The organism is Kiloniellales bacterium (assembly GCA_030066685.1).
Classification (GTDB): Bacteria; Pseudomonadota; Alphaproteobacteria; order Kiloniellales; family JAKSBE01; genus JAKSBE01.
Genome location: JASJBF010000039.1, coordinates 1 through 111231, shown reverse-complemented (window position 1 = coordinate 111231; position 111231 = coordinate 1). Strand labels below are relative to the sequence as shown.

Sequence of the window (111231 nt, the reverse complement as noted above, 5' to 3'; positions counted from 1 at the left end):
ATCCTCGGGTCGAGCAGGGTGTAGGCGATGTCGATCGCCAGGTTGATCAGGATGTAGACGAAGCTGAACATCAGGATCAGGCCCTGGATGATCGGGTAGTCGCGCTTGAGGATGGCGTCGACCACCAGGCGGCCGAGGCCGGGGATGTTGTAGACGCTCTCGGTGATCACCACGCCGCCGATCAAGAGGGCGATGCCCAGGCCGATCACGGTGACGATGGGCACCGCGGCGTTCTTCAGCGCGTGGCCGAGCAGGACCCGGCGCTCGGTCTGGCCCTTGGCGCGGGCGGTGCGGATGTAGTCCTCCTCCAGCACCTCGAGCACGCTGGCCCGGGTGATGCGGGCGATCAGCGCGATGTAGATCACGCTCAAGGTCACGGTCGGCAGGACGATGTGGTGCAGGAAGGCCAGGGGCTGTTCGAAGGGGCTCTTGTAGCCCTGGACCGGCAGCCACTTGAGGTTCAAGGAGAACTGGTAGATCAGCAGGTAGCCCAGGACGAAGACCGGGATCGAGAAGCCGGCGACCGCGAAGACCATGATCCCGCGGTCGACCCAGGTGCCGGCCTTCCAGGCGGCGATCACGCCCAGGGGCACGGCGACGACGACGGCGAAGACCAGGGTGGTCGCCGCCAGCATCAGGGTCGGCTCCAGGCGCTGGCCGATCAGCTGGGTGACCGGCAGGTTCGAGAAGATCGAGATGCCCAGGTCGCCCTGGATCAGGCTCCAGATCCAGGTGGTGAACTGGAAGAAGATCGGCTCGTTGAGGCCGAGCTGCTCGCGGATCCGCTCGATGTCGGCGGGCGAGGCGTAGTCGCCGGCGATCACGGTGGCCGGGTCGCCCGGGCTGAGCCGCAGCATCAGGAAGACGAAGAGCGCCACCACCCCCATCACGGGGATGGTGGCGAAGATCCGCTTGGCGACGAAGACCAGCATCTAGCGCCCTGGGGGCGATGGAGACGTCGCCCCTTCACCCTCCCAGCGCTTCGCGCCGGGCCCCTCCCTCTCCCGGGGGAGAGGGGCTTGGTGCGCTCGGCTAACCCTCTCCCGGTCAAGGGAGAGGGAGGGGCCCACAGCGCGATCGCGCTGTGGGAGGGTGAGGGGGGCTGCTCGCATTCGCTTGATCTCTGCCCCGGAGTCTTTGCGGTTCCCGGTCTACCTCTCCACGTCGATGTTCCAGAAGAACTGGACCGGGGACTTGATCAGGCCCTTGACGTTGTCGCGGTAGGCGACCGGCACGAAGAAGGTGCCGGTGTTGCCGTGTGTCACCGTGTCGATGGCCAGGGCCTGGACCTGGTCGGCCAGCGCCTTCTGCTCCTTGGCGTCGGTCTCGCGGGCGAAGGCCTGACGCAGCTTCTCCAGCTCCGGGTTGTCCGGCCAGCCGAACCAGGCCTTCTCGATGCCGCCGCCGGACATGCCGGTCGCGACCACCGGGTTGGTGATGTCGCCGCCGATCCACCAGGTGTGGAAGATGTTCCAGCCGCCCTGGTCCACCGGCTCCTTCTTGGCCCGGCGCGAGGTCAGGGTCGACCAGTCCATGGCCTGGACCTCGACCGTCATGCCGATGTCGCGCAGTCGCTGGGCGGTGACCAGGCTGAAGGCCGAAAGGATGGGGATGTCGGTCGGCTGCATGAGCACCACCGGGGTGCCGTCGTAGCCGGCCTCCGCCAGCATGGCCTTGGCGTCGGCCAGGCTGGGGTTGGCGATCAGCTCGTTGCCGTAGAAGGTCTCGAGCGGCGAGCCGCAGGCGTAATAGGAGTAGCAGACCTTGTAGAACTCCGGATCACCGACCGCGGCCTGCATGTAGACCTCCTGGTCGATGGCCTTGAGCACCGCCTGGCGGATCTTCTTGTTGTCGAAGGGCGGGTGCAGGTGGTTCATCCGCAGCATGCCCTGGTTGCCGAGGGGATCGTTGACCTCGACCACCACGCCGGACGCCTGCCTGAGGATCGGCGCCAGGTCTGGCTGCGGCTGCTCGTAGTAGTCGACCTCGCCGTTGATCAGGGCGTTTGTCGCGGTCTGGGCGTCGGGGATATAGATCCATTCCACCCGGTCGACCTTGGCGATCTTGCCGCCGGCGGCGCCGCTGGGCGGCTCGCTGCGCGGCACGTAGTCCTGGTTCTTGGTGTAGACCACCTTGGAGCCCGGCACCCACTCGTCCTTGGAGAACTTGAAGGGGCCGGAGCCGACGATCTCGGGCACCTGCTCGAAGGGATCGGTCTCGGCCAGGGCCTTGGGCATCATGAAGGGCACGTTGGAGCTGATCTTGCCGATCGAATCCAGGACCAGGCCGTAGGGCTCCTTCAGCTTCATGACGATGGTCTTGGCGTCGGCCGCGGTCAGGCTCTCGGTGACCTCCATGAGCTGCTGGCCCATGCCGTCGCGCGCGCCCCAGCGTTTCAGGGAGGCGACGCAGTCCTCGGCGGTGACGTCCGTGCCGTCGTGCCACTTCAGGCCGTCGCGCAGCACGAAGGTCCAGGTCAGCTGGTCGTCGCTGACCGTCCAGGTATCGACCATCTGCGGCTGCGGCTTGAGGTTCTCGTCCATCGCGAAGAGCGTGTCGTAGACCATGTAGCCGTGGTTGCGGGTGATGTAGGCCGTGGTCCAGATCGGGTCGATGTTCTTGAGGTCGGCGTGCGGGATGACCCGCAAGACCTTCTCGGCCGCCGCCGGCTGGGGGGCCGCCAGGGCGGCCAGGGGTACGGCCAGGGCGGCCGCCAGGACGAGCGTCCTGCGTGTCAGCGTCTGCATGTTTTCTCCCTCCCTGCGTCCTGCAGAATTGCGCCGCGGCCGTCCTGTCCGCGGGCGAGCCGTTTGTTGCCGGTTCTGTGTTCTCGTCTCAGGCCATTAGAGCGCGGAACTTCGCCGCGGGTCAACGTGACAGCGGCCGCGCGGCCGCGCTTGCGGCTTGACCGCTGGGGCCGTGGCCTGGGAGGCTTGCGGCATGGCAGGAAACGAGGAGTCCCGGGCCCTTCTGGCCGAGATCGCCGACCTGGTGCCGGCCTGGCGGGCCAATGCCGGGGCGGCGCGCGGCCGCCCCGACGGCGCCGCGGCGGCCGCCGTGCTCGGGCCCGCCGACTGGCAGGCGGCCCGGGCCGAGATCTCGGCCTGGCCGGGCTACCGGCCGACGCCCCTGGTCGGGCTGCCGGGCCTGGCCGCCGTCCTGGGGATCGCGCGCCTGGCGGTCAAGGACGAGGGCGGGCGCTTCGGACTGGGCAGCTTCAAGGCCCTGGGCGGCGCCTACGCCGTGCTGCGCCAGCTGCGCGCCCGGGTCGCCGCCCAGACCGGGGAGACGCCCTCGACCGAAGACCTGCTCGCCGGGCGCTTCGCCGGGATCGCGGCCGGCCTGACCGTCTGCTGCGCGACCGACGGCAACCACGGCCGCTCGGTCGCCTGGGGTGCCCGGACCTTCGGCCTGCCTTGCGTGATCTATCTCCACGAGCACGTCAGCGCCGGCCGCGAGGCGGCCATCGCCCGCTTCGGCGCCGAAGTCCGGCGGGTCGAGGGCACCTACGACGACTCCGTGCACAGGGCTGCCGAGGAGGCGGCGCGGAACGGCTGGACCGTGGTCTCCGACACCTCCTACGAGGGCTACCGCGAGATACCGCGCGACGTCATGGCCGGCTATGCGGTCATGGCGGCCGAGGCGCTGGAGCAGTGGGGCGAGGGACCGCCCAACCCCGGGCCGACCCACGTCTTCCTCCAGGCCGGGGTCGGCGGCCTGGCGGCGGCGGTCTGCGCCTATCTCTGGCAGAGCCTCGGCGCGCGGCGGCCGCGCTTCCAAGTGGTCGAGCCGGAGAGGGCCGCCTGCCTCTTCGCCAGCGCGGCCGAGGGCCGGGCGGCGACCATCGGCGGCGATCTCGACACGGTCATGGCCGGCCTGGCGGCGGGCGAGACCTCGCTGATCGCCTGGGATGTGCTGCGTCACGGCGCCGAGGGCTTTATGACTTTGCCCGACGCCAGCGCGCCCCTGGCCATGCGCCTCCTGGCGGCGGGGATGGACGGCGACCCGCCCCTGGTCGCCGGCGAGTCCGCGGTCGCCGGCCTGGCCGCCCTGATTTGCGCCCGCCGCCGCCCCGAGCTGGCCGAAGCGATGGGCCTGAACGCGGAGTCCCGGGTCCTGCTGTTCTCGACCGAGGGCGACACCGATCCGGAACTCTATCGGGAACTGGTCGGGCGGACGGCGGCGGAGGTGCGGGCGGCGAAGGCGGTGTAGGCTGAGCCCGACAGAGAAGAGGAGGAGACCATGGCACGCATCGTCAACGTCGGCGCGGCGCAGATGGGGCCGATCGCGCGGGACGAGGGCCGGGCCGAGGTGGTGGAGCGGCTCATCGACCACCTGCGGGAGGCCAAGCGGCGCGGCTGCGACCTCGTGGTCTTTCCCGAGCTGACTCTCACCACCTTCTTCCCGCGCTGGTGGCTGGAGGACGAGGCCGAGCTCGAGGCCTTCTACGAGACCGAGATGCCGGGGCCGGAGACCCGGCCTCTGTTCGACGAGGCGCGGCACCTGGGCCTGGGCTTCTGCCTGGGCTACGCCGAGCTGATCCCCGGCGACGAGACCCGGCGCAAGCGGCGCTTCAACACTGCGATCCTGGTCGGTGCCGAGGGCGAGATCCTCGGCAAGTACCGCAAGATCCACCTGCCCGGCCACGCCGATCACGAGCCGCAGCGCGCCTTCCAGCACCTGGAGAAGCGCTACTTCGAGCCCGGCGACCTGGGTTTCCGGGTGTTCCGCGGCTTCGGCGGCCTGATCGGGATGTGCATCTGCAACGACCGGCGCTGGCCCGAGACCTACCGGGTCATGGGCCTGCAGGGGGTGGAGATGGTGCTGCTGGGCTACAACACGCCGAGCCGGCACCCCCTAACCCCCGACCACGACGCGCCCTCCTGGCACCACAACACCCTGTCGATGCAGGCCGGCGCCTACCAGAACGGCACCTGGGTGGTCGGCGTCGCCAAGGGCGGGGTCGAGGAGGGCGTGCACCACATCGCCGGCAGCCAGATCATCGCGCCCAGCGGCGAGACCGTGGCCCAGGCGGTGACCGAGGGCGACGAGCTGATCGCCGCGGCCTGCGACCTGGACCTCGGCCGCTCCTACAAGGAGCACATCTTCAACTTCGCCCGCCACCGCGAGCCCCGGCACTACGCCCTGATCACCGCCCTCAAGGGCGCGGTCACGCCCGAGGAGGGCGCGCGCATCGAGGCCGCCGCCCAGGCGGCGCGAGAGGCGGCGGAGTAGCGGCGGCGCGCTCAAGTTAGCCGTTCTCGCGTAGGGAACTATGTCCTAAGCTATGACTTATGGGCGCTTCGCGGCGCGGAGACCCCTGGCCTCAGGGCGTAATGCCCCGGGCGGGGGTGGCGCAGGCCCCGGCGGGTCGTCCCGGCCCTGTCCCGCGCGGAAGGCGCCGGCGGGCGGGAGGTTTCGATCCGCCTCCGGATCGTCCTGCGGCCCGCCTCCGGCGCGCGGCGAAGGGCCACAGCGAAGGATCGGAAGGCGATGTCTGGCAGCCGGCACGACAGCGGAGACCGGGAGGCTTGGTGCTTCGCCCCGAGCGACGCCGCGGCGGCGCTGCGATCGCGGGGCGGGCAGGCGCCCGAGGCCGCTGCCGGGCGCCTGGCCGGTTGGCTCGGCGAGGGCGTCGGCGGTCGTCGGATCCTGCGCGTGCTGGCGCGCGCCGAGCGCTTCTTCCTCCTCGCCCTGCCGGGGCTGCGCGACATGTACCTGGCCGGCGGCCTGGTCCCGGCCGGGCCGGGCCGGGGCGAGAGCGCGACCGGCTGCGGGCCGACGCCGGGTGCGGCGCTCGCGCGGCTCGCGGGCGAGATCGCGGAGGCCCGCGCCCGCGCGCGCCTGCCGTCCCGGCTCGGGTCCCGCGCCGGCTGCGGCGACTGGGCGGCCGGCGCCGCGCGCGCCGCGGGCCTGCCGGCGCGCTCCGAAGGCATGGCCGCCGCGCCGAGCCTTGCGGAGGCGCGCCTCGCCGGGCTGCTGGAACTGGTCGAACGCGACGCGGCGGCGCATTGGTGGCTCGGCGGACGGCGCGCCCGCCAGCCGGCGCAAGCGGCCGCGCGCCGCTTCGCCGCCCTGGTGGCCAGGCACTGGCCGGGCTGGGGGACCGAGGGGCTGCGGCTCCTGGACCTGACCCGGCTTCCCGGCTTCCCGGTCATGGCGGCGCTTGCCTGGGGCCGGACGGACGGGGGCCTCGCCCTCGGCATCGCCTGCCGCCTCGGCGTCGCCGATGCGGTCGAGGCCGCCCACCGGGAGCTCTGTCAGATGCGCTTCGGCCTGGAGCTGGCGCGGCGGCGGGCCGCCCGGGGCGCGGCGCGGCTCGGACCCGCCGACCGCCGGGCGTTGGCACGCGCGGAGATCTCGCCCGCCTGTCCGCTGCTGCGACCGGCGGCGGCCGCGAGCCCGGGCGGAGCGCCGCTGCCCGCCTGTCCCCGGCAGGCCGCCGGCGCGCTCGCGGCCCGGGGGATCGCGGTCTCGGCCCTGGACCTCTCGTCGCCCGAGGACCCGCTCAAGGCCTGCAAGGCCATTGCGCCCGAGCTGCAGCCCTATGCGACGGGAATCACCACAGCGGCCCTGCGCGAGACCGTCGCAAAATCGGGAGGCGGGGGGCGATATGTCGGCGAGATTCCGCTCTATTGAGGGGAGCGGTTCCGTCGGGCGGAGGACGCGAAGATGTCGAGCAGGATGACCGTGGCCGGCGCGCTGAGACTGACCCTGATCGACAGCCTTCGGGCCTCGGTCGACGGCCGCGTGCTCGCCGTCTCCTCGCGTGGCGCGCGGGCGGTCCTGGCCTGCCTCGCGCTCACCCCCGGGCACGAGGAGACCCGCGCGCGGCTGGTCAGCCTGATCTGGCCAAACCATGACGAGGCCGGCGGGCGCCGCAACCTGCGGCAGACGCTGTTCCAGCTGCGCGGCGAGCTGAGCGCCGCCGGCTACGACGGCCTGGAGGCCGACCGGGAGAAGGTGGCGCTGGCCGGCGCCCTGCGCACCGACGTCGCGGAGCTGCTGTCGGCGCTCGCTTCCGGCGTGGTCCCGCCGGTGCTGCTCGCCGGGGAAAGCCTCGCCGAGCGCATCCTCGCGCGCTTCACCGTCCCCGGCGACGTCTTCGAGAGCTGGCTCTACCTGCGCCGCCGCCAGATCGAGGACGAACTCCGGACGCGGCTCTCGGCGGCGCTCGAGGCGGCGGCGCCGGGGGCGCGGCGCGATCTGGCCCGGGCCCTGGTCATCCTCGACCCCTCGGACGAGGTCGCCGCCCGCGCGCTCATCTCGGCCCACCTCGAAGCCGGCGACGTGGGCAGCGCGCTGCAGACCTACGACCGGCTCTGGCGCCATCTGGAGCGGGAGTTCGACACGGAGCCTGCGGGCGAGACGCAGGCCCTGGTCGTCGCCATCAAGATGGGCGATTACCGCCCGGCGGCCTCGGAGGAGGGCCCCGGCGGTCCTCCGCGACCGGAGACCGCGGCGCCAAAGATGCCGGCCGTGGCCGCGCCGGAGCACCCGCCCGACCCCGTCGCGGCCGATGAGCCGCGGGCCTTTCCCGAGATCTCGGTGGGCAGCTTCGACACGACGGGGCTGGCCGAGGCCTGCCGGCCGCTCGTCGCGCTCTTCCGCCGGGAGCTGATCTCCCGGCTCGCCCGCTTCCGGGAATGGCGGATCTTCGACGACCCGGAGGACGGCCGGGCCGAGCGGACCTACGCGCTGCGCGCCAGCGCCGTGGAGGTCGGCCCGCGCATCGCGGCCACGGTCGCGCTGACCGGCACCGCCACCGGCGAGGTCATCTGGACCGAGCGCTCCGAGAGCCTGCGGACCCGCTGGATCGCCTTCCAGGGCGACCTGGCCGGGCGGATGGCGGCGACGCTCAACCTCAACCTGTCGCGGGCGCGCCTGGCCCGCCTGACCGGCCGCGACAATCCGGCCGCGGACGCCATCGACCGCTGGCTCCTGGGCCAGCAGCTGGCCCTGTCCTTCGACCCCGCGGGCTGGACCCGGGCGGCCGAGCTGTTCCGCGCCATCCTGGCGGACTGGCCCGATTTCACCCGCGCCTACACGAGCCTCGCCCAGCTCCACAACATCCGGAACATCGTCTTTCCCGGCACGCGGCGCGACCCCGCGCTCTTCGCCGAGGCGCTGCTGCTCGCCAACCGGGCGATCGACCTCGACCCGATGGACTCCCAGACCCACCTGAGCCGCGGCTGGGCGCTGACCATGGCGCAGCGCTACGACGAGGCCGAGCTGGCCTTCGGGCTGGCGCAGGAGACCAACCCGAACGACGCCTGGGTCGTCATCTCCTCCGCGCTGGGCCTGGCCTTCGGCGGACGGACCGCGGTCGCGCGGAACCTCGCCGCGCAGTCGATCTCGCTCGGCTGGACGATCTCGCCGCGGGACTGGTGCTATCACGCGACGATCCGCTTCCTCTGCGGCGACTACGACGGCTGCGTCGCCGCGGCGCGCAACGGCGGCGAGGCGATCCGCAACATCCCCGGCTGGGAGGCGGCGGCGCTGACCCGGCTCGGCCGTTCGGCGGAAGCGGCGCGCGCCTACACGCGCTTCGTGGAGCTGGCCCGCGCCAACTGGGCGGGCGAGCGCGCCGCCGAGGAGGACTCGATCCTCGCCTGGGTCACCTCGGCCTTCCCGATCCGTGATCCGGCCGTCCGCGCCGCCTTCGCCGACGGCTTGGCCAGGGCCCGGTACCTGGCGAGCGACGACTAGGGCTCAGCCGCACTGCGAGCAGCTGTAGAAGCCGACGAACTCGTCGATGAAGTCGTCGTACGTCTTGCGGTCGCCCTTCGAGACCCGGATAACCTCCTCCGCCCAGCGGCTGTCCGGCGTGAGACCCGGATAGAGCGCGACCAGCTCGTCGCCGTGCTCCCGCGGCTCGAGCCGCTCGACCAATGGCAGGCCGATCTCGAGGGTCTCGCGGGTCCTGCGGAACAGCCGTACCTCTTCGATTTCAGGGTGCAGGCGATAGTGTTCGCCTTCGAGCAACTGCGGCTCGCCTGTCGCCAGCTCGTCCTTGAAGGCCCCGATCTTGATCGGCTGGGAGAAATCGCGGCCACCCTCCGCCCACTGGCGGATCCGCTTGCCGAACTGGCCGTAGGCCTCCGCCGAGCGGAACCGCATCTCGCCGGGCCGCAGCTCGAGATCGTCCGCCCTGATTTCGTCGTCCGTCATCGCTTGGCACTCCATCGCGTGTCGTGGATCAGTCCCCAACCCTAGGCCCAATCCGGCGCGCGCGGAACCGCCGACGGCGTCGAATCGGGCCGGCGTCCGGCCGCGCTGACGGACGACTAACGGACGAATAACGCGGCGCCGGACGGCGGCCTGTTTTCCTGCGGCCCGTCCCGACCGCAATCGGGCGGCGGACCATTCTTGAAAGGACAGAACTATGGCTCTTCAGGCTGTCGAAAGGTTCAACGAGGATTTCGGCTTTACGAGCGAACCGAGCGGTCATCTTGTCACCGCGAAGCTCACTTCGGTCGAGCACGCCGCCGCGCGGGGCGACGAGGTGGCGACCGACTTCGACTGCAACATCCACGTCTCGGATGGCGGTCGCAACGAAAGCATCCTCCTGGACCTCGAGGACAAGACGCTCAGGCCCGGGCAAAAGCTCACGCTCAACGAGCAGATCTTCATCGGCGAATACAGCTCACTCTCGGTCGGTGCGATCAGCTTCACCTTCATCGCGATTGGCGGCGGCGAGCTCGGCATCTTCGTCGGCGTCACCGTTGGCGACAACACGCTGAAGCCGGGGGTCCAGCACTTCAAGGCGCCGGTTGTGCTCGAGACAGCGAGCGGAGATCGCTCGACTCTCATCTTTCGGGGCCGGATCGATCTGGTCTGATTGCCGGGCCGGGTTGTGCGCGACGGGTGCAACCCGGCCAGGCTCCTCCGGCCGGCGCTTGCCGAGACGACACAGGGACCGCGGCCGCCAATAAGGTGCTTTGCCGCGGGATCGGAGTCGTCTCGGCGGAGTCCGCCTTCCCCTCGACCTCCGACAAACTGCAGACCTTCGCACCCTGGGCGGGGCCGGTCTGGCCGCCGCCTCCCGGGCCCCCCTTCCCTGCCGCCGGCCCGCGGTAGAGACGGAGGGGCGACCCCTCGCGTCCGCTCGGCGCCCGGTGCCGAATCCAATTCTCCCTTCGCAGCGACACCCGACGGTGCAGGCAGTCCTCGACGGACGCCGCGGCGGTCTCCCCGGCGCGAGGCTGACGCGGGGCTAACGCAAGACCAGACAGGGGACTGCTTTGCTCAGCATCGTCCCGCCCGCAATTCCGCGGCGGGAGAGCGAGCAAAGGAGATCAAGCCATGAAAGCACGTTCAATCATCACCGCAGTCGCGCTTGCCTCGGTGGCGGCCACCTCTGCCTGGGCGCAGGAAGTGAGAGTTCCCGGACAGGGAACCGTCGTGATTGCGCCGGCGGGCGGCTTCGGCAATGCCGGTGTCGGCGGCGCCGCCGCGGGCGGCTTCACCACGGTGCCGCAGGTCCAGGAGGGCGGATCGGCAACCGTCACCCTCCCGAACGGGGTCATCATCACGATGAAGGGCGACGACAACTGCACGACGGACGGAAACAAGGTGACCTGCAGCTAGCAGAAGCGATCCTTGAAGCGGCCGTCGTACTGACCCTCGCTTGAGGACTGCAATCCGATCGGCCCAGATGCCCCCGGGGCGCCTACCGCGAAAGCCAGAGAGCCGGTAGGGGCCCCGGGGTGTTTGTCGTGCTCCGCAGGGAGGCCCCGCCCTCACCCTTCACTCGGCAGGGCTTCGCCGAATCCTTCCGGTGGATCGTCCTCGCGCCAGCAAGGCCATAGAACAGGCGCGCGAGGACAGACAGGGTGCGGCAGACCCGGTGCCGACGAGCGGTGACGCCTTAACCCCTCTGCCGCTCCCGCCCGGTTTCCTTGACCCGCGACAAAAAATTTGATCAAATGATCAAAAATAAGCGGCGGGGTCGGCCGAGGCCGCAGCGCCGCCGCAGATTGTCGCATAGGGAGAGTTAGATGGGCAGCAGCGCCAAGGCGCCGGGCATTGCGGCGGGCCGTCTGCCGGCCGAGGAGATCGCCGCCAACTTCGCCGACCTGCATCCGCCCCTGGACCTGCACCAGGCCCTGGTCGAGGCCGACCGCTGCTACTTCTGCCACGACGCGCCCTGCACCACGGCCTGCCCGACCTCCATCGACATCCCCATGTTCATCCGGCAGATCGCGACCGAGAACACCCAGGCCGCGGCCGAGACCATCCTGAAGCAGAACATCATGGGCGGCATGTGCGCCCGGGTTTGCCCGACCGAGACCCTCTGCGAGGAGGTCTGCGTGCGCATGGAGGCCGAGGGCAAGCCGGTCAAGATCGGCCTGCTGCAGCGCTACGCCACCGACGCCCTGTTCCAGGACGGCAAGCAGGTCTTCCAGCGCGGCCCCGCGAGCGGCAAGCGGGTCGCGGTGGTCGGCGCCGGTCCGGCCGGCCTGGCCTGCGCCCACGGCCTGGCGGTCCTGGGCCACGAGGTCACGGTCCTGGAGGCCAGGGACAAGCCCGGCGGGCTCAACGAGTACGGCATCGCCGCCTACAAGACCGTCGACGACTTCGCCCAGCGCGAGGTCGACTACATCCTGGCGGTCGGCGGCATCACCGTTGAATACGGCAAGCGCCTGGGCGTGGACGTGACCCTGGACCGGCTGCGCGACGACTTCGACGCGGTCTTCCTCGGCGTCGGGCTGGGCGCGGTCAACGCCCTGGGCCTGGCCGAGGAGCGCCTCGAGGGAGTCGAGGACGCGGTGGCCTACATCGCCGCGCTGCGCCAGGCGACGGACAAGACAAGCCTGCCGGTCGGCCGCCGGGTGGTGGTGATCGGCGGCGGCATGACCGCGATCGACGTCGCGGTGCAGAGCAAGCGCCTGGGCGCCGAGGAGGTGACCATCGTCTACCGCCGCGGCAAGGCGCAGATGAAGGCCAGCGTCTACGAGCAGGAGCTGGCCCAGATCAGCGGCGTCGGCATCCGGCACTGGGCCCAGCCCAAGCGGCTGCTGGGCGAGGGCGGCAAGGTCCGCGGCGTCGAGTTCGAATATACCGAGAGCGGCGCCAACGGCCGCCTGCAGCCGAGCGGCGAGATCTTCACCCTGGCCGCCGACATGGTCTTCAAGGCGATCGGCCAGGCCTTCGAGCCGGACTCCTTGGAGGTCGGCGGCGAGCGCCTGGCGCTGGCCCAGGGCCGCATCGTGGTCGACGAGGGGCGCCGGACCAGCCTCGAGGACGTCTGGGCCGGCGGCGACTGCATCGCAGGCGGCGAGGACCTGACCGTGGCCGCGGTCGAGGACGGCAAGGTGGCGGCGGAGTCCATCGACCGCACCCTGCGCAACGAGGGCTGAGCGGCGGCGCAAGACGCCGCCCGGCCCGGGAGAGACGACATGGCTGACATCCGCAACGACTTCCTCGGGATCAAGTCGCCCAACCCCTTCTGGCTGGCCTCGGCGCCGCCGACCGACAAGGCCTACAACGTGGTCCGCGCCTTCCAGGCGGGCTGGGGCGGCGCGGTCTGGAAGACCCTGGGCGAGGACCCGCCGATCGTGAACGTCAACGGGCCGCGCTACGGCGCGATCCACGGCCCGGACCGCCAGCTGCTCGGCTTCAACAACGTCGAGCTGATCACCGACCGGCCGCTGGACGTCAACCTGCGCGAGATCAAGGAGGTCAAGCGCGACTGGCCGGACCGGGCGGTGGTGGTCTCCTTGATGGTGCCCTGCGAGGAGAGCGCCTGGCAGAAGATCCTGCCCCTGGTCGAGGACACCGGGGCCGACGGCATCGAGCTCAACTTCGGCTGTCCCCACGGCATGTCCGAGCGCGGCATGGGCTCGGCGGTGGGGCAGGTGCCGGATTACGTCGAGATGGTCGCCCGCTGGTGCAAGCAGCACACCCGCATGCCGGTGATCGTCAAGCTGACTCCGAACATCACCGACATCCGCTTCCCGGCGCGCGCCGCGCAGAAGGGCGGGGCCGACGGGGTCTCGCTGATCAACACCATCTCCTCCATCGTCGGGGTCGACCTCGACACCATGGCGCCCGAGCCGGCGACCGACGGCAAGGGCACCCACGGCGGCTACTGCGGCCCGGCGGTCAAGCCGGTGGCGCTCAACATGGTCGCCGAGATCGCCCGCGATCCCGAGACCCCGGGCCTGCCGATCTCGGGCATCGGCGGCATCACGACCTGGCGCGACGGGGTCGAGTTCATGGCCCTGGGCGCCGGCAACGTCCAGGTCTGCACCGCGGCCATGGCCTACGGCTTCCGCATCGTCGAGGACCTGGTCGAGGGCCTGAAGAACTGGATGGACGAGAAGGGCTACGCGCGGCTCGACGACTTCGTCGGCAAGGCCGTGCCCAACGTCACCGACTGGCAGTACCTCAACCTCAACTACGTGGTGAAGGCACGGATCGACCAGGACCTCTGCATCAAGTGCGGCCGCTGCCACATCGCCTGCGAGGACACCTCGCACCAGGCGATCACCCAGACGGTCAACGGCCGGCGCCACTTCGAGGTGATCGACGAGGAATGCGTCGGCTGCAACCTCTGCGTCGCGGTCTGCCCGGTCGAGAACTGCATCACCCTGGAACACCTGACCGAAGGGGTCGATCCCCGGACCGGCAAGGCCATCGACCCGGCCTACGGCAACTGGACGACCCACGAGAACAACCCCCTGCGGGTTGTCCCCGAGCCGGCGGAATAGCGCCGGCATCGCGGCCAAGAGATGCTTGCCCCTCACCCGGCTCCGGCCGAGACGCGGCTCATCGCCTCGTCGCGCCCCGGCCGGCAGCGGGTGGGGGGGAGGCACGTTCCTCCAAAGGCGTTCCGATGTGCGATGGCCGTGTTCAGGGCTGTAGCTGGCGATCTGCGCACCCAAGTTGCAACGCTTACCCCTCACCCAGCTCCGGCTAAGGCTCGGCTCACCGCCTCGCCAAGCCTCCGCAACCCTCTCCCCCCGGGAGAGGGTGGGAGCGGCGCGAGCCGCGAGCGGGTGAGGGGGCGGCACGCACCGTAAGCTGCGCGGCCGGCGCTTCATGACCGTGTCCGGGCTTTCGACTCCCGTTCCGGCGGGGCAGGCCCGGGCCCACGGGGCGATGCTGGTCTACGCCTTCCTGGTCAGCACCTCCTTTCCGGTCGGGGCGGCGATCACCCGGGACCTCGACCCGGTGGTGCTGACCTGCCTGCGCTTCGCCCTGGCGGCGCTGGCCTTCGCGGCGGTGGTGAGCGCGGCCGGGGAGTGGCGGCGGCCGAGCCTCGGCGGGCTGCTGCGCTACGCCGCGATCAGCCTGACCATGGTCGGCTTCTTCGTGCTGATGTTCGAGGCCCTGCGCTGGACCGATCCGCTCAGCGCCGGCGCGCTCTTCACCCTGACGCCGCTGATGACCGCGGTCATCGGCTACCTGGCGGTGCGCCAGCGCTGCTCGCTCTGGCAGATCGCCTGCCTGATCTTCGGCGCGTCGGCGGCGGCCTGGGTGGTCTTCGACGGCCGGCTCGAGCGCCTGCTGGCCTTCGACCTCGGCTATGGCGAGCTGCTGTTCCTGGGCGGGGCGCTCTGCTTCGCCGCCTATCCTCCCGCGGTGAAGCGGCTGCACCGGGGCGAGTCGCTGCTGCTCCTCACCTTTTGGGTGCTGTTCAGCGGCGCGCTCCTGCTCGCGGCCTACGGCGCGCCGCGGATCGCCGCGACAGACTGGGCGGCGGTGCCGCGCGGGGTCTTCCTCGGGATCGCCTACCTGGCGGTCTTCAACACCGCCGTCACCTTCATCATCGCCAAGTACGCCAGCCTCCGGCTCCAGGCCTTCAAGGTCATGGCTTACACCTACCTGACCCCGGCCTTCGTGGTGCTGCTTGAGGGCGCCCTGGGCCACGGCTGGCCGAGCGCCTCGGTGATCGCCGGCATCGCCGCGACCGCCGCCGTCACCCTGCTGCTGCAGCGGACTTCCGACGGTTAGCGCGGAAAGGCGCGCGGCTCGTCGACGGCCAGCCAATGCGCCTGCGCGTCAGGTCTCCAGGATCATGTCGAAGCCGCCGAAGATCATGCGCTTGCCGTCGAAGGGCATGGGATTCCTGTCAGGCTGGAGCCTGGGATCGGCCATGATCTTCTCCATGCCGGCGTTGCGGACCTCGCGCGACGGCCAGAGAACCCAGGAAAACACGACGGTCTCGTCGTCCTTGCATTTGACCGCCATCGGGAATGAGGTGACCTCGCCTTGGGGAACATCGTCGCCCCAGCACTCCACCAGCTTCAAGGCGCCGTGCTCCTTGAAGACGATGGCGGCTTCCTTGGCGTGCCTGAGGAAGTCTTCGCGCTTGGCGGTCGGCACGGCGGCAACGAATCCGTCGACGTAGGTCATTTCCTTCTCCTCCATCATGCGCCGCGGTACGCGGCTTCGAGAGCGGCGATATCGATCTTGTTCATGGCCATCATGGCCTCCTGGGCGCGCGCGGCGGTCGCGGTGTCGTCCGCGCCAAGGAGCCGCGGCAGGACCTCCGGCACGATCTGCCAGGAAACGCCGTAGCGGTCGATGAGCCAGCCGCAGCGACCTTCGCTGCCGCCCTCGGCGGTCAGCGCCGCCCAGAGGCGGTCGGTCTCGGCTTGGTCTTCGGTGAGCACCGAGATCGAGGCCGCGGGCGTGTGGCGGTACTGCGGTCCGCCGTTCAGGACCATGTAGGGCGCGCCGGCCAGCGCGAACTCGACCACCAGGGCGGGGCCCTCGGGGTCCGGGTGGACCACGTTCTCGATGCGGCTGTCCGGCAGCAGCGAGACATAGAAGCGGGCGGCCGCCTCGCCCCGGCCGTCGAACCAGAGGCAGGTGCGGACCTTCGAACTGAATTCCATTGCGCTTACTCCTGTCCGGTCCGTTGCGCCGGATCCATCCAGAAGAGCTCCCAGATGTGCCCGTCGGGATCCGCGAGCGCGCGGCCGTACAGGAAGCCGTGGTCCTGGGGATCGCGCGGGCTGCTGCCGCCCTCGGCGAGGGCGATCCCGACGAGGCGGTCGACCTCGTCGCGGCTCTCGACCTGAAGAGCGGTCAGCACTTCGGTGGTCTTGCCGGCGTCGGCGATCGGCCGTGGCGTGAACTGGGCGAACTTCTCGTGGGTCAGCAGCATCGCGAAGCAGCTCTCATTGATCGTCATGCCGAGCGCCGTCTCGTCGCCGAAGGCGTCGTCGAAGCCGAAGCCGAGCGCCTCGAAGAAGGCGCGCGAGCGGCCCAGGTCCGCGACCGGCAGGTTGATGTAGACCTTGGGGTTCATGCGTCTCGCTCCCTGCCGTTGCAGCGGTTCGATGTCTGGGCACTATCGCGTGCTATCCAGGCCAAGCGGCGGAACCTTACTTGACAAAAAAGTTGATATCAACATATATTTTTCCATGACGATGCGTGACGACCTTCCTCTCGACGTTACGCACGAGGTGCGTGACCGCTGTCTCTGCCTCCACCTTCAGCGCGCCGCCCGGGCGATCGCGCGGCGCTTCGACGAGGCGCTTCGCCCCTTCGGCCTGACCAACGGGCAGTATTCGCTGCTGATGTCGCTGAACCGCCCGTCGCCGCCGCGAATCGGGGACGTCGCGCCGCTGCTCGCCATGGACCGCACGACCCTGACCGCCAACTTGAAGCCGCTGGAGCGGCGCGGGCTGGTCGAGGTCGTGGTCGATGAGGTGGACAAGCGCGGCCGGCGCCTGCGTCTCACCGACGCCGGGCGCGACGTCCTAGTCGCCGCGGTGCCGGTCTGGCGCGCGACCCACGGCGAAATCGACCGCAGCCTGCCGGACCTGAACCCGGACCGCCTGCGCGCCGACCTGCTGGCCTTGTGTTGAGGACGGCGCGGCAGGAAGGATGACGAGGCATAGGGACGCTGCGATAGCGTGATAGGGTGAGTCATGTCCGAAGCACCCATCGAACGGTTGCGCGCGATCTGCCTGGTGCTGCCGGAGGCCACCGAGAAGAAGGCTTGGGGCGATCCGACATTTCGGGTCCGCGACAAGATCTTCGCCATGGAGAAGCGGGGTGACGGGCGGATCTCGCTCTGGTGCAAGGCGCCGCCGGGGAGCCAGGAGATCCTGGTCGGTGCCGACCCGGAGCGCTTCTTCGTGCCGCCCTACGTCGGCCACAGGGGCTGGATCGGCATGCGGCTTGACGACGGTCCGGACTGGGAGGAGGTGGCGGCGGTGGTCAAGCGCAGCTACCGCCTGATCGCGCCGAAACGGCTGGCGAGCGCGATCGAGTGATCGGGCCACGCCCCGACGCGGTCCGGTCAGCGCGGCAGCAGGCCCTTGAGGAGTAGGTCGGCGAGAGCGTCGTCGGCCGACAGCAGGAAGTCCTCGGTCCCAGCGCCGCGCAGGGCGCGGATCTGGGCGTCGAAGTCGGCGTAGTGCTGGGTCGAGGCCCAGAGGGTGAAGATCAGGTGGTGCGGGTCGATCGGCGCGATCTTGCCGGCGGCGACCCAGGCCTCGATCACCCGGGCCTTCTGGTCGACCAGCTCGCGCAGCCGGGTCTCCAGGACCTCCTTGAGGATCGGCGCGCCCTGGAGGATCTCCATGGCGAAGAGCCGGGACTCCACCGCGTGGGTGCGCGAGAAGGCGACCTTGCGGGCGATGTAGGCGCGGATCTCGGTCTCGGGATCGCCCTCGGCCGAGATGTCCTCCAGGGGCTGCAGCCACATCTCCAGGGTCCGGCGCAGCACCGCGCCGTAAAGCGCCTTCTTGCTACGGAAGTAGTAGAGCAGGTTGGGCTTGGACATGCCGGCGGCGGCGGCGATCTGGTCGACCGCCGCGCCCTTGAAGCCGTAGCGCGCGAAGACGCCGAGGGCGGCCTCCAGGATCTTCTCCTCGTTGGCCGCCTGAATGCGGGTGCGCTTGCGGGTCTTGGTCGCGCGCGCCGTCCGGTCGCTCATGCTCGTTCCACTTCCTCGGAGGCTGCCCGATCGGGCCCTGGGACCTTGACGCCAAGATCTTGGCCTCTCAGTATAATTTTTGATCAAATGGACAAATAAGCAAAGAGCAAAACAAGCCCAGGTCCTTCACGCCGGAAACGTGCCGCCCGGGTGCGGCGCCACCGAGCCGGCGGAGGGCAAGGGAGGCAAAGCTCTGATCAGCCACAGGAGGGCTTCATGGACTTTGTGAGACACATCGGCCGGCGCGCGGTCCTGCTCGGCGGGGCGCTGGCCGTCGGCGCGGCGGTCCTGACCTTGGGCGGCGCCGCCCAGGCGGAGAAGATCAAGGTCGCCGGGATCTACACCCAGCCGATCCAGCAGAAGTGGGACGCACGCCTGCACCTGGCCCTGACCGCGGCCCAGGAGGCGGGGGAGATCGACTACGTCTTCTCGGAGAAGGTCGCCAACACCGACTACGTCCGGGTGCTGCGCGAGTACGCCGAGAGCGGCGTCGACCTGGTGGTCGGCGAGGCCTTCGGGATCAGCCGCGAGGCCCGGGCGGTCGCCGACGACTATCCCGAGGTCGCCTTCCTGATGGGCGATCCCTTCAAGCCGCACGGGACCAACTTCGCGGTCTTCGACAACTACATCCACGAGCCCTGCTACCTGATGGGGATCATCGCCGGGGCCATGACCAAGGACGGCAAGATCGGCATGGTCGGCGGCTATCCCATCGGCGAGGTCAACCGCCTGTTCCACGCCTTCATGGAGGGCGCGCGCTCGGTCCGGCCGGACGCCCAGTTCAAGGTCACCTTCATCGGCTCCTGGTTCGATCCGCCCAAGGCCAAGGAGGCCGCCTTCGCCCAGATCGAGGCCGGGGTCGACGTGCTCTACGCCGAGCGCGCCGGCGTGGTCGACGCGGCGCGCGAGAAGGGCATCATCGCCTTCGGCAACGTCAACGACATGAACAAGGAGGAGAACGGCACCGACGTGGTCGTGACCTCCGCGCTCTGGCACATGGAAAACGCCATCAACCACGCCATCGAGCTGGTCAAGGCCGGCAAGTTCGAGGCCGCCGACTACAAGGAATGGACCATGATGCAGAAGGGCGGCGCGTCGCTCGCCCCCTACTACGAGTTCGAGGACCGCATCCCGGCCGAGATCAAGGCCAAGGTCGAGGCGACCAAGGCGGCGATCCTGGCCGGCGACTTCGTCGTCAAGATCAACGACGAGGAGCCGAAGTCGACCTACTGAGGGGGCCTCGGCACCGAGCTTTTGGTTGCAACCTAGGACGCAAGCGGCGCGATGGATGCCCGGATCAAGTCCGGGCATGACAGCGGGGGTATTGTGCACTCGGCGTATCGACCCCTTGCGATGTCATCCCCGGACTTGATCCGGGGATCCATAGTGCCGGTTGCTCCATAACGGTTGTCGTCTCACGCACCGGGGGCTCATGCTTTGACAAATTCAGCATGAGGCTGGAATGGTCGCCAAGTAAGGCCCTCGTGCTGAGCCTGTCGAAGTGCGAGGGTCGGGCCGCGGCTCCAGGCAGGGAAAAGGGGCGTCATGGCGTTGCTGCGCATCGTCGAGGTGAGCAAGGCCTTCGGCGATCTGGTCGCCAACGACCGGATCTCCTTGAGCCTGGAGGCCGGCGAGGTGCTGGCGCTGCTCGGCGAGAACGGCGCTGGCAAGACGACCCTGATGAACATCCTCTTCGGCCATTACACGGCCGACTCCGGCCACATAGAGGTCGGCGGAGAGAGGCTGCCGCCGGGCGCGACCGACGCCGCCATCGCGGCGGGGGTCGGCATGGTGCACCAGCACTTCACCCTGGCCGACAACATGACCGTGCTGGAGAACGTCATGCTTGGCACCGAGCGGCTCTGGGCTTGGCGCTCCGAGGCCGCGGCGGCGCGCAGGCGGCTGCTCGGCCTGGCCGCGGACTTCGGCCTCGAGGTCGATCCGGACAAGCCGGTCGGCGCGCTCTCGGTTGGCGAGCAGCAGCGGGTCGAGATCCTCAAGGCGCTCTACCGCGACGCCCGGATCCTGATCCTGGACGAGCCGACCGCGGTCTTGACCCCGCAGGAGGTCGAGCGGCTCTTCGAGACTCTGAAGGCCATGGTCGCCAAGGGCCTCTCGATCATCTTCATCTCCCACAAGCTCCACGAGATCCTGGCGGTCAGCGACCGGGTCGCGGTGCTGCGCCGCGGCCGGGTGGTCGGCGAGGTCGCGACCGCCGAGGCCGACCGGGAGAGCCTGGCCGAGCTGATGGTCGGCCACAAGGTCAGCCGGCCAGTGGTCGAGCACCTGCCGCCGGGCCAGCCGGTGGTCGAGCTGGAGGAGGTCAGCGTCGCCCTCGGCCGCCGGGCCCGCCCGCTGCTCGACGGGGTGAGCCTCGTGGTGCGCGCGCGCGAGATTCTCGGCCTCGCGGGGGTCGCCGGCAACGGCCAGTCGGCCCTGGCCGGGGTCCTGAGCGGAATCATGACTCCGAGTTCCGGCAGGCTCCGCTTCGCCGAGGAAGAGGTGGCGCGCTTCGCGCCGCGCGACTTCGTCGCCCGCGGCATCGGCCGGATCCCGGAGGACCGCCATGCCACCGGGATCATCGGCGAGATGGCGGTCTGGGAGAACTTCATCAGCGAGGACCTGGGCCGGGCGCCGCTGTTCCGCTGGGGCCGGGTGATCGACGGCCAGGCCTGCCGCGACCTGGCGCAAGAGCTGATCGAGGCCTTCGACCTGCGCTGCAAGTCGATGGAGACCCCGGCCAGGCTGCTGTCGGGCGGTAACATGCAGAAGCTGATCCTGGCCCGGACCCTGCGCCGGGAGCCCAGGTTCATCCTGGCCAACCAGCCGGTCCGCGGCCTGGACGAGGGCGCCATCGCCGCGGTCCACGCCCGGATCCTGGAGGCCAAGCGGCGCGGCGCCGGGGTGCTGCTGATCTCCGAGGACCTGGACGAGATCCTGGCCCTGGCCGACCGGGTCGCGGTGATCCACGCCGGCCGGGTCGGCCCGGCCCTGGCGGTCGGCGAGGTCACCGCCCGCGATCTCGGCGCCATGATGGCCGGCGACCTGGACTATGCCGGCGAAGGCCTGGCGGAGGCCGGGTCGTGAGGGCCGAGCCGCGGGAGGACACGCCGCTCTGGCTGATCGTCGCGGCACCCCTGGCCGCGGTGGCGGCGGCGCTGCTGCTCTGCGCCGGGCTGATCCTCTGGGCCGGGGAGCCGGTGCTCGAGGCCTACGGCCTGCTGCTCGAGGGCGCCTTCGGCTCGCGCTTCGCCCTGACCGAGACCTTTACCCGCGCGACGCCGCTGATCCTGACCGGCCTGGCGGCGGCGGTCGCCTTCCGGGCCAAGTTCTGGAACATCGGCGGCGAGGGCCAGTTCTACTGCGGCGCCCTGGCCGCGACCTGGCTGGGCGCCGGGATGATCGTGCTGCCGCCGGTCCTGATGATCCCGCTGCTATTCCTCGCAGGCGCCCTGGCCGGCGGCCTGGCGCTGCTGGTCCCGGTCCTGCTCAAGGCCCGGCTCAAGGTCGACGAGGTGGTGACCACCCTGCTGCTCAACTTCGTGATCCTGCTGCTGGTCAGCTACCTGATCGAGGGGCCCTGGAAGGACCCCATGTCGCTCGGCTGGCCACAGGCCGCGCCGATCGTCGACGAAGGGGTGCTGCCCAAGCTGCTCGCCAAGAGCCGCTTGCACCTGGGGCTGATCGTCGGCCTGGTCGCGGCGGTCGCGGTCTGGCTGGTGCTGCGCTTCACCGTCTGGGGCTACGAGATCCGGGCGGTCGGGATCAACCCCCAGGCGGCGGCCTTCGCCGGCATTTCGATCGACCTGACGGTGCTGCGGGTCGCCCTGATCAGCGGCGGTCTGGCGGGCCTCGCCGGGGTCGGCGAGGTGTCGGGGCTCAAGGGCTACCTGACCCTCGACCTCTCGCCGGGCTTCGGCTACGCGGGGATCGCGGTCGCCATGCTGGCCAACCTGCACCCCCTGGGGGTGATCCTGAGCGCGGTCTTCATCGCCGGCATCTACGTCGGCGCCGACTCCATGAGCCGCGCAGTCAACATCCCCAACTACATCGCCGACGTCATCGTTGCGACCTCGGTCCTGGCCGTCCTGGTCAGCCTGCTCTTCGTGAAGTTCCGGGTCCGGTTCGGGGGATAGGGGTGGTGATCATCTGTCTCCGAAAGTGGACGCCAATACCCCCCACCCTAACCCTCCCCCACAAGGGGGGAGGGAACATCAAGCGGTGCCGCTTCGCTCCCTCCCCCTTGATGGGGGAGGGTCGGGGTGGGGGTGATGTCGCCAAACGCTCCGTCGCCCGCCTAGACGGCCAATCTCGTGCAGGAGGTCCCACGTGATGGACCTCCTCGAGCTCTTCCTCTCGGCCGGGTTCTGGGCGGCGACCTTGCGGATCGCCTGTCCGCTGATCTTCGGGACCCTGGGGGAGCTGATCTGCGAGCGGGCCGGGGTCCTCAACCTGGGCATCGAGGGCATCATGACCATCGGCGCCATGGCCGGCTGGATGTGGGTCTACCAGGGCGGCGACCTCTGGACCGGGATCCTCTTCGCGGCGGCGGTGGGTGGGCTCTTCGGCCTGATCCACGCCGGCTTCACCGTCTACCTCGGGCTGTCGCAGCACGTCTCGGGGATCGGCCTGACCCTGCTGGCCTCGGCGCTCTCTTTCTACATCTTCCGCATGCTGCTGCCGGCCTCGACCACGCCGCCCAAGATCACGCCCTTCCAGCCGGTCGAGATCCCCTGGCTCTCGGAGCTGCCCTTCCTGGGCGAGGCGATCTTCCGCCAGACGCCGATGACCTACCTGGCGCTGGCGATCGTGCCGCTGGTGATCTACGGGCTCTACCGCACGCCGCTCGGCCTGGCCCTGCGCATGGCCGGCGAGAACCCGGTCGCGGTCGAGGCCCAGGGCATCGACGTCCTGGCCCTGCGCTGCGGCGCGGTGGTGGTCGGCAGCGCCCTGATGGCGGTCGGCGGCGCCTATCTCACCATGTCGGCCTTCGACGCCTTCTACTTCGGCATGGTCAACGGCCGCGGCTGGATCTGCGTGGCGCTGGTGATCTTCGCCTCCTGGCGGCCCGGCAAGGCGCTGCTCGGCGCCCTGCTCTTCGCCGGGCTCGACGCCCTGCAGGTCCGCGCCCAGCAGCTGGCCGGGGCGGTGATCCCCTATCAGTTCTTCTTGATGCTGCCCTACGTCCTGTCGATCCTGGCGATGATCGTCATGGCCCGCCGGGCGCGCTATCCCAAAGCCCTGCTGGTGCCCTTCCGCCGGGGGGATCGGGTTTGATGGTTTGATGCAGAAGTTTGGATCCCAGGTTCCCTTGTTGTCACACCGGCTGTCATGGCCGGGCTTGACCCGGCCATCCATGGAGCCGGTTGCACGATGGATGCCCGGATCAAGTCCGGGCATGACAGATAGTGGGAACCAAGTGACGCAGTAGTAACGCCAGGCCTGAGGAGGAGCCGGTATGCTGGATCTGATTCTGCGCGACGCGCGGCTGCCGGACGGCGGCGAGGCGGTCGATATCGCGGTGAAGGACGGGCGGATCGCCGAGGTTGGGCCGCAGATCGGCGGGCAGGCGGCCGAGGAGATCGACGCCGGCGGGCACCTGGTGACGGCACCCTTCGTCGACAGCCATTTCCACATGGATGCGACCCTGACCTACGGGATGCCGCGGGTGAACGAGAGCGGCACCTTGCTAGAGGGCATCGCGCTCTGGGCCGAGCTCAAGCCAGACCTGACCGCCGAAGCGATCGTGGCACGGGCGCTCAGGCTCTGCCGGCTGTCGCTCGCCCGCGGCACCCTGGCGATCCGCAGCCACGTCGACATCTCAGATAGCCGGCTGCTCGCGGTCGAGGCCCTGCTGGCGGTCAAGCGCGAGATGGCGCCCTACCTGGACCTGCAGCTCGTGGCTTTCCCGCAGGACGGCTTTCTCCGATCGCCCGAGGCACGGGAGAACCTGCTGCGCGCCCTCGACCTCGGGGTCGAGGTGGTCGGCGGCATCCCGCACTTCGAGCGGACCATGGCCGAGGGCGCGGAGTCGGTGCGCCAGCTCTGCGAGATCGCCGCCGCACGCGGCCTGCCGGTCGACATGCACTGCGACGAGACCGACGACCCCAACTCCCGCCACGTCGAGAGCCTGGCCTTCGAGACCCGGCGCCTCGGCCTGCAGGGGCGGGTGACCGGCTCGCACCTGACCTCCATGCATTCCATGGACAACTACTACGTCTCCAAGCTGATCCCGCTGATGGCCGAGGCGGAGCTGAAGGTCGTGGCCAACCCGCTGATCAATATCACCATCCAGGGCCGCCACGACACCTACCCCAAGCGGCGCGGCATGACCCGGGTCAAGGAGCTGGCCGCCGCCGGCCTGGACGTCGCCTTCGGCCACGACTGCGTCATGGACCCCTGGTACAGCCTGGGCAGCCACGACATGCTGGAGGTCGCGCACATGGGCCTGCACGTCGGGCTGATGACCGGGCGGGCCGAGATGCGGACCTGCTTCGACGCGGTGACCGCGACCGGCGCCCGGGTCCTGGGCCTGGAGGGCTACGGCCTCGAGCCCGGCTGCCGCGCCGACCTGGTGGTCCTGCAGTGCCGCGACCCGATCGAGGCCCTGCGCCTCAAGCCGCCGCGGCTCTTCGTCCTGCGCGCCGGCAAGGTCATCGCCCGCTGCGCGCCCCAGCGGGTCGAGCTCAGTCTCGGCGGCGAGACCGAGAGCTTCGACCCCTGCGCGCCGGCGGTGTGACGGGGCGGCTATGGCTTCCCCCTCACCCAGCTTCGGCTAAGGCTCGGCGGATCGCCTCGCCAAGCCTCCGCAGCCCTCTCCCGGCGGGAGAGGGGTTTTGCGGTGGCGTCTTTTGTACCCCTCTCCCGCCGGGAGACGGAGGGACCCGCCGCCGCAAGGCGGTTGGAGGGTGAGGGGTGGGCGCCTCAGTCCCGGGGCAACGCCGCGGCGCTGCGGGCGAGGCGGACCAGGTTGAGGAACTCGGCGCGGTAGCCGAAGGGGTCTTCGCCCCTGGCGCCCTGGGCCAGGGCGATGACCTCGTCGTAGCCGAAGGACCCGGTGTAGGTGCCGCCCTTGAGGAGCTGACCGAAGCCGGCGACCGCGGTGGCGAAGCGGGCCTCGCGGGCGCGGGTATCGGGGGCGTCCAGCTCGCTTTCCAGGTCGATGGTGATCGGCGTGGTGATCAGGGACGAGGTGTCCTGGTCGGGCAGCTTGTAGCGGATCTTGAGGAAGGCGTACTCCTCGGCGAACTGAGTCTCGCGGGCCGGGGACTCGCCTTGGTAGCGGCTCGGCGCGATCAGCTCGTTGCCGCTGCCGACCGGGGTGATCTCGTAGATCACGGTCACCGTGTGGCCGGCGCCGATGTCACCGGCGTCGACCCGGTCGTTGGCGAAGTCCTCGCGCTTGAGGGCCCGGGTCTCGTAGCCGATCAGGCGGTACTCGGCGACGGTCCGGGAGTTGAACTCGACCTGGATCTTGACGTCCTTGGCGATCGGGAAGAGCGCCGCGGCGGCCTCCTCGACCAGGACCTTGCGGGCCTCGTTCAGGGTGTCGATGTGGGCGGCCACGCCGTTGCCGTTCTGGGCCAGGGTCTGCATCAGGTGGTCGTTGAGGTTGCCCTGGCCGAAGCCCAGCACCGAGAGGAAGACGCCGCTCTCGCGCTTGCGCTCGATGAAGCCCTTGAGCTCCTCGCGGTCGGTGATGCCGACGTTGAAGTCGCCGTCCGTGGCCAGGATCACCCGGTTGACCGCCTCGGGATCGAAGCCCGACTCTGCCAGGGCATAGGCCTGGCGGATGCCCTCGGCGCCCGCGGTCGAGCCGCGGGAGCGCAGCCGGTCCAGGGCGCCCAGGATCTTGTGGCGCTCGGCGACCGCGGTTGGCTCCAGCACCGTGCCCGCGTTGCCGGCATAGGTGACGATGGCCACCGTGTCCTCGGGCGCCAGGCCGTCGAGCAGCAGCTTCATGGAGTTCACCATCAGCGGCAGCTTGTCGGGCGCGTTCATCGAGCCCGACACGTCGAGCAGGAAGACCAGGTTGCTGCGCGGCTTCTCCGCGGGATCGAGGTCGTAGCCCTTGATGCCGATGTGGATCAGCTTGTTGCCCGCCTTCCAGGGGCTGGGCGTCACGGTGACGCTGGGCGCGAAGGGCCGGGTCCGCTCGGCCGGCAGGGGATAAGCGTAGTCGAAGTAGTTGATCAGCTCCTCGATGCGCACGGCGTCCTTCTGCGGCAGCACGCCGCGGTTCAGCTCGCGCCGCACGAAGGCGTAGGAGGCCGTGTCGACGTCGATCGAGAAGGCCGAGACCGGGTCCTCGGCGACCCGCCGGACCGGGTTCTCGGCCACCGACTCGAACTGATCGCGGCCGACGTCCTGGTAACGCTGTTGCGGCTGATCGATCGGGGCGGGGTCGATCCGAGCGTATCCCTGCGGCGGGACGCTGGCGCCGAGGGGCTGCCTCCGCACTGAGGTCGCCGCGGCCGGCGCTTCGGCCGCTTTCGGCTCTCGCTTCGCCGCAACCGGCGGGTCGGCCAGTGGCGCCGCGACGTTGGGTGTGGCGACGGACCTGGGCGGCGGCGCCTGCGGCACGGTGACGGATGTCAACCTGGAGTTCAGCGGCTCCTTGTCGCTCACCTCCGAAAACAGGATCACCGCCGTGACGCTGACGAGAACAAGCATTGCGGTCGTACCGCCGCCGAGGCCCCAGTAGATGCGCTTCAATGCCATGGGTCGTCCTTTCGATCGCTTTTGATCACGACCCATGAGACGGCCCAGAAGGCCGGTTCCTTGGCGGCTTTGTTTCGCTTCGCTCTGTGCCCGGTCGAAGGCGGCGCGGGCCAGGTTGATGGCTTCCTTGCGCGCGTTCTCCTCGGCCGGCGGGATGGCCTGGGTGGAGAGCATCTCCTTCAGCTGCCGTTCATCCATGGCGACGTTCCTCCTCGCGCAAGGGCTGCAGCTTCTTGCGCGCCTCGTGGATGTACCAGGACACCGTGCTCTCCTTGCAGGCCATGACCGTGGCCGCCTCGCGGTGGCTCAGGCCCTCGCCGAAGACCAGGAAGACCGCCTCGCGCTCGCGCTCGGGCAAGGCCCGGATGTGGTCGAGGACCTGGCGGGCGTAGACCGCCTGCTCGGCCATCGGCCCTTCGAGGGTCGGCGCCTCGGCCGGCCCCGGGTTCAAGCCGTCGCCAGCCCCGGCGCCCCCTTGGCGGGCTCGGCTGCGCGCCCAGTCCTTGGCGGTGTTGATCACCAGCGGATAGAGCCAGGTCGTGAAGGTCGAGCGGAAGCCGAAGGAGCCGATCGCCCGCGCCAGCTTGATGCAGGCGCTCTGGGTGATGTCCTGGGCATCCGTTTGGTTCCCGCACCATCTATAGGCCATGCGATACATCGTGTCGTAGTGCAGACGCAAAAGGGCCTCGAAGGCATCGCCGTCGCCCTCCTGCGCGCGTCGGATCAGCTTTGTCTCTGACGCTTCCGTCATCCGGCCCTTTCGGCACCCCCTCCGGCCTGCGGTCATGAGAATGAGACGACCGCGCCGCGGCAATCCTTGGAAGAAAAAACTTGATGTAGGATCAAGGCAGAAATCCGGGCGCAGACTTCGACGATTCCTTAACCATCCGGGCCCCGAGGGCGGCCCCGGGTCCCTCAACCATCGCCCTCGAGGCAGACGTCCTGCAGGTTGAGCCGGCCGTCGGGGGCGGCGGCGAAGCCGCGCAGGCGCTTGGAGACGCCGTAGACCTCCTGCGGGACCCAGAGGTAGACGTAGGGCAGATCGCGGCTGGCGACGGCCTCGGCCTGGCGGTAGAGCCCGGCGCGCTGGGTGCGGTCGAGCTCGCTGGCCGCGGCGTCGAGCAGGGCGTCCAGGCGGCGGTTGCTGTAGCCCGCGGCGTTGCCGCGGCCGCCCGTGCGGTGGGTGGCGTCGAAGATCCCGACCGGGTCGAGGGCGGCACCGCCCCAGGACCTCAGCCACATCCTTTCGCCGATCCCGGCGCCGCCTCGGTCCCGCCATCTCCGGCCAATCCCGGCGGCCGTGCCGACCAGCGTCTCGGCCCGGATGCCCGCCTCGGCGAGCTGCACCGCGATCGACTCGGCCAGCGGGAAGAGCGGCCGGGTCACGTCCAGCGCGACGTCGAGGCCCTCGGGATAGCCGGCCTCGGCGAGGAGCGCGCGGGCCTGCCCGGGATCGTGGCCGCGGCGGGGCAGGTGCCGGTTCTTGCCGAAGGTCCGGGGGCCCAGGATGCCGTCGATCAAGGCCGCCTTGCCGCCGAGGTGGGCCGCGATCAGCGCCTCGCGGTCGATGGCATGGGCGACGGCCAGGCGGACCCGCCGGTCGTCGAAGGGCGGCGTGCGCGTGTTCAGGGCGATGAAGAAGGACCGGGTGCCGTCGACGAGGCGCACCTCGGTCCGGGGATGGCGCTCGAGGGCGGGGATCGAATGGGGCTGGACGTTGACCACGAGGTCGAAGTCCCCGGCCATGAGTCCCGCCACGCGGGACTCGTTGCCGGGCACGATGTCGACGACCAGGCGCTCCACGCAGGCCGGCCCGACCGGCGGAATCTCGGTCGCGCCACCGAAGTAGGCGGCGTGCCGCTCGAAGACGACCGCCTCGCCGGGGACGCGCTCGACCAGCCGGAAGGGGCCGGAGCCGACCAGGCCGCCGTCCGCGCCGGTTGCGACGACCTGCTGGAAGGGCAGCATGGCCGGGAAGATCGGCCAGGGCGTCTCCAGCTCGAAGCGGAGGGTCAGGGGATCGACCGCGGTCACCGAGGCGAGCGGGCCCAGCAGCGCCTTCCGGGGGCTGCTGCGGCCGTCCAGGGCGCCGGGCTCGATCAGGCGCTCGAAGCTGAAGACCACGTCCGCCGCGGTCAGCCTGCGGCCGTCGTGCAGCCGGACGCCGTCGCGGAGGCGGAACTCGTAGGTCTGGGGCCCGACCTGCGACCAGGATTCGCTGAGCTCGGGGACCAGCCGCATCGCGGGATCGCGGGTCAGCAGCCCGTCGAAGACGTTGTTCAGGAGGATCTCGGTCCAGCGGTCGCGGTAGCCGGCGGGATCCTCGCTCACCAGGTCCGAGGGGTAGCCGACCCGAAGCTCGGCAGCGGCCGGGGGCCGCGCGAAAGCGAGCAGCACGGCGGCGGCGAGGGCGATACCCATCGATCTGCGACGCCGGTCGGGAGACATGCGCGGCCGCCTTACTTCCGGCTGAGGCGGGTCACGCCGTCCCAGTCCGGATCGGGCGGCCGCGCGACGAAGCCGCGACAGCGCTCGGCCAGGACGCGGGCCGGCGGGTCCCCGGGGAAGCGGCGCAGCACCGCCTCGAAAGCGGCCCGGGCGGCCGGCCAGTCCCGCGCGGCGTAGGCCGCCTCGGCCGGAGTCCAGAGGCCATGGAGCTCGAGCTGCTCGGCGCTCGCCTCCAGTCCGGCCGGCAGCGCGGTCAGGCCGGGCCGCGCCGCCATCAGCTCGTAGACCTCGCTGGGCCGGACGACGCCGACCGGCTGCACCCGGTCCAGGCGGCGCAGCAGGAAACCCTCGCCGGCGCGCGCGGCGACCGCCTCTGAGACCAGGACCTCGGTGCCGTAAAGCTTGTTGAGGGCTTCCAGGCGGGCGGCCAGGTTGATGGTGCCCCCGACGGCGGTGAAGTTGATGCGGTCGGCGCCGCCGACGTTGCCGACCACCGCCTCGCCGCAATGCAGGCCGAAGCGGGTGCCGAAGGCCGGGATCGAACGTTCCTGCCAGCGCTCGGCCAGCGCCCGGCTGACCGCGCGGCCGGCGAGGACCGCCGCGCAGGCGTGGGCGACGTGGTCCTCGTCGCGGCTGGGCGCGTTCCAGAGCGCCATGATGGCGTCGCCAATGTACTTGTCGACGACGCCGTGGTGCTCCGAAAGGACCGCGCCCAGGGCCTCGAAGTACGCGGAGGTGCGCAGCATCAGGTCTTCCGGCTCGGTGTCCTCGGCGATCCGGGTGTAGCCCGAGATATCGGTGAAGAGCACGGTGATCTCCCGGCGCTGGCCGCCCAGCTCGGGCGTCGTGCCCGATTGGACGATCTGACGCACCAGTGCCTTGGGTACGTAGCGGCCGAAGACGGCGAGGGCCTGCTTCATCGCACCGAAGGCTTGGGCCAGCTCGTGGACCTCGATGAAGCGGGACTCCACCGCCACCGGTCCGTCGAGGTCGAAGCTGCGGATCTTGTCGGCCTCGCCGGCGAGTTCGGCCAGCTTGGCGGCGATGCGCCGGGCGATGAGGTAGATCAGCGGCAGGGCGACCGCCAGGGCGAGCAGGGACGCGACGATGCTACGCTGCTGCATCTCCACGATGTGCCGGTCGAAGTCCGAAAGGGGGGCTGCGATCGCGATGTGCTGGTCGAGGCCGAGCTGCCGGCCCACCGCAGCGACGCGCAGCAGGTGGGTCTGGCCCTCGACCTGGAGGCGTGCCATGCCCGAAAGGCCGGTTCTCCCGTCCGCGCCCCGCCCGAGCACGGCCTCCACGATCGGGTCGACGATGTTCTCGGCCCGGCGCAGAACGGCGCGGTCCGGCTTGCCCGCCTCGCCCTCCTTGACGATCGGCGCCGCCAGCGTCGGATCCTGATGGGCCAGGACCTCGCCCTTGGCGTTGAAGAGGAAGGCCGCGGCGTTTGGAGAGGCCGCCTGCGCCGACAGGAAATCCGCGAAGCTCGCCAAGGTGACCGCGATGCCGACCACGCCGCCGCCGCCGATCAGGCGGCGCGAGCCGGTGATTCCGGGCTTGTGCAGGGCGAAGAAGACGTAGGGGTCGGTGAAATAGGCCTGCTCGCCGGCGAGGGCGCTTTGGTACCAATCGCGGCCTCGCGGATCGTAGCTCGGCTCGGCCTCGCTCCGCGCGTCGAAGACGTGGCGGCGGTGATCGAGGTAGCGAAAATACTCCCGGCGCCGATCGTTCCGGTCCGTGCTGATGGTGCGGACGATGAAGTGCGTCTCCGGCGGGGCTTGGAAAGTCGCCAGGATGTCGGGGTCGTCCCGCGGCGCGACGACCTGGATCCAGTCCCCGGACCCGAAGCCGACGAAGACCGAGAACACGTAGGGCTGGGTCTCGATCATCCGCAGCATGGTCTCCAGGGCGGCATGAGAAAGACCGTCGTAGCGCGGCCGGGCGGAGAGGCTCGGCATCGCCGAGGCGGCGTCGACCGTCGCCTTGACCGCACCGAGCAGCCGGTTCATGCGCTCGTCGGCGTTCCTGGCGATCTCCGTGAAGAGCTGATCGGCCGTCTGCAAGGCGGCGGCAGAGGCCTGCCGATGGTTGTTCCAGATGATCCCCGCGGTCAGCGCGGCGACGATGACCACGAAGACAGCGGCGATGCCGACATGAAGGCGGATCCGACCTGCTCGAAAAGCCCGCTCGACCGCCATCCGCCCTCTCGTCGCCGTTGTGGACGCGCAGTCTACGAGCTTGCGACGGGCGGCGGAAGCCCGGCGCCCGGCGTCGTCCCGAAGGCAGGGCACCCGGGGCGTCGGCCTGCTATGCTGCGCTTCTGCGGGCGGATTAGGGAAATCGGCGAGCCAGGACCATGAACGACTTGACCTACTGCGTCATCGACGTCGAGCTCGACGGCCCGACGCCGGGCGAGAACTCCATGCTGAGCCTCGCCTGCTGTGCCTGTCGCGAGACCGGCGCGGAGATCGCCGCCTTCGAGCGGAACTTGGCGCCCCTGCCCGGCGCCGCGCCAGCGCCGGAGATCGCCGCGTGGTGGCAGGGCCAGGGGGAGGCCTGGGCGCACATCACGGCCGATCCCCAGGCGCCGGCGACCGTGATGGCGGACTTCGTCGACTGGCTGGCGGCGCTGCCGGGCCCCTGCGTGCTTGCGGCCCACCCGCTGATGCTCGACGGGCTCTGGCTCGACTGGTACCTGCGCCGCTTCGCCGACCTGCGGGTCTTCGAAGGCCCCTTTCCGGGATCCTCGCCCTTTGCCGGTCCGGGCATCGACATCCCGAGCTTCGTGCAGGCCGCCCTGGGGCTGCCCTATTCCGAGACCCGGCCGGACTACCCGCCCGAGTTCCTGGGCGGCTTCGCGCATTCGCACAAGCCGCTGGACGACGCCCGCGGCCATGCCGCGCTCTACTTCTTCGGCCGCCGGCGGCTCAAGGAACTCTGGGCCGGATGAGCGGGTGACGGGGACCGCTCGGACGCAGCGATCTTGACCATTTGGTCAATTTTATTATAGTCGATGCAGCTGCCGAAAGGGCTGATATGATCGGTCCTTAGGCCTGAAGACCGCCCGGGCAAGGGCCAAGGACGACAAGGTCGCAAGCGACCGACGGCAGGGAGAGATCAGGGAATCGCCGCTGGTTTCGCGGCGTCGCACAATGAGGCATCGGGCGCCCGTTGACCGCCGCGCTGCCGAAGCCCGCAATCCTATCTGCCAAGACGTCCGTGCCACCCCGGCGAGGCTGCGCCTTTGCCGCGCGGCCGCGGTGACGTGACGACGGAGTTCTTGGGAGAGATCTCATGGCGAAGCTGAAGGGTGGCCTGATCCAGATGGCCTTGAAGGGCGACACCTCGATGAGTCCCGAGGCGATCCGGGACGCCATGCTGGAGGCGCATCTCCCGCTGATCGACGAGGCCGGCCGGCAGGGCGTGCAGGTGCTCTGCTTCCAAGAGGTCTTCACCCAGCCCTACTTCTGCCCGAGCCAGGACGCCAAGTGGTACGCCGCCGCCGAGTCCATCCCCGACGGCCACACCACGCGCCTGATGCAGGAGTACGCCAAAAAGCACGGCATGGTCATCGTGGTCCCGATCTACGAGGAGGAGATGACCGGGGTCTACTACAACACTGCGGCGGTGATCGACGGCGACGGGACCTACCTGGGCAAGTACCGCAAGACCCACATCCCGCACGTCGCCGGCTTCTGGGAGAAGTTCTTCTTCAAGCCTGGCGCTTCGGACTGGCCGGTCTTCGAGACCGGGGCCTGCCGGCTGGGGGTCTACATCTGCTACGACCGGCACTTCCCGGAGGGCTGGCGGGCGCTGGCCTTGCAGGGCGCCGAGTACATCGTCAACCCCTCGGCGACGGTCGCCGGGCTGTCCGAGTACCTTTGGAAGCTGGAGCAGCCAGCCTCGGCGGTGGCCAACGGGGTCTACATCGGGGCGATCAACCGGATCGGCACCGAGGCGCCCTGGAACATCGGCGAGTTCTACGGCCAGAGCTACTTCGTCAACCCGCGCGGCCAGATCGAGGCCGAGGCGAGCCGCGACCGGGACGAGCTGCTGGTCCACGAGATGGACATGGAGATGGTCCGCGAGGTGCGGAACACCTGGCAGTTCTTCCGCGACCGCCGGCCGGAGACCTACGACGTGCTGCTGGACTTGAACTGAGGTGCCGGGTGCCGATGCGCGCACTGCTCTCGCCGTTCTCTCCACTGTCATCCCCGGGCTCGACCCGGGGATCCATCGTGCCGCTGGCGCCATGGATGCCCGGATCAAGTCCGGGCATGACAGTCGAGGACGTGAGGACGGAGCTGCGGTGCACGCCGACGACGGGCTGACCACGAGCGGGAGGGTTCCATGGCGGAAACGCGCAACCTGGGGATCGACGGCAAGCGGCTCTGGGACAGCATCATGGAGATGGCCAAGATCGGCGCGACCGAGAAGGGCGGCAACTGCCGCCTGGCGCTGACCGACCTGGACAAGCAGGGCCGCGACCTCTTCGTGCGCTGGTGCCAGGAGGCCGGCTGCAGCATCAAGGTCGACAAGATGGGCAACATCTTCGCCCGCCGGGCCGGGCGCGACGACGGCCTGGCCCCGGTCATGACCGGCAGCCACCTGGACACCCAGCCGACCGGCGGCCGCTTCGACGGCGTCTTCGGAGTCCTGGCCGGGCTCGAGGTGGTGCGCAGCCTCAACGACCTGGGCTACGAGACCGAGCGCCCGGTCGAGGTCGTGGTCTGGACCAACGAGGAGGGCTCGCGCTTCGCCCCGGCCATGGTCTCCTCCGGCGTCTTCGGCGGGGTCTTCGACCTGGAGTACGGCCTGTCGCGGGCCGACCAGGACGGCAAGACCATGGGCGAGGAGCTGGCGCGCATCGGCTACGACGGGCCCGAGGAGGTCGGCGGCCGCGAGGTCCACGCCTACTTCGAGGCGCACATCGAGCAGGGCCCGATCCTGGAGGCCGAGGACAAGACCATCGGCGTGGTCACCGACGCCCAGGGCCAGCGCTGGTACGAGCTGACCCTGACCGGGGTCGAGTCCCACGCCGGGCCGACCCCGATGGACCGGCGCAAGGACGCCCTCCTGGGCGCGGCGCGGGTGGTCGAGCTGGTCAACCGCATCGGCCTGGACAACGCGCCCCTGGCCTGCGCGACCTGCGGCATGCTGAACGTGCATCCCAACTCGCGCAACGTGATCCCTGGCCGGGTCTTCGTGACCATCGACTTCCGCCACCCCGAGGACGAGGTGCTCGCCCGGATGGATGCGGCCTTTCGCGAGGGCGTCGAGAAGATCGCCAAGGACATCGGCCTGGAGATGGATCTGGAGCAGATCTTCTACTACGCGCCGGTGCCCTTCGAGGAATCCTGCGTCGCCGCCGTGCGCAAGGGCGCCGAAGACTGCGGCTATGCCCTGCGCGACATCGTCTCGGGCGCCGGGCACGACGCCTGTTACCTGGCGAAGGTGGCGCCGACCTCGATGATCTTCGTGCCCTGCATCGACGGCATCAGCCACAACGAGATCGAGGACGCCAAGCCGGAATGGATCACCGCCGGCGGCGAGGTCCTGCTGCGGGCGATGCTGGAGAAGGCGGGGCGGGCCAACTGAGGGATGCGCGGGATGTCGGCCACCCTCACCGCTGTCATCCCTGGGCTCGACCCGGGGATCCATCTAGCAAGCGGCGCCATGGATGCCCGGATCAAGTCCGGGCATGACAGCTGGGGGTGGCAAGAGTGAGGTTGGGGTCGCCAGACCATCGCGTTGGCAACAGAACGAGAGAGCCGGAAGCGGGGCGATGACGTCTTTGCCGGTCAAGAGCGAGGCGGCGCAGGCGCCGGACAGCGCGGCGCCCGGGACCGCGCCCTGGGTGGTCGAGGCGCGGGAGCTGTCGCTCACCTTCGAGACCGCGGACGGGCCGGTCTATGCCCTGTCGCAGGTGAACCTGCAGATCTGCCAGGGCGACTTCGTCTCCTTCATCGGGCCCTCGGGCTGCGGCAAGACCACCCTGCTGCGGGTCATCGCCGACCTGGAACGGCCGAGCGAGGGCAGCATCACGGTCGAAGGCGTTTCGCCCGAGGAGGCGCGGCTGCGGCGGATCTACGGCTATGTCTTCCAGGCGCCGGCGCTCTATCCCTGGCGCAGCATCGAGCGCAACGTCACCCTGCCGCTGGAGATCATGGGCGTGCCCAAGGCCGAGCGCCGGGCGCGGGCCAAGCGCTACCTGGAGCTGGTCAACCTGGGCGGCTTCGAGAAGAAGTTCCCCTGGCAGCTCTCCGGCGGCATGCAGCAGCGCGCCTCCATCGCCCGGGCGCTCTGCTTCGACCCCGACCTTCTGCTGATGGACGAGCCCTTCGGCGCCCTGGACGAGATCGTCCGCGACCACCTCAACGAGCAGCTGCTGCAGCTCTGGGGGAAGACCGCCAAGACCGTGGTCTTCGTCACCCATTCGATCCCGGAGGCGGTCTTCCTGTCCAACAAGATCGTGGTCATGTCGCCGCGTCCCGGGCGGATCATCGACGTGATCGAGACCGACTTCCCGCGCGACCGCACCCTGGACATCCGCGAGACCCCGTCTTTCCTGGAGGTCGCCCATCGGGTTCGCGAGGGCCTGCGCCAGGGGCACAGCTATGACGACTGAGGCCCTGGCCGCGCCGGCTTCGGGTGCGGGCCTGCTGGCGCGGCTCTTCGCCGGGCGGAGCGGGCCGGTCGCGGTGGTGGTCCTGGCGATCCTGGTCTTCTGGTACGTCGGCGCGGTCATTATGAACGTGCCCTTCCAGATCGATACCTTCGAGCGCCAGAAGCTCGACTGGAGCAACGCCGACCTGGTCGCGGCGACCCTGGCCCAGGAGCGTCCGGTGCTGCCGGCGCCGCACCAGGTGCTGGCCGAAATGAAGGCGACCATCCTGGACAAGAAGATCACCTCCAAGCGCAGCCTGGTCTTCCATTCCTGGGTGACCCTGTCCTCGACCCTGCTCGGCTTCGCGATCGGCACCGGCCTCGGCATCCTGCTGGCGGTCGGCATCGTCCACGTGCGCAGCCTGGACAAGAGCCTCATGCCCTGGGTGATCTCCTCCCAGACCATCCCGATCCTGGCGATCGCGCCGATGATCGTGGTGGTGCTGGGCGCGATCGGGCTCAAGGGGCTGGTGCCCAAGGCGATCATCTCGACCTACCTCTGCTTCTTCCCGGTCACCATCGGCATGGTCAAGGGCCTGCGCTCGCCCGACCCCCTGCAGATGGACCTGATGCGGACCTACAGCGCCAGCCGCTGGCAGACCTTCTGGATGCTGCGCTGGCCGAGCGCCCTGCCCTTCCTCTTCACCAGTCTCAAGGTGGCGATCGCGATCAGCCTGGTCGGCGCGATCGTCGGTGAGCTGCCGACCGGCGCCCAGGCCGGGCTGGGCGCGCGGCTGCTGGCCGGCTCCTACTACGGCCAGACGATCCAGATCTGGTCGGCGCTGCTGACCGCGGCCTTCCTGGCGGCGATCATGGTCGCCCTGGTCGGCGCCGGCGAGCGGCTGGTGCTGCGGCGCATGGGAGGGCGGGCGTGATCGGCCGTTTCGAGCCCTGGACGGCGCTGGCGGCGCTCCTGGCGCTTGTCGCCCTCTTTGCACCCCTGGGGCCGGGCGCGGCCGAGGGCGAGACGCTGTATCTCTGGCAGTTTCCGATCGCCGCGGGCTATCTGCTGATCTTGATCGTGACCTCGGCCTGGTTCGCCTGGAGGCGGCCGGCGGTGTCTTGGGCAACCCTGATGCTGCTTGGCCTGGTGACTCTCGGGTCGGGCCTGGCTCTGCATCTGCTGCACAACCGCGGCTTCGCCGGGGTTGCCGGACCCGGATTCTGGCTCCTGGTCCTGGCGCTCTGGGCCGCGGCCTGGCGGGCGATCGACGGGATCGCCGAGTTCCGCAGCCTGGACCGCCGGCTGCAGCGCCTCGTCGACCTGCTGGTGCCGGCCGCCTTCGGGCTCTGGCTGGTCTTCCTCTGGGAGGCGGTGACGGTCGGCTTCGGCGTGCCGCAGGTCCTGCTGCCGTCGCCCGGCATGATCGCCGAGCGCATCGCCGGCTCGCTCGACATCCTGGCCGCCGACTTCCACCAGACCTTCGTAAAGGCGGTGCTCTCCGGCTATCTCCTGGGCTGCGGCAGCGCCTTCCTGGTCGCCATCCTGGTCGACCGGGTGCCCTTCCTGCAGCGCGGCTTGCTGCCGCTGGGCAACCTGGTCTCGGCCCTGCCGATCGTCGGCATCGCGCCGATCATGGTCATGTGGTTCGGCTTCGACTGGCAGTCCAAGGCGGCGGTGGTCGTGGTCATGACCTTCTTCCCGATGCTGGTCAACACGGTCACCGGCCTGGCGGCCGCCGGCGCCCTGGAACGGGATCTGATGCAGTCCTACGGCGCCGGCTACTGGCACACCCTTTTTAAGCTGCGGCTGCCGGCGGCCATGCCCTTCATCTTCAACGCCCTCAAGATCAACTCGACCTTGGCGCTGATCGGCGCCATCGTGGCGGAGTTCTTCGGCACGCCCATCGTCGGCATGGGCTTCCGGATCTCGACCGAGGTCGGGCGCATGAACGTCGACATGGTCTGGGCGGAGATCGTCATGGCGGCCCTGGCGGGATCCGCCTTCTACGGCCTGGTGGCGCTGGCCGAGCGCGGCGTCACCTTCTGGCACCCCTCCTACCGCCAGAGGCGGTGACCGGAACGAAGCAATTTGGGGGAGGCTCAAAGGAGAAAGCAGATGAAGAAACGCGCAACCACACTCGTAACGACCCTCGCGGCCGGGGCCCTGGCGCTCGCCGCGGTCTCGGCCCAGGCCGCCGACAAGGTGACCCTGCAGCTCAAGTGGGTGACCCAGGCCCAGTTCGCCGGCTACTACGTGGCCAAGGACAAGGGCCTCTACGACGAGGTCGGCCTCGACGTCACCATCAACCCGGGCGGCCCGGACATCTCGCCGCCCCAGGTGATCGCCGGCGGCGGCGCCGACGTGATCATCGACTGGATGCCCTCGGCCCTGGCCTCGCGCGAGAAGGGCGTCGGCCTGGTCAACATCGCCCAGCCCTTCAAGCGCTCGGGCATGATGCTGACCTGCCGCAAGGAGACCGGCATCAAGGCGGCCGCGGACTTCAAGGGCAAGACCCTGGGGGTCTGGTTCTTCGGCAACGAGTATCCCTTCCTCTCCTGGATGTCTCAGCTCGGCATCCCGACCAAGGGCGGCGGCGAGGGGGTCACGGTCCTGAAGCAGGGCTTCAACGTCGATCCCCTGCTGCAGAAGCAGGCCGACTGCATCTCGACCATGACCTACAACGAGTACTGGCAGGTCATCGACGCCGGGATCCCGGCCGAGGAACTGCTGGTCTTCAAGTACGAGGACGAGGGCGTCGCGACCCTGGAGGACGGCCTCTACGTGCTTGAGGACCGGCTCAGCGACGCGGCCTTCGTCGAGCGCATGGCGCGCTTCGTCAAGGCCTCGATGAAGGGCTGGGACTGGGCCCGGGAGAACCCCAAGGAGGCGGCCCTGATCGTGCTCGAGAACGACGCCACCGGCGCCCAGACCGAGAAGCACCAGATCCGCATGATGGGCGAGATCAACAAGCTGACCGAGGGCTCCGACGGCAAGCTTGATCCGGCGGACTACGAGCGCACGGTCAAGACTCTGCTGTCCGGCGGCTCCGATCCGGTGATCACCGAGGCGCCCAAGGGCGCCTGGACCCACGCCGTGATCGACAAGGCCATGGCGATGTAGGGACGCGCGATCGGTGATGCATGCGCCCCTCACCCAGCTTCGGCTAGGGCTCGGCAAGAGGCCTCGCCAAGCCTTCTCATCCCTCTCCCCGAGGGAGAGGGAGGGGCCCGCGACCTTGTCGCGGGAGGGTGAGGGGCCTGCATCCCGGTCGGGCGGCGGATCATGACCTTCCTGATCCGACCGGCGCGGGACGAGGACCGCGAGGCGCTCCTCGAGCAGACCCAGCTCCTGAATCTGCACGAGGAGCCGATCACCGGGAACCGCCGTCTCGATCGCGCGGGGGCCGAGGACACCCTGGCCGCCGCCGAGGCGCGGGTCGCGCGGAGCGACGGCGCCGTGTTGGTCGCCGAGGCGGAGAGCCGGGTGGTCGGGCACCTGATCCTCACCTTCGCGACCGCGCCGGTCTACGTCCGCGAGGAGCTGCGGCCCTACGCCTACATCGACGAGCTCTTCGTCCGCGAGGACTGCCGCGGCCGCGGCCTCGGGCAGGCGCTGATGGCTGAGGCCGAGCGGATCGCCGTAGAACGCGGCTACCGGCAAATGATCGTCGGGGTCCAGTCCGGGAACGTCTCGGCGGAGGCGGCCTACGCCCGCTTCGGCTTCGCGCCCTTCGCGCAAGAGCTGATCAAGCGGATCGGGGTACAGGGGAACGTGGCATAGTGATGATTGCGTCCGGCCTTTGCCTCGCTGTCATGCCCGGATCAAGTCCGGGCATGACAGCAGAGGAAGGGCGGGCGCAGAGCAAAGGAGAAGAACGATGACTCTCTTGGTTCGAGGCGGCACGGTCGTCAACGCCGACCTTTCGCAGCGGGCGGACCTGCTGATCGAGGGCGACAAGATCGCGGCCATCGGCGTGAATCTCGATGCGCCGGCCGGGGCCGAGGTGATCGACGCCGGCGGCTGCTACGTCATGCCCGGCGGCATCGATCCGCACACCCACATGGAGCTGCCCTTCATGGGCACGGTGGCCTCGGAGGACTTCTTCTCCGGCACCACGGCCGGTGCGGTCGGCGGGACCACGATGATCATCGACTTCGTGATCCCCAATCCGCAGCAGGACATCATGGAGGCCTACACCACCTGGCGCGGCTGGGCCGAGAAGGCGGCCACCGACTACTCCTTCCACGTCGCCATCACCTGGTGGGATGAGACCGTGCACGAAGCCATGGGGACCCTGACCCGCGACCACGGGGTCAATTCCTTCAAGCACTTCATGGCGTACAAGGGCGCGATCATGGCCGACGACGAGATCCTGGTGAAGTCCTTCGGCCGGGCCCGCGAGCTGGGCGCGATCTGCACCGTCCACGCCGAGAACGGCGAGCTCGTCGCGCACCTGCAGAAGGAACTGCTGGAGAAGGGCATCACCGGTCCGGAAGGCCATCCGCAGTCGCGCCCGGCCGAGGTCGAGGGCGAGGCCGCCGACCGGGCGATCCGCATCGCCCAGGTGCTGAACGTGCCGCTCTACATCGTCCACAACTCCTGCAACGACTCACTGCAGGCGATCACCCGGGCGCGCAACGAGGGCCAGCGGGTCTTCGGCGAGGTTCTGGCCGGGCACCTGCTGATCGACGACTCGGTCTACCGCAACCCGGACTGGGACGTCGCGGCGCACCATGTCATGAGCCCGCCCTTCCGGCCGAAGAAGCACCAGGAGGCCCTGTGGCGCGGCCTGCAGGCCGGCATGCTGCAGACCACGGCGACCGACCACTGCTGCTTCTGCACGCCGCAGAAGCGCATGGGCCACAACAACTTCACCCAGATCCCCAACGGCACCGGCGGGGTCGAGGACCGCATGCACGTCCTGTGGCACCACGGGGTCAATTCGGGCCGCCTGACGGTCAACGAGTTCGTCGGCATCACCTCGACCAACGCGGCCAAGATCTTCAACATCTATCCGCGCAAGGGCTCGCTGTCGGTCGGCGCCGACGCCGACGTGGTGGTCTGGGACCCGGAGAAGGAGCGCACCATCTCCAAGGACACCCACCACCAGAACATCGACTTCAACATCTTCGAGGGCATGACGGTCAAGGGCATCAACACCGTGACCATCAGCCAGGGGGCGGTGGTCTACCAGGACGGCGAGATCCGCACCGAGAAGGGCAAGGGCCGCTACGTCGACCGGCCGACCTTCGCGCCCTACTACGACGCGGTGAACCGCTCGGCCGAGGTCCACGCGCCGACCGCCGTCGACCGCATGTCGGGCTGAGCCCCCGGCCGAAGCGAAGCGGGATCCCGCGCGGCGGCCTGGAGAGCGCCTCGGCCGCCGCGTGTCGGGCCCCGCCGGCCCGCGCCGCCCCGGCAGCGCTGCGCGGGCGCAGGTAGGGGTGCATCATTGCAGGATCTCGGCCGGCATTCGGTGCTAGACTGAGCGCGCCAAACACCCCGGCGCTGCGACCCCATGCAGCGTGACGTCCGGGCCTTTAGGAGCAGTTAGCGACGGGAGGCCGCGGTGAGCCGTGCCAGCGCCATCGAGCGCGTCACCAGCTATTTCGACGACGGCGGCTTCTTCGCCGAGCTGGCGCGTCGCGTGGCGATCCACACCGAGAGCCAGGAACCGGGCCAAAAGCCGGAGCTCTACCGCTACCTGACGGACGAGCTGCAGCCCTGCCTGGAGCCGCTCGGCTTCGCCTGCCGGATCTTCGACAATCCCGTCGCCCGGGGCGGGCCCTTCCTGGTCGCGACGCGGCAGGAGGCCGAGGGCCTGCCGAGGGTGATGAGCTACGGCCACGGCGACGTGGTGCGCGGCTACGATGCGCAGTGGCGGGACGGCCTCAGCCCCTGGGAGCTGACGAAGGTCGGCGAACGCTGGTACGGCCGCGGCACCGCGGACAACAAGGGCCAGCACAGCATCAACCTGGCCGCCCTGGCGGCGGTGCTGGAGGCGCGCGGGCGCCTCGGCTTCAACCTCATCCTGCTGATCGAGACCAGCGAGGAGAACGGCTCGCCGGGCCTGCGCGAGTTCTGCGCGGCCCACAAGGAGCTCTTCGCGGCCGACGTCTTCATCGCCTCGGACGGGCCGCGCCTCGCGCCCGAGCGGCCGACGATCTTCATGGGCGCGCGCGGGGTCTTCAACTTCGACCTGACCGTGGAGCTGCGCGCAGGCGGCCATCATTCCGGCAACTGGGGCGGGCTCCTGGCCAACCCGGGGATCATCCTGGCCCAGGCCATCGCCAGCCTGACCGGCCCGAAGGGCGAGATCCTGGTGCCGGAATGGCGGCCGCCGGCGATCCCCGACTCGGTGCGCGCCGCGGTCGCCGGGCTCGAGATCGACGGCGGCCCGGACGGACCCGAGGTCGACCCGGACTGGGGCGAGCCGGGCCTGACCCCGGCCGAGCGGGTCTTCGCCTGGAATTCCTTCGAGGTGCTGGCCTTCAAGACCGGCAACCCGGAGAAGCCGGTCAACGCCATTCCGCCGCGGGCCACGGCGCATTGCCATCTGCGCTACGTGGTGCCCAGCGATCCGGCGAGCTTCATGCCGGGGCTGCGCCGGCACCTCGATGCGCGCGGCTTCGAGATGGTTGCGATCAGCCCGGCCGAGGACACCATGGCCGCGACCCGCCTGGACCCGGAGCACCCCTGGGCGCGCTGGGCCGTCGCCTCCTTGGAGTCGACCTCGGGCAAGCCGGTGGCGGTGCTGCCCAATCTGGGCGGCTCGCTGCCCAACGACGTCTTTGCCGAGCTGCTGGGCCTGCCGACGATCTGGGTGCCGCATTCCTATGCCTCCTGTTCGCAGCATGCGCCGGACGAGCACATCCTCGAGCCGGTCTCGCGGGAGGCGCTGCAGCTGATGACCGGCCTGTTCTGGGACCTGGGCGCCGGAGGTACGCCCGCGGGATAGAAGAAAAACAAGACGCGAAAGCGACGACAAAAAGAAAAGAAGAGGATAGACATGACTGAGCTCTGTGACCTCGACGCCGTCGAGCTGCGGCGGCGGATCGGGACCAAGGAGGTATCGCCCGTCGAGCTTCTGGACGGCTGCCTGGCCCGGATCGCGGCGGTGAACCCGGCGCTCAACGCCGTGGTCGCGACCTGCGAGGCGCGGGCGCGGGCCGAGGCCGCGGCCGCCGAGAAGGCGGTCCTGGACGGCGAGGACCTGGGGCCGCTGCACGGCCTGCCCCTGGGTATCAAGGACCTCAACCTGACCGAGGGCCTGCGCACCACCTTCGGCTCGCTGCTCTACAAGGATCATGTGCCGGAGGCGGACGAACGCATGGTGGCCGCTCTGCGCGCCGCCGGCGGCATCGTGCTGGCCAAGACCAACACGCCCGAGTTCGGCGCCGGCGCCAACACCCGCAACAAGGTCTACGGCGCCACCGGCAACCCCTTCGACCCGGAGCTCACCTGCGGCGGTTCCTCCGGCGGCACTGCGGTCGCCCTGGCCACCGGGATGGTCCCGCTGGCGACCGGCTCCGACTTCGGCGGCAGCCTGCGCACGCCGGCCGGCTTCTGCGGCATCGTCGGCTACCGGCCTTCGCCCGGCCTGGTGCCGGACGAGGACCGGCCGGTCGGCTGGTCGCCGCTGCCGGTCCAGGGCCCGATGGGCCGGACCCTGGCCGACACCGCCCTCTTGTTCCGCGCGCAGATCGACTGGGACCCGCGGGACCCCTTCTCCCAGGCCCTGGACCCCGAGCTGGGCGAACTCTCGGCGGAGGTCGACCTCTCCAGCCTCAGGGTCGCGACCTCCGAGGACCTGGGCTGCGCCCCGGTCGACGACGAGATCCGTGCCGTCTTCCGGGAGCGCATGTCCGGGCTGGCGCCGGCCTTCGCCGCCTGCGAGGCCCGCGACCCGGAACTCGGCCCGGTGCACGAGGTCTTCGAGATCCTGCGCGGGGTCAACTTCCTGGCCGCGCACGCCGAGCGAATCGAGAAGCACCGTGACGAGCTCGGTCCCAACGTGATCGACAACCTGGAGCGGGGCCTGGTCTACACCGCCTCGGACATCGCCTGGGCCCACGCCGAGCAGACCAAGGCCTACCGCCGTTTTCTCGCGCTTTACGACGAGATCGACGTCCTGATCTGCCCGGCCTGCGCGGTCTCGCCCTTCCCGCACGAGCAGCCCTACGTCACTGAGATCAGCGGCCTGGCGATGGACACCTACATGCGCTGGCTGGCGATCACCTACGGCATCACCATGACCACGCATCCGGTGGTGGTGCTGCCCTGCGGGCGCGACCATCGCGGCCTGCCCTTCGGCATCCAGATCGTCGGGCGCTGCCAGGACGACGCCGGCCTGCTGCGGATCGCGGCCAGCCTGGAGCGCCACATGGCGGGCCAGGACGAGACGGCGCGGCCGGTTCCGGATCTCGCCGCGCTGCGGTCCTGACGCGGCCGGGCGGGATGGACCGCCGGCCCTGCAGGCGCGCCCGTCCAGGCCCGAGAAACGCCCGCCCGCGGCCCGGCCGCGGGCGGGTAGACTGCGCCGCTGGTGCGCGACCGCCGCGCCGCCGGGCACTGTCATCGGGAGTGGAAGATGCCTTCGGACCTGCTGCTGCTGACCGTCGAGCTGCGCTACCTGGCCTACGCGGCCCTGCTGTCGCTGCTGCTCTGGATTCCCTACGTCCTCGCGGAGATCAGGACCCGCGGCCTGAGCCGCGCGGTCGGCTATCCGACCGGATTCTACGACGACCTGCCGGCCTGGGCGCAGCGCTGCCACCGGGCACACATGAACCTGGTAGAAAACCTGGTGCCCTTCGCCGCCCTGGTCCTGATCGCCCACGTCGCCGGGGTGGCCAGCGACCTGACGGTCCTCGGCGCGCGGCTCTTCTTCTGGGCCCGGATCGTCCAGACCGTGGTCCACATCGCCGGCATCCCCTGGCTGCGCACCGCAGCCTTCGCGGTGGGCTGGATCGGCAACCTGATGATCTTCTGGGCGATCATGAGTTGAGGGGGAGAGACCGCCGGCCTATTGGGGCTGATACCCCCCACCCTAACCCTCCCCCACAAGGGGGGAGGGAACGAGAGCGAGGCTGCCGCGTGCGTTTCTCCCTCCCCCTTGATGGGGGAGGGTTGGGGTGGGGGTGGCACTCCGGCGTCCGTGGGTGAGAGGCTCCTACTCCACCGCGCCGATGTAGGGCAGGTGGCGGTAGTGCTCGGCGTAGTCGATGCCGTAGCCGGCGATGAAGACGTTGCCGACCGTGAAGCCGACGAAGTCGGCGGCGATCTCGACCTCGCGCCGGCTCGGCTTGTCGATCAGGGCACAGGTCCAGAGCGGCCCGATGCCGCGCTGCTCCATCAGCGCCCGGGCGTAGGCGAGCGAGCGGCCGGTGTCGACGATGTCGTCGACCAGCAGGATCTTCTGTCCGGCGATGTCGGTCGGGATGTCGCCGATCAGGTGGACCTCGCCCGCACTCTCCTTGGCCAGGCCGTAGCTCGAGAGGCGCAGGAACTCGATCCGCGGCCCGCGGCCCCGGGCGTCCAGCGCCCGCACCAGGTCGGCGACGAAGACGAAGCTGCCCTTCAGCAGGCCGACGACGACGAAGTCGCCCTCGATCCTGGCCGCGATCTCCTCGGCGAGCTCGGAGACCCGCCGGGAGATGGCCGCCGCCTCGAAGAGCGGGGTGATCCGGCTGTCCTCCGGGGCTGCCGTCATGGTCCTGTCCTCATTCCACAATATCTCTTAACCAGCCAGGCCGCTCCTCAGTGCTACACTCCGGCACCCTCAAGAGACAAGGACGAGAAGCACCGCATGGCCGATCGCGATTTCATCCGGAGCCTGCCCAAGGCGGAGCTGCACCTCCACATCGAAGGCACCCTGGAGCCCGAGCTGATGCTGACCCTGGCCGAACGCAACGGCATCGGCCTGCCCTACGACTCGGTCGAGGCCCTGCGCGCCGCCTACGACTTCGGCAGCCTCCAGGACTTCCTCGACCTCTACTACCAGGGCATGGGCGTGCTGCAGGGCGAGCAGGACTTCTACGACCTGACCTGGGCCTACCTGGAGACGGCGGCGGCCGAGAACGTCCGCCACGCCGAGATCTTCTTCGACCCCCAAGGCCACACCGAGCGGGGCGTCGCCTTCGCCACGGTGATCGACGGCATCCACCGGGCCCTGGCCGACGCCGAGGCGAAGCTGGGCCTGACCAGCCGGCTGATCCTCTGCTTCCTGCGCCACCTCGACGAGGACTCCGCCCTGGCGACCCTGGAGCAGGCCCTGCCCTACAGGGACCGCATCGCCGGGATCGGACTGGACTCCTCGGAGCTGGGCCATCCGCCGGAGAAGTTCCGGCGCGCCTTCGCGCGCAGCCGGGCCGAGGGCTTCCGGCTCGTCGCCCACGCCGGCGAGGAGGGGCCGGCCGACTACGTGCGCGGCGCCCTGGACGCGCTTGAGGTCGAGCGCATCGACCACGGCGTGCGCTGCCTGGAGGACCCGGCCCTGGTCGAACGCCTGGTCGCGGCGCGGGTGCCGCTGACCGTCTGCCCGCTGTCCAACCTGCGGCTCTGCGTGGTCGAGGACATGGCCGATCACCCCCTGCGCCGGATGATGGAGCTGGGCCTCTTCGTCACGGTCAACTCCGACGACCCGGCCTACTTCGGCGGCTACGTGAACGAGAACTACGCCGCGGTCCAGGACGCCCTGGGCCTGAGCCGGGCGGACCTGGCGGCCCTGGCGCGCAACTCCTTCGAGGCGTCGTTCCTGGCGCCGGAAGCCAAGCGGGCGCTGGTCGCGGAGGTCGACGCGGTGGCAGGGGGCTGAGGGGCCATAGGTGTCTATGGCCGGTGCTTTGTTCCCCTCACCCAGCTCCGGCTAAGGCTCGGCTGCGCGTCGCCAAGCCTGCGCATCCCTCTCCCCGAGGGAGAGGGATCCCGTTGTCGGCGGATTGCGGATACCCTCTCCCCGCGGGAGAGGGTGGCGAGCGAAGCGAGCGGGTGAGGGGTCGCCTCAATCTTCCTTCTTGGCGCGCTGGGAGACGGAGCGGGATTCGTAGAGGGTCTTCTCGCTGTCCGCGTCGACGCCGCTGAGGCGGACGTCGTAGCCCCAGAGCCGGCGGATCTGGGCCAGGACCTCGTCGCGGTTGCGCTCGTCCAGGGGGATGCCGTCGCGCACGTTGTGCTTGAGCACGAGCTCGCGGTCGCCCTTGAGGTCGACGTCGACGACCTGAATGTCGGGTTCGTTCTGCGAAATGTCGTAGGACACCGCCAGCTTGTCGCGGACCTCGCGGTAGCCGCGCTCGTCGTGGATCGCGCCGACCTCGTAGTACTTGTCGCGCGAATCGTCGTTCAGCAGGAAGAGCTTGAACTCGCGGATCAGGCGCGGGCTGAGATACTGCCGGATGAAGGACTCGTCCCGGTAGTTGGCCCAGGCGTCGCGCAGGACGCTGCGCCAGTCGTCGCAGCCGGCGATCTCGGGGAACCAGTCGCGGTCCTCGTCGCTGGGCTCCGTGCAGATCCGCACGATATCCTGCATCATCGCGAAGCCCAGGGCGTAGGGGTTGATGCCCGAGAAGCGGGGATCATCGAAGTCCGGCTGGAAGACCACGTTGGAGTGGCTGTGCAGCACCTCCATCAGGGCGCCCTCGGTGATCTGGCCGCGATCGTAGAGCGCGTTGACGATGTAGTGGTGCACGAAGGTCGCGCAGCCCTCGTTCATCACCTTGGTCTGCTTCTGCGGGTAGAAGTACTGCGCCAGGTTCCGGACGATGCGCAGCATCTCCCGCTGCCAGGGCTCGAGCGCCGGGCTGTTCTTCTCGATGAAGTAGAGCAGGTTCTCTTCCGGCAGGTTGAGCTGCTTCTTGCGCTCGGCCAGCAGCCTTTCGGTCTCGCTGGGGTCCTCGCTGTCGGCCGGCTTGGGCAGGGTGCGCCAGAGGTCGTTGTAGGTCTGCTCTTCGTAGGCCTGGCGCGCTTCGGCGCGCTCCCGGCGCTGGCGCTCGGTGACGAAGTTCTGCCGGCGGTAGCGGAAGACGCCCTGGTCCATCAGGGCGTGGGCGGCGTCCAGCACCTCCTCGACGGCGTCCAGGCCATGGCGCTCCTCGCACTTGGCGATGTAGCCCTTGGCGAACTCCAGGTAGTCGAGGATCGCCTCGGCGTCGGTCCACTGCTGGAACAGGTAGTTGTTCTTGAAGAAGTGGTTATGCCCGAAGGCGGCGTGGGCCAGGACCAGGGTCTGCATCGCCATGGTGTTCTCTTCCATGTAGTAGCTGATGCAGGGGTTGGAGTTGATGACGATCTCGTAGGCCAGGCCCTGGAAGCCCTTGCGGTACATCGTCTCCTCGTGGACGAAGCGCTTGCCGAAGGACCAGTGCTGGTACATCAGCGGCATGCCGATGGCGCAGTAGGCATCCAGCATCTGCTCCGAGGAGATGATCTCGATCTGGTTGGGATAGACCTCGAGGCCGAGGTCCTCCTCGGCGATCTCCTGGATCGCGGCGTAGGTCGTCTCGAGCTTCTGAAAGGTCCATTCCGAGCCGTCGAACAGAAGGCCTCGTGCCGACGTGGGTTTCGGGGCCTTCGTCTTCGGGGCCTTCGGCTTCGTCGTCTTCGGCGTCGCCGCCTTTCGCTTGCTTGCCGCAGCCATGTCTGCTCCCCGGCCCGTCAGGCCGTTTCCTTGTTCTTGGCGAAGAGCTCGCGGAACACCGGATAGATGTCACCCGGCTTGGAGATCCGCTTGGTCTCGAAGTTCTCGAAGGCCTCGGCCAGCCGGCGGTAGCCGCGCCACAGGGTCTTGCCGCCGTTCGAGTTCTGGAACAACTGGAACTCGCGCTCGTCGAGGATCTCGACGTAAGCGAAGTACTGGCAGACCGGCAGCAGCTCCTGGGCCAGGAGTTCCAGGCAATAGCCGGTGTCGTCCTCGAAGTTGTCGCCGTCCGAGGCCTGGGCCGCGTAGATGTTCCAGTCCTGGACCGGATAGCGGTCGCGCAGGACCTTGCGCATCTCGACCAGCGCGGTGGACACCACCGTGCCGCCGGTTTCGCGGCTGTAGAAGAAGGTCTCCTCGTCGACCTCGGAGGCCTTGTGGGTGTGGCGGATGAAAACGATGTCGATGCGTTCGTAGCGGCGCTCGAGGAAGAGGTGCAGCAGGATGAAGAAGCGCTTGGCGAGGTCCTTCTCGCGCGGGCCCATGGAACCCGACACGTCCATCAGGCAGAACATCACCGCGTTGGTCTTGGGCTGCGGCACCTGCTCGAAGCGGTTGTAGCGGATGTCCAGCGGGTCGATGTAGGGAATCGCCTTCCAGCGCCGCTGGACGTTCTCCAGCTCGACCTTGAGTTCGATCAGGCGGCGCATCTCGCGGGCGTCGAGGTGGTCCTTGGTCTCCAGCTCGTCGACCTCCGCCTGCAGGCCCTCGACGTCACCCAGCACCGGGCGCTTGAGCGCGATGCGCCGGCCCAGGCTGTGGCGCATGGTGCGCAGCACGTTGATGTTGGTGGTCGTGCCGTCGACCGAGTAGCCGGCGCGCTGCGGCTTGTAGGCCGTTGTTTCCTTGAGGTTGGTCTTGACCAGGTCGGGCAGTTCCAGATCCTCGAAGAAGAGGTCGAGGAACTCCTCGCGGGTCAGGGCGAAGGTGAACTCGTCCTCGCCCTCGCCGCTGTCGCTGGCCTCCTTGCCGCCCTCGCCCTTGCCGCTGGGCGGCTTGTTGATCCGGTCGCCCGGGGTGAACTCCTTGTTCCCCGGGAAGATCCGCTGGCGCCGGCCGCCGCTGGAAGCGTGGCGCAGGCGGGGCTCGCGGATTCCCTTGCTCGGGATCGAGACCGATTCCCCGCCGCCGACATCGGTGATCTTGCGGTCCTTGAGCGACTTGTTGACCGCGTCCTTGATCTGCGCACGGGCGCGGCGCAGGAAGCGCTGCCGGTTGACGAGGCTCTTGTCCTTGGGATTCAGGCGCCTGTCGATGAAGTGTCGCATGACGTCTGCCCTCCTAGGGCCCCTTGGCCTGGCGCCAGGGGCCCGGCCCGCGTCAGCCGGCCTTGTTGACCCGCATGTACCACTCGACCAGCCGGCGGACCTGCCGCTCGGTGTAGCCGCGCGAGGTCATGCGGTGGACGAACTCGGTGTGCTGCTTGTCCGTCTGGCTGTCCTTCTTGGTGCCGAAGCTGATCACCGGCAGCAGGTCCTCGACCTGGCTGAACATCCGCTTCTCGATGACCTCGCGGATCTTCTCGTAGCTGGTCCAGGACGGGTTCTTGCCGTTGTTGTTGGCCCGGGCGCGCAGCGAGAACTTGACCACCTCGTTGCGGAAGTCCTTCGGGTTGGCGATGCCGGCCGGCTTCTCGATCTTGGACAGCTCGGCGTCCAGGATCTCGCGGTCGAAGACCTGGCCGGTGTCCGGGTCCTTGTAGTCCTGCTCTTCGATCCAGGCATCGGCGTAGGCGATGTAGCGGTCAAAGAGGTTCTGACCGTACTCGGAATAGGACTCCAGGTAGGCCTTCTGGATCTCGTGGCCGATGAACTCGGCGTAGCGCGGCGCCAACTCGGATTTAATGAACTCCAGGTAGCGCTCCTCGGTCTCCTTGGGGAACTGCTCGCGCTTGACCGAGTGCTCGAGGATGTACATCAGGTGCACCGGATCGGCGGCGACCTCCTCGGTGTCGTAGTTGAAGGTCTCGGACAGGACCTTGAAGGCGAAGCGGGTCGAGACGCCGTTCATGCCCTCGTCGACCCCAGCGACCTCGCGGTACTCCTGGACCGACTTGGCCTTGGGATCGGTGTCCTTGAGGTTCTCGCCGTCGTAGATCCGCATCTTGGAGAAGATCGAGGAGTTCTCGTGCTCGCGCAGGCGGGTCAGGACGCAGAACTTGCTGAGCGTGTCCAGGACCTCGGGCGCGCAGGAGGCTTCGCCCAGCTCGCTCTCTCGCAAGAGCTTGTCGTAGATCTTCGCTTCCTCGTGGACCCTGAGGCAGTAGGGCACCTTGACCACGCAGATCCGGTCGAGGAAGGCCTCGTTGTTCTTGTTGTTCTTGAACTGCTCCCACTCGGCCTCGTTGGAGTGAGCCAGGACGGTGCCCTGGAAGGGGAAGGCGCCGAAGCTCTCGGTCCCCAGGTAGTTGCCTTCCTGGGTCGCGGTCAGCAGCGGATGCAGCACCTTGATCGGCGCCTTGAACATCTCGACGAACTCCAGCATGCCCTGGGTCGTGCAGTTCAGGCCGCCGGAGAAGCTGTAGGCGTCGGGGTCGTTCTGGCTGTAGTGCTCGAGCTTGCGGATGTCGATCTTGCCGACCAGCGCCGAGATGTCCTGGTTGTTCTCGTCGCCTGGTTCGGTCTTGGCGATGCCGATCCGGCGCAGCCGCGAGGGCATCAGCCGGGTCACCGTGAACTTGGAGATGTCGCCGTCGAACTCGTCCAGCCGCTTGGTCGCCCAGGGCGAGATCAGGCCGTTGAGGCGCCGCTCTGCGATGCCGTACTTGCTCTCAAGCAGATCGCCGAACTTCTCCGGGTCGAAGAGGCCGAGGGGCGACTCCAGCACTGGGCTGATCTCGTCGCCGGCCTTGAGGACGTAGATCGGATAGGCCTCCATCAGGCTCTTCAGGCGCTCCGCCAGGGAGGACTTGCCGCCGCCCACGGGCCCCAGCAGGTAGAGGATCTGCTTGCGCTCTTCCAGGCCCTGCGCCGCGTACTGGAAGTAGCCCACGATCCGCTGGATCGTGTCCTCCATGCCGTAGAAGTCCTTGAAGGCCGGATAGACCTTGATCGTCCGGTTCAGGAAGATGCGGCCGAGGCGGGAATCCGCGCTGGTGTCGATCACCTCGGGCTCGCCGATCGCCGCGATCATACGCTCGGCGGCGGTGGCGTACATCATCGGATCGTCGCGACAAGCCATCAGGTAGTCCTGAAGACTCATGTCCTCCTGCTTGTCGCGGTCGTAGACTTCGGAAAAGAGGTCGAAAACATCCTTGGCAAGGGCGGTCATCGTGGGCTCCCACACAAGTGCTGACGTTGACTTGCAACGGCGCCAAAGAACCTTGCACCAATATGGTTAACAGATTCTTGGCCTCCGTCGAAACCAAGCTCCCGACCCCTTTAGTTCCCTCTATCGTCGTTTGTTATACGCGGCGACTCCGTCGTTTTTCCCCGCGCGCTTCGTCCTCGCCCCACAGCGGACGTGGTAACCTCGACCACGCCGCACAAGAGCCGAATCGATTCGTAATAGCTTAGCACTTTTCCATTTCGAAAGCCTGAAGCCCTTTCAGGGTCTTTTAATTCCGATGGATAAAAATGTCTTTCGATATACGCCTTTTTGGCGTGCTGACAGGGCGTGAGGGCGCGTCTGCCCTCGACCCCCGGGGGGCCTGCTCCGGTCCACCTGCCCACGGAACGAGATACCCAAAGTGACAGGAAAAAGCGCTTACCTCGCCTTCGCAGGGCCGGCCGCCCTGGCCCTCTGCCTGGCTGTCGGATCGGCCCGGGCGGAGACGCAATCCGCGGCCGTCGATCCGACGGCGGATCCCATCGTGATCGGACTCGACGCCGATATGTCGAAGGGCGCGGCCCAGAGCGGCGAGGCGATCCGCCGCGGCCTGGTTCTGGCGATCGAGGACATCAACGCCCGGGGCGGCGTGCTCGGCCGGCCGCTCTCGCTGGTGGTGCGCGACCACCGCGGCACCCCGGCGCGCGGCCGCGACAACATCGAGGCCTTCGCCGCGATGGAGGACCTGATCGCGGTCGTCGGCGGCATCCACACACCGGTCGCCCTGGCGGAGCTGGAGACGATCCATCGCCACGGCCTGCTCTACCTCGGCCCCTGGGCCGCCGGTACGCCGGTGGTCTCCAACGGCTACGATCCCAACTTCGTGTTCCGGGTCTCGGTCCGCGACGAGCACGCCGGCGGCTTCCTGGTCAAGGCGGCCCGCGACCGCGGCTTCGAGCGCCTGGGTCTGCTGCTCTGGCGTACCGGCTGGGGCCGATCGAACGAGACCGCCATGCGCGAGGCCCTGGCCCGCCAGGGCCTGCAGCCGGCCGCCGTCGCCTGGTTCAACAGCGGCGAGCGCGACATGAGCGCGCAGGTCGACGCCCTGCGCGCCGCCGGCGCCGAGGTCATCATGCTGGTCGCCAACCCGGTCGACGGTCTGGTCGCGGTCCGCGAGGTGGCAAGCCGGCCCGAGGCCGCGCGCCTGCCGATCATCTCGCACTGGGGCATCACAGGGGGCGACTTCTTCACCCAGGCCGGCGCGGACCTGAGCAAGGTCGACCTGTCCTTCCTGCAGACCTTCTCCTTCTTCGATCCGCCCTTTCCCGCGCGCGCGGCGCGGCTCTACGAGGCCTATTGCGGGCGCTTCGGCGGCTGCCGCTCGCCCGCCGACGTGATCTCGCCGGTCGGGACCGCCCACGCCTACGACCTGGTCCAGCTGCTCGGCCGCGCGATCGAGCGCGCCGGGACCGCGGAGCGGGCGGCGGTGCGCCGCAGCCTTGAGCGGCTCGGCCGCTACGAGGGCCTGATGCGCGACTACGATCCGGCCTTCACGCCGGAACGCCACGACGCGCTGGACGCCGGCGACTTCCGCCTTTGCCGCTATGACGCCCGGGGCGCCATCGTCCCGATCGGGGCCCCATGACGACGGCGCCGCGCAGGGGCCTGCTCGGCCAGGTCCTGTGGCGAGTCCTGCCGGTTTCGATCCTGCTGCTCCTGGCGGTCTGGTACGGCGCCGCCGAGATCACCCGGGCGACGGTCGAGGACGAGGTCCGCGGTGGTCTGCGCCGCGACGCGGACCACCGCGCCGACGCCATCGCGACCGAGATCGCGATCCTGCAAGACGCCGCGCGTGTGCTCGCCGCCAACGACCTTTTGGTCAACAGCCTGGTCGACACGATCCAGCGCGAGAGCTACCTCGGCACCTTCTTCCGGTCCCTGCGCATGCCGGGGCCGAGGGGGGCGATCATCACCCTGACCGACTACCGGGGCCGGGCAATCGCCTCGACCGGGCGCAACATCTCCTACCAGGGCGCGGACTGGCTTCCCGGCGTCATGGAGGGACAGGATGCGATCAGGCTGGCACCTTCGGGCCTGATCATCGCCGTGCCAGTGATCTACGAGGGCCTGCCGGAGGGCAGCCTGGTCGTGGAGTACCTCGGCAGCAACCTGGGAAGCTTCTTCGCCGCCGCGTCCTCGATGACGAACACCATCGTCGTGCACGAATCCGGCTTCGTGCTGTTCTCGTCGATCCCCGAGCTGACGAACCAATGGGACGAGATCGTCGATGTCCCGCTCGGCGGCTGGGTCCGGGCTGAAGCGCAGGTGCCGCGCCAGGCCGGCGTCTCGGTGATCACCGTCGCCGAGCGGGCCTCGGCCTTCAAGACCGTCGATCAGGTCGAGAAGATCATGCTGGTCGCGATCGTGGTCAGCATCCTGGCCCTGGTCGGGGGAATCCTCTTGGCCGCCCTGCTGGCGACCCGCCCGCTGCTCGGCTTCATCGACCAGATCCAGGGCTTCGGCCGCGCTGGCGACCTCAGCCGCCGCGTCTCGTCCTTCCGGTCCAGGGAGTTCCAGCGCCTGGCGGAGTCCTTCAACGGCATGATCGCGCGCCTGGAGCAGACCACCATGTCGCGCGACCGGGTCGACAACATCCTCAACTCGATGGCAGAGCTGGTGCTGGTCACCGACCGGCAGGGTCGGATCCGGGCGGCCAACCGCGCGGCGCGGGAGCTGCTGGCGATGCCCGAGGCGGAGCTGCGCGGGCGCCAGATCCTCGACGTCCTGCGCGACGGCCAGACCGGCAGCGAAGTCGCCGCGCTGGATCCGACGAAGATCGAGGAGCGGGTGCAGTTTCTCGAGGCGGTCTGCCTGGCCGGCCGGGGGGCTTGGCTGCCGATCGCGGTCTCCGCCTCGCCCCTGGGCAGCGAGGAGGGCGAGCCGGACGCGATCATCTACGTCGCCCTCGACATCGCCGACCTCAAGAAGGCGCAGACCGATCAGGCCGAGGCCGAGCGCCGCCTGCGGACCGCGATCGAGTCGATATCGGAGGGCTTCGCGCTTTTCGACGCCGAGGACCGTCTGGTCGTCTCCAACAGCAAGTACGCGGAGATCTACGCAGAGTGCGCCGCGGCGATCGAAACCGGCGCCCGCTTCGAGGAAATCATCCGCTATGGTGCCGAGCGGGGCCAGTACGCCGAGGCCCTGGGCCGGGTCGAGGACTTCGTCCGAGAGCGCATGGCCCTGCATCGGGACCCCGGGGCGCCACTGGAGCAGCAGCTGGGCGACGGGCGCTGGCTGCGGATCGAGGAGCGGCGGACCGAGGACGGCGGCGTCGTCGGCATCCGCACCGACATCACCGAGCTGAAGGGTCGCGAGGCGCGCCTCCAGCAGCAGGCCCGGGAGCTGGAGCGCTCCAACGCCGAGCTGGCCCGCGAGGTCGGCCTGCGCCGGGCGGTGGAGGCTTCGTTCCGGGAGAGCGAGACGCAGGCGCGAGCGATCTTCGAGATGGCCGAGGACGCGATCGTCATGATCGACTGGCTCGGCACGATCGAGCGCCTGAACCCGGCCGCGGAACGCCTGCTCGGCTACGAGGCGCGGGAGCTGCTCGGCAAGAACGTCAAGGTCCTGATGCCGGAGCCCTACCGCAGCGAGCACGACGGCTATATCCGGCGCTACCTGTCCAAGGACCACGCCAAGCCGGCCGGGCCGATCCGCAAGCTGACCGCGCAGCGGCGCGACGGCTCGATCCTGCCGATCGAGCTCTCGCTCGGCGAGGTCGTTCTCGGCGGCCGTCGCTTCTTCATCGGGGTGATCCGCGACGTCAGCGGGGCGGGGGAGCTGGACGGCCTCCGCGCCCACCTGAAGGCCGTCCTGGACGGCGAGCTGCGGCCGGCGCTGGCCTCGATCCTCGGCGCCTTGCAGCTTCTAAGGCAGGGCGCGGCCGGCCGGCTGCCGGCCAAGGCCAGGCCGATGGTCGGGGCCGCGGAAGTCGCCGGCGCGGAAGCCCTGGCCCGCATCGACGAGGTGGTCGCCTGGACCGACGGCTTGGAAAGGGAGGCGGAGCAACCCGCTCTGGACGCGGAACCCCGGGCGCAGCGCAGCCGCGGCTGACGGCGCCTGCGTTGCCCGAAAGCCGGCGGCGTTAGTTGGGGACGGCGCCCTCGTCGAGGAGGCCGTCCTCGAAGGCGAAGCCCTCGTTCTCGATGTAGCGGATCAGAGGGACCCAGTCCCGCTGCAAGGTCTCGGCCTGCAGGCTGTCGAGGTCGAAGATGCTCATGCCGCGCCAGGCCATCTCGTTGTAGATCGCGCGGTCCGGCAGCCAGCCGACGTCGCGGGTCTCCAGCTCCATCAGGAACATGTCCAGGCGCGCGGCGGCGCGGCTGCCGCTGCGCACCCGGTTGCGGACCAGGGCCAGCGGCTTGCGGTTCTTGCGGATCGCCTTGAACTCGCGGACCTTGTCCAGGAATTCGCGGGTCGCGCCCTGGTCGAAGGCCGAGGCCAGAACCGGCACGACGATGACGTCGGCCATGGCCACCAGTTCCTTGGCCTCCTTGCCGGTTACGGCCGCGGGGGAATCGATGATCAGCCGCTCGGTGCGCTTGGGCGGCTTCTTCATCGACTTGACCCAGTCGAGACCGGCGATCGATGCGGCCGTCTCAGGGCGCGACTCCAGCCAGCCGAGGCTGGAGCGCTGGCGGTCGGTGTCGGCCAGGGCCGTCGGCAGGCCCCCGGCGGCGAAGGCAGCGGCCAGGTTGGTCGCGATTGTGGTCTTGCCGCAGCCACCCTTGGAGTTAGCAACCAGGACGGAGATCATGCTCTCGTCCGCCCCCCTCAGCCCCGGGTCCAGAAGGGATCGCTTGCGGCGAACTCGTCCCAGCGCCGCACCATCGCCGGGCGCGAGGCGTCGATGGCGCTGCTGTACCAGCCGATCACCATGCCGGCCGCGGCGCGGAGCGCGGCCGTGTTGCTGCCGTCGCCGCCGCCGTGGAGGCTGTCGAGCAGGTCCTCCGCGACCACCACGTCGTTCAGGTGGCCCAGCTCGTCCTGCAGCGACTTCAGGGCCCTGACGTAGGGCCGGGTCTTGTCCTTCGGATAGAGGGAGGCGAAGAACTCGCAGGTGTAGCGCAGCTTCTTCAGGGTGATACGCAGCTCGTGGCGCTTCTCGTCGGATAGATGCTCGAAGTCGCGACCCTCCTTCAGGACCCGCTTGTGACGCTTGCGCAGGAGCCGGCAGGCGTAGTCGGAGAGCGGCTCCTCGAAGCGGCCGTTGCCGTCGCCGTCGTGCCAGCCGCCGGCCTCGGTCCAGCGCTCCAGGTCCAGCACGAAGGCGGTATAGCGTCCCGAGCGCAGCGCCTTGCGGGCGCGCTGGTAGCCCAGCTTGCGGGCGTCCTCGGCCGCGGCGGTCAGGACCGCGAGGTCGCCGCTGTCCGGCCGCGCCGCCTGCAGCGGCGGCATCAGCTCGGTCAGGAAGACGTCCCAGTCGCGTGCCGGGCCCAGGCTCTGGATCAGCCAGCGCGCCTCCTGGTTGATCCAGGCGGCGTCCTCGGGCGGCAGAATCAACTTGAAGACCGAGAGCGCCGACCTCAAGCGCCGCAGCGCGACCCTGAGCTGATGCACCCCTTCCGGGTCGTCGTCTTCCAGGACCGGCGCATGGTTGGCCAGCCAATGGCGGATGCAGCTGCGGAAGATGCCGTCCAGGGCGCGGTCCAGGGTGATGTCCGCCGGGAAATCCGGGTCGGCCGCCCGGACCCACTTCGGGGTCTCGCCGCGGGCGAGGGCATAGCCCCAGTCCGACTTGGTGACCGTCTGCAAGGCAAGTGGTGTCTCGCCGACCAGCTTGCGCGCCAGGTCGTAAAGCACCTCGGGGGCGCCCTCGAGCAGCTCGAGCTCCAGTTCGGCGAGGCGCCGCCGGCCGGACTCGGTGACCACCTCGCCATCGTCCAGGGCGATTTCGATCACGGCCTTGGGCAGGTTGCGTCCGCCGCGGCGCAGCTTGCGGCTCCGGCGCTCGACCCGGGTGGTGAAGACCGGCTCCAGCTCGGCCGCCAGGATCAGGCCCATGTGCCGCTTCAACTCCGGATCCTCGATCCGCTTCAGGTCGGGCTTGGCCGACGGCACGGCGCAGGAGAACTCGCCGCGTGTTATCAGTCCGGCGGCGCCGTTGGCCTCGGTCTTCACGGTCTGGATGAAGCGCGATCCGTCCTTCCGGACCCTCAGGGCCAGCCCACGGCGGCGCAGGCGCTGGTCGGCGGTGTCGTAGTAGACGGTCTCAAGCTGGCGGACCGCTTCGCCTCCGGCCCGGGTCGCCAGCAGGCGGCTCGCCCAGGCTTCGTTCAGCTGTTCGCGCTCAGCGGTCAGCTTGAGCTCGACCTCCTGGTTCGGCTTCTTGTCCTGGGTTCGCGACGGAGCGGAAAGCCCCGCGCCTTCAGAGGCGGCCTGAAGCGATGATGTGTGTGTTTCCGACACAGGGGCCTCCCCAACCCTCCGTGCGCAGCGCCGGGTTCCATTCTCGCCTCTGTAGCTAGTGAATGGATTGATCTGCCTCAAGGAAGCGCCGCCATATTTGTCATTTCTATTACAAATCGGCCATTACAGCTATCCGAATCGTGCAGCGGGGACCTCTAGAAGGCGAATCGACTACTGTATTTCTGCTTATCGGTCTCGGCTTTCGGGTCCCCGGATCGGGTGGAGCCGTCTCACGTATGGCGCGGCATTGGATCGGCACCTCCGGGTGGAGCTACCGGAACTGGCGGGAGGGCTTCTATCCGAAGGCCCTGAAGCCGGGCGAATGGCTGGGCTTCTACGCCGGGGTCCTGCGCTGCGTCGAGCTTAACGCCAGCTTCTATCGGCTGCCGCGGGAGGACCAGCTCAAGACCTGGGCGGCGCGGACCCCGCCCGACTTCCGCTTCGCCGCCAAGGCCTGGCGGGCGATCACGCACTTCCGGCGCCTGCGGGATTGCGGAGAGTTGCTCGACGCCTTCTTCGCGCGGCTCGAGGCTTTGGAGGACAAGCTGGGACCGGTGCTGTTTCAGCTGCCGCCGCGCTTCGGGGCCGATCCCCAGCGCCTGGATGCCTTCCTCGGCGGCCTGCCGCGCGGCCGGCGGGTCGCCGTCGAGTTCCGCGATCCCTCCTGGCATTGCACCGAGGTCTACGCCGTCCTGGAAGCCCACGGCGCCGCCTTCTGCCCCTTCGAGCTGGCCGAGCTGCGCGGGCCGCGGGTGGTGACCGCAGACTTCACCTATGTCCGCTTGCACGGCCGTTTGGCGCGCTATCGGGGTTGCTACGGCGAGGCGGAGCTGGCCGATTGGGCGGGCTGGCTGCGGGCGCAGCTGGCCCTGGGCCGTGACGTCTATGTCTTCTTCGATAACACCGACGAGGCCGATTGGGCGCCGCGCAACGCCCAGCGCCTGGACCGGTTGCTGGCCGAAGCGCCGCCTCCGAAGGTTAATCCGGCCCAGCCTTAAGGGATCTTTGCCTTAAAGGATTTTTCAGGGCCTTGACCTAGCCTGCGGCCCGGATTCTCAGTCTTCACGCCCAGCGGAGAGCCAGGTATGGCAGAGGGACTCAGTCCCGCCGAGAAAGGGCCGGCGCCCGCTGCCGGGCCCGCCCCCGGGGGCCGTGCGGCGGGCCGGGTCTCCGCCGACGGCAGGGCGGAGGCCGAAGCCGGGGCCGCGGCGCACCTCAGCCTCTACGGGGTCGAGGTGCCGCCGGCCGGGCGCAGGCAGGTCTACCCGATCTACCCGCAGCTCTTCGTCAAGCTCAGCTTCGACCTCGGCCTGCCTGCGCTCGGGCGCCGCGGCGACGACATGGTGCTGTGCTTCGACAACGGCGGCGAGGTTGTGTTCCAAGGCTTCGTCGGCATCGCCGAGACCCATCCGACCCTGCACCTGCTGATGCCCGACGGCAGCCTGCTGCCGGGCGACTACTTGGCCCAGGCCCTGACCGAGCTCGGCGAGGCGCCGGCGCTGCCCAGCGACGACGGCCTGGCGGCCTGCCCCGCCCAGCCCGAGCAAGTCCGGAAAGAGCCGGCCCAGCGAGAACCGGCCGGAGACCGCTCGGCCCGGGCGCCGGCTCGGGCCGGGGGGATCGCGACCGGGCCGGCACCCAGTGAGCCGAGGCCCGCGCCGCACGGCGCGGCGCCGGAACCCGAGTTCCCGGTCCAGGAGATCCTGCAGGACCTGGAGGCCCAGGGCGTGGTATCGGCGCCGGCCCCCGCGGCGGCGCCTGCCGAGGAGCCCTGCTCTGCGGCCGACCTGGTGAAGAAGGTTGCGTCCGCCCTGCCCGACTTCCCGGCCAAGGCCGAAGCGACGACCCCGCCGCCTGCCGAAGCGCGGGCAACGGGCCTGCCCGAGGCGGAAGAGCCGGCTGAGGCCACAAGGCCGGAAACCTCCGAGACTCTCGAGGCGGCGCCAGAGAGCGCAGGCCCGGCGCCCGCGCCCCGGCGTGACGAGCCTTCGGCGCCGACTGCGCTCCCCGCGGCCGTCGTTCCGGCGCCCCCGGTCCCGGAGTTCGAGGTGCCGGACTTCCAGGTGCCGGAACTTCAGTCTCCCGAGACTCCGGCTCCGGAGCCTCGGGCTTCCGGGATCCTGGTTCCGGACGCTGGCTCTGCCCCGGAAACGGCCACCGCGCCGCCGGCCGTCTCCGGGCCGGTAAGGCCTGAGGCCGCGGCGCCGCCCGATCCCCAGCCGCAGCCCCCCGAGCCACCGAAGGCGGCCCGCGCGCAGGACCATACGGCCTTCGCCGCGGTGATGCCGGCCCCCACCGTCGTGCCGGAGCTGCGCCGCAGCGGCCCGCAGCCTCCCTCGGGCGCGGCCGAGCCGGTCCCCGCGGCCGAGGTCGAGCCCGGCGCCGTGGTGCCGGGCGCGGTCCCCTGCGATGCGTCGATGGAGCCGGCGCCGGCCGCTCCGGCGGAATCCCCGGACGCGGGCGCCGAGGGCAGGCCAAAGGCGGACATCCCCCTGGGGCCGGCGGGCCGGCCCTCCGATCCGCCGGTGGCCCCGACGCCCGAGCCGACGCCCGAGCCGGTCGTGGCGCCGATCCCCGAACCGATCCCCGAACCGATCCCTGAACCGGCCGCGACGGCGCACAGCGGGGCCGGCGTCCAGACCTGGGCGGAGACCTGGGCCGGCGTGGCGGCGGAGCCCCCATCGGAGACGGCCCCCGAGCCACCCTTGCCCGAGCCACCCTTGCCCGAGCCACCCTTGCCCGACCCGCCCTTGCCCGAGCCGGCCATCGGGCCGCCCGAGCTTCCGGCATGGCCCGCGTCGGGCCCGGTGGAGGCGCTCGACCCCCTAGAGCCCGAGGCTACGATGCCTTCGATGCCCGATCCGGCCGATCTGGACGGAGCTGAGGGGGAGGCGGCCCTGCCCGAGGTCACGGTTCCGGATTTCGCCGCACTCGCCTCGCAGGCCGGCCTGGAGCTGCCGGCCGCTCCCCAGGCCGCGGCGCCCTCGGCCGCTCCGGCGACGCAAGAGGCGCTGCCGCTGGAGCTCTTCGAGGGTCCCGAGACCGCGCCGCCGTCCGAGGCCCCGGAGGCCGATCTCGAGATCCCGGACGGGGCTGCCATCAAGGCCGCCATCGAGGCCCCGGTCGAGACGGTGGACCCGCCGCCGGCACCCGAAGACTTGGTGGAAGACGCGCCGTCACCGGACTCGCCCGAGCCGACGCTCTCGTCCGAGGCCCCGGCGCCCCCGCCGGCGATCCCCGAGGTCGGGACGACCGCGACGTTTTCGGAGACCGAGGCGCCGGCGTCCGGCGGCGGCATCCTGCGCTCGGCCATGGCCGGCGTGCTGCGCGCCGGCAGCCGGATCCTGCCGTCGCGCGGCGGCGCGGGGGAAGATGCCGCGGCGGCCGTGGCGGAGGCCCAGGAAGTCGTGGCCGCCACGCGCTCGGTACTCGACGAGGAAGAGGTGCTCGAGCTGACCCAGCCGGCCGAGATGCCCCTGCCGGCGCCTGAGGTCACCCCGCCCGAAAGCGCCGATGCGCCGCCGCCGCTCGAGGAGGGCAAGGCGCCGGCCGAGGACCTGGACGCGATCGAGCTCTTTTCGGATCCGCTGTCCTACGGCGCCGGGGTCACGGAAAGCCCGGCGGCCGCGCCGCCGCTCGCCGAGGCGCGGGAGGCCGGTGCCGGGCGGCGGCTCGGCGCCCAGGAGGCGGTGCCCGACGCGGTCCAGGACGCGGTCCGGCTCGCGCTGCACCAGATGGACGGCGGCGATCTCTTCGACTTCGGCGCCGGCGAGGAGGACGCGGCGGCGTCGGCGGACGCTGGCGCCTTGCCCCGGGCGCCGGAACGGGGTGAACTTTCCAAGACCTGAGGTTCGAGTCGCCGAAGCCGCCGGCGCCGGACCCCGGCGCACGGCTTGGCCGAGTCCGCGGCCTCGCAGCTCGATGGAGCTTAAGACCATGTCCACCGAATTCATCGTCCTCCTGGTGGCGCTGGCCGTCCTGGCCGGTGCCGTGATCCTGCTCTACAACGGCCTGGTGGCGAAGCGGAACCAGTCCGAGAACGCCTGGCGCCAGATCGACGTCCAGCTCAAGCGCCGCTACGACCTGATCCCCAACCTGGTCGAGGTCGTGAAGGACTACATGGACTACGAGCAGGAGACCCTGCGCGAGGTGGTCGAGGCCCGCTCCAAGGCCATGGCCGCCCACGACGGCCCGCGCGAGGCCTCGATGGCGGCCGAGGGCATGCTGGGCGCCGCGCTGGGCAAGCTCTTCGCGGTCTTCGAGAACTATCCGGACCTCAAGGCCAACCAGAACGTCATGAGCCTGCAGGAAGAGCTGACCACGACCGAGAACCGCATCGCCTTCGCCCGCCAGCACTACAACGACTCGGTCATGAGCCTGAACAACGCGGTGGAGTCCTTTCCCAGCAACATGGTCGCCGGCGTCTTCGGCTTCCGGCGGGCGAGCTACTTCGAGGTCGCCGAGGCCGAGACCGGGCCGGTCGCCGTCGACCTGCGCTAGGACTTGGCGATGTCGAGCGCCGACGCGGCCGCGGTGGGCCTCAGTCGCACCGACTTCTATGCGGCGATCCGGCGCAACGAACGCAACACCTTCTGGCTCTGCCTGGTGATGCTGTCGATCGGCGGTCTCGTCGGCTACGTGCTGGGCTGGGCGGCCGAGTTCATCGACCGCGGCGGGGCCGGCCGGGACGCGGCGCTCTCGCCCTGGGAGCTCTTCATCGCGCCCAGCGCCTGGGGCCTCGGCGCCGCCGGGGTCATGACCCTCCTGAGCGTGATCTGGATCCTGGTCGCCCTGCTGTTCGGCGACCGCATCCTTCTGGGCATGACCGGTGCCGAGGAGGTGACGCAGGAAGCGGAGCCCCAGCTCCACAACGTGGTCGAGGAGATGGCGATCGCCGCCGGGCTGCCGAAGCCCCGGGTCTTCGTCATCGAGACCCCGGCGCTCAACGCCTTCGCCGCCGGCCTCAAGCCCGAGAAATCGGCGGTCGCGGTGACCCGCGGCCTGCTGGACAAGCTGCAGCGGCGCGAGCTTCAGGGCGTGGTCGCCCACGAGATGAGCCACATCGCCAACAACGACGTGCTCTACGCCACCGCCATCGGCGTGGTGGTCGGCCTGATCGCCCTGGTCACGGACACCGTGTTCCGCGGCTTCCGCTACGGCCGCATCGGCAGGTCCCGCCGGCGCGGCAAAGGCGGCGGCGGGGCGGTGGCGCTGGTGATGCTGGTGGTTCTCGCGGTGGCGATCCTGGCGCCGCTGGCCGCCAAGCTGGTGCAGATGGCGATCTCGCGCGAGCGCGAGTACCTGGCCGACGCCACGGCGGTGAAGCTGACCCGCAGCCCGCTCGGCCTGATCGGCGCCCTGGAGAAAATCGACGGCAGCGCCGAGCGCTTCGAGGGCGCCAACCGGGCGGTCCAGCACCTCTTCATCGCCAACCCCCTGCGCAAGTTCTCCGAGCGCTCGACCGCGCTCTTCTCGACCCACCCGCCGATGCCGGAGCGGATCGCCCGCCTGCGCAACCTGGGCTGAGAGGGCGGTCCCGCTACTCCAGCATCAGGATGTAGCCGGCGCGGCCGAGGCGGCTGAGGACGAAGCCGTAGAGCGCGCCGCTGGCGCCGTAGAGGCCGAGGGTGGCGCCGAAGCCCAGCGCGCTGCCGGCGATCGCGACGACCAGGCCGGCGCAGAGGCCGAAGCCGAGGCCGAGCCAGAGGAAGACCGCCGCCTTGCCGCGGATCTTGCGGCTGATCTCCAGCGCCCGCTCGCGGTCGGTGAAGGCCTCGGCCAGACTCTTCTTCGCGCTCTCCAGGTCCTTCCGGTCGCGCGAGAAGAGGAAGCGGAGGCCGGCGCCGATCAGGCCGCCGAAGACGCCGTGGACCAGCACCGCCTTGGTGTAGCTCGACCACAGGGCATAGCCGAGCCCCAGGGTCAGCAGCAGGGCAATGGCCCCCGCGGCGACGGCGAAGTCCGATCCCGGGCCGGCGACCAGGGCCAGGAGGTAGCCCACGGCCGGGGCGGCGGTGAACATGGCGGCGATGGCCCCGAAGCGGGCCCACTCGGAATGCCGGTCGAGCCAGTCGAGCTCGTCCTCGAGGGCGGGGTGTTCGGTCATGCGAGGGCTCCCGGACGAGGGATCGGCGACGAGGATCGCTCCCGTCGTTCCAGGTCTAGCAGGGCCGGCTTAACGAAGGCCTGAAGGCGGCCTCAGGCCGGCGGATAGCAGCCGGCCAGGCGGGCGCGGTGGATCGTCAGGGCACGGACCGCGTCGATCAGGGGGGTCTCGATCTCCAGCAGGTCGCCGATCTCGGCGACCGCGCCGACCAGGGCATCGATCTCCATGGGCCGGCCGCGCTCCAGGTCCTGCAGCATTGAGGTCTTGAAGGGGCCGATCCGCTCGCCCGCCCGCAGCCGCTCCTCGATCTCCATGTCGAAGCGCACGCCCAGGGCCTCGCCGACCCGCATGGCCTCGACCATCATGTCGCGCATCACAGCGCGGGTGCCGGGATCCCGGGCCAGGCCCGACATGGTGCCCTGGGTCAGGACCGAGATCGGGTTGAAGGTCAGGTTGCCCAGGAGCTTGGTCCAGATCTCGTCGCGGATCCGCGCGCGGACCGGGGCGTCGAGGCCGGCCGCGGCCAAGACCTCGGCCAGGACCCGGACCCGGCGCGAGCGGCTGCCGTCCGGTTCGCCGACGGGGAAGCGGTGGGCCAGGCTGACCGTCACCACGCCGGGTTCGGTGATCTCCGCCGCGGCGTAGAGCACGCAGCCCAGGCAGCGCTCCGGCGGCAGGTGGCGCCAGAGCGCGCCCTCGGGATCGAGGCTCGTCAGGCGGTGGCCCTCCAGCGGCCCGCCGTGCCGGTGGAAGTACCACCAGGGCAGGCCGTTCTGGGCCGAGACGATGGCGGTCTCCGGGCCCAGCAGGGGCTGGATGGCGCCGGTGATCGCGGGCAGGGAGGTGACCTTGAGGGCCAGGATCACGTAGTCCTGGGGCCCGGCCGCCGCCGGGTCGTCGGTCGCGGGCAGGCGCAGGACGCGCTCGTCCTCGGCGGTGATCAGCTTGAGGCCGCGCGCGCGGATCGCCTCGAGGTGCGGGCCCCGGGCGATCAGGGTGACCTCGGCCCCGGCCCCGGCCAGGACGGCGCCCAGGTGGCCGCCGATCGCGCCGGCGCCGTAGATGCAGATCTTCATGGCTTCCGCTCACCCCTCCCAAGGCCGCGCCCGTCGGCGGCGGGGGAGGTTAGCAACGCGGCTGCCGAATTGCGACCAGGGTCGCGGGGTCAGATGGAAAGATCGAAGAGCCGGGCCGGCTCGGCCTGCAGGGAGGGCTCGGCGCCCGCCTTGCGGTAGGCCTCGCTGCCCTGGGCCAGGGCCCGGCCATGGGCCTCCGGGCCGGCGTCGGGGCGGCTCTGGGCGTAGACCTGCGCGGCCAGGCGGCTGCTGCCGCGCTGCGCCGGCGCGCCGCCGAGGACCTCGCCGCGCGGCGCCAGCACGAAGCCGGTCTCGCCCGGGCGCTCCTCGAGCAGGGGCCCGGTGTCCCGGCCGAAGCCGCGCCGGGCCTCGGCGCCCGCGCGCTGCACCTCGAAGCGCTCGGCCAGGGGTCCCTGCGGCAGCGCCGGGCCGCGCGCCGGCTCCAGCGGCACCAGCGCGGTCGCGCCGGACCGCAGCGGCGGCTTCGGCCCCGGGCCGTGGACGATGGCGGGAAGCTGGTTCATAGGCCTCGCAGGTCCCTTGCGGGAATTCGCGGGATCTCTCTATCCTCCCATTCTACGCCCGATTTTCTTAAAATTGTAGATAATTTCGGGCTCTCGGTCGCCTCTGTTAAGAATTCGCGCGCCGATCCCTGATGTATAGCAATTGTCGCCTCGTCGATCCACTCAAATCGACGAGAATTATACGCGAAGTATAGGTTTGTATTAACCATGACTGTTTCTATTTGGGTATTTAATTCAAACTTTATTAAAGGTGGCGGCGTATCTTGACCTGCGGCACCAGAAGGCGTGCCGGATCGCATCAGGTAGAACGACGATGCTTCAGGCAGGAGCAGAGACGGACGTCCGGCAGCCGGCCTCCGGCGAGGCCGCCGACGACCTGAGCCGCCGCCGGGCCGCCCTGGAGGCCGCCCTGGAGGCCTCGGGGGACGTCTTCTACGAATGGGACCTTGCCAGCGACCGCCTGACCCTGGCCGGGCGCGCTGCCAGGCTCTTTCCCGCCGACCCGCCGGCCCTGCCGGTCAGGGGCGCCGAGCTCAACGCCTGGATCCATCCCGAGGACCTGCCGCGCCGCCTGGCCGCTCTTGCGCAGCACTTGGACGGCGGCCGGACCTACGACTGCCAGTACCGCCTCTGCGGCGCCGACGGCGGCCTGCGCTGGGTCCACGACTGCGGCGCCGCCTTCGCCGACCCGCGCGGCCGGGCGGTCCGCCTGGCCGGCTCCCTGCGCCTGGTCTCCGAGGGCGCGGCTCGGGCGACCGAACTGGCCCAGCAGGGGCTCTACGACCCGGCCACCGGCGACCTCCGGCGCCAGCCGCTGCACCAGGCCCTCGACCGGGTCTTCGCCGCCGGCGAGCGGGCCGGCTGGTGCAGCGCCGTGGCGGTCCTGGGGATCGACTGGTCGGCCGGCGCGGCGGCGCCGCAGGTCGGCGACGCCGTCCTTCTGGAGATGGGCCGCCGCCTGGACCGCCACCTGCGCGGCGGCGACGTGATCGGGCGCCTGGCCGGCGACCGCTTCGGGCTGCTGCTCGGGCGCTGCGACGCCGAGGCGGCGCGCCTGACCCTGGAGCGGATCGTCGCGGTCCTGCAGCGCGATCCGGTGCGCCTGGCCGACGGCTCGGTCAGCGCCCGGCTCTCGGCCGGCGTAGTCCTGGTCCCCGCCCAGGCGCGCAGCGGCCGCGACGCCCTGAACCGGGCCGAGCAGGCCCTGGCGCGGGCGCGCGCGCCGGGCGGCGCGGCCGTGGCGCTCTACCGCCCGGCGGCGGCGCAGCGCCAGAACCACGCCCGGGCGCTGCGGGCGGCGCGCGAGGTGCGCGAGGCCCTGGAGGAAGAGCGCCTGCGCCTGGCCTTCCAGCCGGTGGTCGATCCGCGCTCCGGCGCCGTCCGCTTCCACGAGGGCCTGCTGCGCCGCTGCGAGCCCGACGGCCGGGTCACCGCGGCCGGCGCCTTCATCGCCCAGATCGAGCCGCTCGGCCTGATGGGCGGCATCGACCGCCGGGTGCTGGAGCTGAGCCTGGCCGAGCTGGAGCGCGATCCCGCGATCACTCTGGCCTTCAACATCTCCGGACTGACCGCCGCCGACCCCGGGTGGTCCGCCGCCCTGTCGCGTGCCCTCGAGGGCCGCCCCGAGCTGGGCCCACGCCTGATCGTCGAGATCACCGAGACCGCCTCGCTGCACGACCTCGAGGAGGCGGCCGGCTTCGTGCGCCGGCTCCACGACCTGGGGGTCCGGGTCGCAATCGACGACTTCGGCGCCGGCTGCACCTCGGCCGCCCAGCTGGTCGCCCTGGACGCCGACCTAGTCAAGATCGACGCCGCCTTCTCGACCGGGATCCGCAGCCATCCGCAGAAGCAGGTCTTCCTGCAGCGCCTGCTAGAGCTGGCCGGCGACCTCGGCCTGACCACCGTCGCCGAGGGCATCGAGAACGCCGCCGACGCGGCCTTCCTCGGCGCCCTGGGCGTCGACCTGCTGCAGGGCCGCCACTTCGGTATGCCGACCCTGACCCCGCCGTGGGCGCAGGCCGGGGCGGAGTGATCCAGCCTGGGCCGTTGGATTGGTTTCCCAAGGCAGATCCCGGCGCTGCAGCATCCGCGAGAAAGCCCTCACCCGCTCGCGGCTTGCGCCGCTCCCACCCTCTCCCACGGGCGCGCGTACGCGCGGCGCTTCGCGCGGGTTGAGGAGGCTTGGCGAGGCGAAAGCCGAGCCCTAGCCGGAGCTGGGTGAGGGGTCGACCTCCGCAGCGTCCTGCGGACGTCAGTCCTTGGTCTTGTCGGAGGTCAGGGTGTCGAGCTGGCGCTGCAGGAGGTCGAGCTGGCGCTTGAGCGCGGCGAGCTGCTCTGGGTCGGCCTCGCCGTTGTCGGACGCCCCTTCGCCGCTTCCCTCGCCGCCCTGCTCGGCGCCGCCGAAGGGCGAGAACATCTTCAGGGTCTGCTCGAAGAGCGCCATGTTCTGCTTGTTCATGGCCTCGACGTCGGGGAAGGGAAACATGCCGCCGAAGGTGTCCTGCATCGACTTGCGCATGCGCTCCTGGTTGGCGGAGAAGACCTCCATCATGTGCTCCAGGTAGCGCGGCACGACCCATTGCATGGAATCGCCGTAGAGCGAGATCAGCTGGCGCAGGAAGTTGATCGGCAGCAGATTGGCGCCCTTGGCCTCCTCCTCGACGATGATCTGGGTCAGGACCGGGCGGGTGATGTCCTCGCCGGTCTTGGCGTCGTAGACCGCGAAGGCGACGTTGTCCTTCACCATCTGGCAGAGATGGTCGAGGGTCACGTAGCTGCTGGTCGCCGTGTTGTAGAGCCGGCGATTGGCATACTTCTTGATCGTGATCGGGTTGTCGTCGCTTCCCAGAGGCGCAGAGCCGTTACGGGCCTGTGCCCCCTGCTTTGCTTTGCCCGCCATACCTTGTTCCAGGTTCGGGTGCCGTCCTGCACGGTGCAGTCCGGCATAGTGCTGCGCCGCACCAAGACCTGTCAACGCCTTGTCAGGGTGCTGCGCCGCCGGGCCGCCGCTGGCCAAGGCGCCGAGAGGCTGTCTATACTCGGCCGCCATGGCCGAACGCGAGGAGCTCGAGGAACTGGCCCGGCGCTACCTGGACCTCTGGCAGGACCAGGTCTCCGCCATGGCCGACGACCCGGCCTTCGCCGAGAGCCTGAACCGGATGATCCAGGCCTTGGGTCCCGGGGCGGCCATGGCGGGGGCGGCGATGCCGGGGGCGGCGATGGCTTGGCCGTTCTGGCCCGCGGCGGGCGGCGCGGCCGAGGCAGCCACGAGGAGCGAGGCCGGTGCCCCGAGCGGAGACCGAGGTGCGACAGGAGGCGATGAGCAAGCCGGAGATCCGGCGGCTCGGACCGCGGCCGCTGGCGCTGCACCTGGCGGTGGCGGCCCTGACCTGGCAGAGCTCGCGCAGCGCCTGGCCGATCTGGAACAGCGGGTCGCTGCCCTGGAAGGACGAAAAGGCAGCGGCCGGGCTCAGAAAGGCGCTGCAAAGCGTCGATCCTGACGATTTCGCCGAGGCCCTCGACGGCGCGGTGCGGGCGCGCAGCCTGCAGCTGCTGCGCGGCATCCAGGCCTATCAGCGCCATCCCTACCGGCGCGACCTGAGCGACCCGTCGACGATCTGGCAGGAGGGCACGACCCGGCTGCTGGACTACGGGCGCAAGGCGGTCAAGGGTCGAGGCACGGGCCCGGTTCTGCTCTTCGTGCCCTCGCTGATCAACCGGGGCTACATTCTCGATCTCGCGGCCGACTGCAGCCTGGTCCGCGACTTCGCGGCGCGCGGTTTCCGCGCCCTGCTGGTCGACTGGGACCGTCCCGGCGCGGAGGAGCGCCGCTTCACCCTGACCGACTACATCGCCGGCCGGCTGGAGGGCGCGCTGGACGCGGCCCTCGCCCTGGACGACGGCCCGGTCGTCGCGGTCGGCTACTGCATGGGCGGCCTACTGGCCCTCGCCTTGGCCCTGCGCCGGCAACACGATCTGGCGGGGCTGGTCCTGATGGCGACGCCCTACGACTTCCACGCCGGCGGCGCGGCGCAGGCCCGGGCCCTGAGCCGGGCGACCCTGAGCCTCGGCCCGACCCTGGACCTGCTGGGCGAGCTGCCGGTGGATGCCATCCAGGCGCTTTTCGCGGTGCTCGATCCCCAGCTGGTGGTCCGCAAGTTCCTCTCCTTCGGACGCCTCGACCCGGACAACCCCAAGGCGGCGGCCTTCGTCGCCCTGGAGGACTGGCTGAACGACGGCGTGCCGCTCGCCGCACCGGTGGCCCGGGAATGCCTGCAGGGCTGGTACGGCGAGAACACCCCGGGCGAGGGCCGCTGGCAGGTTGCCGGCCGGGCCGTGGACCCGGCCAAGCTGGACCTCCCGGCCCTGTCGCTGATCCCGGCCAACGACCGCATCGTGCCGCCCGGCTCGGCGCAAGCCCTGGCTGACCGCTTGCCCCGGGGCGAGGTGCTGGCGCCGACCCTGGGCCACATCGGCATGGTGGTCAGCTTCAAGGCGCGCAAGGCAGTCTGGGATCCCCTGGCCGACTGGTGCCGGATGACCGCCGAAAGCGCCGGATAGGGCCGGACGGGCCAGTCACGGCTTGCAGCCGCGGCCCGGCTGCTCTTATATGTTCCGTTAATTTATTGCACTGCGAAAAACGCGGTGACGGACCTCGACGAGCCGGGAACTCGATCGGGCGCGGTTCCGGCGGCGGGGCAGGCCCCGACCCCGGACAGGGATATTGGAAAAGGAGTGGCAGCCATGACAGAAGTCGTCATCGCCGGGGCGGCGCGTACGCCGGTCGGCTCGTTCAACGGGAGCCTTTCGAGCGTCCCCGCGTCCTATCTGGGCACCGTCGCGATCAAGGAAGCGATGCAGCGGGCCAAGGTCGACGCCCAGGAGGTCGACGAGGCGATCCTCGGACAGATCCTGACCGCCGGCGCCGGCCAGAACCCGGCCCGCCAGGCGGCGGTCGAGGCGGGCATCCCGGTCGAGCGCACGGCCTATCAGATCAATCAGCTCTGCGGGTCCGGCCTGCGCAGTGTCGCCCTGGGCTACCAGGCCATCCAGCTCGGTGATTCCAACGTCGTGGTCGCCGGCGGCCAGGAGAGCATGAGCCAGGCGCCCCACGTCGCGCACCTGCGCAACGGCGCCAAGATGGGCGACGTCAAGTTCCTCGACTCCATGCTCAAGGACGGCCTGTGGTGCGCCATCAACGGCTACCACATGGGCAACACGGCCGAGAACGTGGCGCGCAAGTGGCAGCTGACCCGCGACGAGCAGGACGCCTTTGCCGCCGCCTCGCAGCAGAAGGCCGAGGCCGCCCAGACCTCCGGGCGCTTCGCCGACGAGATCACCGCGGTCACGATCAAGACCCGCAAGGGCGACATCGTCGTCGACAGCGACGAGTATCCCAAGCACGGCACCACGGCCGAGAGCCTGGCCAAGCTGCGCCCGGCCTTCGACAAGGAAGGCACGGTGACCGCCGGCAACGCCAGCGGGATCAACGACGGCGCCGCCGCCGTGGTCCTGATGTCCGCCGACGCCGCGACCAGCCGCGGCGTGACGCCGCTCGCCCGGATCGTCTCCTGGGCGACCTGCGGCGTCGACCCGGCAATCATGGGCACCGGCCCGATCCCGGCCAGCCGCGCGGCCCTGGAGAAGGCCGGCTGGTCGATCGACGACCTCGACCTGATCGAGGCCAACGAGGCCTTCGCGGCCCAGGCCCTGGCGGTGAACAAGGACCTCGGCTGGGACACCGACAAGGTCAACGTCAACGGCGGCGCCATCGCCCTCGGCCATCCGGTCGGCGCCTCGGGGACGCGGGTCCTGGTCACCCTGCTGCACGAGATGCAGAAGCGCGACGCCAAGCGCGGCCTTGCGACCCTGTGCATCGGCGGCGGCATGGGCATCGCCATGTGCGTCGAGCGCTGAATCGGCGCCGGGCGTTAACCCTCACGTCCTAGGAAAAAGGGGCGGGCCGTCTCGTCGAGGCGGCCCGCCTTGTTTTTGCTACGGGCGGGCAGGTGATCTAGCTCAATGATCCCTGGCCCAGCCCCTGCTTCCATGTTTTCATAGACCATCCGGCCGAAGGCGGGCCAGCTCTGAAGGGTTGGGGACGCAAAACAACGGGCCGGCTTGGGAAATGAGGCAGGGAGCAAAGCCATGGCAAGAGTTGCGCTGGTCACCGGTGGGACCCGAGGCATCGGGGCCGCGATCTCGGTCGGATTGAAGGACGCGGGCTACAAGGTCGCGGCCAGCTATGCCGGCAACGACGAAGCGGCCAACGCCTTCAAGGCCGAGACCGGGATCCTGGTCTACAAGTGGGACGTCGGCGACTTCGACGCCTGCCAGGCCGGGGTCAAGCAGGTCGAGGCCGACCTTGGACCGATCGAGGTCTTGGTCAACAACGCCGGGATCACCCGCGACGGCATGTTCCATCGCATGGAGCCGGAGCACTGGAACGCGGTGATCCGGACCAACCTGGACTCGCTCTTCAACATGACCCGTCCGGTGATCGATGGTATGCGCGAGCGCAAGTTCGGTCGGGTCATCAACATTTCCTCGGTCAACGGCCAGAAGGGCCAGATGGGCCAGAGCAACTACTCAGCGGCCAAGGCGGGCCTGATCGGCTTCACCAAGGCGCTGGCCCAGGAGAACGCCTTCAAGGGCATTACCGTCAACGCCATCGCGCCGGGCTACATCGCCACCGAGATGGTCCGGGCCGTGCCCAAGGAGGTCCTGGACAGCAAGATCATTCCGCAGATCCCGGTCGGCCGGCTGGGCGAGGCGGAGGAGATCGCCCGCTGCGTGGTCTTCCTGGCCGCCGACGAGGCCGGCTTCATCACCGGCTCGACGCTTTCGGCCAACGGCGGACAATACATGGCTTGACCCGGGGCCGGCCTCGGGGCCCGGTTTCGGGCCCGATCGCAGCCGGAGCCCGGGCCGCCCGCGTTCAATCGATTCCAATCGGGCGCCGATTGCTCTAGATTTCGAGCCCGAGCCCGGCGTCCCGTGCCGCCGGGAGATCTGCCAAAGGGGGAAGCCTTCGCGTGTGGCCGTCCGGGCGCGGACAAACCGTCCAAGTGGCGCCCTTCTACCGCCTGCTCCTAGGGCGCGGCTTCGAATCCCTGCCGGAGCCGATCCGCCAGCTGCACGACGTGAGCGACGAGGCCGTCGCCCGCGGCCGCTGCCGGATCCGGCGCGGCGCACACCCCCTGTCGCGCCTGATCGGCAGGCTCTTCGGGCTGCCGCCGGCCGGCGACAACCTGCCGGTCAAGGTCCGCTTTCTGCCGCAAAGCGGTGGCGAGCGCTGGTACCGCCGCTTCGGCACCCACCGCCTGGCCTCGCACCAGGTGCCGGCGGGCCGGCCGGGCTGGATGTTCGAAAGCTTCGGCCCCGGCCGCTTCCTGATCGAGCTCGCCGCGGGCAGCGAGGGCCTGACCCTGGCGCTGCGCGGGGTGCGGCTGCTCGGGCTGCCCCTGCCGCGCCCGCTTTGGCCGCGGATCCGGGCCGGCGAGCGCGTCGAGGAAGGACGCTTCGTCTTTGACGTCGAGATCGCGCTGCCGGTCGCCGGCCTGCTGATCCACTACCACGGCCACCTCCGCCCCGAGGGCGTCGCCGATTGAGGCGCTGACCCTGGCGCCGCCTCGGGTATAAGGAAAGCGGGTTGCCGAAGATGTCGTGTCGCCGTGCCCGCGGTCATGCTTCAGCGCGAAGCGCGGCGCATACGCGCGGCTCAGCATGAGGCGATTCCCTTGGGACTGCTCGCCCTCACCCTGAGCTTGTCGAAGGGCGAGGGCGGCCGTCGATGCGACATGCGGCGGCCCGCCGGACAAGGGCAGCAGGGGAGGTCGAGGCCATGCCGATCAGCCGTTTCGTGGAGTACGAGGAGGCGCCGCCCGAGGTGCGCGCCGTCTACGACGACATCATGGCGACCCGCGGGATCGACTGGGTCAACAACTTCTGGAAGGCCATCGCCCAGCATCCCCCGACCCTGAAGCGGACCTGGGAGAGCCTGAAGGAGGTCATGGCGGCCGGCGCCCTGGACCCCATGGTCAAGGAGATGATCTTCGTCGCGGTCAGCGCGACCAACGGCTGCGACTACTGCATCAACTCCCACACCGCGGCGGCGCGCAAGGCCGGCATGAGCGACGCCATGCTGCAGGAGCTGCTGGCCGTGGTCGCAATGGCCAACGAGACCAACGCCATGGCCACCGCCTACCAGGTCGAGCTCGACGAGAGGCTGCACAAGGCGGCGCGCCAGGCATGAGCGACTATCCCAACCGCCCCCTGATCGGGGTCGGCGTGGTCGTCTTCAAGGGCGACAGGGTCCTGCTGGTGCGCCGGGGCAAGCCGCCGCGCGTCGGCCAGTGGTCCCTGCCCGGCGGGCGCCAGCGCCTGGGCGAAACGGTGCGCGCCACGGCGGCGCGCGAGGTCGCCGAGGAGGCGGGCCTGACGGTCGAGGTCACCGGCCTGCTCGACGTGGTCGATTCCATGACCCGCGACGATGGCGGCGGCCTGGCTTACCACTACACCCTGATCGACTTCCTGGCCGAATGGCGGGCCGGCGAGGCCGCGGCCGGCGGCGATGCCGCCGAGGTCGTCTGGGCCGATCCCGGGAACCTGGCGCCCTACGAGCTCTGGGACGAGACCCTGCGGATCATCGCCCTGGCGCGCCGGGCGCGGTGAGCTGCGGCCCCTCACCCAGCTCCGGCTAAGGCTCGGCCTTCGGCCTCGCCAAGCCTGCGCAACCCTCTCCCGCGGGGAGAGGGTGGGAGCGGCGGAAGCCGCGAGCGGGTGAGGGGTTCACGCTCTGGCGCTGGATCTTTGGAGCTACGACTGCCCTGGCCGGCGGGGCGTCGGGCGCCAGTCGGGCGGGGCGAGCTCGAAGCCCTCGAAGCTGAAGGCGGGGCCGACGGTGCAGCCGACCAGGGTCCAGTGGCCCAGGGATTCGGCGGTCTGCCAGGCGCCGGCCGGAACGATGGCCTGGGGGCGTTGGTGCTGGGCCACGTCGGGGCCCAGGTGCAGGGCGCGGGCGTCGTGGCCGTTCTCGGAGAGGGTCAGGACCAGGGGCGCGCCGGCGTACCAATGCCAGATCTCGGTCGCGTCGACCCGGTGCCAGGCACTGACCTCGCCGGCCTTGAGCAGGTAGTAGATCGCGGTCATGGCGCCCCGGCCGCCCGCGGCCGGCGCGTCCCGAAAGGTCTCCCGGTAGTGGCCGCCTTCGGGGTGCGGCTGCAGCTCCAGGGTGGCGATCAGGGTGTCGGCGTCGATCATGTGCGGCTCAGGCGTCCCCTCAAGTCTTTGGCGGCGCGGTGTCGCGCATCGCGGGCCGGGCGCCGAAGGCGGCGTACCAGGCGGCCAGCTTCGGATGGCCGGCGCGCCAGTCCTCCCCCGGGAAGCGGAAGTCGAGGTAGCCGAGCGCGCAGCCCAGGGTGATCGGGGCCAGGGTCAAGGGGCCTTCGAAGGCCTCGGCCTCGGACTCCAGCAGGTCGAGGGCACGGTCGATCTTGGCCTTCTGGCGGGCGTCCCACTCGGCCCAGCGATAGGCCTCGGGCCGGCGGGCGTTCTCGATCAGGCGCAGCACGGCGGCATCGAGGACGCCGTCGGCGGCGGCGTGCAGGCGCAGCACCGCGGTCCGCGCCGCGGCCTCGCGGGGGATCAGGCGCGGCGCCGGGAGCAGGCCGTCCAAGTAGTCGCAGATCACCAGGGAATCGAAGAGCACCTGGCCGTCGTCGGTGGTCAGCGCCGGGACTTTACCCAGGGGGTTGGTCCGGGGCAGGGCGTCGGACTCGTCCCAGGGGTTGCTGTCGACCCTCTCGATCCGGTCGGCCAGGCCCAGCTCCAGGGCCGAGACCAGGACCTTGCGGACATAGGGGGAGGTCGGGGAGTAGTTCAGCTTCATGGGATCCTGCTCGCTCTGGCGGAGGCTGCGCTTGGCGACTGAGGTTAACACCCCGAAGCCCGGCCCAGAAGGCCCGCGACGCCGGCCCTTTCACGGGGCCTTCACAGGGCTTATGTTACGCACTGGCATGCGCAGCGACGTCGTCGATCTCCGCGAGTTCTATGACACCCGGACCGGGCACGTCGCCCGGCTGCTGATCCGGCGGGCCCTGCGCAACCTCTGGCCCGACGTCCGGGGGCAGCAGCTTCTGGGCCTGGGCTATGCGACCCCCTACCTGCTGCAATTCCGCGAGGAGGCAGAGCGGATCTTCGCCTTCATGCCGGCCCAGCAGGGCGTGATGCACTGGCCCGAGGAAGGCCCCGGCGCGGTCGCCCTGGTCGACGAGACCGAGCTGCCGCTGCCCGACAACTCGGTCGACCGTGTGCTGCTGGTCCACGCGATCGAGAACAGCGAGGCCCTGCGCTACCTGCTCCGCGAGACCTGGCGGGTCCTGGCCGGCAACGGCCGGCTCCTGGTGGTGGTGCCGAACCGCCGCGGGGTCTGGGCCCGCTTCGAGCGCACGCCCTTCGGCCGCGGCCTGCCCTACACGCCCAGCCAGTTGTCGCGCTTCCTGCGCGACAACATGTTCACCCCAACCCGCAGCGCCCGGGCGCTCTACATCCCGCCGACCCGCTCCAACACCCTGCTGCGCACGGCCCCGGCCTGGGAGCGCCTGGGCATGCGCTGGTTCCCGACCTTCGCCGGGGTGGTCGTGGTCGAGGCCAGCAAGCAGCTCTATGCCGGCACCCTCAGCCATGAGCCGGCCCGCCTGCGCCTGGGCCGGCCGGTGGTCGTGCCCTTCCCCCAGGTGGCCGGCCGGGGCAGCGACGACGGCCGTTCCTGAGGCGCCCGCGAGGCCTCGGCAGCCGGCCCGGCGGCGCCCTCAGATCCCTGCGGTTTTCTTTGCTTTTCCTCCGGCCTCTCACTATCACTAGACCGAACCGCGCTCGTTCGAGCGCAGATGGTTTGATCTACTTCACAGGGATAGAGCAGCTTGTCGGCGTTCGCGTGAGCGCAGGCTGCTCTAGGGCCCTTGTGGCGGAGGATTGACGGGGCGGCTCATGGCGGGGGATCGGCCATCGCTGGAAGACCTGCGGCGGCGCATCGACGAGATCGACGAGGCGCTGCAGGACCTGCTGATTCAGCGGATCGAGGTGGCGCGCCAGGCCGGTGCTGCCAAGCAGGGCGGGCGCGCCCGGATCCGCCCGGGCCGCGAGGCCGAGGTCCTGCGCCGCCTGCTGCGCCGGCACCACGGGCCGCTGCCCAAGGCGGTGCTGGTCCGCCTCTGGCGCGAGCTCTTCTCGGCGGTGATCGGGCTCCAGGGGCCGCTCCAGGTCGTGGTGCAGGCGGCGGGCGGCAACGACGGACTCTGCCGCCTGGCGGCCGAGCACTTCGGCTCTCAGACGCCGATCCAGGCGGTCGGCAGCAGCGCCCAGGTGATCAAGGCGGTGGCCCAGGACGACGGCACCCTGGGGGTCCTGCCCCTGCCCGAGGCCGACGAGGCCCAGCCCTGGTGGCCGAGCCTCGCCCGCCAGGGAGACAGCGTGCCGCGGATCATCGCCCGCCTGCCTTTCATGGAAGCCCCCGTCGACCGTTTCGGTGTCGCGGGGGCTTTGGCTTTGGGGCTGCTCGACCCCGCCGACAGCGGCTGCGACCGCAGCTTCTTCGTGATGGAATCTGGGACCGAGCTGTCGCGCAGCCGCCTGCGCGACCTGCTGGCCAGCGCCGGCCTGGTCGTGCTCGACCTGCAGAGCCGCTCCGAAGGCGGCGCGCGCTGGCTGCACCTGGTCGAGGTCGAGGGCTGCTTCGGCGCTTCCGGGACCGAGATCGAACGGCTGCGCGCGGTCGGCGAGGAGGCGCTGCTGCAGATCTGTCCGATCGGCGGCTACGCCGCGCCCTTGAGCCTGGCCGAACTGGCGCCGGTGCAGGAGGCCGCGCAATGAGCCCGCGGCCGCGGCCGGGAATCCTCGAGGTCCAGCCCTACGTCGGCGGCGAATCCAAGGCGCCCGGCGGCAAGCCGCCTTTGCGCCTGGCCTCCAACGAGAATCCTCTGGGGCCCAGCCCAGAGGCCGTCGCGGCCTACGCGGCCGCGGGCCCGGAGCTGCACCGCTACCCGGACGGCGCCTCGGCCGAGCTGCGCGCCGCGCTGGGCGCGCTCCACGACCTGGACCCGGCGCAGATCGTCTGCGGCGCCGGCTCCGACGAACTGATCGGCCTTCTGGTCCGCGCCTACGCCGGTCCGGGCGACGAGGTGCTCTACAGCGCCCACGGCTTCCTGATGTACGGCATCGCGGCGAAGAGCGCGGGGGCGACCCCGGTCACGGCGCGGGAGGCCAACCTGACCGCCGACATCGACGCCCTGCTGGCCAAGGTGACCGAAAGGACGCGGCTCTTGTTCCTGGCCAACCCCAACAACCCGACGGGCACCTACCTGCCTGCCGAGGCGCTGCGGCGCCTGCACGCCGGGCTGCCGCCGGAGGTGCTGCTGGTCATCGACGCGGCCTATGCCGAGTACGTCACCGCGCCGGACTACGAGGACGGCCGGGCCCTGGTCGCGGCGCAGGACAACGTCGTGATGACCCGCACCTTCTCCAAGATATACGGCTTGGCGGCCCTGCGCCTGGGCTGGGCCTATTGCCCGCTGGCGGTGGCCGACGTACTCAACCGGGTGCGCGCGCCCTTCAACGTGACCCGGACCGCCCAGGTCGCCGGCCTTGCCGCGGTCGGGGACCAGGACCACGTGGCCCGCTCGCGCGCGCACAACGAGACCTGGCGGGCCTGGCTGATGGAGAACCTGCGCGGCCTGGGCCTGGAGATCACGCCCAGCCTGGGCAACTTCCTGCTGATCCAGTTCTCCGACGTGCCAGGGCGGAGCGCGCCCGACGCCCTAGCGGCGCTGAAGGAGGAGGGCGTCCTGCTGCGCGGTATGGCGGCCTACGGCCTGCCCGACTGCCTGCGCATGTCGGTCGGGACCGAGGCCGAGAACCGGGCCGCGGTCGAGGCCCTGCGGCGCTTCCTGGCATGACCTTCCGGCCCTTTGAAAAGGTCGCCCTGATCGGCGTCGGCCTGATCGGCTCCTCCCTGGCCCACGTCCTGCGCCGTAAAGGGCTGGCGAAGCGGATCGCCGGCTGCGCTCAGAGCCAGGCCAGCCGCGACACGGTCATGGCGCTGGGCCTGGCCGACAGCGTCCACGCCGCGGCCGGCGACGCGGTCGAGGACGCCGACCTGGTCGTCGTCTGCACTCCGATCGGCACCTACGCCGCGATCGCCGAGGCCATTGCGCCGCGCCTGAAACGGGGTGCCATCGTCACCGACGTCGGCTCGGTCAAGCAGGCGGTGATCCGCGATCTGGGCCCGGTGCTGCCCGAGGGCGTGCACTTCGTGCCCGGCCATCCCATCGCCGGCACGGAGCACTCCGGGCCGGCAGCGGGCTTCGCAGAGCTCTTCGAAAGCCGCTGGTGCATCCTGACTCCGCCGCCCGGCACCGACGAGCAGGCGGTCGAGCGGGTCGCCGGCCTGTGGCGTGCCTGCGGCAGCGATGTCGAGATCATGGAGGCCGGCCACCACGACAAGGTCCTGGCCATGACTTCGCACCTGCCGCACATCATCGCTTACACCATCGTCGGCACGGCGACCGACCTGGAGACCAGCACCCAGGCCGAGGTCGTCAAGTTCTCCGCCAGCGGCTTCCGCGACTTCACCCGGATCGCCGGTTCCGATCCGATCATGTGGCGCGACATCTTCCTCAACAACCGCGAGGCGGTGCTGGAGACCCTGCAACGCTTCTCGGAGGACCTGACCGCGTTGCAGCGGGCAATTCGCTGGGGCGAGGGCGAGACCCTCGAAACCCTGTTTCGCCGGACCCGGAAGATCCGCGACGAGGTCGTCGAGGCGCACCAGGCCGGCAGCTTCGATCCTAGAGAACCGGACGCAGCCGGAACAACGCCACCGGGCCCAGGTACAGCAGGCCGTCCTTCAGATTGACCGGCAGCTCGACGACCGGCGGTCCGCCGTCCTCGGCGCTGCGGGAGAGCGCGAAGAAGGCCAGCTTGAGGGCGCCGGCGGCGCGCTCGGCGATCATCTTGCGCTCGGCCAGGTGGTCGACCAGGTCGGCGCCGCCGCGCAGGTTGGAGGTCAGCTGACCGGTCGGCCGCAGCTCGCGGTCCAGGGCGAGCTGGCCCTCGGCTTCGAGCTGCAGCGGGCCCCAGCGCAGCTCCAGGCGGTGGATGTCGAGCAGGCCGCCGGCATCGCGCCAGAGGGCCAGCGACCGCCGGCTGGCCTCGGCCGGCAGCGGTCCCTCGAGCCGGCCCTCGACCAGGAAGAGCTCGACCCTGGGGCCAAGCGGCAACGCGAGCCCCGGCGGCAGATCGACGCCGAGGACGGTCATCAGAAGGTCGCCGGGCGGCCTGGGGCCGCCCTCCCGGACTTCGCCGGTCGGGTCCTCCTCGTCTCGGTCCCGATAGACCAGGTCCAGGCGTTCGATCTGCACCGGACCGGGCAGGGGGCCTTCCGCCAAGATCTCGTGCAGGGCCGCATCGGCCCGCCGCAGGCGGCCGTCGAGGGCCAGCGCCGCCGTTCCAGAGGCCTTGGCGGCGTCGAGCCGCAGCGACAGGCGCCCCTCTCGCGGGCCCCAGTCGACAAGGTGCCGCCCCGGTGCCTGGAGGGCCAGGGTGAGCGGGTCCCAGAGCGTGGCGCCGCCGGTCAGGGCCGGGCCGCGCCATTGCCAGCCCTCAGGCGACTCGACGCTGGGATCGTCGATCCGGACGTCGAGGCCGAAGGGAAAGCCGGCCAGCTCGGGCTCGGCGTAGCGCAGGGCGTAGCCGTCCTCGCGCCGGTCCTGGACCCAGGCCTCGAAGCTGTGCCGCAGCACGGCACCGGACAGGACCCAGGCCGCCGGCACCCCGAGCAGCGGCAGCAGAAGGAGGAACAGCAGGGCGAGCTTCGCGGAACGCGGCATGACGAAGATGTAGTGCCTTCGCCGCCGCTTGTCCCGCTTGCCGTTTGCCGGGGCGGCAATATGATCGCCTTGGGCCCGGGTCCGACGCCGTGCCGGTCGGGCCCCTCACCCTCCCACCGCCTTTCGGCGGCGGGCGCCTTCCTCTCCTCCGGGGGCGTGTGCGCGGCGCTTCGCGCGGGATGTGAAGGCTTGGCGAGGCCTGAGGCCGAGCCTTAGCCGGAACTGGGTGAGGGGAAGCCCCAGGCACGGACGAGGCTTGGAAACCTGAACAGGGAGCAGGCGGCGGATGACCGCGCCGGATGGCAGGCAGAAAGAACATCTCGCGCCGCGCGAGCTGATCGTGGTCGAGCGGCCGCGGATGACGCCGCCGGCGACCGGCGATTTCTGGGTCTTCGGCTACGGCTCGCTGATGTGGCATCCGGGCTTTCCGCACCTCGAGGTGCGCCGCGCCCGCCTGCACGGCTTCCACCGCCGCTTCTGCGTCTATTCCCTGCGCTACCGCGGCACGCCGGAACGGCCGGGCCTGGTGCTCGGCCTCGACCGCGGCGGGTCCTGCACCGGCCTGGCCTACCGGGTGCCTTCCGCGGAGGGCGAGGCGGTGATGGACTATCTCTATGAGCGCGAGATGATCACCGGGGTCTACATCCCGCGCTGGCTCAACCTCGAGACCGAGGCGGGGACGATCGAGGCCGCCACCTTCGTAGTCGACCCCGCGCATCCGCAGTACACCGGGCGGCTCGGGGTCGAGGAGACCGCGGACCTGATCGTCCAGGGCTTCGGGGAACGCGGCCCCTGCGGCGAGTACCTGGAGAACACGGTCCGCCACATGGAGGCCCTGGGCATCCACCCGGGCTCGCTGCTGCGCCTGCTGCGCGTGGTGCGGGGACGCTGCGACTGAACGCCGGTCAGACGCCCTGGAGCAGGAACCACCAGAGGGGCAGGGTGGCGAAGGACAGGGGAATCCCGATTCCGACCATCAGGATCACCAGGGGCCGGTCGAGCCCGTGTTTGAGGGCGACGATCGAGCCGCCGATCTGGGGGCCCATCGCCGCCTCGAAGACGGTGATCTGGGCGACCCGCCCGCCGACGCCTAGCACCTCGGTCAGCAGGACCAGGATCAGGGCCGGGCCGAGCAGCAGCTTGAAGCCGAGGCCGGTGGCCAGGGGCGCCAGCTTGCCCTTGAGCTCGGCGAATTGGAGCTGCAGGCCGATCGAGATCAGGGCCAAGGGCGTCAGGGTGGCGCCCAGGATCTCCAGCAGGACGACGACCGCCGCCGGATAGTCGTAGGGCCGCAGCAGGTAGGCCAGCAGGAGCGCGTGCAGCGGCGTGAAGGTCACGATCTTCTTCGCAATCCCGATCGGGGAGAAGCTGCCCTGGGAGCAGACCGCGGCGACCATGATGCCGAGGGTCGAGAGAACCATGTAGGTGCCGAGCTGGTCGATCAGGATGCCGAGCCCAAGCTCGCCCTGGCTGTTGCCGTAGAAGGCGCCGATCATGGGCAGGCCGAGGAAGGAGGTGTTGGCCAGCGCCGCGGTGAGGATCAGGGCCCCGATGGTCTGCGGCGACCACTTCGCCCAGCGGCCGAGCAGGACGAAGAACACCAAGCCGACGGTGAACAGGATCCAAGCCATGGAAACCGGGTAGACCAGGCTCGCGTCCATCACCAAGTCATGGACGTGGAGCAGGGTGACCGCCGGCAGCGAGACGTGGATGATGAAGGCGTTGAGGATCGACGGCGTGTCGGTCTTCATCCGGCCGCTGCGGCGCAGCAGGATCCCGAACAACATGCAGATCGGCAGGAGCCCGACTTGGACCATGGCGATTCCCCATCCCCGAACCTTGGAATGGGCTCATGTTCGCAGGTCCTCGTGAAGATGATGTAAATAACAGAAAATAAAAAATATAATTTACATGGTTTTCATAAATAACTATCCGTAAAATTACTTGCAGTTGTTTTTTCGATGCGGGCGATCACGCCGTCGCTGCGTCGGCGGCGCGTCCGCGCGTCACTCGCCGCCGCCGGGCGGGGTGACGCGGGGCCGGGTCACGTAGTCGCGGAGCGCCTCGACGTCGACCAGGAAGTAGAAGGCGAGCAGGAAGATCACGGCCGCCAGGGGCCAGATGTACCAGGGATGGCGGACCGGGTTGCGCTCGCCGCAGACCTGGCAGAGATCGTCGTCGATGCCCAGGGCGGAGCCGCATCTCAGGCATTTGCGGTCTGCCACGGCGACCCGCCCGCCGCCTAGAGGCAGCGAGAGTAGCCGCAGGAGGTGCAGAAGTCGCAGCCCTCCTGGTGGACCAGCGCCGCCGCGCCGCACTTCGGGCACTGCCGGAAAGGCCGGGCGCTCTCGCCCGCGGGGCCGAGGTTGATCACCTCCGGCTCGGCCGGACGGGCGAGCTGCGGCGCCTCCTCTTCGCTGAGGAAGCCGATGTCGATCATGTGCCGCTCGATCACCGCGCCGATCGCGGCCAGCAGCGAGGGCACGTAGCGGCCTTCCAGCCAGGCGCCGCCGCGCGGGTCAAAGACCGCCTTGAGCTCCTCGACCACGAAGGAGACGTCGCCGCCGCGGCGGAAGACCGCGCTGATCATCCGGGTCAGCGCCAGGGTCCAGGCGTAGTGCTCCATGTTCTTAGAGTTGATGAAGATTTCGAAGGGGCGGCGGCGGCCTTCCTGGACCACGTCGTTGAGGGTCACGTAGATGGCGTGCTCGCTCTCCGGCCAGCGCAGCTTGTAGGTCCGCCCGGGCAGGGCCTCTGGGCGGTCGAGGGGCTGGGTCATGTAGACCACCCCGGCGCCGGTCTCCGCCTCGGGCGGCGTCTGGCGTTGGGCCGCCACGGGCTCGGCGGGCGGCTCGGTCGTCGGCTCGCCAGGTCGTTCGGCGGCCTCCGGCCTGGTCTCCAGCACGGCCCCGGTGACCACGTTGGGCCGGTAGGTGGTGCAGCCCTTGCAGCCCAGGTCGTAGGCCTGGGCGTAGACGTCCTTGAAAGCCTCGAAGGGCATGTCCTCCGGCACGTTGATGGTCTTGGACACCGAGGCGTCGACGTAGTCCTGGACCGCAGCCTGCATGACCACGTGGGCCGGCGCCTCGAGGCCCTGGGCATCGACGAAAGCCTCGGTCAGGTCGCTGCCCTCGCCGTGCTGCTGGCGGTAGAGCCGGTAGGCGTAGTCGACGACCTCCTCGCGCTGGCGGCTGCCGTCGGGCATCAGGACGTTGCGGGTGTAGTCGAAGCTGTAGACCGGCTCCAGGCCCGAGGAGACGTTGTTGGCGAGCAGCGAGATCGTCCCCGTCGGCGCGACCGAGGTGATCAGGCCGTTGCGCAGCCCCTTTTCGGCGATCGCCGCCTTGATGTCCTTGTCGAGGCCCTTGACGGTCTCGCCTTGCAGGAAGGGCTCCACGTCGAAAAGCGGGAAGGCGCCCTTCTCCGCCGCCAGCTCGGCCGAGGCCAGGTAGGCGCTGCGCCGCAGGGCGGCCATCCAGCGCCGGGTCAGCTCGACCGCCTCGGCACTGCCGTAGCGCCGGCCGCAGAGGATCAGGGCGTCGGCCAGGCCGGTGATGCCCAAGCCGATGCGCCGCTTGGCTCGCGCTTCCTGACGCTGCGCCTCGAGCGGGAAGCGCGAGACCTCGATGGCGTTGTCCAGCATGCGGACCGCGAGCGGCACCAGGGCTTCGAGCCGTTCGAGGTTGATCCGGGCCTTCCGGCCGAAAGGCTCCTCGATCAGCGCCGCCAGGTTGATCGAGCCCAGCAGGCAGGCCCCGTAAGGCGGCAGCGGTTGCTCGCCACATGGATTAGTTGCATCTATTTCTTCGCAATACCAAAGGTTGTTGCGCCGGTTGATGCGGTCGATGAAGATCACGCCCGGCTCGGCGTAGGCGTAGGTGGCGCGCATGACCTTGTCCCAGAGGTCGCGGGCCTGGACGACCTTGTAGGTCGTGCCGCCGAAGGCCAGCTCCCAGGGCGCGTCCTCGCGCAGCGCCTCCATAAAGGCGTCGGTGACCAGGATCGAGAGGTTGAACATGCGCAGCCGGCCGGGCTCGGCCTTGGCCTCGATGAAGGCCTCGATGTCGGGGTGGTCGCAGCGCAGGGTGCCCATCATGGCGCCGCGCCGGTAGCCGGCGCTCATGATCGTCCGGCACATCGCGTCCCAGACGTCCATGAAGCTGAGCGGGCCCGAGGCGTCGGCACCGACCCCGCGCACCGGCGCGCCCTTGGGGCGCAGGGTCGAGAAGTCGTAGCCGATGCCGCCGCCCTGCTGCATGGTCAGGGCGGCCTCCTTCAAGTGTTCGAAGATCCCGCCCATGTCGTCGGGCACGCGGCCCATCACGAAGCAGTTGAAAAGCGTGACCTCGCGCCGGGTTCCGGCGCCGGCCAGAATCCGGCCGGCCGGGATGAACTGGAAGTCGACCAGGGCTTCGTAGAAGCGCTCGGCCCAGGCCTCGGGCTCGGCCTCGGGCTGTGCCAGGGCGACCGCCACCCGCCGCCAGCTGTCCTCGAGGGTCTTATCCACAGCGCGGCCCTCGGGGGTCTTCAGGCGGTACTTCATGTCCCAGATGCGCTGGGAAATGGCGCTGATTCCCGGTGTCACCTCGGCTCCACCCCGATATATCGGTCGTCGGAGCAGGTCGCTCCGCACGAAGGTCAGGAATTCCGGGAACTACACGGATCTTCCCCGGACCACTCCGGCGCCCCGAAGTTAGGCCCGGCAGCGAGGCGGGTCAACGCAGGGTTCGGCTCTTGTTCTCCGGCGTGCGGCCGGAAAGCGCAGGCGCCCCGGGGGCTTAGGATTTGCCCACAGAGTTATCCACAGGCATCGCCGCAGTCCTGTGCGGGCGGCCCGGCAGCAGCGCCCGACTGGTGTCTTCGATGGCCTGCTCAAGGCGGGCGATGAACTCCCGGCGGTCGAGACCGGGCGGCAGCGGCGGCAGCAGCCTGACCGTGATCACCCCGGGCCGCTGCCGGAAGCTTCGGGCCGGCCAGTAGAGACCGGAGTTGAGCGCGACCGGCAGCACCGGCACGTCGAGCTGCTTGTAGAGCGCCGCGACCCCGGGGTGGTAGGGGCGCCGCTGCCCGGGCTCGGTGCGGGTCCCCTCGGGGAAAATGACGATGTGCTTGCCGTCGTCGAGCCGTTCCCGCGCCTCGGCGATCATGCGGCGCAGGGCGCGTGCGCCGCCGTCGCGGTCGATGGCGATCATGCCCGTGCGATTCAGGTACCAGCCGTAGAAGGGGATCCGAAGCAGCTCCTGCTTGAGCACGAAGACTGGGCGCCGGAAGACGTGGCAGAAGGCGATGGTCTCCCAGATCGACTGGTGCTTGGCGGCGATGATCACCGGCTGGTCGGGCAAGTTCTCCCAGCCCTCGACCCGGTAGCGGAGGCCGCAGATCGCGCCCAGCAGCAGCAGGCTGCCGCGAACCCAGATCCAGCCCATCAGGTAGATCGCGCGCCCAGGGCCGAACAGCAGCGGCAGGGTCGCCAGATGCATGACGACGCTCCACAGCAGGAACACGGCGTTGAACAGCAGCGAGCGAAGCCGCGTCATTTTGCGACCGGCACGAGGGCGGCGCGAATCCTGGCGATCAGGTACTTGCTGTATTCGGACACCAGCAGGTTGGTGCTGCCCGGCCAGCGCCACCAGTCCTCCTGCTTGACGTGGGCCGGGAAGACCGGATGCGGCAGGATCTCGACCTCCGGCATGGTCCGGCGGAACTCCAGCAGGCTGCGCGGCATGTGATAGGCGGCGGTGACCAGGCGCAGGGACGCATAGCCCTGGGCCTGCATCCAGTCGGCGGTCTCGCGTGCGTTGCCGGCGGTGTCGTCGGCTTCGTAGCCCAGGGCGATGCAGCAGGAGAGATCCTCGGGAGCCTCCCGGGAGACCTTGAGCAGCTGCTTGACGTCGACGCCCTGGGCAACGCCGGAGACGAAGAGCTTCTCGGCCAGGCCGCGGGACAGCAGCTCGATACCCTGCTCGACCCGGAGGCTGCCGCCGGTCAGGACGACGATGGCGTCGGTGCGGCGGTCGCTGAGTTCCGGCTTGGTCTCAAGGGTCGCGGCGAACCAGAACAGGCCGGCGGTCCAGACCGCCGCGAGCAGGCCGAGCAGCGCCAGGATGCGGAGCAGCCGCTGCCGCGGGGTCGAGGTCTTGAGGGAGTCGGGTTCGCCGGCCATGTCTGGGAGCCAAGGTCGTGGGCGCTGGTGCCTCGTCCGGGAGCCTAGAGCAGCTGGACCAGCGTCCGGAGCACGGTAAAGCGCGCGGTCATCATCGCGATCACCGCCGCGATCAGCGGCAGCAGGGCGACCGCGGCCCAGTCCACGGGCGACAGCGCCAGGTCCGGCAGCAGGGTCACCTCGCTGGCGCCGAACTGGCGTCCGACCAGCAGCACGGTCGGCACCGCGAGGACCAAGCCCAGAAACCCGCCGCGCAGGCCGAGCTTGAAGGCGTAGCGCTGGAACTGCTGCGCCACGTAGTCGTCGTGCGCGCCGATCATGTGGAGCACCTCGATCACATGGCGGTGGATGGACAGCCCGGTGTTGGTCACGAAGACCACGGCCAGGACCGCGGAGAGGCCGACCAGCAGGACCACCACCGCGGCGACGATCTGGATCGAGCGGGTCAGGCCGAGCAGACGGGACAAGTAGGCCTGGTGGCTGTCGCTCTCAATCCCGGGCACCGCTTCGGACAGCCTGAGCTGCAGCGCGTCGAGATCCGGCGGCGCCGAGGGATCGAGTTGCACCGCGATCAGGTCCGGCAGCGGCAGGCCCTGCTCCAGCGCGCCTTCGCCGAGCCAGGGCACCAGCAGCTTGTTCATGTCCGCCGGGTCCATGACCACGGCCCCGGTGACGCCGGCGGTGCTGGTCAGGATGTCGATCGCCCGGTCCAGGCGCCGCTCCCGCTTCGTCGGCGCTTCGGTCGGCTCCGGCGGCGGGATCTGCAGGGTGAGCTGGCCGGCCAGGCCGCGGTCCCAGCGGTCGAGGATCTTGTTCATGGCGAGCGCGCTGACCAGCGACAGGGCGGCCAGGTAGACCATGAAGCCGATCAACCAGGGCAGGAAGCGTGCCGAGCCGTCACGGTCGAAGGGCACATCCAGGTGCGCCGAAGCCATTCAGCTTCCGCTCCCCCTGGCAAGGCTGAAGCTGCGCCGGTAGCCGGGCGCGACGTAGCGGACCTGGCCGTCCTGGAGCCGCAGGATGGGCTGGGCGAAGCGGGCGGCGAGGCCTTCGTTGTGGGTCGCGATGACCACCGTCGTGCCCATCTTGTTGAGTTCCTCGAAGAGATAGAGCAGGCGGACCGCGATGCGGTCGTCGACGTTGCCGGTCGGCTCGTCGGCGATCAGCAGGCTGGGCCGCCCGATGACCGCGCGGGCGATGGCGACGCGCTGCTGCTCGCCGCCCGACAGGGTCGGCGGCAGGGCCTGCAGTTGCTCGGCCAGTCCGACCCAGGCCAGAAGCTCAATGACGTGCTGCTGAACGCGCTCGTCGTGCTGGCCCGAGACGCGCAGGGGCAGGGCGACGTTCTCCATTGCGGAGAGGTGGTCGAGCAGGCGGAAATCCTGGAAGATCACGCCGATCCGGCGGCGCATGTTGGCGAGCTCGTTGCGGCTGAGCTCGGACACGCTGCGCCCGAAGAGGCTCACCCGCCCGAGGGTCGGCGACAGGGCCAAGTACATCAGCTTCAGCAAGGAGGACTTGCCGGCGCCGCTGGCTCCCAGAACGAAGTGAAAAGAGCCGGGCTCCAAATGAAACGTCGCGTCCTGAAAGACGAAAGGACCGGAGCCGTAGCGAAAACCGGCGTCTTCAAATCGGACCAAGAGACGTCTCCTCACGCGGGCGGCGCAGCATCGCACACCCCCCGCGCCGCCGTAAAGCGCGACGCGATAACATTCGACCCTCAGACCACCGCTTTCAGACTCGCCGTCAAATGTGTCAAGCTCAAGACGGACCGGCGGGCGATTCGCGTGCTGTCCGTTCGGATTCTCAAGCGAGACTCGGCAGGAACCTCTGCTGGCGGGCGTGGTTGGCCGGGGACGAGCGTGGAGGGGGGCATTTCGGGATCAAACTGGAAGCAAGGGCGCTTGCCGTGCAGCTGTCGTCTTGTCTACGAAGGTCAAGAATCCTATAAGATTAAGGATTTAGGCCACTTTGGCTGGCTGGCCGGATGATTCTGACTTGTCCTAGCTGTAGCGCCCGCTTCACGATCAACACGGAGTTGATTGGCCCGGCGGGACGCAAGGTCCGCTGTGGCAGCTGCGGCCATACATGGCGTCAGCTGCCCACCGTGGAGAACGATGCCCAGCCGCCGCCGCAGGGGCCGGTCGAGGTCGGCCCGGTCGAGGCGGAGCCCGAGTACAGCGAGCGCGATGCGATTCGAGGCGTGCGGCGGCGCAGCGCGGCGGCCCTGCGAAACCGCGCCCGACGCGGCAGCGGGGGCCGGGGCCGGCTGGTGGCCTGGGGAGCCTTCGCCGCGGTCGTGGTGATCCTGGTCGGAGCTCTTTGGCTCGGCCGCGAAGCGATCGTCGTCGCCCTGCCGGAGGCTGCGCGCTTCTACGAGCTCTTCGGGATCGGCGCCGAGGCGCCGGGCCAGGGGCTGGCCCTTCAGGACGTGACTTCGGTGCGACGCACCTTCGACGGCCAGCGCCGCCTGATCATCGAGGGCGTGGTCGCCAACGTCTCGGAAAGCGAGCGCCCGGTTCCGACCCTGCGCGCCAGCCTGCACGACGCTTCCGGCCAGGAGCTGGCGGCCTGGTACTTCTCGACCGACGTCAAGAACCTCTCGCCCGGCGAGCGGACCACCTTTTCCACCTTGGCCCAGAGTCCGCCGGACGGCGCGACCGAGCTCACGATCAATTTTGTTGCCGAGGCACCGCCAGACAAGCAATAGTAGTTTTTACTGATTCTAATTCACCCGAGGGCGGTACTTCATCGTAGGCTGATCAGAGTCACTCTCTCCGCGCCAGCTTAACGCGTGCTTAAGAAATTTGACTCAATCCTGCAGCGGCTGGGAAGCCCGGCAAATTTGGGAGGAAATTCACAGAGATATTCTGCTTTGGCGAGGCGCGGTGGTGCGCCGTCTAGGGCAGCGTCGCCCGGCGATCGGCCGGTATCGGAAGAGAAGTGCAGGTTCAATCGAGTCGAGTGTGGAGGCCCATGCCGCGGATCCTGATCGCGGAAGACGACCCTGCCGTGCGCCGCTTCGTCGCGCGGGCCTTGAACCATCGGGGCCATGAGGTCGTCGCGGTCGATGACGGTGTCGCGGCGCTCGAAGCCCTGAGCGATGGGGCCTTCGACCTCTTGCTCACCGATATCGTCATGCCGGGCCTGGACGGGATCGCCCTGGCGCTCAAGGCCGCCCGGGACCATCCGGACATGCGGATCCTGATGATGTCGGGCTTTTCCGCGGAGCGGCAGAAGGCGCACAACCTTGAGGAATTGATCCACCGGGTGATCCCGAAGCCCTTCACCCTCGCCGAGATCTGCCGGGTGGTCGACGAGACCCTGGCCTCCGGAAACCCACGGAGCTGATTCCGAAAACGCGCGAAGGCCTCCGGCCGGGACCTGCCCGAGTTCCAAGGCGTCTGATCGGGGAGTGCGTCAGTCGAAGCGCCGCAGCAGGCGGTCGATGTAGTCGCGCTCGAAGCGCGGCCGGCTGGGCTGGCCGGCCCGGCGCTGCAGTTCCTGCATGATCTCGCGGACCCGGCGCATCTCCATCTGATCGGGGATCTCGACCCCGCCCAGGTTGTCGAGGCCCTGGCCGGCCGGACTGCGCCCCAAGGGATCCCGGTCGGTGCCCGGCTGCCAGCCGAAGGCGCCGGCGCGCCCGCCGCTGCCCTGCCCCATCTGCTGCATCATCGCCTCGACCATGGACTGCATGCCCTGCTGCATCTGGTCGAGCGCCTCGCCCTGCGGGCCGGTCGCTTTGCCGGGCTCGCCCCGCTCCAGAGACTCGACCGCGCCGCGCATCGCCTGCTCGGCGTTGCCCAGCGGCTGGGGGATCTCGCCGAGGGCGTCGCCCAACTGGCGCATCATCTCGCCCAGGGCGCGGCGCAGGCTTTCCTGCCGCTGGGCATCGTTGCTGTTCTCCCGTCCCATGCGCTGCGGATCGAACTGCTCCTGGCGCTGCGCCCGGTCGAAGCTGCGGTCGAGCAGCTGCTGCTGCTCGTCGATCATCCGCTCCATCTCCTGCATCATCTGCATTGCCTGGCGGTTGGCGTCGTCCATCTGCTGGGCGAAGGGGTTGGCGCGCAGGTTCTCCAAGAGCTCGCGCAGCTGGGCCAGCATCTCGCGGGCGGCGTCCATCTGACCGGAGCGCGCCAGCTCCCGGGCGGCCTCGATCAGGCTCTGCAGGTCCTCGGAGCTGACCAGCTGGTCGGCGCTGTCCATCTCCGGAAGCTCGCCGCCGCGCTCGCCGAGGTCCTGCATGAGCTGCTCGCTCAGCTCGCTGAGAAAGCGGTCCATGGCCTGCTCGAGCTGGTTCAACAGCTCCTGGATCTCCTCGTCGGGGGCGCCTTCGGCCAGGGCTTTCTGTAGTTCTTCCTGGATCTCGCGCAGGTCCGCCTCGGCCAGGGCCAGCTCGCCCTCCTCGATCCTGAGGGCGGTGTCCCACATCAGCTTCTGGACTTCGGGCACCGCCTCGTCCGAAGGATCGAGCCCCAGGCGCCGCTCGGCAGAGCGAATCGCAAGGGCAACGACGAAGTCGTGGAAATAGTGATCCGGCCGCTCATAGAGTTCGCGCAGCACCTGGATCACCGGGAAGCGGCGCTCCGGCTCCAAAGTTAGCTGCTTGCGCAGCTCGACCAGGGCGCGCGCCACCGGATGATTGAAGATGCGCTCGGGCAGCACGGTGTGCACCGGGTCGCTGCGCCCGACCTGGCCCAGGGCGTCGCGGGCCAGGAGCTTGATCTCGACCTGCAGGCCGGCCCAGGGGTGCGGGGTCAGGTCGTGATAGCTGACGCTCTCGGCGGTCTTGAGGTGGGGTCCCGGCAGCGGGAGTTCGAGCACCAGCGGCTCGCTCTCGGGGTCGGCGTCGAGGCGCCGGATCTCGGCCGTGGTCGTCGCCAAGCCGTAGTCGTCGGCGGCGCCGAATTCCAGACGCAGGGCGTTGCGCTCGCGGCCGGCCGGCGGGCTCAGGAACTCGATCTCAGGCGGGTTGTCCGGCAGGATCTGGATCGGCCAGGCGGCCAGCGGCCGGCCGGCCTGCAGGATCTCGAGCCGCGCGCCGGCCGTGATCTCGCGGCTGATTCGGTAGGCGTCGCCGCCGAAGCTCTCGAAGGCGGTCTCCTCCTCGCCGAGGCGCAGGCTGGGCTGGCCGCGGCCGCCCTGGACCTGGGCCAGCAACTGGCTGCCGATCGGCACGGTGACCGTGGCCTTGGGCTCCTGGTCCCTGTCGAGCAGCAGCGGCGGCAGGCCGGTGTACTCCGGCGGTGTGATCCAGACGTCGAGCCCGCTGGCCAGGGCCGCTGCCGCGGCGGCCTGGGGCAGGAAGGCCCGGGCCAGCCGGTCCTGCCAGTCGTCGCGGCCGTCGATCGCCGCGACCACCAGCAGCAGGATCACAAGGACCCTGAGGCCCAGGGGATCGGCCTTGACCAGAGAGGCGCGCGGCAGGCCGAGCCGCAGCCTGGCGACCTGGGCCAGCAGGCGCCGGCGGTGTAGGTCCCACAAGGCCGAAGTGGCGGCATCGCGCGCGCCGGAGGCCAGGTGGTCCTCAAGGCCGGTCAGGGGCCGGTGGTCGAGGCCGCTGTCCCGTTCCACCCGGTGTCGGGCGGCCGCCAGGGCCGGCCAGCGCAGCCGGTGCAGGGCCCGCCAAAGGACGAAGGCCGCCGCACCGAGGAAGCCCGTGAGCACCAGACCGTGGGCCCAGGCTGGCAAGGCCGGCAGGAAATCGAGCAGGGCCAGGGCCAGGAACAGGCCGGCCAGGCCGGCGAGGGGCCAGAGCCTGGGCCACAGCGTCTCCCAAAACAGCACGGCCTGGGCGGTGCGAAGCCGGGCCGCCAGCAGCGGCGGGCCGTCGTCGGAAGCGGAGCCGGCAGGCTTCCGCGGGGCCTTCGATCGGGCCTTGAACAGCGTCACGTCAGGCCACTCCTCGCAATACGCCGGGGCGATTCGTCCAGCCAGTCCGGCATCCGATCTTGGCCGATAAGGACCTCATGATCCAGCCTGGGCCGGACCACTGCAAAACGATCGCCGTGCACCAATACCTCCGGAGCCGGTAACCTCGCATTATAACTTGACGACATTACGGCACTATAGGCGCCGGCTGAACAAATCGTGAGCAGGTCGCCGGCGGCCAGCGGCGGCAGGGCGCGCGCCCGGGCGAAGGTGTCGGTGGTCTCACAGATCGGCCCAACGATGTCGACCGGCAGCGGTTCAGTCCCGGCGGCCGCCTCGCGCGCCGGCAGGATCTCGTGCCAGGCCTCGTAGAGCATCGGCCGGATCAGGTCGTTCATCGCCGCATCGACGATGGCGTAGCGCCGGCTCGAGCCCTCCTTAAGATAGATGACCCGGGTCAGCAGGACCCCGGCGTTGCCGACCAGCATGCGTCCGGGCTCGAAGATCAGCTCGGCGTCGAGGCCCGCGGTCGCCTCGCGCACGATACCGGCATAGGCGCGCAGGTCCGGGCGCTCCTCGCTGCGGTAGACGATGCCCAGGCCGCCGCCGAGGTCGAGCCGGCGCAGGGGATAGCCCGCGGCCTGGAATTCGCCGTAGAGCGCCGCCAGCCGGGCGAAGGCCGCGCGGTAGGGCGCGAGGTCGAGCAGCTGGGAGCCGATGTGGACCGCGATGCCCTGCAGCGAGATCCCGGCCAGGTCGCGCGCCCGGGCGAAGATCGCCGGCGCCTGGCCGATGTCGATGCCGAATTTGTGGTCGGCGCGGCCGGTCGAGATGTGGGCGTGGGTCCCGGCGTCGACGTCCGGATTGATGCGCAGCGCGACCGGGGCCGGGCGGCCCGTCTCCAGCGCGATGCGGTTGAGCAGCTCGAGCTCCGGCAGGGACTCGACGTTGAACTGCAGGATGCCTCGGTCCAGGGCGAAGGCGAGCTCGTCCGCCGTCTTGCCGACTCCGGCGAAGACGATCTTCTCGGCCGGGATCCCGGCCGCCAGGGCCCGGCGCAGTTCGCCCTCGGAGACCACGTCGGCACCGGCGCCGAGCCGGCCCAGGGTAGCGATCAGCGCCAGGTTGCCGTTGGCCTTGACCGCGTAGCAGATGGTCGCCGGCAGGTCGCCGAGAGCCCCCGCGAAGTCGCGGTAGGCGCCTTCGACCGCGGCCGAGCTGTAGACGTAGGCCGGCGTGCCCACGGCGGCCGCGATCTCCTCCAGTGGCACGGCCTCGGCGCAGAGCGCGCCGTCACGATAGGCGAAGGCGGTCATTCCGGTGTTTCCGGATCTGCCGGCGTTGGCGTCGTTGACGGCAGCGGCGTCGGCGCCGGCTCGAAGGTCCGGGTTTGGATCCGCCTTCTCTCGGTGGGCAGGAACTGCAGGTCCTCTGCGGGCGGCGTCGACAGGGTGGCCGGCTCCGGCTCGACCCCGGCGTCGGCATCGACCGCTTCGGGCAGGACATAGCGCGGCGCCGGATACGTCCGGGGGAAGGTGGTGCCTTCCGGCGGGATCGTGCCGCCGCGCTTGCCGCAGGCAGCCAGCGCAACCAGCAGGCCCAACAGGCCCGCCGTCAGGAGGGCGCGCGACGGGCTCACAGGAAGCGCTCCCGCGCGGCCCGGGCCGCAGCGCGAACGTTTCCGGGCGCAGTGCCTCCGAAGGACCTGCGGCTGGCCACCGCCTTCTCGACGCTCAAGACCTCGAAAACCTCCCCGGTTATGCGCGGCTCGATCCCTTGCAGACTGTCGAGCGGCAGCGCGGCGATGTCGCAGCCCTGCGCTTCGGCCGCCTTGACGATGGCGCCAGTGACGTGATGGGCCTCACGGAACGGAAGGCCCAGCGCCCGGACCAGCCAGTCGGCCAGGTCCGTGGCGGTGATATAGCCCTTGGCGGTCGCCGCCGCCAGATTGTTACGCTCCGGCTTCATGTCGCGGATCATCCCGGCGGTCGCGGCCACCGCCAGCTCCAGGGTGTCGGCGGCGTCGAAGACCGGCTCTTTGTCCTCCTGCATGTCCTTGCCGTAGGACAGCGGCAGTCCCTTCATCACCGTGACCAGGGCGACCAGGGCGCCGACCACCCGGCCGGCCTTGCCGCGGATCAGCTCGGCGGCGTCCGGGTTCTTCTTCTGCGGCATGATCGAGCTGCCGGTGGTGAAGGCGTCGGACAGGGCGACGAAGCGGAAGCCCTCGCTGCACCACAGGACCAGCTCTTCGCAGAGGCGCGAGAGGTGCATGGCGAGGATCGCTCCGGCGGCCAGGAACTCCAACGCGAAGTCGCGGTCCGAGACGGCGTCGATCGAGTTCGCGCAGGGCCGCTCGAAGCCCAGGGCGGCGGCGGTCGCGTGCCGGTCGATGGGGAAGGAGGTGCCGGCCAGCGCCGCCGCGCCCAGCGGGCATTCGTTCAGGCGCTTGCGGGCGTCGGCCAGGCGGCCGCGGTCGCGGCCCAGCATCTCGACGTAGGCCAGCAGGTGGTGGCCCAGGGTGACGGGCTGCGCGGCCTGGAGATGGGTGTAGCCGGGCATCACCGTGGCCGCCTCGGCCTCGGCGTGGTCGATCAGGGCGGACTGCAGGACCTTGAGGCCGTCGTCGAGCCGGTCCAAGGCGTCGCGCAGCCAGAGCCGGAAGTCGGTGGCGACCTGGTCGTTGCGCGAGCGCGCGGTGTGCAGGCGGCCGGCCGCCTCGCCGATCAGCTCCTTGAGCCGGGCCTCCACGTTCATGTGGATGTCTTCCAGCGCTGACGAAAACGTGAAGCGGCCGTCCTCGATCTCCTGGCGGATGGTGTCTAGACCGGCCAGTATCGCCGCCCCATCTTCCTCGGAGACGATGCCCCGGGCCGCCAGCATGCGGCAGTGGGCCTTGGAGGCCTCGATGTCCTGGGCGTAGAGTCGCCGGTCGAAGTCGATGGAGGCGTTGATCCGCTCCATCACGGCGTCCGGGCCCAGGGCGAAGCGGCCGCCCCACAGGGGGTTCGGGGCGGCGTCCCGCGCGCCCGGGGTGGCGCCGCTTGCGGCTGATGTCGGCTTCGCCTTTGCGGTCATAGGAGGCCAGGATCCAGAATGCGCAACGTCATGACAAAAAACACCCTCCCGGCGGGCCTCGCCCTCGCGCTGGTCCTCTCGGCCGCGATCCTTCTGACCGCGGGCTTCGAAAGGATCCGCGCGGAGGAGACGCCCCCGCTCGAGGGCTTGCTCGCGGATAATTTTATACTCTTGGAGCAACCCGCACCAGCGCCGCAGGACGCGGTCGTAACCGACGCCTTCGGCGGCGAGGTCGGCCTGGCGGACTTCCGGGGCCGGGTCGTGCTGGTCAACTTCTGGGCCACCTGGTGCGCGCCCTGCGTGCGCGAGATGCCCTCCCTCGACCGGCTGCAGGCCAAGCTCGGCCCCGAGGGGCTGCTGGTCATGGCGGTCTCCCAGGACCGCAAGGGGCTGGCCGCGGCCGAGCCCTTCTACCGGGAGCGGGGTCTCGACAACCTGGAGATTTTCCTCGACCCCAAGGGCGACTTTGCCCGTGCCATGGGCGTCGGCGGCCTGCCGACCTCGATGCTGATCGACGACCGCGGCCGGGTTCTGGGCGGGATCGAAGGCCCGCTCGAATGGGACGGGCCCGAGGCGGTCGAGCTGATCCGCTTCTACCTGGTCCGGCGCGAGAACGCGGGGCTGCCGGGCGCAACGGATGAAGGGTGAGACACTTCCCCTCACCCAGCTTCGGCTAAGCTCGGCTCACGCCTCGCCAAGCCTGCGCAACCCTCTCCCCAGGGGAGAGGGTGGGAGCGGCGAAAGCCGCGAGCGGGTGAGGGGCGTCACCGTCCGAGTGACAGGCCGCTCAGCGGGTTGGGACCGGAGTGTCGCCGCTGTAGTCGTAGAAGCCGCGGCCGGACTTGCGGCCGACCCAGCCGGCCTCGACGTACTTCACCAGGAGCGGGCAGGGCCGGTACTTGGAATCGGCCAAGCCATCATAGAGCACGTGCATGACCGCCAGACAGGTGTCGAGGCCGATGAAGTCGGCCAGCTCCAGCGGGCCCATCGGGTGCCGGGCGCCCAGCTTCATCGCGGTGTCGATCGCCTCGACCGAGCCGACGCCCTCATAGAGGGTGTAGACCGCCTCGTTGATCATCGGCAGCAGGATGCGGTTGACGATGAAGGCCGGGAAGTCCTCGGCTGAAGCCGGAGTCTTGCCGAGGCGCAGCGCCATCTCGCGGACCGCGGTGAAGGTCTCCTCCTCGGTCGCGATGCCGCGGATCAGCTCGATCAGCTCCATCACCGGCACCGGGTTCATGAAGTGCATGCCGATGAAGCGGCCCGGCCTGTCGGTGATCGCGGCCAGGCGGGTGATCGAGATCGACGAGGTGTTGGTCGCAATCACCGTGTCGGGGCGGACGCTGGCGCAGAGGTCCTTGAGGATGGTGCGCTTGATCTCCTCGTTCTCCACCGCGCACTCGATCACGATGTCGCAATCGCCGAAGATGTCGTAGCTCGTGCCGGTCTTGATCCGGCCCAGGGCCGCGGCCTTGTCGTCCTTGGTGATCTTGCCGCTGCCGACTTGGCGCTCCATGTTGCGGTCGATGCTGGCCAGCGCCTTGTCGAGCTGTTCCTCGCTGAGGTCGGACAGGCAGACGTCGTAGCCGGCCAGCGCGCAGACGTGGACGATGCCGCTGCCCATCTGGCCGGCACCGATGACGCCGACGGTCCGGAACTCGGGCACCGGCGACAGGTTTTCGCTTTCGGCTGTGTTTGTCATGGCAGTCCGATCATCCCTTTCGCGCCTCTGCGGCCGGCCCGGAGGGGGCCAGCCTGCGGCCCCGTCAGGCCCCCAGCTTGTCCAGCTCCTGCTCCAGCTCCGGAACCGCCTGGAAGAGGTCGGCGACCAGGCCGTAGTCGGCGACCTGGAAGATCGGCGCCTCCTCGTCCTTGTTGATCGCGACGATCACCTTGGAGTCCTTCATGCCGGCCAGGTGCTGGATCGCGCCGGAAATGCCGATCGCGACATAGAGGTCCGGGGCCACGACCTTGCCGGTTTGGCCGACCTGGTAGTCGTTGGGCACGAAGCCGGCGTCGACCGCGGCGCGCGAGGCGCCGACCGCGGCGCCCAGCTTGTCGGCGATCTTCTCCAGCATAGCGAAGTTGTCGCCGCTCTGCATGCCGCGGCCGCCGGAGATGACGATCCGCGCCGAGGTTAGCTCCGGCCGTTCGGACTTGGTCAGCTCCTGGCCGACGAAGCTGGCGAGGCCGCTGTCGCCGGTCGCCTCGACGGCCTCGACCGTGCCCGCGCCGCCCTCGGCGGCGGCGGCGTCGAAGGCGGTCGAGCGGACCGTGATCACCTTGATCGCGTCGCCCGACTGAACGGTCGCCAGGGCGTTGCCGGCATAGATCGGGCGCACGAAGGTGTCCGGGCCCTCGACGCCGCTGATGTCGGAAATCTGCTGGACGTCGAGCAGCGCGGCCGCCCGCGGCATGACGTTCTTGCCGAAAGTCGTCGCCGGCGCCAGGACGTGGCCGTAGCCCTCGGCCAGCTTGGCGACCAGCGGTGCCAGGTTCTCGGCCAGCTGGTGCTCGTAGGCATCGGCCTCAGCGTGCAGGGCCTTGGCGACGCCGGCCACCTTGGCGGCGGCCTCGGCGACACCGGCGCAGCCCTTGCCGGCGACCAGGACGTGGATCTCGCCGCCCAGCGCGCCCGCCGCCGTCACGGTGTGCAGGGTCGAGGGCTTGAGCTCGGCGTTGTCGTGCTCGGCAATGACCAGGATGCTCATCAGATCACCTTCGCTTCGTTCTTCAGCTTGTCGACCAGCTCGGTGACGGAACCCACCTTTACCCCGGCCTCGCGGGCCGGCGGCTCGACCACCTTGAGGACCTGGACGCGCGGCGTGACGTCGACGCCGAGGTCGGCCGGCGACAGGGTTTCGATGGGCTTCTTCTTGGCCTTCATGATGTTGGGCAGCGAGGCGTAGCGCGGCTCGTTGAGCCGGAGGTCGACGCTGACCACCGCCGGCAGCTTGAGGTCGAGAGTCTCGAGACCGCCGTCGACCTCTCGCGTGACCTTGAGGCTGCCGTCCGCCTTTTCGACCTTGGAGGCGAAGGTGCCCTGGGACCAGCCGAGCAGGGCGGCCAGCATCTGGCCGGTCTGATTGTTGTCGCCGTCGATGGCCTGCTTGCCGAGCAGGACAATCTCCGGGCCCTCGCGCTCGACCACCGCCTTCAGGAGCTTGGCCACGGCCAGGGGCTCCAGCGGGGTATCGCTCTCGACCAGGATGCCGCGGTCGCCGCCCATCGCCAGGCCTGTGCGGATGGTCTCCTGGGACTGGGCCGTGCCGGCGGAAAAGATGATGACCTCACTGGCGACGCCGGCCTCCTTCATGCGGATCGCCTCTTCGACCGCGATCTCGCAGAAGGGGTTCATCGCCATCTTGACGTTCTGCGTTTCGACCCCGGTCTGGTCCGGCTTGACCCGGATTTTCACGTTGTAGTCGATGACCCGCTTGACGGGTACGAGTAGCTTCATCGCCCAGCCTGCCCCGATTGGCTAAATTCGTTGGAACCGAATGACGAGGGAGAGTCGGCACGGCCCGCAAGGCCGCAGCGTCCCTTGGTTTTTCGCAGTCGCACAATAGACTTAAGGGAAAGCGGCTGTCAATTCTCGCCGGAGCGGCGTAACGGCCTGCGATTCAGCGATTTTTCCCGGGTATCCACAGGACATCGGCGGCTCCGAGGTCGTTCTCGTGCCGCGACAGGACGAAGAGCAGGTCGGACAGGCGGTTGATGTAGCGCAGGGCCTCCGGGTTGACGGTCTCGACCGCCGCCAGGGCGGTCATCTCGCGCTCGGCGCGCCGGGTTACGGTGCGGGCCAGGTGCAGGTAGGCGGCCGCCGGCCGGCCGCCCGGCAGCACGAAGGAGGTCAGCGGCTCGAGGTCGACGTTGAGCCGGTCGATCTCCTGCTCCAGGCGCTCGACCTGTTCCGCGGTCATGCGCAGCGGCGGATGCTTCGGATTCTCCTGCTCGGGCGTGCAGAGGTCGCTGCCCAGGTCGAAGAGGTCGTTCTGGACCCGCGCCAGGGTCTCGTCGGCGTCGTCGGCAGTGTGGAGGCGGGCCAGGCCGATGGCGGCGTTGGCCTCGTCGACCGTGCCGTAGGCGGCGACCCGCAGGTCGTGCTTGGCGACGCGCGCGCCGCTGCCCAGCGAGGTCTCGCCCCCGTCGCCTCCGCGGGTGTAGATACGCGTCAGCCGCACCATGCCGAGCCTCCCCTTGCCAATACCGCCGCAACGCCGCGCTGGCGCCGTTCGGTCGGCGGCCGAGCGTTACGCGGCGATACTGGCCCCGCGCCCTGCGGTTCGGCAAGGGGCTTGCCCAAAGGCGCGCAGGGACGGAGGGAGGGAGTGCCTCAGCCCTGACCGAGGCCGGCGCCTTCCGTCAGCTTCGACCTGTGCCGAAGGTCAGTGGTTGGCCGGGGGTCCAGGCGGCCTGTAGCGAAGGAAGCGTTGCTGCTGCCATCCGGGGCTCAGCGGTCGCCGGAGCTGGCGCTGAAAGGCCTGGTCTTCCGCTTCGCTGTGGCGGCGGAAGGAGTTTTCGATCTCGGCGAGGTTGCTGCGCCAGACAGCGTTCCAGTAGTTCATCAGGGTCAACACAGCTGAGCCCTCCTTTGCGGCTCCCTATTGCGACCTTGAACTGCCTTCCTCCGCTGTTTTTTTTGCCACCTCCGATGCGCCCGCTTCGCGGGTCCTTGATGGAGTGCGGCTATTTGGTCGTCGTTGCGCGGCTCGCCGGCGGCTTCGCCGCAGTCCGGGGCCGCTTCGCCGCCGTGCTGCGCACCGAGGTCTTGGCCGCCGTCCCGCGGGCCGGGGTCTTGGCCGCGCTGGTTCGGGCCGGCGCTTTCTTGGCCGGCGCTTTCTTGGCGGGCGCTCTCTTCACCGGCGCTTTCCTGGCCGAGGCCTTGGCCGCCGTCCTGGCGCCACGCAGTGCCGCCACCTCCTTCTTGAGGTCGGCCACGCTGGCCTGCAGGCGCGTGACCTGCTTGCTGAGCTTGGCGACGGCCGCCTTGCTCTTGTCCTTCTTGGCGTCTTTGCCCTTCTTGGCCATGGGCGCGGTCCTTTCCCGGCTCCGTCCTGGACAGAATCTTGTGGCGCACTCAGTGCGCTTCTGCTGTACTTTATGCGCACCCGGTGCGTCATTGCAAGGGGTAAAAGCGCACAGCGTGCACATCTCTGTATTTGGCTCAGGGTCATGCAGGAGGCGTGGCGGTGACGCGCAAAGACAAGAAATATAGGGCGAAGGCCGGCGAGCTGGACCTGGTGATGGAGCCCGGCTCCTTCCGGATCTGGCGCAAGTCGCTCGGTCTGTCGCAGAAGGAGGCGGCCGAGGCGCTGGGCCTGAAGCGCCGGGTCGTTCAGTACTACGAGAAGGGCGAACGTGACGGCGAGCCGGTGACGATCCCCAAGACCGTGCGCCTGGCCTGCTTCGCGCTGAGCGAGGGCTGCGAGGACTACGCCGGGCCGAGCGACTGAAGGCCTTCCGGCCGCAGGGGCCGGCTCATTCCTTGATCATCATGGCGATGGCGAAGAGGACCAAGGCGATGCACTGGGCGACGACGCGCAGGCGCATCAGGCGGTTGGAGTGCTTGCGGTTGAAGTCGCCGCCGCGGGCCATGGCGAGGATCCCGGTCACCAGGACGCCGAGGGTGATCATTGCGGCGACGATGACCAGCGTGAAGAAGAGGGCTTTCATGGTACCAACCTAGGGCATTATCCGATCAGATGGAATCGCTCTGCGATCCATCTGGTCGGATGTAATGCCCGAACTTCAAGGTATTAGCGCACTACTCCCGGCCAGACGCGAATGCGTCTGATCGGGAAGTGCGCTAGCCCCGCCGGGGCCGCTTCGGCCAGGGGCGAGCTTGCCTTCATGGGCGCCGCACGTCTTGACTTCGCGCTTGAAGGGGGACACGACCAAAGCCTCGCTCGCGATTCGACGCAGGGATGACCATGCCCGCCCATGCCCTGACCGCGATCGGCTTCGACGCCGACGACACGCTCTGGCAGAACGAGCAGTACTACCGCCTGACCGAGGCGCGTTTCACCGCGCTGCTGGCCGATCACGCCGAGCCGGACCATCTTTCGGAGCGGCTGCTCGAGGCCGAGAAGCGCAACCTCGGCCACTATGGCTTCGGTATCAAGGGCTTCACCCTGTCGATGATCGAGACGGCGATCGAGGTCACCGGAGGCCGGGTGCCGGCCACGGCGATTGCCCAGATCCTGGACGCCGGCCGCGAGCTGCTGCGCCATCCCATCGAGGTCCTGCCGCATGCCCGGGAAACGCTCGAGGGCCTGGCCGGGCGCTACCGGATCGTCCTGATCACCAAGGGCGACCTCTTCGACCAGGAGCGCAAGCTCGCGCAATCCGGGCTGGGCGAGCTCTTCGACGCGGTCGAGATCGTCAGCGACAAGACCGCCGAAACCTACCGGCAGGCCTTCAGCCGCCACGGCGACGGGCCGGCACGCAGCATGATGGTCGGCAACTCGCTCAAGTCCGACGTCCTGCCGGCACTGGCGGCGGGCGCCTGGGGCGTCCACGTGCCCCACGAGCTGACCTGGGCGGTCGAGCAGGCGCCGCCGCCGGCCGAGGCCGCGCGCTTCCGGAAGGTGACGCACCTGGGCGAGCTGCCGGAGCTGATCGAGAAGGTGGGGTGAGGGCAAGGGACGCTGTCGGATCGGAGGGACCAATCCCTCACCCGGCTCCGGCTAAGGCTCGGCCATAGGCCTCGCCGAGCCTCCACATCCCTCTCCCCGTGGAGAGGGTGGGAGCGGCGCAAGCCGCGAGCGGGTGAGGGGCGTCACGCCGGCAGCGGCATGTGGACCAGCTCGAACTTCAGGCCGTCGGGGTCGGCGAAGAAGACGGCGTAGTAGCCCGGCGTGTAGTCGTACTCGGCCGGCGGGTCGAGCACGGTGGCGCCGATCTCCTGCAGCCGCGCATGGAGCGCGTCGACCTGCGCCCGGCTCTCGGCCCAGAAGGCGAAGTGGTGGAAGCCCGGGGCGTAGCGCGCGTGCGGCCGGTCCTTGAGGTCGTCGGCCGCCTGGAAGAGGTTGACCGCTGCGGCCGCCGTCTCGGAGAACCACAGGGTCATGCCCTCGACGTCCTCGACCTTGGCGTAGCCGAGGAACTCCAGCACCGGCTTGTAGAAGCCCTCCTCGGCGGCCTTGAGGTCGCTCAGGGTCAGGGCCAGGTGGTTCATCGCGCCCAAAGCCATGGTTCGCGTCTCCCTCGTCGCAATTGGTCACCCAGACTACCTTGATAGGGCCCCGGCGCGGCGCGGGCGAGCCGCAATCTCGGCGCCTGCTGACGGCCTCCTGTCAGCAGCGGCCACCTTGCCGCCATATTCCTCTGCTGGCATCGAAACCGTGGCGGCACCACCGATAGGCCCGGGCCCGCCCGGGACCCGAGGACAAGCACAGACGGGACCGCCATGCGCCGCCTCGCCAGCCCCTGCCTCCTCCTGCTCTGCCTCGCCCTGGCCGCCTGCGGCGGGCCGCCGCCGGTCAAGCCGGGCAACCCCTTGATCGGCGCCTGGCAGCTGAACAACGCGCCGGGGGTCGGCTCGCGCAGCTTCCGCAAGATCGTGTTCCAGCCCGACGCGATCCTGGTCGACGGGCGCCGGCGGATCGGGGTGCGGCACTACCAGATCACCGCGACCAAGGTGCAGTTCCGCACCGCGGACGGCCAGGACCACGTCTTCCGGGTGATCCACGGCGACCTGATCTGCCGGGAGCCGCCGCCGGAAGAGATCTATCGGAACTTCCCGGGCTTCGAGAAGGACCGCAGGGGCCAGGAGCCCTGCTACCGCCGCGACTTCGCCCGCGATCAGCTCGATCAGTCTGCGCTCTTGCGGTAAAGCTCGGCGGCCTTCTCAACGACGAGGCGCGGGCTGGCGAGCACGGGAATGCCGAGGTCGGTGAGGTCCTCGACGGCCTCGGCCATGGAGGCCTGAGCGAGGACCACCGTGTCGAAGCCGCCGGCGCCATTGCCGACCGCCCTGCCGACCGCGTCCCGCACCGCCTCGGCGATCTGCCGACGGTAGGCCTCCTGATCGCCGGATTCGTAGGCCTCCCAGGCTTCGGGCAGGCTCAGGACCTCGAGGTCGACCTCGCGTCCGGCCCGCGACGCGGCGTCCTTCAGCAGGGCCTGGGTCGGCGCCAGGGTGGTCTCCAGCGCGGCGACCACCAGGAGCCGGCCGCCGGCGGCGACGGCGGCCTCGGCCAGGGGCCGGTCGACCCGCAGCACCGGGACCGCGATCTCCGCCGCGGCGGCCTCGACCGCCGGGCCCAGGGTCGAGCAGGTGCAAAGCACCAGCCTGGCGCCCTGACCGGCCAGCTCCTGCAGGGAACCCGCGGTCTCGGCGGCGATCTCCGGGGTCACCTCGCCGGCGAGCTGGGCCCGCAGCAGCAGGTCCTCGCGGACCAGGTGGTTCAGCATGGCCTCGGGCAGGATCTCCTCGAAGAGCTCGGCGAAGGCGCCGACGTGGGCCTCGCCGGTGTGCAGCAGGGCGAGGTGCGGCACCCGCCTCAGCTCCGGCGGGCCAGGGCCAGGCCGAGGCCGGTGCCGATCAGCAGCGTGCCGGTGATGCCGTGACGGATCCGGGCCCGCTTCGGGTCCAGCAGGCGGTCGCGCAGGCGCCCGGCCAGTAGGGCGTAGAGCCCGTCGAAGGTGGTCGCGATCACGATGAAGCCGATCGACATGGCCAGGAGCTGCGGCCCGGCAGCCAGGCTGGGGTCGAGGAACTGCGGGAAGAAGGCGGCGTAGAACAGGATGGTCTTGGGGTTGGTGATCGCGATCACTGCGCTGTACCAGAACACGCCGCGCGGTCTGGGCACGGCCGGCAGGCTTTCCTCGCGTCCAGCTTCGATCGCCCGGCGCCATTCCTTGATGCCGAGCCAGAGCAGGTAGGCGACGCCGAGCCAGCGGACCCAGGTCAGCACGTCGGCGGCCAAGGCCAGCAGGGTGGTCAGGCCCAAGGCGCCTGCCGCGACCAGCACCGCGTTGCCGGTGCTGGCGCCGGCCACGGTCGCCAGCCCGGTGCGCTGGCCGTGGGCCAGGGAGTTCGCCACCACCAGGGTGACGATCGGCCCCGGCATCAGGATCAGGACCGTGGTGGCCAGGAGGTAGCCGATGAAGAGTTCCGGGTTCAGCATGGATCGCGCTCGCAGGTTCGATGGCTCGGCTCGAAGGGCTATCGAGCCCGCTCCGCCGAGCCCTGGCAAGGCCCTTCTGGGGTCCTGTGCTCCGGGCGGGAGCCTGGGTCGCGATTTCCGCACTGGTCGGCGGGCCGCGCCTGGCTCAGACTGACCGCCTTCAACGACTTCGAGTGGAGGGCGCCATGGCCGGAGGCAAGGAACACCGCTACGAGGCCAAGGTCGTCTGGACCGGCGCCGCCGAGGGGCCGACCCGCGACTACAAGAGCTATTCCCGGGCGCACCGAATCGAGATCGCCGGCAAGCCGCCGATCGAGGGCTCCTCGGATCCTGCCTTCCTGGGCGATCCGAGCCGGCACAATCCCGAGGATCTGCTGGTGGTCTCGCTCTCGGCCTGCCACATGCTCTGGTACCTCCACCTCTGCGCGGTCAAGGGCGTGGTGGTGACCGCCTACGAGGACGCTGCCGAAGGCACCATGGTCGAGGCGCCGGGCAACGGCCGCATGACCGAGGTGGTCCTGCACCCGCGGGTCACCATCACCGCCGAGAGCGACCCGGAGGCGGCCCGCAGCCTGCACGAGCGCGCCCACCACGAGTGCTACATCGCCAACTCGATGAACTTCCCGGTGCGCTGCGAGCCCGAGATCGTGGTCGAGACGGTGATGGTGGCGTAGACCCGGTCCTATGCTCGGCGCCATTGCCGGCGACGTCATCGGCTCGGTCTACGAGCACAGGCAGGTCAAGGTGACGGACTTCCCGCTGTTCAGCGAGGGCTCGCGCTTCACCGACGATTCCGTACTGACCGCCGCCGTCGCCGACGCCCTGCTGCAGGGCCGGCCCTACGCTGAGAACCTGCGGGTCTTCTACTGCCACTATCCCGGGGCCGGCTACGGCTACCTCTTCGGCGCCTGGGGCCGGGGCGAGATCGCCGAGCCCTACCAGAGCTTCGGCAACGGCTCGGCAATGCGGGTGAGCCCGGTCGCCTACGTCCACGACGACCTCGACGCGGTCCTGGCCGAGGCCGAGGCCAGCGCCGTGGTGACCCACGACCATCCCGACGGCGTTGCCGGCGCCAAGGCGGTGGCGGCAGCGATCTTCCTCGCCCGCAGCGGCGCGGACAAGGCGGCGATCAAGGCCTATCTCGACGCGCACTTCGCCTACGACCTGGACCGCCGCCTCGACGACCTCCGGCCGGACTACCGCTTCGATGCGACCTGCCCCGGCTCGGTCGGGGAGGCGATCCTCGCCTTCCTGGAATCGACCGACTTCGAGTCCGCGGTCCGCCTCGCGGTCTCCCTCGGCGGCGACGCCGACACCCAGGCCGCCATCGCCGGGTCCATCGCCGAGGCCTACTACCAGGGCGTTCCCGCAGAGATCGAGGCGGAGATCTTCGCGCGCCTCGACGGCCGCTTGGCCGGCATCACGCGGGACTTCCGGGAACGGTACTTGGCGGGGGGCTATCGGCTGGCATAGGCGGGCGGCCTGAAGCTGGCCGGAGGTAGAGCTGTTCAGTTCTTCTTCGCTGCCATGCCCGGACTTGATCCGGGCATCCATCGTGCAGCGGCTCAATGGATTGCCGGGTCAAGCCCGGCAATGACAGTTGGGGGTTGCACCAGCGTTCTCTGATGAGGCCACTATGACGCCATCGGCCGGCTTCGCCAGGCGCGCGCGACCTCGTCGAAGAGGGCGGCGTTGGGGCAGAAGACCCGGGCCGCGTCGTCGCGGACGCCCCACTTGAGCAGGCGCGCGCAGCGGCGGACGTTCGGGCAGTCGGCGCAGAGCGAATCGGCCTCGCGCAGTTGCGGCCAGAAGGCCTCGGCCGCCAGCGCGCGGTCGACCCCGAAGCGGGCCATCATCGCGGCCAGGCGCTTGCGGTGCCGGGCGTTGCCCTTGAAGGCGGTGAAGAGGTCGCCGCGGCCCATCCGGGCGGCCGACAAGGCGCGGTCGAGGGCCTGGTCAGAGGAGCGCGAGAGGCGGCGGCGCAGGGGCTTGGCGGTGTTCCAGCGCACCAGGGTCACCTCGGCGCGGCGGTAGCGACGGGCGAGGCGCCGGGTCAGGCGGTTGAGCATCGTGACCTCCTCGTCTCGGCGTGAAGGGCTCAAACAACTGCCGTTGGCGAAGTCCATAGACCGCTAAAGGTTATTCTGTCAACGATGATGCGAAGCCAAGGAGAGCGGCGCTAGTTTCGCCCCGGCGTCAGCAGGCCGCGGGCGATGACCTGGGCCTGGATCTCGGCGGCGCCCTCGAAGATGTTGAGGATGCGGGCGTCGCAGAGGACGCGGCTGATCCTGTACTCTTCCGCGTAGCCGTTGCCGCCGTGGACCTGGAGCGCGTTGTCGGCGTTGGACCAGGCGACCCGGGCGGCGAGCAGCTTGGCCATGCCGGCCTCGATGTCGCAGCGCCGCTCTGAATCCTTCTCGCGGGCGGCGAAGTAGGTGAGCTGGCGGGCGAGCATGGTCTCGACCGCCATCCAGGCGAGCTTGCCGGCGACCCGCGGGAAGGCGACGATGGCCTTGCCGAACTGCTGGCGCTCGCGGGCGTAGGCCAGGCCCAGCTCGAGGGCGTTCTGGGCGACGCCGACGGCGCGCGCGGCGGTCTGGATGCGCGCCGACTCGAAGGTCGCCATGAGCTGCTTGAAGCCCTGACCCTCGATCCCGCCCAGCAGGTTCTCGGCCGCGACCTCGAAGCCGTCGAAGCCGATCTCGTATTCCTTCATGCCGCGATAGCCCAGGACCTTGATCTCGCCGCCGGTCATGCCCGCGGCCGGGAAGGGCTCGGCGTCCGTGCCGCGCGGCTTCTCCGCCAGGAACATGGAGAGGCCGCGGTAGCCCTTTTCGTCGGGATCGGTGCGGGCGAGCAGGGTCATCACGTCGCTGCGCGCGGCGTGGGTGATCCAGGTCTTGTTGCCGGTGATCCGATACACGTCACCGTCCCGCAGGGCGCGGGTGCGCAGGGCGCCGAGGTCGGAGCCGGTGTTGGGCTCGGTGAAGACGGCGGTCGGCAGGACCTCGCCCGAGGCGATGCGCGGCAGCCAATGCTGCTTCTGCGCTTCGGTGCCGCCGAGGCGGATCAGCTCGGCGGCGATCTCGGAGCGGGTCCCCAGCGAGCCCAGGCCGATGTAGCCGCGCGACAGCTCCTCGGTGACCACGCACATCGCGGTCTTGCCCAGGCCCAGGCCGCCGAAGTCCTCGGGCACGGTGAGGCCGAAGATGCCGAGCTCGGCCAGCTCCCCGAAAACCTCGAGCGGGATCAGCACGTCCTTCAGGTGCCAGTCGTGGGCCGCCTCGGCGTGCTCGTCGGCGAACTTGCGGAACTGGTCGCGGATCATGTCCAGGGTCTCGTCGCCCAGGGCGAGGGCGCCGAAGTCGCCGGAGTCGAAGCCCTCGGCGATCAACTCGGCGAGCCGCTGGCGCACGCCCGCGGTGTTGCCGGCCGCGATCAGCCGCTGCACCGCCGGGGTCCGGAAGGCCTCCAGTGCCTCTTCGGGGAGGCCCATGTCGCCCGGCCGCACGACCTCGACCTGGCTGAGCGCGATGCCGCCCTGAAGCTGGTTCAGGTACTCGCCGTAGGCGGCCTGCAAGATGAGGCGCTCGAGCTCGCGCAAGGTCCCCTCGGCCTCCAGGCGCTCGGCCCAGCGGAGGAGCTCGCGCAGGCTGACCACGTAGGTCGCCAGCCAGGCATAGCCGTGGGCGGCGAACTGCTCGCGCTCCAGCAGGGCCGCGTCGACCTTGCCGCCGGGGGCGACCCGCCCGCCGACGGCGCGCTTGGCCGCGGCCTCCAGCGCCTCGGCCTCGACGCGGGCGGCCCGGCAAAGCTCGAGCAGGTCGGGGAGGAGGAGAGTGTCCGTGGCGGCTTCGGAAGCGGCGGGCTGGCTCATTTCTTCGAGAATCCCAAAACTTTCTTGGACCAGCTTGTCACCCCCGCACCCTACCCTCTCCCCCTTCGAGGGGGAGATAAGGAGCGGCGGCCTCTCGACCCTCTCCTTCCGGGAGAGGGTGCGAGCGTCGCGAGCGGGTGAGGGGTCACCCCTCGATGGCGTCTTCCAGGGTACGCATGCCCGGGCGCTTGGCCTGGACCAGGACGGCCATGTTGCCGGGCTTGTGCTCGTTCCTCATCATCTTCATGTGGGCGCGCGGGATGTCGTGCCAGGACAAGACCTCGGACATGCAGGGGTCGATGCGGCGCTCGATGACCAGGGTGTTGGCCTGGGCGGCCTGCTGCAGGTTGGCGAAGTGGCTGCCCTGGATCCGCTTCTGGCGCATCCAGACGAAGCGCGCGTCCATGGTCAGGTTGTAGCCCGTGGTGCCGGCGCAGAAGACCACCATGCCGCCGCGCTTGACCACGAAGCAGGAGACCGGGAAGGTGTGCTCACCCGGGTGCTCGAAGACGAAGTCGACGTCGTTGCCCTTGCCGGTGATCGCCCAGATCGCCTTGCCGAACTTGCGGCACTCCTTCATGTACTCGCCGTAGCCGCCCTGGTCGTTGACCTCGGGCAGGCGGCCCCAGCAGTTGAAGTCCTTGCGGTTGATCACGCCCTTGGCGCCGAGCTGCAGGACGAAGTCGCGCTTGTCGTCGTCGGAGATGACGCCGATGGCGTTGGCGCCGGCGGTGGCGATGAGCTGGACCGCCATGGTGCCGAGGCCGCCCGAGCCGCCCCAGACCAGGACGTTGTGGCCGGGCCGCAGGATGTGCGGGCGATGGCCGAAGAGCATGCGGTAGGCGGTCGCCAGGGTCAGGACGTAGCAGCCGCTCTCCTCCCAGGTCAGGTGCCGGGGGCGCGGCATGAGCTGGCGGTCCTGGACCCGGCAGAACTGGGCGAAGGAGCCGTCCGGGGTCTCGTAGCCCCAGATCCGCTGGGAGGGCGAGAACATCGGATCGCCGCCGTTGCACTCCTCGTCGTCGCCGTCGTCCTGGTTGCAGTGCACCACGACCTCGTCGCCGACCTTGACCCGCTTCACCTTGGAGCCGACCGCCCAGACGATGCCGGAGGCATCCGAGCCAGCGACGTGGAAGTCGGCCTTGTGCACGTCGAAGGGCGAGATCGGCAGGCCGAGCGAGGCCCAGACGCCGTTGTAGTTGACCCCCGCGGCCATGACCATGACCAGCACGTCGTGGCTGTCCAGCTGCGGCGTGTCGACCACCTCGACCTGCATGGCGTCCTTGGGCTCGCCGTGGCGCTCGCGCCGGATCGCCCAGGCGTACATCTGCTTCGGCACGTGGCCCAGCGGCGGGATCTCGCCAACCTCGTAGAGGTCTTTCTTGGCCTGGCCGGCGGTCAGCTCGATGATCTCGGCGGTGTTGTCGTTCATCCCCGTTCCCTTCTCTTGGCGCCGCTCGGCCCCTCTGCTGTGGCGGGCCGCTGAAGCTCGGCGGGTGATCCCGAAACGCGGCCGGTGTCCGGCTCGGCCGGCCGGGCCCCCGCCACCCCGAATGGCGACATTGGGCCTTGCCCGCCGTTGCGTTTTGCTTGACTCTTAGCCCCTGGAAAGCTTTTTTGCAACGCACAATGTTTCAGCTTATTGCGATAATGGGCCCTAGAAAGAAACAAAGTTGCGATATACGTTAAGTTGGCGAAACATGGTTGTTTTTTTGAGGTGACGCATGGCCGAGGTAAGCAAGGCAGGACGCCCTGAGGCGCCCGGGAATGCTGCAACGCGGCGGGATCGGCCCTGGCTGATTCGGACCTACGCGGGGCATTCGACCGCGGCGGCCTCCAACGCGCTCTACCGCCAGAACCTGGCGCGCGGCCAGACCGGGCTGTCGGTGGCCTTCGACTTGCCGACCCAGACCGGCTACGACTCGGACCACGAGCTGGCCCGCGGCGAGGTCGGCAAGGTCGGCGTGCCGGTCGGGCACCTGGGCGACCTGCGCCAGCTCTTCGAGGGCATCCCGCTGGAGCGGATGAACACCTCGATGACCATCAACGCGACGGCGCCCTGGCTGCTGGCGCTCTACGTCGCCTGCGCCGAGCGGCAGGGCGTGGCCCGGGACGCGCTCTCGGGCACGACCCAGAACGACATCCTGAAGGAGTACCTCTCGCGCGGCACCTACGTCTTCCCGCCGCAGCCCTCGATGAAGCTGACCACCGACGTCATCGCCTTCACCTACCGCGAAATCCCCAAGTGGAACCCGGTCAACGTCTGCTCCTATCACCTGCAAGAGGCGGGCGCGACGCCGGTTCAGGAGCTGGCCTTTGCGCTGGCCAACGCCCAGGCGATCCTGGACGCGGTGCGCGCCGCCGGCCAGGTTCCGCCCGAGGACTTCCCCAAGGTGGTCGGGCG

At 69.9% G+C, this 111231-nt stretch carries 104 protein-coding genes (1 of these 104 only partly in view); 56 read left to right on the top strand and 48 right to left on the bottom strand.

Going from position 1 to position 111231, the window contains the following annotated elements; all coding sequences use genetic code 11:
* Together QNJ30_22225 and QNJ30_22220 are read right to left on the bottom strand one after the other, a co-directional pair.
* On the bottom strand, positions 1-932 hold the 5' portion of the coding sequence (locus QNJ30_22225; protein ID MDJ0946175.1) for an ABC transporter permease. The gene continues 10 nt to the left of window position 1, outside the view; only the first 932 of its 942 coding nucleotides appear in the window; its start codon is at positions 930-932; the stop codon falls past the left edge of the window.
* Positions 933-1151: 219 nt separating this feature from the next.
* A complete protein-coding gene (locus QNJ30_22220; GenBank protein ID MDJ0946174.1) occupies positions 1152-2747 on the bottom strand; it encodes an ABC transporter substrate-binding protein in 1596 nt (531 codons plus the stop codon).
* A gap of 193 nt (positions 2748-2940) precedes the next feature.
* Between QNJ30_22220 and QNJ30_22215 the strand changes: the two genes are divergently transcribed.
* The 4 genes from QNJ30_22215 to QNJ30_22200 all read left to right on the top strand — a co-directional run bounded on the left by QNJ30_22215 (position 2941) and on the right by QNJ30_22200 (position 8709).
* A complete protein-coding gene (locus QNJ30_22215; GenBank protein ID MDJ0946173.1) occupies positions 2941-4212 on the top strand; it encodes a diaminopropionate ammonia-lyase in 1272 nt (423 codons plus the stop codon).
* A gap of 30 nt (positions 4213-4242) precedes the next feature.
* Positions 4243-5235, top strand: a complete 993-nt coding sequence (locus tag QNJ30_22210) for an N-carbamoyl-D-amino-acid hydrolase (GenBank protein MDJ0946172.1) — start codon at positions 4243-4245, stop codon at positions 5233-5235.
* Positions 5236-5493: 258 nt separating this feature from the next.
* Complete coding sequence (locus QNJ30_22205) at positions 5494-6639, top strand: YcaO-like family protein (GenBank protein ID MDJ0946171.1); 1146 nt, start codon at positions 5494-5496, stop codon at positions 6637-6639.
* A gap of 33 nt (positions 6640-6672) precedes the next feature.
* Positions 6673-8709 (top strand): BTAD domain-containing putative transcriptional regulator, encoded by a 2037-nt coding sequence (locus QNJ30_22200; GenBank protein ID MDJ0946170.1) that lies wholly within the window; start codon positions 6673-6675, stop codon positions 8707-8709.
* 3 nt (positions 8710-8712) lie between these two features.
* Here QNJ30_22200 and QNJ30_22195 read toward each other — a convergent pair whose 3' ends face one another.
* Positions 8713-9171 (bottom strand): hypothetical protein, encoded by a 459-nt coding sequence (locus QNJ30_22195; GenBank protein ID MDJ0946169.1) that lies wholly within the window; start codon positions 9169-9171, stop codon positions 8713-8715.
* Between the two features lie 214 nt (positions 9172-9385).
* Here QNJ30_22195 and QNJ30_22190 point away from each other — a divergent pair, with 214 nt between their 5' ends.
* The 5 genes from QNJ30_22190 to QNJ30_22170 all read left to right on the top strand — a co-directional run bounded on the left by QNJ30_22190 (position 9386) and on the right by QNJ30_22170 (position 14961).
* Entirely contained in the window at positions 9386-9841 is a 456-nt protein-coding gene (locus tag QNJ30_22190) for a hypothetical protein (GenBank protein MDJ0946168.1), read from the top strand.
* 464 nt (positions 9842-10305) lie between these two features.
* Positions 10306-10590: a hypothetical protein gene (locus QNJ30_22185; protein ID MDJ0946167.1), complete on the top strand. Its 285-nt coding sequence runs from the start codon at positions 10306-10308 to the stop codon at positions 10588-10590.
* 410 nt (positions 10591-11000) lie between these two features.
* Positions 11001-12362, top strand: coding sequence for an NAD(P)-dependent oxidoreductase (locus QNJ30_22180; GenBank protein MDJ0946166.1), 1362 nt, complete (start codon positions 11001-11003; stop codon positions 12360-12362).
* A 39-nt stretch (positions 12363-12401) separates the two neighbouring features.
* Positions 12402-13715, top strand: coding sequence for an NAD-dependent dihydropyrimidine dehydrogenase subunit PreA (preA, locus tag QNJ30_22175; protein MDJ0946165.1), 1314 nt, complete (start codon positions 12402-12404; stop codon positions 13713-13715).
* 331 nt (positions 13716-14046) lie between these two features.
* Entirely contained in the window at positions 14047-14961 is a 915-nt protein-coding gene (locus tag QNJ30_22170; GenBank protein ID MDJ0946164.1) for a DMT family transporter, read from the top strand.
* A 48-nt stretch (positions 14962-15009) separates the two neighbouring features.
* Here QNJ30_22170 and QNJ30_22165 read toward each other — a convergent pair whose 3' ends face one another.
* The 3 genes from QNJ30_22165 to QNJ30_22155 are packed head-to-tail and all read right to left on the bottom strand — an operon-like array spanning position 15010 to position 16264.
* Positions 15010-15363 carry a DUF1428 domain-containing protein gene (locus QNJ30_22165; GenBank protein ID MDJ0946163.1) on the bottom strand — a complete coding sequence of 118 codons (354 nt, stop codon included), beginning with the start codon at positions 15361-15363 and terminating at the stop codon, positions 15010-15012.
* 14 nt (positions 15364-15377) lie between these two features.
* Positions 15378-15848, bottom strand: coding sequence for a VOC family protein (locus tag QNJ30_22160; GenBank protein MDJ0946162.1), 471 nt, complete (start codon positions 15846-15848; stop codon positions 15378-15380).
* A 5-nt stretch (positions 15849-15853) separates the two neighbouring features.
* A complete protein-coding gene (locus QNJ30_22155; GenBank protein MDJ0946161.1) occupies positions 15854-16264 on the bottom strand; it encodes a VOC family protein in 411 nt (136 codons plus the stop codon).
* A gap of 115 nt (positions 16265-16379) precedes the next feature.
* On the opposite strand from QNJ30_22155, the gene QNJ30_22150 reads away from it, so the two are divergent.
* Together QNJ30_22150 and QNJ30_22145 are read left to right on the top strand one after the other, a co-directional pair.
* Positions 16380-16826 (top strand): MarR family winged helix-turn-helix transcriptional regulator, encoded by a 447-nt coding sequence (locus QNJ30_22150; protein MDJ0946160.1) that lies wholly within the window; start codon positions 16380-16382, stop codon positions 16824-16826.
* A gap of 63 nt (positions 16827-16889) precedes the next feature.
* A complete protein-coding gene (locus QNJ30_22145; GenBank protein ID MDJ0946159.1) occupies positions 16890-17237 on the top strand; it encodes an MmcQ/YjbR family DNA-binding protein in 348 nt (115 codons plus the stop codon).
* Between the two features lie 26 nt (positions 17238-17263).
* Here QNJ30_22145 and QNJ30_22140 read toward each other — a convergent pair whose 3' ends face one another.
* Complete coding sequence (locus QNJ30_22140; protein MDJ0946158.1) at positions 17264-17902, bottom strand: TetR family transcriptional regulator C-terminal domain-containing protein; 639 nt, start codon at positions 17900-17902, stop codon at positions 17264-17266.
* A gap of 216 nt (positions 17903-18118) precedes the next feature.
* On the opposite strand from QNJ30_22140, the gene QNJ30_22135 reads away from it, so the two are divergent.
* The 5 genes from QNJ30_22135 to QNJ30_22115 all read left to right on the top strand — a co-directional run bounded on the left by QNJ30_22135 (position 18119) and on the right by QNJ30_22115 (position 24641).
* The gene (locus QNJ30_22135; GenBank protein MDJ0946157.1) at positions 18119-19135 is read left to right on the top strand and encodes a BMP family protein; all 1017 of its coding nucleotides are present in this window, start codon (positions 18119-18121) and stop codon (positions 19133-19135) included.
* 312 nt (positions 19136-19447) lie between these two features.
* Positions 19448-20989 (top strand): ABC transporter ATP-binding protein, encoded by a 1542-nt coding sequence (locus QNJ30_22130; GenBank protein MDJ0946156.1) that lies wholly within the window; start codon positions 19448-19450, stop codon positions 20987-20989.
* Positions 20986-22038, top strand: a complete 1053-nt coding sequence (locus tag QNJ30_22125; protein ID MDJ0946155.1) for an ABC transporter permease — start codon at positions 20986-20988, stop codon at positions 22036-22038. Before QNJ30_22130 ends, QNJ30_22125 begins: the two co-directional genes overlap by 4 nt.
* A gap of 196 nt (positions 22039-22234) precedes the next feature.
* Positions 22235-23179: an ABC transporter permease gene (locus QNJ30_22120; protein MDJ0946154.1), complete on the top strand. Its 945-nt coding sequence runs from the start codon at positions 22235-22237 to the stop codon at positions 23177-23179.
* A 181-nt stretch (positions 23180-23360) separates the two neighbouring features.
* Complete coding sequence (locus QNJ30_22115; protein MDJ0946153.1) at positions 23361-24641, top strand: amidohydrolase family protein; 1281 nt, start codon at positions 23361-23363, stop codon at positions 24639-24641.
* A gap of 185 nt (positions 24642-24826) precedes the next feature.
* Here the strand turns inward: QNJ30_22115 and QNJ30_22110 are convergent, their stop codons facing one another.
* The 4 genes from QNJ30_22110 to QNJ30_22095 form a co-directional block, all read right to left on the bottom strand.
* The gene (locus tag QNJ30_22110) at positions 24827-26821 is read right to left on the bottom strand and encodes a VWA domain-containing protein (protein MDJ0946152.1); all 1995 of its coding nucleotides are present in this window, start codon (positions 26819-26821) and stop codon (positions 24827-24829) included.
* Positions 26814-27374, bottom strand: coding sequence for an RNA polymerase sigma factor (locus QNJ30_22105; protein ID MDJ0946151.1), 561 nt, complete (start codon positions 27372-27374; stop codon positions 26814-26816). Before QNJ30_22105 ends, QNJ30_22110 begins: the two co-directional genes overlap by 8 nt.
* Before the next feature lie 164 nt (positions 27375-27538).
* Complete coding sequence (locus QNJ30_22100) at positions 27539-29044, bottom strand: ABC transporter substrate-binding protein (GenBank protein ID MDJ0946150.1); 1506 nt, start codon at positions 29042-29044, stop codon at positions 27539-27541.
* Positions 29045-29082: 38 nt separating this feature from the next.
* A complete protein-coding gene (locus QNJ30_22095) occupies positions 29083-31272 on the bottom strand; it encodes an adenylate/guanylate cyclase domain-containing protein (protein ID MDJ0946149.1) in 2190 nt (729 codons plus the stop codon).
* A 158-nt stretch (positions 31273-31430) separates the two neighbouring features.
* On the opposite strand from QNJ30_22095, the gene QNJ30_22090 reads away from it, so the two are divergent.
* The 12 genes from QNJ30_22090 (at position 31431) to QNJ30_22035 (ending at position 44688) form a co-directional block, all read left to right on the top strand.
* A complete protein-coding gene (locus QNJ30_22090) occupies positions 31431-32024 on the top strand; it encodes a DNA polymerase III subunit epsilon (GenBank protein MDJ0946148.1) in 594 nt (197 codons plus the stop codon).
* A gap of 344 nt (positions 32025-32368) precedes the next feature.
* Positions 32369-33235 (top strand): nitrilase-related carbon-nitrogen hydrolase, encoded by an 867-nt coding sequence (locus tag QNJ30_22085; GenBank protein MDJ0946147.1) that lies wholly within the window; start codon positions 32369-32371, stop codon positions 33233-33235.
* Between the two features lie 189 nt (positions 33236-33424).
* Positions 33425-34672 (top strand): Zn-dependent hydrolase, encoded by a 1248-nt coding sequence (locus QNJ30_22080; protein MDJ0946146.1) that lies wholly within the window; start codon positions 33425-33427, stop codon positions 34670-34672.
* Positions 34673-34859: 187 nt separating this feature from the next.
* Positions 34860-35702: an ABC transporter ATP-binding protein gene (locus tag QNJ30_22075; protein MDJ0946145.1), complete on the top strand. Its 843-nt coding sequence runs from the start codon at positions 34860-34862 to the stop codon at positions 35700-35702.
* Positions 35692-36615 carry an ABC transporter permease gene (locus tag QNJ30_22070; GenBank protein MDJ0946144.1) on the top strand — a complete coding sequence of 308 codons (924 nt, stop codon included), beginning with the start codon at positions 35692-35694 and terminating at the stop codon, positions 36613-36615. Before QNJ30_22075 ends, QNJ30_22070 begins: the two co-directional genes overlap by 11 nt.
* Positions 36612-37757, top strand: a complete 1146-nt coding sequence (locus QNJ30_22065) for an ABC transporter permease (GenBank protein ID MDJ0946143.1) — start codon at positions 36612-36614, stop codon at positions 37755-37757. Before QNJ30_22070 ends, QNJ30_22065 begins: the two co-directional genes overlap by 4 nt.
* A 42-nt stretch (positions 37758-37799) precedes the next feature.
* Positions 37800-38804 (top strand): ABC transporter substrate-binding protein, encoded by a 1005-nt coding sequence (locus QNJ30_22060; protein MDJ0946142.1) that lies wholly within the window; start codon positions 37800-37802, stop codon positions 38802-38804.
* Between the two features lie 162 nt (positions 38805-38966).
* Positions 38967-39464 carry a GNAT family N-acetyltransferase gene (locus tag QNJ30_22055; GenBank protein ID MDJ0946141.1) on the top strand — a complete coding sequence of 166 codons (498 nt, stop codon included), beginning with the start codon at positions 38967-38969 and terminating at the stop codon, positions 39462-39464.
* 97 nt (positions 39465-39561) lie between these two features.
* Positions 39562-41010 (top strand): dihydropyrimidinase, encoded by a 1449-nt coding sequence (gene hydA, locus QNJ30_22050; protein MDJ0946140.1) that lies wholly within the window; start codon positions 39562-39564, stop codon positions 41008-41010.
* A gap of 243 nt (positions 41011-41253) precedes the next feature.
* Positions 41254-42642 (top strand): M20 family metallopeptidase, encoded by a 1389-nt coding sequence (locus QNJ30_22045; GenBank protein MDJ0946139.1) that lies wholly within the window; start codon positions 41254-41256, stop codon positions 42640-42642.
* A gap of 51 nt (positions 42643-42693) precedes the next feature.
* Positions 42694-44127: an amidase family protein gene (locus tag QNJ30_22040; GenBank protein MDJ0946138.1), complete on the top strand. Its 1434-nt coding sequence runs from the start codon at positions 42694-42696 to the stop codon at positions 44125-44127.
* Positions 44128-44274: 147 nt separating this feature from the next.
* The gene (locus QNJ30_22035; protein ID MDJ0946137.1) at positions 44275-44688 is read left to right on the top strand and encodes an MAPEG family protein; all 414 of its coding nucleotides are present in this window, start codon (positions 44275-44277) and stop codon (positions 44686-44688) included.
* A 165-nt stretch (positions 44689-44853) separates the two neighbouring features.
* Here the strand turns inward: QNJ30_22035 and hpt are convergent, their stop codons facing one another.
* Positions 44854-45393 (bottom strand): hypoxanthine phosphoribosyltransferase, encoded by a 540-nt coding sequence (gene hpt / locus QNJ30_22030; GenBank protein MDJ0946136.1) that lies wholly within the window; start codon positions 45391-45393, stop codon positions 44854-44856.
* Between the two features lie 96 nt (positions 45394-45489).
* On the opposite strand from hpt, the gene QNJ30_22025 reads away from it, so the two are divergent.
* Positions 45490-46497 (top strand): adenosine deaminase, encoded by a 1008-nt coding sequence (locus QNJ30_22025; GenBank protein MDJ0946135.1) that lies wholly within the window; start codon positions 45490-45492, stop codon positions 46495-46497.
* A gap of 186 nt (positions 46498-46683) precedes the next feature.
* Here QNJ30_22025 and QNJ30_22020 read toward each other — a convergent pair whose 3' ends face one another.
* Genes QNJ30_22020 through QNJ30_22010 form a run of 3 tightly spaced genes read right to left on the bottom strand, consistent with a single transcriptional unit; the run spans position 46684 to position 51645 of the window.
* Positions 46684-48315 (bottom strand): SpoVR family protein, encoded by a 1632-nt coding sequence (locus tag QNJ30_22020; GenBank protein ID MDJ0946134.1) that lies wholly within the window; start codon positions 48313-48315, stop codon positions 46684-46686.
* A 17-nt stretch (positions 48316-48332) separates the two neighbouring features.
* Positions 48333-49643: a YeaH/YhbH family protein gene (locus QNJ30_22015; GenBank protein ID MDJ0946133.1), complete on the bottom strand. Its 1311-nt coding sequence runs from the start codon at positions 49641-49643 to the stop codon at positions 48333-48335.
* Between the two features lie 52 nt (positions 49644-49695).
* Entirely contained in the window at positions 49696-51645 is a 1950-nt protein-coding gene (locus QNJ30_22010; protein ID MDJ0946132.1) for a PrkA family serine protein kinase, read from the bottom strand.
* A 418-nt stretch (positions 51646-52063) separates the two neighbouring features.
* On the opposite strand from QNJ30_22010, the gene QNJ30_22005 reads away from it, so the two are divergent.
* Positions 52064-53287 carry an ABC transporter substrate-binding protein gene (locus tag QNJ30_22005; protein ID MDJ0946131.1) on the top strand — a complete coding sequence of 408 codons (1224 nt, stop codon included), beginning with the start codon at positions 52064-52066 and terminating at the stop codon, positions 53285-53287.
* On the top strand, positions 53284-55755 hold the full coding sequence (locus QNJ30_22000; GenBank protein ID MDJ0946130.1) for a PAS domain S-box protein: 2472 nt from the start codon (positions 53284-53286) through the stop codon (positions 55753-55755). Before QNJ30_22005 ends, QNJ30_22000 begins: the two co-directional genes overlap by 4 nt.
* 31 nt (positions 55756-55786) lie before the next feature.
* On the opposite strand, the gene QNJ30_21995 is transcribed toward QNJ30_22000, so the two are convergent.
* Both QNJ30_21995 and QNJ30_21990 read right to left on the bottom strand, forming a co-directional pair.
* The gene (locus QNJ30_21995; GenBank protein ID MDJ0946129.1) at positions 55787-56458 is read right to left on the bottom strand and encodes a ParA family protein; all 672 of its coding nucleotides are present in this window, start codon (positions 56456-56458) and stop codon (positions 55787-55789) included.
* A 17-nt stretch (positions 56459-56475) separates the two neighbouring features.
* A complete protein-coding gene (locus QNJ30_21990; GenBank protein MDJ0946128.1) occupies positions 56476-58110 on the bottom strand; it encodes a CHAD domain-containing protein in 1635 nt (544 codons plus the stop codon).
* Positions 58111-58346: 236 nt separating this feature from the next.
* Here QNJ30_21990 and QNJ30_21985 point away from each other — a divergent pair, with 236 nt between their 5' ends.
* The 4 genes from QNJ30_21985 (at position 58347) to QNJ30_21970 (ending at position 63636) form a co-directional block, all read left to right on the top strand.
* Entirely contained in the window at positions 58347-59108 is a 762-nt protein-coding gene (locus tag QNJ30_21985) for a DUF72 domain-containing protein (protein MDJ0946127.1), read from the top strand.
* 87 nt (positions 59109-59195) lie between these two features.
* Entirely contained in the window at positions 59196-61958 is a 2763-nt protein-coding gene (locus QNJ30_21980) for a hypothetical protein (protein ID MDJ0946126.1), read from the top strand.
* 88 nt (positions 61959-62046) lie between these two features.
* Complete coding sequence (locus QNJ30_21975) at positions 62047-62610, top strand: LemA family protein (protein ID MDJ0946125.1); 564 nt, start codon at positions 62047-62049, stop codon at positions 62608-62610.
* Between the two features lie 9 nt (positions 62611-62619).
* The gene (locus QNJ30_21970) at positions 62620-63636 is read left to right on the top strand and encodes a M48 family metallopeptidase (protein ID MDJ0946124.1); all 1017 of its coding nucleotides are present in this window, start codon (positions 62620-62622) and stop codon (positions 63634-63636) included.
* Between the two features lie 13 nt (positions 63637-63649).
* Here QNJ30_21970 and QNJ30_21965 read toward each other — a convergent pair whose 3' ends face one another.
* From QNJ30_21965 to QNJ30_21955, 3 genes are all read right to left on the bottom strand, one after another.
* Complete coding sequence (locus QNJ30_21965; protein MDJ0946123.1) at positions 63650-64216, bottom strand: hypothetical protein; 567 nt, start codon at positions 64214-64216, stop codon at positions 63650-63652.
* A gap of 92 nt (positions 64217-64308) precedes the next feature.
* Positions 64309-65292, bottom strand: a complete 984-nt coding sequence (locus QNJ30_21960) for a 2-dehydropantoate 2-reductase (protein ID MDJ0946122.1) — start codon at positions 65290-65292, stop codon at positions 64309-64311.
* Between the two features lie 89 nt (positions 65293-65381).
* Positions 65382-65816 carry a hypothetical protein gene (locus QNJ30_21955; GenBank protein ID MDJ0946121.1) on the bottom strand — a complete coding sequence of 145 codons (435 nt, stop codon included), beginning with the start codon at positions 65814-65816 and terminating at the stop codon, positions 65382-65384.
* Between the two features lie 313 nt (positions 65817-66129).
* On the opposite strand from QNJ30_21955, the gene QNJ30_21950 reads away from it, so the two are divergent.
* Positions 66130-67848, top strand: a complete 1719-nt coding sequence (locus QNJ30_21950; protein ID MDJ0946120.1) for an EAL domain-containing protein — start codon at positions 66130-66132, stop codon at positions 67846-67848.
* Positions 67849-68067: 219 nt separating this feature from the next.
* Here the strand turns inward: QNJ30_21950 and phaR are convergent, their stop codons facing one another.
* A complete protein-coding gene (gene phaR / locus QNJ30_21945) occupies positions 68068-68715 on the bottom strand; it encodes a polyhydroxyalkanoate synthesis repressor PhaR (GenBank protein ID MDJ0946119.1) in 648 nt (215 codons plus the stop codon).
* 383 nt (positions 68716-69098) lie between these two features.
* Here phaR and QNJ30_21940 point away from each other — a divergent pair, with 383 nt between their 5' ends.
* The 6 genes from QNJ30_21940 to QNJ30_21915 all read left to right on the top strand — a co-directional run bounded on the left by QNJ30_21940 (position 69099) and on the right by QNJ30_21915 (position 74489).
* The gene (locus QNJ30_21940; GenBank protein ID MDJ0946118.1) at positions 69099-70376 is read left to right on the top strand and encodes an alpha/beta fold hydrolase; all 1278 of its coding nucleotides are present in this window, start codon (positions 69099-69101) and stop codon (positions 70374-70376) included.
* Positions 70377-70559: 183 nt separating this feature from the next.
* Positions 70560-71732, top strand: coding sequence for an acetyl-CoA C-acetyltransferase (locus QNJ30_21935; GenBank protein ID MDJ0946117.1), 1173 nt, complete (start codon positions 70560-70562; stop codon positions 71730-71732).
* A 231-nt stretch (positions 71733-71963) separates the two neighbouring features.
* Entirely contained in the window at positions 71964-72689 is a 726-nt protein-coding gene (locus QNJ30_21930; protein ID MDJ0946116.1) for a beta-ketoacyl-ACP reductase, read from the top strand.
* Between the two features lie 194 nt (positions 72690-72883).
* The gene (locus QNJ30_21925; protein MDJ0946115.1) at positions 72884-73426 is read left to right on the top strand and encodes a DUF4166 domain-containing protein; all 543 of its coding nucleotides are present in this window, start codon (positions 72884-72886) and stop codon (positions 73424-73426) included.
* A gap of 233 nt (positions 73427-73659) precedes the next feature.
* Positions 73660-74070: a carboxymuconolactone decarboxylase family protein gene (locus tag QNJ30_21920; GenBank protein MDJ0946114.1), complete on the top strand. Its 411-nt coding sequence runs from the start codon at positions 73660-73662 to the stop codon at positions 74068-74070.
* Entirely contained in the window at positions 74067-74489 is a 423-nt protein-coding gene (locus tag QNJ30_21915; GenBank protein MDJ0946113.1) for an NUDIX hydrolase, read from the top strand. The genes QNJ30_21920 and QNJ30_21915 overlap by 4 nt, the downstream gene beginning before the upstream one ends.
* A 144-nt stretch (positions 74490-74633) precedes the next feature.
* On the opposite strand, the gene QNJ30_21910 is transcribed toward QNJ30_21915, so the two are convergent.
* Together QNJ30_21910 and QNJ30_21905 are read right to left on the bottom strand one after the other, a co-directional pair.
* Complete coding sequence (locus tag QNJ30_21910) at positions 74634-75077, bottom strand: cupin domain-containing protein (GenBank protein MDJ0946112.1); 444 nt, start codon at positions 75075-75077, stop codon at positions 74634-74636.
* 19 nt (positions 75078-75096) lie between these two features.
* Positions 75097-75705 carry a glutathione S-transferase N-terminal domain-containing protein gene (locus QNJ30_21905; GenBank protein MDJ0946111.1) on the bottom strand — a complete coding sequence of 203 codons (609 nt, stop codon included), beginning with the start codon at positions 75703-75705 and terminating at the stop codon, positions 75097-75099.
* Positions 75706-75832: 127 nt separating this feature from the next.
* On the opposite strand from QNJ30_21905, the gene QNJ30_21900 reads away from it, so the two are divergent.
* The 4 genes from QNJ30_21900 (at position 75833) to QNJ30_21885 (ending at position 79728) form a co-directional block, all read left to right on the top strand.
* Positions 75833-76588 (top strand): methyltransferase domain-containing protein, encoded by a 756-nt coding sequence (locus QNJ30_21900; protein ID MDJ0946110.1) that lies wholly within the window; start codon positions 75833-75835, stop codon positions 76586-76588.
* 217 nt (positions 76589-76805) lie between these two features.
* The gene (locus QNJ30_21895) at positions 76806-77687 is read left to right on the top strand and encodes a chorismate mutase (GenBank protein ID MDJ0946109.1); all 882 of its coding nucleotides are present in this window, start codon (positions 76806-76808) and stop codon (positions 77685-77687) included.
* Positions 77684-78769: a histidinol-phosphate transaminase gene (gene hisC / locus QNJ30_21890; GenBank protein ID MDJ0946108.1), complete on the top strand. Its 1086-nt coding sequence runs from the start codon at positions 77684-77686 to the stop codon at positions 78767-78769. The genes QNJ30_21895 and hisC overlap by 4 nt, the downstream gene beginning before the upstream one ends.
* A complete protein-coding gene (locus tag QNJ30_21885; GenBank protein ID MDJ0946107.1) occupies positions 78766-79728 on the top strand; it encodes a prephenate/arogenate dehydrogenase family protein in 963 nt (320 codons plus the stop codon). Before hisC ends, QNJ30_21885 begins: the two co-directional genes overlap by 4 nt.
* On the opposite strand, the gene QNJ30_21880 is transcribed toward QNJ30_21885, so the two are convergent.
* Complete coding sequence (locus QNJ30_21880) at positions 79661-80701, bottom strand: DUF2125 domain-containing protein (protein MDJ0946106.1); 1041 nt, start codon at positions 80699-80701, stop codon at positions 79661-79663. The two genes, QNJ30_21885 and QNJ30_21880, sit on opposite strands and share 68 nt — an antisense overlap.
* A gap of 286 nt (positions 80702-80987) precedes the next feature.
* On the opposite strand from QNJ30_21880, the gene QNJ30_21875 reads away from it, so the two are divergent.
* Positions 80988-81599 (top strand): gamma-glutamylcyclotransferase, encoded by a 612-nt coding sequence (locus QNJ30_21875; protein ID MDJ0946105.1) that lies wholly within the window; start codon positions 80988-80990, stop codon positions 81597-81599.
* A gap of 7 nt (positions 81600-81606) precedes the next feature.
* Here QNJ30_21875 and QNJ30_21870 read toward each other — a convergent pair whose 3' ends face one another.
* The 7 genes from QNJ30_21870 to ftsE all read right to left on the bottom strand — a co-directional run bounded on the left by QNJ30_21870 (position 81607) and on the right by ftsE (position 88504).
* Positions 81607-82518 carry an AEC family transporter gene (locus QNJ30_21870; GenBank protein MDJ0946104.1) on the bottom strand — a complete coding sequence of 304 codons (912 nt, stop codon included), beginning with the start codon at positions 82516-82518 and terminating at the stop codon, positions 81607-81609.
* Between the two features lie 189 nt (positions 82519-82707).
* A complete protein-coding gene (locus tag QNJ30_21865; GenBank protein ID MDJ0946103.1) occupies positions 82708-82926 on the bottom strand; it encodes a hypothetical protein in 219 nt (72 codons plus the stop codon).
* A 17-nt stretch (positions 82927-82943) separates the two neighbouring features.
* A complete protein-coding gene (locus QNJ30_21860; GenBank protein ID MDJ0946102.1) occupies positions 82944-85286 on the bottom strand; it encodes an adenosylcobalamin-dependent ribonucleoside-diphosphate reductase in 2343 nt (780 codons plus the stop codon).
* Between the two features lie 193 nt (positions 85287-85479).
* Positions 85480-86238 carry a lysophospholipid acyltransferase family protein gene (locus tag QNJ30_21855; protein MDJ0946101.1) on the bottom strand — a complete coding sequence of 253 codons (759 nt, stop codon included), beginning with the start codon at positions 86236-86238 and terminating at the stop codon, positions 85480-85482.
* A complete protein-coding gene (locus tag QNJ30_21850; GenBank protein MDJ0946100.1) occupies positions 86235-86864 on the bottom strand; it encodes a YdcF family protein in 630 nt (209 codons plus the stop codon). Before QNJ30_21850 ends, QNJ30_21855 begins: the two co-directional genes overlap by 4 nt.
* Positions 86865-86908: 44 nt before the next feature.
* Complete coding sequence (locus QNJ30_21845; protein ID MDJ0946099.1) at positions 86909-87799, bottom strand: cell division protein; 891 nt, start codon at positions 87797-87799, stop codon at positions 86909-86911.
* Positions 87800-88504 carry a cell division ATP-binding protein FtsE gene (gene ftsE / locus QNJ30_21840; GenBank protein MDJ0946098.1) on the bottom strand — a complete coding sequence of 235 codons (705 nt, stop codon included), beginning with the start codon at positions 88502-88504 and terminating at the stop codon, positions 87800-87802.
* A 467-nt stretch (positions 88505-88971) separates the two neighbouring features.
* Here ftsE and QNJ30_21835 point away from each other — a divergent pair, with 467 nt between their 5' ends.
* Together QNJ30_21835 and QNJ30_21830 are read left to right on the top strand one after the other, a co-directional pair.
* Positions 88972-89574, top strand: coding sequence for a DUF3426 domain-containing protein (locus QNJ30_21835; GenBank protein MDJ0946097.1), 603 nt, complete (start codon positions 88972-88974; stop codon positions 89572-89574).
* A gap of 266 nt (positions 89575-89840) precedes the next feature.
* Positions 89841-90215, top strand: a complete 375-nt coding sequence (locus QNJ30_21830; GenBank protein ID MDJ0946096.1) for a response regulator — start codon at positions 89841-89843, stop codon at positions 90213-90215.
* A 69-nt stretch (positions 90216-90284) separates the two neighbouring features.
* Here the strand turns inward: QNJ30_21830 and QNJ30_21825 are convergent, their stop codons facing one another.
* From QNJ30_21825 to argH, 4 genes are read right to left on the bottom strand one after another with little or no spacing between them, the layout of a single operon-like run.
* Positions 90285-92759: a DUF4175 domain-containing protein gene (locus QNJ30_21825; protein MDJ0946095.1), complete on the bottom strand. Its 2475-nt coding sequence runs from the start codon at positions 92757-92759 to the stop codon at positions 90285-90287.
* The gene (gene lysA, locus QNJ30_21820) at positions 92756-94054 is read right to left on the bottom strand and encodes a diaminopimelate decarboxylase (GenBank protein MDJ0946094.1); all 1299 of its coding nucleotides are present in this window, start codon (positions 94052-94054) and stop codon (positions 92756-92758) included. The genes QNJ30_21825 and lysA overlap by 4 nt, the downstream gene beginning before the upstream one ends.
* Complete coding sequence (locus QNJ30_21815) at positions 94051-94377, bottom strand: hypothetical protein (protein ID MDJ0946093.1); 327 nt, start codon at positions 94375-94377, stop codon at positions 94051-94053. Before QNJ30_21815 ends, lysA begins: the two co-directional genes overlap by 4 nt.
* Positions 94374-95816: an argininosuccinate lyase gene (gene argH / locus QNJ30_21810; protein MDJ0946092.1), complete on the bottom strand. Its 1443-nt coding sequence runs from the start codon at positions 95814-95816 to the stop codon at positions 94374-94376. Before argH ends, QNJ30_21815 begins: the two co-directional genes overlap by 4 nt.
* Positions 95817-95846: 30 nt before the next feature.
* Between argH and QNJ30_21805 the strand changes: the two genes are divergently transcribed.
* A complete protein-coding gene (locus QNJ30_21805; GenBank protein MDJ0946091.1) occupies positions 95847-96464 on the top strand; it encodes a TlpA disulfide reductase family protein in 618 nt (205 codons plus the stop codon).
* Between the two features lie 139 nt (positions 96465-96603).
* On the opposite strand, the gene QNJ30_21800 is transcribed toward QNJ30_21805, so the two are convergent.
* The 6 genes from QNJ30_21800 to QNJ30_21775 all read right to left on the bottom strand — a co-directional run bounded on the left by QNJ30_21800 (position 96604) and on the right by QNJ30_21775 (position 100847).
* Positions 96604-97482 carry a 3-hydroxybutyryl-CoA dehydrogenase gene (locus QNJ30_21800; GenBank protein MDJ0946090.1) on the bottom strand — a complete coding sequence of 293 codons (879 nt, stop codon included), beginning with the start codon at positions 97480-97482 and terminating at the stop codon, positions 96604-96606.
* A gap of 100 nt (positions 97483-97582) precedes the next feature.
* Positions 97583-98527, bottom strand: a complete 945-nt coding sequence (locus QNJ30_21795) for an FAD-binding protein (GenBank protein ID MDJ0946089.1) — start codon at positions 98525-98527, stop codon at positions 97583-97585.
* The gene (locus tag QNJ30_21790) at positions 98527-99276 is read right to left on the bottom strand and encodes an electron transfer flavoprotein subunit beta/FixA family protein (protein MDJ0946088.1); all 750 of its coding nucleotides are present in this window, start codon (positions 99274-99276) and stop codon (positions 98527-98529) included. The genes QNJ30_21795 and QNJ30_21790 overlap by 1 nt, the downstream gene beginning before the upstream one ends.
* Positions 99277-99439: 163 nt before the next feature.
* Positions 99440-100003: a cob(I)yrinic acid a,c-diamide adenosyltransferase gene (locus tag QNJ30_21785; GenBank protein ID MDJ0946087.1), complete on the bottom strand. Its 564-nt coding sequence runs from the start codon at positions 100001-100003 to the stop codon at positions 99440-99442.
* A 201-nt stretch (positions 100004-100204) separates the two neighbouring features.
* Positions 100205-100393, bottom strand: a complete 189-nt coding sequence (locus QNJ30_21780) for a hypothetical protein (GenBank protein MDJ0946086.1) — start codon at positions 100391-100393, stop codon at positions 100205-100207.
* Between the two features lie 112 nt (positions 100394-100505).
* Complete coding sequence (locus tag QNJ30_21775) at positions 100506-100847, bottom strand: hypothetical protein (protein MDJ0946085.1); 342 nt, start codon at positions 100845-100847, stop codon at positions 100506-100508.
* A gap of 161 nt (positions 100848-101008) precedes the next feature.
* Here QNJ30_21775 and QNJ30_21770 point away from each other — a divergent pair, with 161 nt between their 5' ends.
* Positions 101009-101272 (top strand): helix-turn-helix transcriptional regulator, encoded by a 264-nt coding sequence (locus tag QNJ30_21770; protein MDJ0946084.1) that lies wholly within the window; start codon positions 101009-101011, stop codon positions 101270-101272.
* A 25-nt stretch (positions 101273-101297) separates the two neighbouring features.
* On the opposite strand, the gene QNJ30_21765 is transcribed toward QNJ30_21770, so the two are convergent.
* Positions 101298-101492, bottom strand: coding sequence for a twin transmembrane helix small protein (locus QNJ30_21765; GenBank protein MDJ0946083.1), 195 nt, complete (start codon positions 101490-101492; stop codon positions 101298-101300).
* A gap of 257 nt (positions 101493-101749) precedes the next feature.
* Between QNJ30_21765 and QNJ30_21760 the strand changes: the two genes are divergently transcribed.
* A complete protein-coding gene (locus QNJ30_21760) occupies positions 101750-102454 on the top strand; it encodes an HAD family hydrolase (GenBank protein MDJ0946082.1) in 705 nt (234 codons plus the stop codon).
* A gap of 143 nt (positions 102455-102597) precedes the next feature.
* Here QNJ30_21760 and QNJ30_21755 read toward each other — a convergent pair whose 3' ends face one another.
* The gene (locus QNJ30_21755; protein ID MDJ0946081.1) at positions 102598-103011 is read right to left on the bottom strand and encodes a VOC family protein; all 414 of its coding nucleotides are present in this window, start codon (positions 103009-103011) and stop codon (positions 102598-102600) included.
* Between the two features lie 216 nt (positions 103012-103227).
* On the opposite strand from QNJ30_21755, the gene QNJ30_21750 reads away from it, so the two are divergent.
* Entirely contained in the window at positions 103228-103653 is a 426-nt protein-coding gene (locus QNJ30_21750) for a hypothetical protein (GenBank protein ID MDJ0946080.1), read from the top strand.
* On the opposite strand, the gene QNJ30_21745 is transcribed toward QNJ30_21750, so the two are convergent.
* Positions 103632-104318 (bottom strand): aspartate/glutamate racemase family protein, encoded by a 687-nt coding sequence (locus QNJ30_21745; protein ID MDJ0946079.1) that lies wholly within the window; start codon positions 104316-104318, stop codon positions 103632-103634. The genes QNJ30_21750 and QNJ30_21745 overlap by 22 nt on opposite strands.
* Before the next feature lie 5 nt (positions 104319-104323).
* Positions 104324-104950, bottom strand: coding sequence for a LysE family translocator (locus tag QNJ30_21740; GenBank protein MDJ0946078.1), 627 nt, complete (start codon positions 104948-104950; stop codon positions 104324-104326).
* Between the two features lie 185 nt (positions 104951-105135).
* Between QNJ30_21740 and QNJ30_21735 the strand changes: the two genes are divergently transcribed.
* Together QNJ30_21735 and QNJ30_21730 are read left to right on the top strand one after the other, a co-directional pair.
* Positions 105136-105624 (top strand): OsmC family protein, encoded by a 489-nt coding sequence (locus tag QNJ30_21735; GenBank protein ID MDJ0946077.1) that lies wholly within the window; start codon positions 105136-105138, stop codon positions 105622-105624.
* A gap of 10 nt (positions 105625-105634) precedes the next feature.
* A complete protein-coding gene (locus QNJ30_21730; GenBank protein ID MDJ0946076.1) occupies positions 105635-106423 on the top strand; it encodes an ADP-ribosylglycohydrolase family protein in 789 nt (262 codons plus the stop codon).
* Positions 106424-106584: 161 nt separating this feature from the next.
* Here the strand turns inward: QNJ30_21730 and QNJ30_21725 are convergent, their stop codons facing one another.
* From QNJ30_21725 to ccrA, 3 genes are all read right to left on the bottom strand, one after another.
* Positions 106585-107019 (bottom strand): DUF6455 family protein, encoded by a 435-nt coding sequence (locus QNJ30_21725; GenBank protein ID MDJ0946075.1) that lies wholly within the window; start codon positions 107017-107019, stop codon positions 106585-106587.
* A gap of 110 nt (positions 107020-107129) precedes the next feature.
* Positions 107130-108827, bottom strand: a complete 1698-nt coding sequence (locus QNJ30_21720) for an acyl-CoA dehydrogenase family protein (protein ID MDJ0946074.1) — start codon at positions 108825-108827, stop codon at positions 107130-107132.
* A 145-nt stretch (positions 108828-108972) separates the two neighbouring features.
* Positions 108973-110259, bottom strand: coding sequence for a crotonyl-CoA carboxylase/reductase (gene ccrA, locus QNJ30_21715; GenBank protein MDJ0946073.1), 1287 nt, complete (start codon positions 110257-110259; stop codon positions 108973-108975).
* 292 nt (positions 110260-110551) lie between these two features.
* Here ccrA and QNJ30_21710 point away from each other — a divergent pair.
* The coding region (locus tag QNJ30_21710) for a methylmalonyl-CoA mutase family protein (GenBank protein ID MDJ0946072.1) at positions 110552-111231 on the top strand (680 nt) is incomplete at its 3' end.

What these genes read in the sequence shown, in the direction of transcription:
- QNJ30_21900 (MDJ0946110.1), top strand. Translation starts at nt 75,833, where the DNA reads ATGCGCAGCGACGTCGTCGATCTCCGCGAGTTCTATGACACCCGGACC.
- QNJ30_21985 (MDJ0946127.1), top strand. Translation starts at nt 58,347, where the DNA reads ATGGCGCGGCATTGGATCGGCACCTCCGGGTGGAGCTACCGGAACTGG.
- QNJ30_22165 (MDJ0946163.1), bottom strand. Translation starts at nt 15,363, where the DNA reads ATGACCTACGTCGACGGATTCGTTGCCGCCGTGCCGACCGCCAAGCGC.
- QNJ30_22140 (MDJ0946158.1), bottom strand. Translation starts at nt 17,902, where the DNA reads ATGAGCGACCGGACGGCGCGCGCGACCAAGACCCGCAAGCGCACCCGC.
- QNJ30_21965 (MDJ0946123.1), bottom strand. Translation starts at nt 64,216, where the DNA reads ATGACCGAACACCCCGCCCTCGAGGACGAGCTCGACTGGCTCGACCGG.
- QNJ30_21765 (MDJ0946083.1), bottom strand. Translation starts at nt 101,492, where the DNA reads ATGAAAGCCCTCTTCTTCACGCTGGTCATCGTCGCCGCAATGATCACC.
- QNJ30_21980 (MDJ0946126.1), top strand. Translation starts at nt 59,196, where the DNA reads ATGGCAGAGGGACTCAGTCCCGCCGAGAAAGGGCCGGCGCCCGCTGCC.
- QNJ30_22100 (MDJ0946150.1), bottom strand. Translation starts at nt 29,044, where the DNA reads ATGGGTATCGCCCTCGCCGCCGCCGTGCTGCTCGCTTTCGCGCGGCCC.
- QNJ30_21790 (MDJ0946088.1), bottom strand. Translation starts at nt 99,276, where the DNA reads ATGAAGCTACTCGTACCCGTCAAGCGGGTCATCGACTACAACGTGAAA.
- QNJ30_22155 (MDJ0946161.1), bottom strand. Translation starts at nt 16,264, where the DNA reads ATGAACCCCAAGGTCTACATCAACCTGCCGGTCGCGGACCTGGGCCGC.
- QNJ30_21850 (MDJ0946100.1), bottom strand. Translation starts at nt 86,864, where the DNA reads ATGGCCGGCGAACCCGACTCCCTCAAGACCTCGACCCCGCGGCAGCGG.
- hisC (MDJ0946108.1), top strand. Translation starts at nt 77,684, where the DNA reads ATGAGCCCGCGGCCGCGGCCGGGAATCCTCGAGGTCCAGCCCTACGTC.
- QNJ30_21785 (MDJ0946087.1), bottom strand. Translation starts at nt 100,003, where the DNA reads ATGGTGCGGCTGACGCGTATCTACACCCGCGGAGGCGACGGGGGCGAG.
- QNJ30_21750 (MDJ0946080.1), top strand. Translation starts at nt 103,228, where the DNA reads ATGCGCCGCCTCGCCAGCCCCTGCCTCCTCCTGCTCTGCCTCGCCCTG.
- QNJ30_22130 (MDJ0946156.1), top strand. Translation starts at nt 19,448, where the DNA reads ATGGCGTTGCTGCGCATCGTCGAGGTGAGCAAGGCCTTCGGCGATCTG.
- QNJ30_21970 (MDJ0946124.1), top strand. Translation starts at nt 62,620, where the DNA reads ATGTCGAGCGCCGACGCGGCCGCGGTGGGCCTCAGTCGCACCGACTTC.
- QNJ30_21830 (MDJ0946096.1), top strand. Translation starts at nt 89,841, where the DNA reads ATGCCGCGGATCCTGATCGCGGAAGACGACCCTGCCGTGCGCCGCTTC.
- QNJ30_22205 (MDJ0946171.1), top strand. Translation starts at nt 5,494, where the DNA reads ATGTCTGGCAGCCGGCACGACAGCGGAGACCGGGAGGCTTGGTGCTTC.
- QNJ30_21920 (MDJ0946114.1), top strand. Translation starts at nt 73,660, where the DNA reads ATGCCGATCAGCCGTTTCGTGGAGTACGAGGAGGCGCCGCCCGAGGTG.
- QNJ30_22040 (MDJ0946138.1), top strand. Translation starts at nt 42,694, where the DNA reads ATGACTGAGCTCTGTGACCTCGACGCCGTCGAGCTGCGGCGGCGGATC.
- QNJ30_22060 (MDJ0946142.1), top strand. Translation starts at nt 37,800, where the DNA reads ATGAAGAAACGCGCAACCACACTCGTAACGACCCTCGCGGCCGGGGCC.
- QNJ30_22170 (MDJ0946164.1), top strand. Translation starts at nt 14,047, where the DNA reads ATGACCGTGTCCGGGCTTTCGACTCCCGTTCCGGCGGGGCAGGCCCGG.
- QNJ30_21875 (MDJ0946105.1), top strand. Translation starts at nt 80,988, where the DNA reads ATGACCGCGCCGGATGGCAGGCAGAAAGAACATCTCGCGCCGCGCGAG.
- QNJ30_22080 (MDJ0946146.1), top strand. Translation starts at nt 33,425, where the DNA reads ATGGCGGAAACGCGCAACCTGGGGATCGACGGCAAGCGGCTCTGGGAC.
- QNJ30_21960 (MDJ0946122.1), bottom strand. Translation starts at nt 65,292, where the DNA reads ATGAAGATCTGCATCTACGGCGCCGGCGCGATCGGCGGCCACCTGGGC.
- QNJ30_21730 (MDJ0946076.1), top strand. Translation starts at nt 105,635, where the DNA reads ATGCTCGGCGCCATTGCCGGCGACGTCATCGGCTCGGTCTACGAGCAC.
- QNJ30_22200 (MDJ0946170.1), top strand. Translation starts at nt 6,673, where the DNA reads ATGTCGAGCAGGATGACCGTGGCCGGCGCGCTGAGACTGACCCTGATC.
- QNJ30_21720 (MDJ0946074.1), bottom strand. Translation starts at nt 108,827, where the DNA reads ATGAGCCAGCCCGCCGCTTCCGAAGCCGCCACGGACACTCTCCTCCTC.
- QNJ30_22025 (MDJ0946135.1), top strand. Translation starts at nt 45,490, where the DNA reads ATGGCCGATCGCGATTTCATCCGGAGCCTGCCCAAGGCGGAGCTGCAC.
- QNJ30_21855 (MDJ0946101.1), bottom strand. Translation starts at nt 86,238, where the DNA reads ATGACGCGGCTTCGCTCGCTGCTGTTCAACGCCGTGTTCCTGCTGTGG.
- QNJ30_22120 (MDJ0946154.1), top strand. Translation starts at nt 22,235, where the DNA reads ATGGACCTCCTCGAGCTCTTCCTCTCGGCCGGGTTCTGGGCGGCGACC.
- QNJ30_21910 (MDJ0946112.1), bottom strand. Translation starts at nt 75,077, where the DNA reads ATGATCGACGCCGACACCCTGATCGCCACCCTGGAGCTGCAGCCGCAC.
- QNJ30_22180 (MDJ0946166.1), top strand. Translation starts at nt 11,001, where the DNA reads ATGGGCAGCAGCGCCAAGGCGCCGGGCATTGCGGCGGGCCGTCTGCCG.
- QNJ30_22145 (MDJ0946159.1), top strand. Translation starts at nt 16,890, where the DNA reads ATGTCCGAAGCACCCATCGAACGGTTGCGCGCGATCTGCCTGGTGCTG.
- QNJ30_21935 (MDJ0946117.1), top strand. Translation starts at nt 70,560, where the DNA reads ATGACAGAAGTCGTCATCGCCGGGGCGGCGCGTACGCCGGTCGGCTCG.
- QNJ30_22075 (MDJ0946145.1), top strand. Translation starts at nt 34,860, where the DNA reads ATGACGTCTTTGCCGGTCAAGAGCGAGGCGGCGCAGGCGCCGGACAGC.
- QNJ30_22185 (MDJ0946167.1), top strand. Translation starts at nt 10,306, where the DNA reads ATGAAAGCACGTTCAATCATCACCGCAGTCGCGCTTGCCTCGGTGGCG.
- QNJ30_21845 (MDJ0946099.1), bottom strand. Translation starts at nt 87,799, where the DNA reads ATGGCTTCGGCGCACCTGGATGTGCCCTTCGACCGTGACGGCTCGGCA.
- QNJ30_22195 (MDJ0946169.1), bottom strand. Translation starts at nt 9,171, where the DNA reads ATGACGGACGACGAAATCAGGGCGGACGATCTCGAGCTGCGGCCCGGC.
- hydA (MDJ0946140.1), top strand. Translation starts at nt 39,562, where the DNA reads ATGACTCTCTTGGTTCGAGGCGGCACGGTCGTCAACGCCGACCTTTCG.
- QNJ30_22070 (MDJ0946144.1), top strand. Translation starts at nt 35,692, where the DNA reads ATGACGACTGAGGCCCTGGCCGCGCCGGCTTCGGGTGCGGGCCTGCTG.
- QNJ30_21930 (MDJ0946116.1), top strand. Translation starts at nt 71,964, where the DNA reads ATGGCAAGAGTTGCGCTGGTCACCGGTGGGACCCGAGGCATCGGGGCC.
- QNJ30_22135 (MDJ0946157.1), top strand. Translation starts at nt 18,119, where the DNA reads ATGGACTTTGTGAGACACATCGGCCGGCGCGCGGTCCTGCTCGGCGGG.
- QNJ30_22015 (MDJ0946133.1), bottom strand. Translation starts at nt 49,643, where the DNA reads ATGCGACACTTCATCGACAGGCGCCTGAATCCCAAGGACAAGAGCCTC.
- QNJ30_21915 (MDJ0946113.1), top strand. Translation starts at nt 74,067, where the DNA reads ATGAGCGACTATCCCAACCGCCCCCTGATCGGGGTCGGCGTGGTCGTC.
- QNJ30_21995 (MDJ0946129.1), bottom strand. Translation starts at nt 56,458, where the DNA reads ATGATCTCCGTCCTGGTTGCTAACTCCAAGGGTGGCTGCGGCAAGACC.
- QNJ30_22190 (MDJ0946168.1), top strand. Translation starts at nt 9,386, where the DNA reads ATGGCTCTTCAGGCTGTCGAAAGGTTCAACGAGGATTTCGGCTTTACG.
- QNJ30_21735 (MDJ0946077.1), top strand. Translation starts at nt 105,136, where the DNA reads ATGGCCGGAGGCAAGGAACACCGCTACGAGGCCAAGGTCGTCTGGACC.
- phaR (MDJ0946119.1), bottom strand. Translation starts at nt 68,715, where the DNA reads ATGGCGGGCAAAGCAAAGCAGGGGGCACAGGCCCGTAACGGCTCTGCG.
- QNJ30_22035 (MDJ0946137.1), top strand. Translation starts at nt 44,275, where the DNA reads ATGCCTTCGGACCTGCTGCTGCTGACCGTCGAGCTGCGCTACCTGGCC.
- argH (MDJ0946092.1), bottom strand. Translation starts at nt 95,816, where the DNA reads ATGACCGCAAAGGCGAAGCCGACATCAGCCGCAAGCGGCGCCACCCCG.
- QNJ30_22010 (MDJ0946132.1), bottom strand. Translation starts at nt 51,645, where the DNA reads ATGACCGCCCTTGCCAAGGATGTTTTCGACCTCTTTTCCGAAGTCTAC.
- QNJ30_21870 (MDJ0946104.1), bottom strand. Translation starts at nt 82,518, where the DNA reads ATGGTCCAAGTCGGGCTCCTGCCGATCTGCATGTTGTTCGGGATCCTG.
- QNJ30_22095 (MDJ0946149.1), bottom strand. Translation starts at nt 31,272, where the DNA reads ATGGCGGTCGAGCGGGCTTTTCGAGCAGGTCGGATCCGCCTTCATGTC.
- QNJ30_21775 (MDJ0946085.1), bottom strand. Translation starts at nt 100,847, where the DNA reads ATGGCCAAGAAGGGCAAAGACGCCAAGAAGGACAAGAGCAAGGCGGCC.
- QNJ30_21895 (MDJ0946109.1), top strand. Translation starts at nt 76,806, where the DNA reads ATGGCGGGGGATCGGCCATCGCTGGAAGACCTGCGGCGGCGCATCGAC.
- QNJ30_21760 (MDJ0946082.1), top strand. Translation starts at nt 101,750, where the DNA reads ATGCCCGCCCATGCCCTGACCGCGATCGGCTTCGACGCCGACGACACG.
- QNJ30_22210 (MDJ0946172.1), top strand. Translation starts at nt 4,243, where the DNA reads ATGGCACGCATCGTCAACGTCGGCGCGGCGCAGATGGGGCCGATCGCG.
- QNJ30_21905 (MDJ0946111.1), bottom strand. Translation starts at nt 75,705, where the DNA reads ATGAAGCTGAACTACTCCCCGACCTCCCCCTATGTCCGCAAGGTCCTG.
- QNJ30_22055 (MDJ0946141.1), top strand. Translation starts at nt 38,967, where the DNA reads ATGACCTTCCTGATCCGACCGGCGCGGGACGAGGACCGCGAGGCGCTC.
- QNJ30_22105 (MDJ0946151.1), bottom strand. Translation starts at nt 27,374, where the DNA reads ATGACGGAAGCGTCAGAGACAAAGCTGATCCGACGCGCGCAGGAGGGC.
- lysA (MDJ0946094.1), bottom strand. Translation starts at nt 94,054, where the DNA reads ATGACCGCCTTCGCCTATCGTGACGGCGCGCTCTGCGCCGAGGCCGTG.
- QNJ30_22150 (MDJ0946160.1), top strand. Translation starts at nt 16,380, where the DNA reads ATGACGATGCGTGACGACCTTCCTCTCGACGTTACGCACGAGGTGCGT.
- QNJ30_22085 (MDJ0946147.1), top strand. Translation starts at nt 32,369, where the DNA reads ATGGCGAAGCTGAAGGGTGGCCTGATCCAGATGGCCTTGAAGGGCGAC.
- QNJ30_21880 (MDJ0946106.1), bottom strand. Translation starts at nt 80,701, where the DNA reads ATGCCGCGTTCCGCGAAGCTCGCCCTGCTGTTCCTCCTTCTGCTGCCG.
- QNJ30_21885 (MDJ0946107.1), top strand. Translation starts at nt 78,766, where the DNA reads ATGACCTTCCGGCCCTTTGAAAAGGTCGCCCTGATCGGCGTCGGCCTG.
- QNJ30_22110 (MDJ0946152.1), bottom strand. Translation starts at nt 26,821, where the DNA reads ATGGATGAACGGCAGCTGAAGGAGATGCTCTCCACCCAGGCCATCCCG.
- QNJ30_22160 (MDJ0946162.1), bottom strand. Translation starts at nt 15,848, where the DNA reads ATGGAATTCAGTTCGAAGGTCCGCACCTGCCTCTGGTTCGACGGCCGG.
- QNJ30_22020 (MDJ0946134.1), bottom strand. Translation starts at nt 48,315, where the DNA reads ATGGCTGCGGCAAGCAAGCGAAAGGCGGCGACGCCGAAGACGACGAAG.
- QNJ30_21755 (MDJ0946081.1), bottom strand. Translation starts at nt 103,011, where the DNA reads ATGGCTTTGGGCGCGATGAACCACCTGGCCCTGACCCTGAGCGACCTC.
- QNJ30_21950 (MDJ0946120.1), top strand. Translation starts at nt 66,130, where the DNA reads ATGCTTCAGGCAGGAGCAGAGACGGACGTCCGGCAGCCGGCCTCCGGC.
- QNJ30_21725 (MDJ0946075.1), bottom strand. Translation starts at nt 107,019, where the DNA reads ATGCTCAACCGCCTGACCCGGCGCCTCGCCCGTCGCTACCGCCGCGCC.
- preA (MDJ0946165.1), top strand. Translation starts at nt 12,402, where the DNA reads ATGGCTGACATCCGCAACGACTTCCTCGGGATCAAGTCGCCCAACCCC.
- QNJ30_22000 (MDJ0946130.1), top strand. Translation starts at nt 53,284, where the DNA reads ATGACGACGGCGCCGCGCAGGGGCCTGCTCGGCCAGGTCCTGTGGCGA.
- QNJ30_21955 (MDJ0946121.1), bottom strand. Translation starts at nt 65,816, where the DNA reads ATGAACCAGCTTCCCGCCATCGTCCACGGCCCGGGGCCGAAGCCGCCG.
- ccrA (MDJ0946073.1), bottom strand. Translation starts at nt 110,259, where the DNA reads ATGAACGACAACACCGCCGAGATCATCGAGCTGACCGCCGGCCAGGCC.
- QNJ30_21805 (MDJ0946091.1), top strand. Translation starts at nt 95,847, where the DNA reads ATGACAAAAAACACCCTCCCGGCGGGCCTCGCCCTCGCGCTGGTCCTC.
- QNJ30_22090 (MDJ0946148.1), top strand. Translation starts at nt 31,431, where the DNA reads ATGAACGACTTGACCTACTGCGTCATCGACGTCGAGCTCGACGGCCCG.
- QNJ30_21740 (MDJ0946078.1), bottom strand. Translation starts at nt 104,950, where the DNA reads ATGCTGAACCCGGAACTCTTCATCGGCTACCTCCTGGCCACCACGGTC.
- QNJ30_22215 (MDJ0946173.1), top strand. Translation starts at nt 2,941, where the DNA reads ATGGCAGGAAACGAGGAGTCCCGGGCCCTTCTGGCCGAGATCGCCGAC.
- hpt (MDJ0946136.1), bottom strand. Translation starts at nt 45,393, where the DNA reads ATGACGGCAGCCCCGGAGGACAGCCGGATCACCCCGCTCTTCGAGGCG.
- QNJ30_21795 (MDJ0946089.1), bottom strand. Translation starts at nt 98,527, where the DNA reads ATGAGCATCCTGGTCATTGCCGAGCACGACAACGCCGAGCTCAAGCCC.
- QNJ30_21975 (MDJ0946125.1), top strand. Translation starts at nt 62,047, where the DNA reads ATGTCCACCGAATTCATCGTCCTCCTGGTGGCGCTGGCCGTCCTGGCC.
- QNJ30_22115 (MDJ0946153.1), top strand. Translation starts at nt 23,361, where the DNA reads ATGCTGGATCTGATTCTGCGCGACGCGCGGCTGCCGGACGGCGGCGAG.
- QNJ30_22220 (MDJ0946174.1), bottom strand. Translation starts at nt 2,747, where the DNA reads ATGCAGACGCTGACACGCAGGACGCTCGTCCTGGCGGCCGCCCTGGCC.